Source organism: Streptomyces sp. NRRL WC-3605, from assembly GCF_001509795.1.
Taxonomy (GTDB): Bacteria; Actinomycetota; Actinomycetes; order Streptomycetales; family Streptomycetaceae; genus Streptomyces; species Streptomyces viridochromogenes.
Genome location: NZ_LLZN01000056.1, coordinates 111,515 through 224,573 on the forward strand (window position 1 = coordinate 111,515; position 113,059 = coordinate 224,573).

Below are 113,059 nucleotides of genomic sequence, written 5' to 3' on the forward strand. Positions count from 1 at the left end.
CCGGCCACGCTCCACGTGGTGTACCTGGGGGTCTTCTCGCTCGCGCTGGCCTTCACCACCTGGGCGTACGCCCTGGCCCGTACGACCGCCAGCCGGATGGGCGCGACGACCTACGCGGTGCCCGCGCTGGTGGTGCTGATGTCGTGGCTGGCGCTGGACGAGGTGCCGGGGTGGTTCACGCTGGCGGGCGGGGCGCTGTGCCTGGCGGGTGTCGCCGTGTCGCGGTCGGGCTCGCGGTCCGCCCGGGTGGTGGCGAAGTCGCCGCGCACCGGGCGGACCCACGAGTCGCTGTGACCGCGCGCTGAGCCCCGGGCCCGGTCAGAAGACGACCAGGGCCCGGCCTCCCTTGCCGGCGAGCATGTTCTCGAAGGCGGCCGGGATGCCGTCCAGGGCGATCCGCTCCGTGACCAGGGCGCCCAGGTCGAGGCGGCCCTCGCGGACGTGTGCGGCGAGGACGGGGACGTCCCGCGCCGGGTCGGAGTTGCCGTAGACGCAGCCGGCGAGGGTGCGGCCCCAGTGGAAGATCTCCAGGGCGTTGAAGGTGACCTGCTGGTCCTTCCCGCCGATCCCGACGACCGTGGTGCGGCCCCCGCGCCGGGTGGAGTCCCAGGCGGCGCGGATCGTGGCGGCGCGGCCCACGCACTCCACGGCGACGTCCACGCCCTGCTTTCCGGTCAGGCCCCGGATCTCCCGGGCGGTGTCCTCGGAGGCGACGACGTAGTCTGTGGCGCCCGCCGCGCGGGCCAGCTCCTCCTTCGCCGGGGAGACGTCGACGGCCACGATCCGGCCGGCGCCCGCGATGCGGGCCGACTGGAGCGCGGCCAGGCCCACGCCGCCGACGCCGAACACGGCGACGCTCTCGCCGGCCCGGACCCGCGCCGCGTGGTGGACGGCGCCGTACCCGGTGAGGACGGCGCAGCCCAGCAGGGCGGCGTCGGTCAGCGGAACCCCGTCCGGCAGCGGCAGGACACAGTTCGCCGGGACGACCGTCTCCTCGGCGAACGCGGCGACGTTCAGGCCGGGGTGCAGGTCGGTGCCGTCGGTCGTGCGGGCGTGGACGTTCGCGGCGCCGTTGAGGGCGTTGGCGCACAGCCACACCTCGCCGAGGCCGCAGGCGTGGCAGCTCCCGCAGGAGGGGGCCCAGTTCAGGACGACCCGGTCGCCGGGCGCGACACCCGTGACCCCCTCGCCGACGGCGGCGACGGTGCCCGCGCCCTCGTGGCCGAGCACGGCGGGGACGGGGAGGCGCATGGTCCCGTCGGACAGGGACAGGTCGGAGTGGCAGACGCCGGCGGCGGCGAGCCGGACGCGGACCTGGCCGGGTCCGGGGTCGGGCAGGACGATCTCGGTGACCTCGAGCGGGGCCCCGACGGCGGGCAGGACGGCGGCGCGGACGGCCATGGCGGACGACTCCTCGGTGCGCGAAGGGCTGGTGGCGGGCCTCGGAACAGCCGGGCTCAGAACTGCAGGGACTTGGTCTGGAGGTACTCGGCGAGCCCGTGTGCCCCCAGTTCCCGGCCGACACCCGACTGCTTGTAGCCGCCGAAGGGGGCCAGCGGGTTGAACCGGCCTCCGTTGATGTCGACCTGGCCGGTGTCCAAACGGCGTGCGAAGGCCACGGCCTGCTCCTCGTCGGCGGCCCAGACGGCGCCCGCGAGACCGTACACGGTGCCGTTGGCGATCCGCAGGGCGTCCTCCTCGTCCTCGTACCGCAGGATCGACAGGACCGGCCCGAAGATCTCCTCCTGGGCGATCGTCATGCCGGGATCGACGTCGGCGAAGACGGTCGGGCTGACGTAGTAGCCCTTCTCGCGCGGCGCCCGCGGACCGCCCGCCACCAGCCGGGCCCCTTCGGCGACGCCCTTCTCGATGTAGCCCAGCACCCGCTCCTGCTGCCGGGCGCTGACCACGGGGCCGATGCGCTCGCCGTACTTCGCGGCGGCCTGCGCGGCCAGCTCGACGGCCTCGCCGTACTGGTCGCGGTGGACCAGCATGCGGGTCCAGGCGCTGCACGTCTGGCCGGAGTTGGACATCACGTTGGCGACGCCGACGTTGACGGCCTTGGCCAGGTCGGCGCCCGGCAGGACGACGTTGGCGGACTTGCCGCCGAGCTCGAGGGCGACCTTCTTGACGGCGGCGCCGGCCACCGAGGCGATCCGCCGCCCGACGGCCGTGGAGCCGGTGAAGGAGACCAGGTCGACGCCCGGGTGCTCGGCGAGCGCCTGCCCGGCGACCGGGCCGAGTCCGGTGACCAGGTTGAAGACGCCCGCGGGGACCCCGGCCTCGTGCACCGCCTCGGCGAACAGCTGGGCGACCAGCGGAGTGTTCTCGGCGGGCTTCACGACGATCGCGCAGCCCGCGGCCAGCGCCGGGGCGGCCTTCGCGACGATCTGGTGGAGCGGGTAGTTCCAGGGCGTGATGGCGCCGACCACGCCGATCGGCTCGTGGTACACGGTCGAGTTGCCGACCTTCTCCTCGAACGCGTAGGTGCCCGCGAGCTGCGCGTACGAGCCGGCCACCGCGATCGGCACGGCCGCGTGGACGGCCTGGGAGAACTTCAGCGGCGCCCCCAGCTCGGCGGTGACCGTCGTGGCGATCTCGTCCCGCCGGGCGTCGAGGACGTCCCGCAGGGCGGTCAGGCGGGCGGCGCGCTCGGCGGGCGGGGTGGCGGCCCAGCCGGGCAGCGCGGCCCGGGCGGCCCGTACGGCGGCGTCGACGTCGGCGGCGGTGCCGGCCGGGACCGTGCCGAGGACCTGCTCGTCGGCCGGGTTCACCACCTCGATGACGTCCTGGCCGGCGGCGGGCCGCCAGGCTCCGTCGATGTACATGCCGTCGTGTGCCTTCATGGCGGTTCCTCCCGGGGCGGGCCGTCGACCGGCCGCCGCCGCGTTCGTCGTTCCGGCTGTGGTCGTCCGATTCATAAACTAGCGGCGATAGTTTTAGCGCGCCAGGGACCGCAGGGGATCGGCCTGATCCGGGAGCCACCCTCGCCCGGTCACTCCTCCAGGTCCGGCAGCCGCGCCGGGGCGGGGCAGATCCGGTCGCCGTGCTGGTCGAAGACGAACATGTGGGCGATGTCGACGAGCAGCGGCACCTGCATCCCGTGCCGCAGCGCGAGGTCGGGGGTGGTGCGCACGATGAGGTCGCCCGGGAGGCGCCCCTCGGGCGGCGCCGGTTCCCCGGCCGGGCCGTCGGGTTCCTCAGCCGTCACCACCGGGCCGGCCCGCAGGGCGCCCGCCCGGCCGCGCAGCCGCTCCAGCACGGTGCCTCCCTCGCGGCGGCGCCGGCGGCCCGGCGGGGCGGGTCGCGGCGCCTCCAGGTCGGGGACGACGGCGGGCCGGGAGCCGGTGTTGAAGTGGACGAGCATCTCGTGCCCCTGGAACTCCACATGCTCGACCAGACCCGTGATGTGCGTCTCGCCGGGCCGGGCGGTCGCCCGGTCGCCGATCCGCACGGCCTCCGAGCGCAGGCCCACGATGACCTCACGGCCCTGCTGGACCCGGAGCAACTGGTGGTCGAGGCTGAGGGGTTCGGGCAGCCGCAGGAACTGCTTGCCGAGGCTGATGGTCATGGCGCCGTCGAGCGGGGCGCGGACGACCCCACGCAGCAGGTTGATGCGCGGGGTGCCGATGAAGGCGGCGACGAAGACGTTGCGGGGCAGCGCGTACACCGTCCGCGGGGTGCCGACCTGCTGGAGGACGCCGCCGCGCAGCACGGCGACCCGGTCGCCGAGCGACATGGCCTCGGCCTGGTCGTGGGTGACGTAGACCGTGGTGACGCCGAGCGTGCGGGTCAGGCCCGATATCTCGGCGCGCAGATGGTTGCGGAGCTTGGCGTCCAGGTTGGACAGCGGCTCGTCCATCAGGAACGCGGTGGGGCGGCGGGCGATGGCCCGCCCCATGGCGACGCGCTGGCGCTCACCGCCGGAGAGCTGGCCCGGGAATCGGTCGAGCAGTTCCTCGATGCCGAGCATGCGGGCCGTCGCCTCGACCCGCGGCCGGGGGTCGGCGCCGGGCGCCTCGATGCGCAGCGGGAAGCCGATGTTGTCGCGGCTGGTCATGCTCGGGTAGAGGGCGAAGTTCTGGAAGACCATGGCCATGTGGCGGTCCGCGGGCAGCAGGTCGTTGGCGTGCTCGCCGTCCAGGAGCAGTTCGCCGTCGTCGATCTCCTCCAGACCGGCGATCATGCGGAGCACGGTGGACTTGCCGCAGCCGGAGGGCCCGAGGAGCACGAGGAACTCACCGGGCCGGATGTCCAGCGACAGCCGGTCGACGACGCGGACGCCCCGCGTGTACGACTTGCTCACGGCGTGCAGAGAGATGGCGCGTGTCATGGCGGCTGCCCCCGGGGGCTCACGGGATCGCCTCGTGCGGGTCGTACGGGGCGTGTGAGTCACGGAAGTTAACGGAATGTGTGCGGCCGGGGGAAGGGAACGGGCGGGATCGGGCGGCACGGTCCAGCACGTGAGATAGCGGACGCTCCCGTTCAGCCCTTGCGTGCGGCTCCGGCTCAGTCCTTGCGCGGCTCTTGTTCAGCCCTTGCGCGCGGGTTCGCGGGTGCCGGTGAGGTGCGCGAAGACGACCACGTTGCCCGAGTAGCCGGTCCTGCGGTCGTAGTTGCCGCCGCAGGTGATGAGCCGTAGCTCGGGGCGGTTGCGCGTGCCGTACACCAGCCGGTTGGGGAACTTGTCCTTCTCGTACGACTTGATCGCGTCGACCGTGTAGACGGCGGTACGCCCGTCGGCGCGCCGGACCTCGACCCGCTTGCCGCGCTTGAGCTCGCCGAGGCCGCCGAAGACGGCGGGACCGGTGTTCGTGTCCAGATGGCCGACGGCGATGGCGGTGCCGGGCTCCCCGGGGGACGGCCCGTCCGTGTACCAGCCGGCCAGTTCGGGCTTGTCCTCGGGCGGTGTGGTCAGCCGGCGCTCGCTGTCCAGGGCCAGGTCCATGAGGTCGGCGTCGACGCCGATGTAGGGGATGACGATGCGGGTCGCCGGGGAGCGGGGCAGCGTGCGGGGCGGGGCGGACGTGCCGGCCGGACGCGGGGCCGGTGGCACCGGGGCGCGCGTCACCGGCCGCGACGGTCCGGGGCTCCGGAGCCGGCGCGGCGGTGCCGGCTCCGTGGCCCTCCCGGTGGACGATCCGGTGGCCGGCCGTCACCAGGACGACGGTGAGGACCGCCGTCCTGGCCAGCCGGTAGGCGCGCCTGCGGTACCAGGGCCGGCGCCTTCTACGCGCCATGCGAACGGCGACGGAGCCGGAACCACATCACCCCGCCGACGGCGGTCAGGCCGACGGCGGCGGCGCCGGCGACCGTGGTGAAGGCCTGGTCACGGGCGATCCCGCCGCCTCCGGCGGCCGGTCCGCCCTGCGGGGCGGGCGAGGGGGTCGACATGGAGGCCCGGCAGTCGACGGTGAAGGTCTTCTCCCGGTTGGGGGCGGTGGCGCCCGTGAACTCCCAGGTCAGCCGGTACTGGCCGTCCGGGAGTGTCAGGTCCTCGCTGTGTCCGATGCCGCGGTTCAGGGTCACGGTGCCGTTGAGCGTGGCCCCGCTCGGGACCGTCGGCTGGGTCACGATGTTCCAGGTCACGGTCCCGACGGTCTCGAAGTTCGCCAGGTCGAGGTAGAAGCGGCAGACCCTGGGCTCGTCGATGGCGTCGCCGTAGTCCGTGCGCCGGACCCCGTCCCACGGCGCCGTGTGGATCTTGACGGTGCCGTTGTCCCCGGGGGCCATCGGAGCGACGGCTCCGGCGGACGGCAGCCCGGTGAGCGGGGTCAGCGCGGCGGTGAGCGCCGTGACGGCGGCGATGCGCGCGGCTCGGCGTCGAAGAGGCGTGGTGGGCATGCGAGTCCTCCGAGTCAGACGATTTTCGTACAAATCGCTCGTCTCTGACTCTCTTTCACATCTGCCGTCAAGATCGTGGAAGCAGGGCCTTACGGCCCATCAGATACCACTCTTTCGACGCAATACGGTCTCCGGTCCGCGTCGCGTGCCGCCGTCCCCCGCCTCCCCGGACGGCGGCGCGGGCGAGCGCAGCGCCGTCCCCGCCGAGACCAGCAGCAGCGCGCCGAGCATCACGAACGGGGCCGCCACCCCGGCCAGTCCCGCCACCAGGCCCGCCGACGCCGGGGCGGCGACCTGCCCGAGGCGGTTGCCGGTCAGCCGCAGCGCGAGGGCGGTGGAGCGGGAGCCCTCGGGGGCCGCCTGGACGACCGTCGTCATGGACAGCGGCTGGCCGACGCCGAGACAGAACCCGAGCACCGTCAGCATCGCCGCGAGCGCCCACACCGGCACCGGCAGCGCCACGCCCGCGCACAGCAGGCCGCCCAGCAGGCAGGTGACCGTCAGCAACGCCGTGCGGCCGAGCAGCCGCAGCAGGGGCGTCAGGACCAGGCGGCAGGCGATGGTCGCGGCGGCGCGCAGGCTGAGCAGGACCCCGATCACCGAGGGCGCGATGCCCCGGTGCTCGCCGACCACCGGGAGGTAGGCGGTGAGGATGTCGGTGGCGGAGAGCACGGAGAGGCTGACGAAGATGCCGGCGGGGACGCCCCGGGAGCGCAGGATGCGCCCGACGGGCACGCGGTCGCCCGGCGGCTTCCGGGACCCGGCGGCCGTACGGCTCTCTATGCGCCACAGCGAGGAGAACGCGACCGCGCATCCGGCGCCCGCCACCAGCAGGGCGAGCGCGCTGCCGTGCGCCCGGTCCGGGCCGCCGACCAGCGCACCCGCCGCGATCGGCCCGACGAGCTGGCCGAGGGAGGCGCCGATCGTGAAGTGCCCGAAGTTGCGGTCCTGTTCGTGCGGGGCGGACTGCCGGGCGACGAGGGACTGCGCGCCGATGACGAAGCAGAGGTGACCGAGGCCCATCACACCGCTCCAGACGGCCATCGCCCCCGGTGAGCCGGCCAGGCCGCTCAGCGCGCAGCCGCCGGATATCAGCACGACGCCGACGGGGAGCAGCGGCGCGCAGCGCCCGTGGTCGGTGCGGCGGCCCAGCGGGACCGCGGCGAACAGCGGGAGCAGGGCGTACACGCCCGCGATCACTCCGACCGCCCGCTCGTCGGCGCCGAGCGCGAGGGCCCGGTAGGAGACGGCGGGCCGGGCCATCGACACCGCCCCCTGCGCGAAGCTGAAGGCGATGACGAGGCGGAGCAGCCAGCCGCGGTTCCCACCGGGCGCCATGAGCGAATTCCTCCGTGGAGCGGGTCAGACGGTGCCGAACAGGACGCCCGCCGCGAGGACGACGAGGCAGGTGAGCGCGGCCCACTTGACCACGAACCGGGTGTGGTCGCCGAACTCGACCTTGGCCATGCCGACGAGGACGTAGACGGCCGGGACGAGCGGGCTCGACATGTGCAGCGGCTGGCCGACCAGGGAGGCGCGGGCCATCTCCAGCGGGGTGACGCCGTGGGCGGCCCCGGCCTCGGCGAGGACGGGCAGGACACCGAAGTAGAAGCCGTCGTTGGACATGAAGTAGGTCAGCGGGAGGCTCAGCACGCCGGTGACCAGGGCCATGTGCGGGCCCATGCCCTCCGGGATGACGTCCACCATCCACGTCGCCATGTGGTCGACCATGCCCGTGCCCTGGAGGACACCGGTGAAGACGGCCGCGGCGAAGACCATGCCGGAGACGTTGAGGACGTTGTCGGCGTGGGCGGCCAGGCGGGCCTTCTGGTCCGGGATGTGCGGGAAGTTCACGGAGAGCGCGAGCGCGGCGCCGAGGAGGAACAGCACCGGGATGGGCAGCAGTTCCATGATCATGGCGGTCAGCAGGGCGACCGTGAGCAGCGCGTTGAACCAGTAGAGGCGGGGGCGCAGGGTGGGCCGGTCCGGGTCGAGCGCGGCGAAGCGCTCGTCGTCGGCGTCGTGGGCGTCGTGGGCGTCGTGGGCGCCGTGGGCGCCGTGGGTGGAGGCGCCCTCGGCGTCCGAACTCCCGCCGGTCGCAGGAGAGTCGGCCGCCACGGAGCCGGTGCCGCCGGCGCCCACGAGGATCGCCTCGGTCTCGGTCTCCTTCTCCGTCACCAGGGCGTCGTCCAGCACGAGCACGCCGAGGCGCCTGCGCTCGCGCACCCCGAGGACGTACGACAGGACGAGGACGGCGAGCAGGCCCACGGCGAGGGCCGGGATCATCGGGACGAAGACGTCGCCGGCGTCGACCTTGAGCGCGGTGGCGGCGCGGGCGGTCGGGCCGCCCCAGGGCAGCGTGTTCATCACGCCGTTGGCCATCGCGGCGACGCCGGTCATCACCACCAGGCTCATCTTCAGGCGCTTGTACAGCGGGTACATCGCCGAGACCGTGATCATGAACGTGGTCGAGCCGTCGCCGTCCAGCGAGACGACCGCGGCGAGGACCGCCGTGCCGACGACGATCCGCATCGGGTCGGCCTTGCAGAACCGCAGGATGCCCCGCACGATCGGGTCGAACAGGCCGACGTCGATCATCACCCCGAAGTAGACGATCGCGAACATGAGCATCGCCGCGGTGGGCGCGAGGCCGGTGACGCCGTCGATGACGTAGTCGCCGAGCTTCGCGCCCTTTCCGACGAAGACGCAGAACGCGGCCGGGATCAGCACGAGTGCCGCGATCGGTGACATCTTCTTCATCATGATCAGGACCAGGAAGGTCGCGATCATGGCGAAGCCGAGAATGGTCAGCATGAGTGGATACCTAACGTTCGCCCTTGAACGACCCACCAGGGCCGGCGGTGCGTTGGACGTTAGGTCCCTCCGAACGGCGTTAACAAGACGTCGGCTCGCGAGCAATAAGCGCAGAACTCCAGGTCAGAGCTTTGCTCAGGTCAACGCGCTGATCGTTTCGGCCACCGGGGACACCTCGACGGGCACGCCGTTGAGCACCGCGTTGCCGGACAGCGGGTCGAGCGCGCGGCCGTCGAGGAGCTGGTTGACGTTCACGCCGGGGTCGCCTGAGGCGTGGCCGAGCCGGGTGCCGGGGCGGTCGTGGCCCCAGCCGTGCGGGAGGCTCACCACGCCGGGGCGCACGGCGTCGGTGACCTCGGCGGGCGCGGTCACCTCTCCCCCGGCGCCCTTCAGGCGTACGGGCGCCCCGTCGCGGACGCCGAGCCGTTCGGCGTCGTCGGGGTGGATGTGCAGGGTGCAGCGGTTGGAACCGCCGGTGAGGGCGGGCACGTTGTGCATCCAGCTGTTGTTGGAGCGCAGATGCCGGCGGCCGACCAGGACGAGCCCGTCGGGGCGCTCGCGCAGGGCCTCCCTGAGCCGGGGCAGGTCGCCCGCGATGGGCTCCGGCAGCAGCTCCACCTTGCCGCTGACGGTCTTCAGCGGCTGCGGCAGCCGGGAGGCGAGGGGCCCGAGGTCGATGCCGTGCGGGTGGGCGAGGAGCCGGTCGAGGGTGAGCCCGTCCGGGCGGGCGCCGAAGCCGTCGCCGTAGGGGCCGAGGCGCAGCATCATGTCGAGGCGGCGCTCGGGGCCGCTGACGCCGGTGAGCTGCGCGGCGAGTTCCCGCGGGTCCCGGCCGTGCACCGGGGAGTGCGCTTCGGTGACGGCCTTGCCGAGGGTCTGCCCGATCACCATGTCGTCCACGGCGGCGGGGTCGGTGCCGTGCAGGCCGGTCGCGGCCAGGACGAGCCGGGCCATGATCTCGGTCTCGGCCATGCGGCCCGGCTCGAGCGGGACCGCGGGCCGGGTGTAGCGGACCTGGTTGCGCACGGCGAGGGTGTTGAAGGCGAAGTCGTGGTGCGGGCTCTGCGACGGCGGGGGCGGCGGGAGGACCACGTGCGCGTGCCGGGAGGTCTCGTTGAGGTAGGGGTCGACGCTGACCATGAACTCCAGGGAGTCCAGGGCCTTGTCGAGGCGGTCGCCGTCGGGGGCGGAGAGCACGGGGTTGGCGGCGACGGCGATCAGGGCGCGGACGGGCGTGCCCTCGTCGGTGACGGTGTCGATCTCCTCGGCGAGGGCGGAGAGCGGCAGTTCGCCCTTGGCCTCGGGGTGGCCGCTCACCCGGGAGCGCCAGCGTCCGAGCGCGAAGCCGTGGCCGGGCCCGGCCGGGCGGGGCGTGCGGTCGGTGGCGGCCTGCGGGAAGAGGGCGCCGCCGGGGCGGTCGAGGTTGCCGGCGAGGAGGGTGCAGACGTCCACGAGCCAGCTGGCGAGGGTGCCGTGCGGGACGGTGCAGCTGCCGATGCGTCCGTAGACGGCGGCGGTGGGGGCGGCGGCGAGCTCCCGGGCGAGGGTCCGGATGGTGCCGGCGTCCACGTCGCACGCCCCCGCGACCGCCTCGGGCGTGAAGTCCCGCAGCGCGTCCCGGAGTTCGCCGAGGCCCTGGAGGTGGGCGGTCAGCTCCCCCGGATCGGCGAGGTCCTCCTCGAACAGGGTGTGCGCGATCGCCGCGAGGAGCAGCGCGTCCGTGCCGGGCCGGATGGCGATGTGCCGGTCGGCGAGCCGGGCGGTGCGGGTGCGGCGCGGGTCGACGACGGTGAGGGTGCCGCCGCGGGCCTTGAGGGCCTTCAGCCGGCCGGGGAAGTCGGGGGCGGTGCACAGACTGCCGTTGGACTCCAGCGGGTTGGCCCCGATCAGCAGCAGGTGCGCGGTGCGGTCGAGGTCCGGTACGGGGATCGCGTTGGCGTCGCCGTAGAGGAGTCCGCTGGAGACGTGCTTGGGCATCTGGTCGACCGTGGAGGCGGTGAACAGGCTGCGGGTGCGCAGGCCGGCGATGAGGACCGGCGGGTAGAGGGCGCCGGCCATCGTGTGCACGTTGGGGTTGCCGAGCACGATCCCTACGGAGTCCGGCCCGTCCCGCTCGACGACCGCGCGGAGGCCGGCGGCCACGGCGTCGAAGGCCTCCTCCCAGGTGGCCTCGCGCAGGACGCCGTCCCGGCGCACGAGCGGGGTGCGCAGCCGGTCGGGGTCCGCGTCGACGGCGCCGAAGGCGGCGCCCTTGGGGCAGATGAAGCCCTTGCTGAAGACGTCGTCGCGGTCGCCGCGGGCGCCGGTGACCTCGGTCCCCTCGATGGTGAGCGTCAGGCCGCAGGTGGCCTCGCACAGGGGGCAGATGCGCAGTGCGGTGCGGGACACGGGTCCTCCCGGGGTGGGTGACGGCGGCGGTGCGCGCCGCCGTGCGCCGAGCATACCGACCGGTACGCACGGTGGGGAGCCCTAGGGCCGGGCGGCAGCCGTCGGTCCAGCGGTGAGGAGCACTCGGACCGGGCGGCAGCCACGGGTCCAGCGATGGGGAGCCCTCGGGCCGGGCGGCGACCGTCCCACGGTGGCGAGCCGTCGGGCAGGGCGGCGGCCCTCAGTCCAGCACCCGGCCCAGATACGCCCCGAGCAGTTCCCGCGCCTCCTGGAGGATCCGCTCGTCGCCCTCCGGCGCCATGCGGAAGGCGAGGTGGACCAGGGTGTCGGCGGTCTCCACGGCGACGAGGAAGGTCCGGCGCAGGTCGTCGTCCGGTTCCTGGCCGAGATGGCCGGCGAGCAGGTCGGTGAGCCGGTCGGCGACGCGGCGGTTGGGCTCGCCCCGGGTGCCGACCGGGATCTGGTTGCCGAAGTCGACGAGGGAGAACCCGGGCGCGGTGCGCTTCATGGCCACGTACTCGTCCAGGAGGGCGTCCAGCGCGGCCTGCCAGCCACCGCCGCCGGCCTCCTTCAGGCGCTCGGTGACGCGGACGCTGTAGCGCTCCAGGTTGCGCTGGGCCAGGGCGTCGGCCATCTGGCGCTTGTTGCCGAAGAACCGGTAGACCGAGCCGATGGGGACGCCCGCGCGCTGCGCCACGGCCCGGGTGCTCAGGTCGTCGTAGCCGACCTCGTCGAGGAGGTCGGCGCAGGCGTCCAGGATCCTGGTGAGCCGTTCGGCGCTGCGCCGCTGCACGGGCGCCCGGCGGAGCGATGCGGGATGGGGCACGCTCTCATGATGCCCCTGGGCCGCGCCCCGGCGAACATCGGCCCCCGGGCACCCGGCGCACCCCGTCACGGGGCGGGGCTGCCCGTCGCCTCCGCCTCGGAGGCGGTGATGTCGGCCGTCCGCTCGACGGGCTCGTCGCCCACGGCCCACACCGTGCCGTCGTCGGCGTAGAGCCGGACGGTGACCTGGTGGGTGCCGCGCGGGACGAGGGAGGCGGGGATGCGGTACCGGTCGGTGCGCAGCTCGGTGACGAGGCGGCCGTCCACGAGGAGGTGGGCCGTGCCCCGCCCGGCGGCCGGCGCCGGGTGGGCGTCCGCGGACGAGAAGCGGAAGTTGCGCAGAGTCAGCCGGACGTCCCAGTCGCCCGCGCGGCCCGGGTCGGGCTGCACCTCGATGCCGACGCCGGGCGCGTCCTTCTCCTCGACCTCGCGGTAGTGCCGGCCCTCACCGTCCGTGTCGTCCAGGACCTTGCCGACGGGCGAGGAGTTGATGCCGTCCCGGCCTCCGGGCGTGCCGGAGCCGCAGGCGGCCGATCCGGCCAGCAGGAGGGCGGCCACGAGGGCCGCGGAAAGGGACCGTGTCCACGACATGTCTGGAGACTAGAACACGGGTCTGACAGCCCGGATCCCCCTTGAGTCGGGTCCGTGTCCACCTCGCGGCGTAGGCGGTCCGGGGCTCCGCGGATCTTCCCGGACGAGTCGGGCGGGTCTCTTGCGCGCGGGAAATCGCAATCCTACGGTGAAGCATAGGAATCTGATCGCAAGGGAGCGAGCATGAGCGGGGACGCACGGAAGACCGCCGAGGGCCTGTCCTATCTGTCCGGGTTCGGCAACGAGCACAGCTCGGAGGCGGTGCCGGGTGCCCTCCCCGAGGGCCGCAACTCCCCCCAGCGCGCCCCGCTGGGCCTGTACGCGGAGCAGCTCAGCGGTTCGGCGTTCACCGAGCCGAGGGCGCACAACCGCCGCTCGTGGCTCTACCGCATCCGCCCCTCGGCCCAGCACCCGGCGTTCACCCGCACCGGCAACGGCGCGCTCCGCACGGCCCCCTTCACCGAGACGGTGCCGGACCCGAACCGGCTGCGCTGGAACCCGCTGCCCGAGCCGGCCCCGGGCACCGACTTCCTGGCCGGACTGTGGACGCTCGGCGGCAACGGCGACGCCACCCAGCGCGCCGGGATGGCCGTGCACCTGTACCACGCCAGCGCCTCCATGGAGCGGGTCTTCAGCGACGCCGACGGCGAGCTGCTGATCGTCCCGGAGCGCGGCGGGCTGCTGCTGCGCACCGAGTTCGGTCTCCTCCATGTGGAGCCGGGACACATCGCGCTGATCCCCCGTGGGGTCCGCTTCCGTGTGGAGCTGCTGGACGACTCCGCCCGGGGTTATGTGTGCGAGAACTATGGCGCCCCGTTCCAGTTGCCCGACCTGGGCCCGATCGGCGCCAACGGCCTCGCGAACGCCCGGGACTTCAAGGCACCGGTGGCCGCGTACGAGGACACCCAGGGCCCGGTGGAGGTGGTGAACAAGTTCTGCGGGAACCTGTGGACCGCGACCTACGACCACTCCCCGCTCGACGTGGTCGCCTGGCACGGCAACCATGTGCCGTACGTCTACGATCTGCGCCGTTTCAATGTGATCGGCACCATCTCCTACGACCACCCCGACCCGTCGATCTTCACGGTGCTGACGTCCCCGTCGGACACCCCCGGCCTCGCGGGCGTCGACTTCGTGGTCTTCGCGCCGCGCTGGCTGGTCGGCGAGGACACCTTCCGGCCGCCGTACTTCCACCGGAACGTGATGAGCGAGTACATGGGCCTGGTCGAGGGCGCGTACGACGCTAAGGCGGAGGGCTTCGTGCCCGGCGGCGGTTCGCTGCACAACATGATGTCCGCGCACGGCCCGGACCGGGAGACGTTCGACCGCGCGAGCGCCGCCGAGCTGAAGCCGCAGAAGATCGACGACGGTCTGGCGTTCATGTTCGAGACCCGCTGGCCGGTGACGCTCACCCCCCAGGCGGCGGGCGCCGAGCACCTGCAGCGGCGGTACGACGACGTCTGGGACGGCCTGGAGCGTCACTTCCGTCCGTTGCGCTGACCGATCCGCGGAAGGTACGGATAGCCCGTGACCCCCTTCGCCCCGGACTCCATCGTCCTGAACCGCAAACTGCCGCTCTGGTACCAGGTGTCGCAGTCGCTGCGCGCCTCCATACTGGGCCGCCGGCCGCAGGACCCGTTGCGCCTGCCCACCGAGGAGCAGCTCGCGGAGCACTACGGCGTGAGCGTGCTGACGATGCGCCAGGCCCTGAAGGAGCTGGAGGACGAGGGGCTGATCACACGGCACCGGCGGCGCGGCACCTTCATCGAGCCGGACGCCCGCCGGGGCGCCCCCGTGCGGCTGCTCGGCTCGGTGGACGCGATCGTGGCCCAGCAGTCCGGCATGACGGCCGAACTGCTGGAACACGGCCCGGCCCCGGTACCCGCCGAGGTCGCCGAGCACTTCCCGGACCTCGACGAGGTGGCGGCGTACCACCGGCTGCGCAGCGACGGGACGACGGGCGAGCCGACCAACCACGCCCGCAACTACGTCCGTCCCGAACTGGCCGCGCGCATCGACCCGGACGACCTGCTGCGCTGGCCGATGACCAAGGTGCTGCGGGACGTCGTCGGGGCGGACATCAGCCGGATCACGGACACCGTGGAGGCGCGGCTCGCCGACCCGGAGACGGCGAGGCTGCTCCAGGTCCCGCTGCTGAGCCCGATCCTGCACTACACCGGCCTGACCTACGACGCGGGCGGCCGGGTGCTGGACGCGGCGGTCATCCACTACCGCGGCGACCGCTTCTCCTTCACGGTGACCCTGGAGGCCACCTGACCCCCGGGCGGCCCGCAGGCCGTACGATGCCGGGCGTGACGCACGACGACGCTCCGCCGCTGGCGGACCTCATGCCGTGGTCCGTCGCACCGCCGCGGCTCGGCCGGGGCTGGCCGGCGGGCCCCGACGCGGCGTCCCTGAAGGCCCGTTGGGACGCGTTCGTGAAGGCCGAGGGCCCCGACCGGGAGGCCCTGCTGCAGCCGACCCGCGCACGCACCCTGCACTCGGCGGCCGCGCAGTTGCCCGGCCAGGCGACCGGCACCGGGAAACTGCTGCGGGCCTCCGGCCCCTGCCCGGAGCCGGTGCGCGTCCTGGCCGGCCCGTTCGACGAGCGCTGGCTGATCCCCGACCACCGGCTGATCGACGCCGCCCGGCCGGAGCTGTGGCGGGTGGCGGACGACCGCCAGGTCTTCGTCGTGGAGACACCGGAGTCCGGGCTGCTGGCGACCTCGCTGCTCCCGCTGGTCCGGCCGGGCCGCGTCCGCCCGCTCTACCGGCGCCCACAGGGCACGGAGCCCAATCTGGCGCCGGGTCTGCTGCCGTACCTCGCCGGCCGCCTGGGCGTCCCGGTCGATCCGTTCGACGTGCTCGCCTGGACGTTCGCGGCGGTCCGCCCGGATCTGCGGGTGCCGCTCACCGACGACCCCGCGCTCTGGGCGCGCGGCGTGCGGGCGGGCGGGCGGCTCCTGTGGCTGATGCGCCGCGACGGCGACCGGCCCAAGCTGCCCGGCGGGCGCCGCCCCTACGTCCGCGCTCCCCTGCCGCCTCGGCCGCCGGCCCTGGAGTACGACCGCGACGAGGAGGTCCTCTCACTCGGCGAGGGCCGCGTCTCGCCGGTGCCGGCGGCGGCCTGGGACTTCACGGTGGGCGGGGAGCGGGTGCTGGAGCAGTGGTTCGCGGCGCGCACGGACGTCCCGGAACCGGGCACCCTGGCCGCGATCCGCCCGGCGGCCTGGCCGCGGGAGTGGACCTCGGAACTGCTGGAGCTCGTCACGGTCCTGGCCCTGCTGGCGGAGTCCGAGCCGCTGGGCGACGACGTGGAGTCCACGGTCACGGCGGCGGATCTGCGGGCGGCGGGCGTGCTGCCGGTCCCGCACGCGGCCCGCCGGCCGGCGTCGGTGCTGGAGGGGCAGGAGGAGGGCCCGGAGGGTCAGCTCGCGCTGATCTGAGGCGTCAGCACGCGGGGTCGAAGGCGTCCAGCACCCGTTCGAGGGCCCGCCGGAACACGCCCTCCAGGTCGATCGGGCCACTGCTCTCCATGAAGGCGGCGGCCAGGCGCGGATAGGCGCCGGTGGCGACCTGACCGCCCAGGTAGGCGATGCGGACCGCGTTCTCCTCCTCCTCGGACCACGGCATGGAGCGGGTGCGTTCGGACGTGGCGATCTCGTTCGCCGTGTAGGTCGTCACCACGCCGTTGAGGAGCGCGACCAGCTCCATCTTCTCGCTGTACGGGGCGTCCAGCGGCGCCAGGCAGTCCAGGCAGTGCTCCAGGTAGCGCAGGCTGTTGGGGCTGAAGCCGTAGACCCCGGACATCAGCCGGGGGGCCCAGGTGTGCCGGTGCATGATCGCGCGGGTCTCCAGCGCGTTGCGGATCATGTCGGCCCGCCAGTCGCCCGAGGGCGCGCGGATCTCGTGCTCGGCGCCGATGGCGTCGATCATCAGCTCGTACAGGTCCTCCTTGCGGGGGACGTAGTTGTAGAGCGACATCGTGCCGCAGCCGAGTTCCGCGGCCACATGGCGCATGGAGACGGCGTCCAGTCCGCCGTCGTCGGCGATGCGCACCGCCGCCGCCGCGATGTCCGCGCGGGTGAACGCGGGCCTGGGGCCGCGTCCCGTCCGCTCGGGTCGCGCCCAGATCACGCTCGGTACGGACGCCTTGCCGGCCATGGATCATCACCTCGGCCTCCATCCTAGTTACGTACACCGTACGTAGTGCGCTATGGTCGGGCCATGACTTCTACGTACGCTGTACTTAGTGAAGGCCTGCGCAAGCGGTTCGGAGAGGTCGAGGCCCTGCGCGGGCTGGACCTCGCCGTCGCCCGGGGCACGGTCTGTGGCCTCCTCGGCCCGAACGGCGCCGGCAAGACGACCGCCGTACGCCTGCTCGCGACGCTGCTGCGGCCGGACGCCGGTTCCGCCCGGGTCGCCGGGCACGACCTGCTCCGCGCGCCGGCGGCCGTGCGCCGCCACATCGGGGTCACCGGCCAGTACGCCAGCGTCGACGGCGATCTGACCGGCCGCCAGAACCTCCGGCTGTTCGCCCGGCTGCACCGGGTGCGCGGTCCGGCGGAGCGGGCCGGCGAGCTGCTGGACCGCTTCGGGCTGACCGAGGCCGCCGACCGGCCCGCGTCCACCTACTCCGGCGGGATGCGCCGCCGCCTCGACCTCGCGGCGAGCCTCGTCCGCCGTCCCGACGTCCTCTTCCTGGACGAGCCCACGACCGGGCTCGATCCGGCGAGCCGGGGCCGGATCCGGGAGGCGGTGCGCGAGCTGGCCGCGGACGGCACGGCCGTGCTGCTGACCACGCAGTATCTGGAGGAGGCCGATCAACTGGCCGACGACATCGCACTGATGGACCGGGGGCGGATCGCGCACACGGGATCGCCTGCGCAGTTCAAGTCGGTCCTGGGCACGCATGTCGAGGTGGTGGTCGGCGACGTGGACACGATGGTGGACGCGGCGGCCGTGCTGGACCGGCTGACCGGCGCCGAACCCTCGCTCGACCGCGAGCGGCGGGCCGTGGGCGCGCTGACCCGGGACGCCACGCTCACCCTCCCCCGCCTCGTCCGGGAGCTCGACGCGGCGGGCGTGGCCCTGGTGGACGCGAGCCTGCGGCCGCCGACCCTGGACGACGTCTTCCTTCGCCTGACCGAGGAGCGTGCGGCATGAGCGCACTGGTGTACGACGGCGGCGCGATGCTGGGCCGTCAGCTGCGGCGGGTGCGCAACAACCCGGGGCTGCTGATCCTCACCCAGACGATGCCGATCAGCATGCTGCTGTTCTTCGGCTACGTCTTCGGCAGCGCCCTCGCGATGCCTGGCGAGCGGTACCGGTCGTTCCTGCTGCCCGGTCTGCTGGTGGCGACGGCCGCGAACGGGATCATGACCGGCATGTTCCAGGCCGCGCAGGACGCGCACCGCGGCGTGACGGACCGGTTCCGGACGCTGCCGATGAGCCGGGCGGCGGCCCCGCTCGGGCAGGCGGTCGCGGATCTCGTGGTGACGGTGCTGGGGACGGTGCCGCTGCTGCTGACGGGGCTGGCGGTGGGCTGGCGGATCGAGGGGTCAGCGCTCGAAGCGGCGGGCGCCCTGGGGCTGTTGCTGCTGTTCCGGTTCGCGATGACGTGGATCGGGGTGTTCCTGGGGCTGCTCACGCGGAGCGAGGAGGCGGCGGGCCAGCTGGGCGGGGCGACGTTCCTGCTGCCGTTGCTGTCCAACGCCTACATCCCGGCCGACGGGCTGCCGGGGTGGCTGCGCACGGTCGCCGAGTGGAATCCGATCAGCGCGGTCACGACGGCGCTGCGGGACCTGTTCGGGAACGCGCCGGTGCCGGACGGGGCGGCCTGGCCGGTCGCGCACCCGGTCGCCGGTTCACTGGCCTGGTGCGCGGTGCTGCTCGCGGTGTTCGTACCGCTCGCGGTGCGCCGGTACGCGCGCGGCGAGGGCTGAGCGGCCCCTCGGAGAGCACGGCGACGGCCCCGTCCACATCCGTGGCGGGCCGGGCCGTGGCACGGGGAGGAACGGGGCCGGGGAGCGCGGGGTGGATTCCGGGAGAACTGCCCGCACCCGGGTGGCACTCCGGGACGCCACCGCGGTGCCGTGGGGATGACGGCGGCGACAGCGCGGCGGCACCGGGACGGAAGGGCCGGCCGGGTACGGGCCTGGAGACGTCGCTCGGCGGGTGACCCGTGCGGGTCAGTGTCCGCCGAACAGCGAGCGACGGAGCCTGCGCAGCGGGGCGAAGAGCGAGACGCGGCGTACGCGCGCGGTCCGGTCGCTGCGCTCGCGCACGGTGTCCCGCGTGGTCAGCTCACGCATCAGTGACGTCGCCTCGGCCGCCTCCCGCTGGGGCACGGCGGGACCCGCCAGCACCGAGAGATGGCGGTCGAGGCGCGAACTGGTCGCGCTGCTCCCGCAGGTGATCGCAGGGACCCTGGCCCTGCTGCGCACTGTTATCTGATCCATGTCACTCCCCACCCGTACGAGTCCACCCGGCCCGGGCAGGTTAACCCTATCGTCCCGGTGGAGCACGCGTGTATCGCGGTCACAGGATTCACCTTCCCCGTAAGGGTGTTGACGACCCGTAGGCGATTACTCTCCGAATCCGACCGATTTCAGGGCGAGTTGGACAATGGGCTGGCTGGTCGGTTGCGGAGACCCGCCGCCGGGCTCGACGGTCACGGCGAGTGACGTCGACGAGGTGTCCAGACCGGACGCGATCAGGGGCGTGTCGCCGTCGAAGAGCCCGAGGGAGCGCGGTTGCGCGCCGGGGCGCATGAGCCAGAGCTGACGCACGCGGCCACCGGGAGGTTCTCCGTATCCGCTCAGAGTGACGACCGCGCGCCCCTCCGATGCGGAGGCCACGACTCCGATCCGTCGGCCCTTCGCGTCCTCTCCCGTGCTCGCGCGGGCGTCGGGCGCGCCCAGAACGTTAGCGATCTCACTCGCCCGCGCCCGCTGCGCGGCCAGATCGTCCCGCGCCTCGTTCGCCTGGACGGCGAACAGTGAGGCGACGACGAGTGCCGCGGCGGCGGTGGCGGTGGCGAACGGCACGAACAGCGGACGCCGGACCGAACGGCCGCGCGGCGGCGCCTGGTTGCCCCACACGTGCGGCGGCAGCTGGGGGGCCCGCGCGCGGGCCGGCACCCCGGCGCTCTCCTGCGGCGTCGTCCGTACGGCGGACAGCACCCGCTCGCGCAGGGCGGCCGGCGGGGGCGCGGCCGTCGACCACGCGAGCCGGACGGCGTCCTCGGTCAGCGCGCGCACCTCGGCGGCGCAGACCTCACACGTGCTCAGATGCGTCTCGAAACGCCGCCGTTCGGCCCGTTCCAGGGCGTCCAGGGCGTAGGGGGCGGCGAGGGAGTGCAGGTCCTCGCGCCTCAGCAGGCGGGCGACGAAGCTCACGCGACTCCTCCCAGGCACTTGCGCAGCTGGGTGAGTCCGTCGCGCATCCGGGTCTTGACCGTGCCCAGCGGCAGGGACAGCCGCTCGGCGACCTCACGGTAGGTGTAGCCGTCGTAGTAGGCCAGGGTGACGGACTGACGCTGGAGGGCGGTGAGGCGTTCGAGGCAGCGGCGCACCCACTCGCGCTCCAGCCCGGCCTCGACCTCCTCGGCGACGTGGTCGAAGGCGGGCTGCCCGGAACGCAGGGCCTCGCGCTGCTCGCGTTCGCCGGCGGCGCGGGCGCTGCGCACCCGGTCGACCGCGCGGCGGTGGGCGAGGGTGAGGACCCAGGACAGGGCGCTGCCCCGCCGCGGGTCGAACCGCGCGGCCGACCGCCACAGTTCGAGCAGCACCTCCTGCGCCACCTCCTCCGACTGGGCGGGATCGCGCACGACCCGCCGTACGAGTCCGTAGACCGGTCCGGAGACGAGCCCGTACAGGTCTTCGAACGCCTTCTGGTCACCGCCCGCCACGAGCACCAGCAGCTCGTCCGCGTCCAACTCGTCTCCCCCTCCAGCCAGACCGCATCCCGGCCGTCCCGTCCTACGAGGTCTTCGCAACAGACACACCTCCGGATGGGGTTACGGATCGAGAAGCCGAAAAAGCGGGTCCGGCGGGCACGGAAATTCTTTTCGGGTTCGACCAATCCGGCCCCGCCCCCACTCCGAATCCCGTTGCGTCAGGCAAGTTGGCACTGAGGACGGACGGCATGACACCTACTTCCAGGAGCGGGGCGGGACGCAGGGGACTCGCGACCCTCGTATGCGGTGCGTTGGCCGCCGGCGGGCTCGCAGCCGCCGGTGTGACCGCGCTGGAACCGGGGGCGGCCTCCGCCTCCAGCCACCGCGAGGCCCCGCTGATCTCGGGGACACCGCAGTACGACAACACGGACGTGTACGCGTTCGTCAGCCCGGACAAGCCGGACACGACGACGATCGTGGCGAACTGGATCCCGTTCGAGGAGCCGGCGGGCGGACCGAACTTCTTCCCGTTCGCGGAGGACGCCCAGTACGACATCCACATCGACAACGACGGGGACGCGCAGGGCGAGCTGCTCTACCGCTTCACCTTCGACACACACACCAAGAACAAGAAGACGTTCCTCTACAACACGGGACCCGTCGAGAGCCTCGACGACCCCGACCTCAACATCACGCAGACGTACGACATCGAGCTGCTGAAGCTGAAGGACCAGCACCTGGTCTCGAAGACGAAGATCGCCAACGACGTCCCCGTGGCGCCGTCGAACGTCGGCAAGGCGTCGATGCCGGACTACGCGAAGCTGCGCGAGGAGGCCGTGCACGAGCTGCACGGCGGCACCTCGACGTTCGCGGGCCAGGCCGACGACCCCTTCTTCCTGGACCTGCGGGTCTTCGACCTGCTGTACGGCGGGAACCTGTCCGAGGTCGGCAACGACACCCTCAAGGGCTACAACGTCAACTCCATAGCCCTGCAGGTCCCGAACCACATGCTCGCCGAGTCGGCCGACCAGCCGATCGTCGGCATCTGGTCGACGACCCAGCGCAAGAACGCCAAGGGCTACTTCGAGCAGGTCTCGCGCCTGGGCAGCCCGCTGGTCAACGAGGTCGTCAACCCGCTCAAGGACAAGGACCGCTTCAACGCGTCCTCGCCCTGGGAGGACGCGAAGTTCCTGAAGAACGTCACCAACCCCGAACTGCCGAAGCTCATCGAGGCGATCTACAAGATCCCGGCGCCCGCCGAGCCGCGCAACGACCTGGTGGACGTCTTCCTCAAGGGTGTCGAGGGCCTCAACCAGCCGCCGCACGTCACGCCTTCGGAGATGCTGCGCCTGAACACGTCGATCAAGCCGACCGACAAGCCCAAGCGGCTCGGCGTGCTCGACGGCGACAACGCGGGCTTCCCGAACGGCCGCCGGCTCACCGACGACGTGATCGACGCCTCCCTCCAGGTCGTCGAGGGCGAACTGCTCGGCTCCAAGAACGACCTGGGCGACGCGGTCGACAAGAACGACAAGGACTTCGAGAAGTCCTTCCCCTACGTGGCCCTTCCGACGGAGGGCTCGCGCGGACCGCTCGCCAAGGGCACGGACGGCGGGACCGACGTCCGCAGCCAGCTCGGTGACGCGCTCCAGCCGGCCGGGGCCTCCGACGGCATGGGGAACACGGCGCTGATCGCCGGATCGGCGGGCGCCGGCGCGCTGGGCATCCTGCTGATCGGCGGCGCCCTGCTGTGGTGGCGCCGGATGCGGGACCGGGCCTACTAGCCGACCGCACGGCGGTCATCGACCGGCGCGGCCCGTGGACGTACCCATCCCCCACGGCGCGGGCCGCGCCCCACCACCCGAGCAGCACCGTTTCGAGCACCACCGTTTCGAGACCACCGAGGAGAGGGCATGGCCCCGCCCACGCACGACACCCCGCAGGACCCCGCGCCCGAGCGTGGCGCGGGTCCGGACACGGCGGCCCCGGCCGGGGGCGACGGGGCGGGGCCTCCGCAGGACGGGGCCGGGGCGAAGGACGCCGGCCGGGTCGCCGCGCTGCGCCGCTTCGCCGCGGCCCGCCGCCGCGCCCTGCACCTCACCGGCTGCGCGGCGCTGCTGGCCGTGGCGGTCACCGGGGGCTCGGTGGCGCTCGGCGCCGGGGGCGGCGGAACCTCCCCGCGCGTCGCCCCCGCCTCGGCGGCCGTCTCCCCCGGTCTGCTCGCCTCCGGCGACCTGGCCGCGGGCATCACCGCCCTCCAGTCCCATCTGCGCGCCCAGCCGCGGGACTTCGGCGGCTGGGCCACCCTGGGCCTCGCCTACGTCGAGCAGGCCCGGACCAACGGCGACCCCTCCCGCTACCCGCAGGCCGAGCGGGCGTTCAAGCGCTCCCTGGCGCTGGCGCCCGGCAACGACCAGGCCCTGGTCGGCCGCGCCGCCCTCGCGGCGGCCCGGCACGACTTCGCGGGCGCCCTGGCCCACGCCGACCGGGCCCTGAAGGAGAACCCGTACAGCGAACGCGCCCTGTGCGTACGGGTGGACGCCCTCGTCGAACTCGGCCGGTACCGCGACGCCGACGAGGCCGCGGACACCGCCGACGACCGCCGCCCGGGCATCCCGGTGTTCACGCGCTACGCGTACGTCCACGAGCTGCGCGGCGACGTCCGTACGGCCCGGCGCGTGCTGGAGCAGGCGCTGTCCTCGGCGTCCGCCCCCGGCGACATCGCCTACGTCGCCACCCAGCTCGGCCAGCTCGCCTGGAACCAGGGCGACTACGGCACGGCCCTCACCCACTACGCCCGCGCGCTCGCCGCCGACGAGGACTACGTCCCCGCGCTGGAGGGGCGGGCCCGCGCGCGGGCCGCGAGCGGGGACCGGGCCGGGGCGATCGCGGGTCTGAAGGACGTCGTCGCCCGCTACCCCCTGCCCGGGCCGCTCGTCGCGCTGGGCGAGCTGTACGAGGCGGCAGGCGACCGGGCCGCGGCCGCCGACCAGTACGCCCTGGTCGACGCCTGGACGTCCCTGGCCCGCGCCAACGGCGTGGACGCCGATCTCGACACCGCGCTCGCGGCAGCAGACCACGGCGACAAGGCGGCGGCGCTGCGGGCGGCCCGCGCCGAGTGGGACCGCCGCCGCACCGTGCACACCGCGGACGCCCTCGCCTGGGCCCTGCACGTCGACGGCAAGGACGACGAGGCCCTGCCGTACGCCCGCCGGGCCACCGCCACCGGCTACCGCAACGCCGTGTTCCTGTACCACCGCGGGATCATCGAGCGCGCCACCGGCCGCGCGGACGACGCCCGCACGCATCTGCGGGCCGCCCTGAAGCTGAACCCGGGCTTCGCACCGCTGGGCGCCCGCGACGCGCGGGCGGCGCTCCGAGACCTGGAGGCGGACCAGTGACCCTGCGCCGGCCCACGGCCTCGGGCGCCGCCGTCCTCACGGCGGCCTGCGCGCTCGCCCTGGTGCCCTCGTCGCCCGCGAGCGCGCACCCCCTCGGCAACTTCACGGTCAACCGGTACGACGGCCTGGTCGTCGCGCCCGGCGAGCTGCGCGTCGACCACGTGGAGGACCTGGCCGAGATACCGGCGACCCAGGCCGGGCCCGCGATCGAGAGGGCGGGCCTGACGTCCTGGGCCCGTGGGCGCTGCGCGAGCGCGGCACGGGACAGCGAGGTGTCCGTGGAGGGCCGCGGGGTCCCGCTGACGGTGGCGAGCACTCACGCGCGTGTGCGGCCCGGCCAGGCGGGGCTCGACACGCTCCGGGTGGAGTGCGAGCTGACGGCCCCGCTCCCCGAGGACGCCCCGCTCGCCCTGGAGTTCACGGGTGCGGGCGGCGGGTCCGGGCCGGGCTGGCGGGAGATCACGGCACGCGGCGACCGGACGACACTGACCGCCTCGGACGTGCCGGAGGAGTCGGCCTCGAAGGGACTGACCGCGTATCCGCGCGCGTTGCTGTCGTCCCCCGCCGACACGCGGAAGGCGTCCCTGCGGGTGCGGCCCGGCGGTCCGGCCCTCGCCGCGTCCGGTGAGGACGCCCCGGGCGCCTCCTCCGTCCTGCCGCGCGGCGCCGACCGCTGGACGCGGGCCCTGGACGACCTGGTCTCGCGGCGCGAGCTGACCGTGGGTTTCGCGGCGCTCGCGCTGCTGCTCGCGCTGTTCCTCGGCGCGCTGCACGCGCTCGCCCCGGGGCACGGCAAGACGATGATGGCGGCGGTGGCGACCGCGCGCGGGGGCCGGGCCCGGCTCCGGGACGTCCTGCCCCTGGCCGCCTCGGTGACGGTCACCCACACCCTGGGCGTGGTGGCGCTGGGCCTGCTGGTCACCGCCGGTTCGGCGGCGGCGCCCTCGGTGGTCACCTGGCTGGGGGTCGCGAGTGGCGCCCTGGTGACGGCGGCGGGCGTGACCCTGGCGCGCCGGGTCTGGCGGACGCGCGGTCCCGGCCACGCGCACCCGCACGACCAGGACAGCCACCCGCACCCGCATCCCCACCCCGGGGAGCCCGCGGCCGACCACGCCCCCGCGCGGCGGCCGGTGCTGGTCGGCGCTCCCGCCGGCACAGCCCCGGAACCGTCCGCCGCGCCGGTCGCCCCCCACCCCCACGACCACGCCCACCCGCACCCCCACGACCACGTGCACGAGCACGAGCACGAGCACGGCGAACACGTTTACAAGCACGGCGACCACGGTCACACCCACACCCACGGCGGTGTCCCCCACACGCACCCCACCGCCCCCACTCTCCGCGGCACGATCCTGCTCGGTTTCGCCGGCGGGCTCGTCCCCAGCCCGTCCGCCGTCGTCGTGCTGGTCGGCGCCGCCGCCCTCGGCAAGGCCTGGTTCGGGCTGCTGCTCGTCGTGGCCTACGGCGCCGGGCTGGCGCTCACGCTCACCGCGGCCGGGTTCGCCGTCGTGCGGCTGGGTACAGGGGCGATGCGGGTGCTGGACCGGCGTCCCCGCGCGCTGACCCATCCCGTGACGGTCCTCGTCCGCCGCACGGCGCCCCTGGCGTCCGCGGTGCTCGTCGTCCTGATCGGGGCGGGACTCGTGGTCCAGGGGGCGGCATCCGCACTCGGCTGAGCTACTTTTGTGGAGAATGCGCACGGATGCGAAGGGGGGACGCCCGTGTCCGAAGACCATGGCGCTGACCGGGTGATCGCTGGCCGCTACCGCCTGCTCTCCCCGCTCGGCGAGGGCGGCATGGGGACCGTGTGGCGGGCCCGCGACGAGCTGCTGCACCGCGAGGTGGCCGTCAAGGAGGTCCGCGCGCCCGCCGGGCTGGCCGCCTCGGACGTCGAGCGGATGTACGCCCGGCTGGAGCGCGAGGCGTGGGCGGCGGCGCGGGTCGCCGACCGCAACGTCGTCACGGTGTACGACGTGGCCACCCAGGACGGGCGGCCGTGGATCGTGATGGAGCTGGTCCGGGGCATCTCGCTGGCGGAACTGCTCGACGCCGACGGACCGTTGAGCCCACGGCGGGCCGCGCACATCGGTGCCGAGGTGCTGTCCGCGCTGCGGGCCGCGCACGGGGCGGGCGTGCTGCACCGGGACGTGAAACCGGCCAACGTGCTGCTGTCGAACGACGATCGCGTCGTGCTGACCGACTTCGGCATCGCCATGGTCGAGGGCAGCTCGGCGCTGACCATGACCGGCGAGGTCATCGGCTCCCCGGAGTTCCTCGCGCCGGAGCGGGCGCTGGGCCGCACGCCCGGCCCGGAGTCCGACCTGTGGTCGCTCGGCGTACTGCTGTACGCGGCCGTGGAGGGCAACTCGCCGTTCCGCCACGACACCCCGCTCAGCACCCTGCGCGCCATCGTGGACGAGGAGCTGCCGCCGCCGCGCCGCGCGGGACCGCTGGCACCCGTCATCGAGGGGCTGTTGCGCAAGGACCCGGCCGAGCGGCTGCCGGCGGCGCGGGCGCAGGAGGATCTGCGGGTCGTCGCGGCCGGGGGCACCCTCCCCGGCGGCGGTGCGGGCGCGGCGCCGTACGCCCCGACGATCGCCGCGTTCCCGGCCCCGTCCGGGACCGCCCCGACGGCCCCGGTGCCGCCGCCCGGCCAGACCCGGCCCACCGGTGCCCAGCCGGCCGACACGGCTCCCGTGCGCTCGGGGCGCGACCGCCGCGCCGCGCCGGTGCTGATCGCGGGTGTCGTCGTGCTCGCCCTCGCGGTGGGGGGACTGACGTACGCCCTGCTCAACAGGGGCGGCGACGGCGGGAAGGCCACCGGCGGGGAGACCGCCACGGCGACGGGCGAGCGGACGGCGGCGACCGGCACGAAGGAGGAGCCGTCCACCAAGGAGCCGACCGCCACGCCGAGTCCGAGCCGGAGCGCGTCGCCGTCGGCCGCGCCGCAGTCCGTGCGGGTGTCGCTGACCGGCTCCCACACGGACTACTCCGGCGCCTGTCCGCCGCCCCGCGACCAGGCACCCGTGTTCACGGCGACGTTCACCGTGGGCAGACTTCCCGCGCGGGTCACCTACCGCTGGGTGTCCGAGGACGGCGACGTCATGGACCAGGAGTGGAAGACCCTGTCCTTCCCGGCGGGCGGCGACCGGACCAAGCAGGACAGGGTGTTCCTGACGACGTACGACGAGAGCGGCACGTTCGCGAGCGAGATCGCCGTCGAGGTGCGCGACCCGGTGCGGACGCGGTCCGCCTCGGTGCCGTTCTCGGTGACCTGTGCGAGCGAGACCCCGTCGGGCGGGGCCTCGCCTTCGTCCGACGGCTCACCGGACGCGTAGTCGCTCCCGGTCGCTCAGCCGGCGGAGTTGAGCGCCGCCAGATATCCACCCGACTGGCCCGCGGCCGTCGGGTGGTACGACTCCGAGATGCTGAGCCAGTTCACGGAGTGCATCCACGGACTGCCCGAGCACAGTTCGTGTCCGGTGAACGTGGTCCGTACGTCGCCGAAGGCGAAGCCGTGGTCACGGGCCCGCTTCTCGATGGCGGCGTCGATGTGGTCCGCGGCGTCGTTGAGCGCCCGGCGCTTGGTCTCGGACAGGCCGACGCAGCCCGAGGCGCCCAGCTTGTAGAAGCGGGGGTAGCCGAGCACGACGACCCGGGCGGCGGGTGCCCGGGAGCGGATGGCGTTGTACACGGCGTCCAGCCGGCCCGGCAGGGTCGAGTCGACGAACGACTTGGCGGTGTTGATGCGTGAGACGCAGGCACTGTCGCCCTGGAGCACACAGGTCGTCATGATGTCGGCGAATCCGGCGTCGTTGCCGCCGATGGACACGGACACCAGTGCGGTGGAGGAGCTGAGCGGGCCGAGCTGACTGGCGGTGACGTCTGCCGTCTTGGCACCCGAGCAGGCCGTGAAGTCGAAGGACGAGGGTGAGTTGGCGGCGGCCCACAGGGCCGGGTACGCCTTCGAGCTGCGCTTGCAGTCGCCACTGTTGCTGATGTAGCTGCCGGCGCCGAGGCCCGAGGAGTAGGAGTCGCCGAGTGCCACGTAGCCGCCCGCGGCGGCGGTGTCGGCGGCCTGCGCCGTGGCAGCCCCGGTGAGGGCGGTACCGACGGCGAGGAGGAGCGAGGCGACGTGTACGGAAAGTCGGGAACGTCTCATGGAACCTCCCTATAGCAGGATCTCTGCCGTAACCGTCGTACCAACTACGCGTGTTGAGCGGAAGTGTTCATGTCAAAACTTTTTCGGCAGCCACCCGTTCGCGTGAACTGGACCGACGGCTCGCCAACCGGCCCGCCGGGCAGGGACGTCAGCACTCCCGCGCGGGCCGAGCGCGAGGACGAACCGTTGTCAAGGGCCCATCGGCATCTTGACGGCAGATATGCGCCTGAGCCACATTGAAGCCCGGCATCCGGCGCTTCGGGGGGCAAAGTCGCCAATGCAGACCATCCATGGCACAACAGCCGTGTCCGACGACGCCGAGCGTGCGCGACCGGGTCCGGGGAGGGACCTGACGCCACTGCTCGCGGGCGCCGCGACGGCTGTGGGGGGAATCGGCGCGGTGCTCGCGCTCGTCGGCTCCGACTCGCCGCTGCGCGGCCCGTTCACCCTGTTCTTCCTGCTCGCGGCACCGGCCGCGGCGATCGCCGCCGCGCTGCGCGGGCTCGACCCCTTCGGCCGCGTCGTGGCCTCGGCCGCGGGCGCGGTGGTGCTCGACATGCTGGTGGCCCAGGCCATGCTGGCCCTCCACCAGTGGTCGGTACGCGGCGGGATCGTGGCGGTGACCACGATCAGCGCGCTCATCCTCCTGCTGGCCACGGGACGGCGGCTGCGCGGTCGCACGACCCGAGAGCGGACGGTCTGACGTGGACATCAGCGTGTACCGCCCCGGCGAGCTGAGCGCCGCCGACCGGGCGGCCTGGACCTCCATCCAGTCCAAGGCCCATCTCCAGGGCGCGCCCGAGCTGGGCAACCCCTTCCTCGCACCGGAGTTCGCGCTCGCCGTGGGCCGCTGCCGGCGCGGGGTGCGGATCGCGGTCGTCCGGGAGGGCGGGGAACCGGCCGCGTTCCTCCCGTTCCAGCGGACGGCCACCGGCGTGGGCCGGGCCATCGGCCTCGGTGTCTCGGACGCCCAGGGCCTCGTGCACCGGCCGGGGTTCACCGTCGGCGCCCAGGAACTGCTGAAGGCGTGCGGGCTGGCCGTATGGGAGTTCGACCACCTGGTGGACGGCCAGACGGCGTTCGCGCCGGACGCCACCGGCAGCTATCCGTCACCGGTGATGGACGTCGACCAGGGGTACGACGCCTATCTGGCCCATCTGCGCGAGCACGCGCCGAAGTTCACCCGCACCACCCTGGCCAAGGAGCGCAAGCTGGCCCGCGACCACGAGGGCGTGCGGTACGTGCACGACGAGCGTGATCCGGCCGCGCTGCGCACCCTGATGTCCTGGAAGTCGGCCCAGTACCGCAGGACCGGCCGCAGCGACCGCTTCGCGCAGGAGTGGATCACCCGGCTCGTGGAGCACCTCTTCCACACCCGCTCGGACTCGTTCGCGGGCGTCCTGTCCGTGCTGTACGCGGACGGCAAGCCGGTCGCCGCACACTTCGGGCTGCGCGGCGAACGCATCCTGGCCTGCTGGTTCCCGGCCTACGACCCGGCGTTCTCGAAGTACTCGCCCGGTCTGGTGCTGCATCTGCGCATGGCCGAGGCGGCGGCCGCCGACGGCATCGCGCACCTGGATCTCGGCCGGGGCCAGAAGGAGTACAAGGACTCCCTGAAGACACGCGAGCTGACGGTGTCGGAGGGGTGGGTGACCCGGCGTCACCCGGTCGCGTTCGGACACCGGGCACGGCGTGCCCCGGTCCGGGCGCTGCGCAACACCGTCCAGTCACGGCCGGAGCTCTTCGGACCGGCGGACCGTCTCCTGAAACGCATGGGGAAGATCCGCTCGGGACGTACGTAACGGCCGAAACCTATAAAAATGTGAGAGCTGGTTCCAGCTCTTGCCATACAGGCGCAATCATCAATACCGTCGTACATCTCACTCGCATCGGACGGTCGGCCCGCGGCTCCAGGGGAGGGACCGAGGACCGCAGGACGGCACCGGAGCGGGACGCGGTAGGGGGGTGCTCGGTGAAGGTGTCCACATCTTCGGCCGAGTCGTGCCGCGCGACCGGTCGCCGCTCATCCGGGTGGCCGGCCAGACATGCCAGCTCACCGCACGCACGGGGAGAGCCAGTCGCCGTGCGTGGGTGACACAACCCCCCTTTCGAACCGGACACTTCACCGGGCCGCCCAGGGGCGGGCGGTCCACCGGACGAGAGGGACCGACTCATGAGTTCTGTGCTGCGCCCGGCGGTCCCGGGCCATGATCCGTCACCGGTCGGCTACCGGCCCGTCTCCTCGCACCTGGCCATCGCACCGCCCGTGAGCGTGGTGATCCCGGCCATGAACGAGGCGGAGAACCTTCCGTACGTCTTCAAGACCCTGCCGGACTGGATCCACGAAGTGGTCCTGGTCGACGGCAACTCCACCGACGGCACCGTCGAGGTGGCCCGTGAGCTGTGGCCCGAGGTGAAGGTCGTGCGCCAGCGCGGCAAGGGCAAGGGGGACGCCCTGATCACCGGGTTCGAGGCGGCCACCGGCGACATCATCGTCATGGTCGACGCGGACGGCTCCGCCGACGGCAACGAGATCCTGAGCTATGTCTCCGCCCTGGTCTCGGGCGCGGACTTCGCCAAGGGGTCCCGGTTCGCCAACGGCGGCGGCACCGACGACATGACGCTGATCCGCAAGCTGGGCAACTGGGCGCTGTGCACAGCCGTCAACCACAAGTTCGGCGCCCGCTACACCGATCTCTGCTACGGATACAACGCGTTCTGGCGGCACTGCCTGGACAAGATCGACCTCGACTGCACCGGCTTCGAGGTCGAGACCCTGATGAACATCCGGGTCGTCAAGGCCGGGCTGAAGGTGCAGGAGATACCGAGCCACGAGTACCTCCGCATCCACGGCACCAGCAATCTGCGGGCCGTACGCGACGGGCTGCGGGTGCTGCGGGTCATCGTCAAGGAGCGCTCCAACCGGCGCGCGCTGCGCCGCCGCAGCGCCGCCGCGCACTCCCCCGTGCTCACCTCGGTCGGCTCCCGCACCAAGGCCCGGGGAGAGACGTCTTGAGCGGTCCCGGCATCTCCGTCGTGATCTGCGTCTACACGGAGGACCGCTGGGAGGACATCCTCGCGGCGGTCGCCTCGGTGCGTGCGCAGGCGTATCCGGCCCTGGAGACCCTGCTGGTCGTCGACCACAACCAGGCGCTCCGGGACCGGCTGGCCAAGGAGTACAAGGAGACGCCCGACGTGCGGGTGCTGGCCAACGCGGGCCCGCGCGGCCTGTCGGCCGGCCGCAACACGGGCATCGCGGCCTCCCGGGGTGAGGTCGTCGCGTTCCTCGACGACGACGCCGTGGCCGAGCGGGACTGGCTGGGGCACTTCGCGGCCGGGTACGACGACCCCCGGGTCATGGCCGTCGGCGGGCGCACCGAGCCGATCTGGGCGTCCGGCCGCCGGCCGGGCTGGTTCCCGGAGGAGTTCGACTGGGTCGTGGGCTGCACCTACCGGGGCCTGCCCGGCGGCCGGACGAAGGTCCGCAACGTCCTCGGCGGCAACGCCTCGTTCCGCCGTACGGCGTTCGACGTCGCGGGCGGTTTCGCGACCGGCATCGGGCGCGACGGCGACCGGCTGCCGCTGGGCTGCGAGGAGACGGAGCTGTGCATCCGGCTCACCCGGGCCCGGCCCGACGCGGTGCTGCTGATCGACGACCGCGCGATCATCCACCACCGGGTGCCCGGGCCGCGGGAGCGCTTCCGGTACTTCCGCACCCGCACCTACGCGGAGGGCCTGTCGAAGGCCCTGGTGGCCCGCAGCGTCGGCGCGGACAAGGGACTGGAGTCCGAACGCCGGTACACCACGCGCGTCCTGCCGGCCGGGGTGGCGCGCGGCCTGCGGGACGCGCTGCTCGCCCGGCCCGGGGGCGCGGGCCGGGCGGGCGCGATCGTCGCGGGGGTGCTGACGGCGGCGGGTGGGTACGTCGTCGGGAGTGTCCGCGCGCGCCGGGGCGGCGCCACGTACGCGGTGGCCGGGATCGAGGGATCGCCGGACACCGGAGGGGGGACGGGATGAGCCATGCGCCGGTGCCGATCCTGATGTACCACGCGGTGTCCACCGCGCCGAACGACGCCACCCGCCGGCTGTCCGTGGCGCCGGAGGCGTTCGCCGAGCAGATGGCCCTGATCGGCGACCTGGGGCTCACGCCGGTGCGCACGGCGGAGCTCGCCGAGCACTGGCGTTCCGGGAAGCCGCTGCCCGAGCGGCCGGTGCTGATCACCTTCGACGACGGCTACGCGGGCGTGCACCGGCACGCCCTGCCCGTCCTGCGCGCCCACGGCTTCACGGCCACGGTGTTCGTCTCCACGGGCTGGCTGAAGGGCCCGCACGACATGGGCGGCGGCCTGGACACCATGCTGGACTGGGAGCAGGTGCGCGAACTGGCCTTCGCGGGCGTGGAGATCGGCGGCCACAGCCACACCCACCCGCAGCTGGACCAGCTCCCCGACGACCGGCTGCGCTCGGAGCTGATCCTCTGCAAGGAGATCGTCTCGGACCAGCTGGGCACCGCCCCGGTCTCGTTCGCCTATCCGTACGGCTACTCCAGCCGCCGGGTGCGCGAGGCCGTGCGGGAGACCGGGTACGCCCAGGCGCTCGCCGTCAACAACGGCCTCGCCCGGCGCCGGCAGGGGCCGTACGCGCTCACCCGGCTCACCGTGCGCCGCACCACCGGGATCGAGGAGTTCGGCCGGCTGGTGGAAGGCCGTGCCGTCGCCCGTACGTTCGCCAGGGACCGCGCCCTGACCCAGGGGTACGCCGTGGTCCGCAGAGCCCGTCAGGTCCGCCGGAAGGCCATCCGTACCCGTGTCTGACACGACGACCACGACCGAGCCCGCCTCGCCCGACGCGCCGGCGCCCGAGCGGCCGGGGCGGCGCCTCCGACTGCCCGGCCTGGGCAGATCCTCCGGCGGCGGCAGCCAGCTGTTCCGCAACGCCTACGCCCTGATGATCAACACCGGTGTCTCGGCGGTGCTGGGGCTGGGCTTCTGGCTGGCCGCCGCCCGCTACTACTCCGAGTCCGCCGTCGGCCAGGGGTCGGCCGCGATCGCCGCGATGAAGTTCCTCGCCGGGCTGACGGCGGTGACGCTGACCGGGGCGCTCGCCCGGTTCATCCCGGTGGCCGGGCGGACGACGGGCCGCCTGATCTTCCGTACGTACGCCGGAAGTTGTGTGGTGGTGGCGCTGGCCGCCGGGGTCTTCCTGCTGACGCTGGACCTGTGGGGGCCGTCGTACCGGTTCCTGCACGGGCCGCTGAACGGGCTGTTCTTCGTCCTCGCCGTCATCGCCTGGAACCTGCTCACCCTCCAGGACGGAGTGCTCACCGGGCTGCGCAGCGCGCTGTGGGTGCCCGTCGGCAACACCGTGTTCTCGGCGGTGAAGCTGGGGCTGCTGGTGGCGTTCGCGGTGGCGATCCCGACCGCCGGCGTCTTCGTGTCGTGGGTGGCGGCGATCGCGGTGTCGGTGCTGCCGCTGGGCTGGCTGGTGTTCCGCCGGCTGGTGCCCCGGCACATGGCGGCGACCGAGGAGCACGCGCGGCCGCCGTCGCTGCGGGAGGTCGGCCGGTTCCTGGCCGGGGACTACACCGGCTCCCTGTTCTCCCTCGCCGTCGTCTACCTCATCCCGGTGATCGTGGCGGCACGGGTCTCCGCCGAGGACAACGCGTACTTCTACATCACCGCCACCATCGGCGGCACGGTGAACCTGCTCGCCATCAACATGGGCGCCTCGCTGACCGTGGAGGGCTCGCACGCGCCGGGGCGGCTGGCCGCCGACACCCGGGCGGCGCTGACCCGCATGGCCCGCATCATGCTGCCGGTCTCGGCGGTCCTGTTCTTCGGGGCGCCCTGGATCCTGGGCGTGTTCGGCGCGGGCTACGCGGACGCGGCGACCCCGCTGCTGCGCTGGTTCGCCGTGGGCGGGCTGCTGCGGGTCGTCATGGAGACGTACTTCGCCGTCCTGCGGGCGCAGAGCCGCACCGCCGGACTGGCGTGGCTGCAGGGGCTGTTGTGCGCCCTGGTGCTCGGTCTGACGCTGCTCCTGCTGCCCCGGATGGGCCTGACGGGCGCCGGGGTCGCCGAGATCGCCGCGCTCTCGGTGATCGTGGCGATCGCCGCGCCCCGGCTGTACCGGACGGTGCGGGGCTCCGGGGCGGACGTGCCCGAGGACGCGGCCCCCGACGGGGACCTGGCCGACCTGGGGGCGCGCGAGGCGTCCACGGGGGCGCGCAAGCGCGGGCCCGGCTGGGCGCTGGACAGCGACACCCTCGCGCTCGGCATCCACGTCGACTTCGACCATCTGGAACGCCGTCCCGACGTCCGGCCCGGACCGGGCACCCCGCCCACGGGCACTCCACGCGTGCGCCCCGAGCACCGGCCGACCTGGGCCCGCGCGGCGGAGGCCGGGCTGCCGCCGGGGCGGGAGCCGGGCTCGGAGGCGTCGGCGGGTCCCGCCGAGGTGGACGCGCCGTTCGAGGACGCGTTCGACGCGGGCAAGGGCGAGGTGACCGCCGTCGTGGAGGAACCCGAGGAGGCCGCCGCCCCACCGGAACCCGGAGCGGTATCAGGGTCACCCGCGCCGGAGGAACCCCTACGGCCCGAGCCGCTCGCGGCAGGCCGGCGCGAGCGGCTGCTGCCGACCCGGGCCGGCGTCGTGCTGGGCTGTCTGCTGGTCGCGGCGCTGCTGCTGTACTGGGTGCCCGCGCTGCGGCTCGGCGAGAGCGACCTGGACCGCATGGGCGGGCTCGGGCTGATCTCGGTGCTGCCGCCGCCGACGCTGCTGGGGGCGGCCCTGCTGGCCGTCGTGTTCGCCTCGCTGCTGTGGCTGAACCGCGAGCACCGGGCGCTGCTGATGGTCACCCTCCTGGCGACGGTGGTGTCCCTGCACGCCCTGCCCGCGCTGATCGAGACCGAGCCGCGGTTCGCGACGGCCTGGCAGCACCTGGGCTTCCTCGACTACATCGACCGCACCGGTTCCGCCGTACCGGACCTGGACGCGCGCTGGAGCTGGCCGGGATTCTTCGCGGTGGCCGCGTTCACCGCGCGGGCCTGCGGGGTCGACGATCTGACCGAGGTCGTCCGCTGGTGGCCGACGGCCATGCAACTGCTGTACCTGGTCCCGATGTTCCTGCTGGTACGCCATATGCGGGCGAGCTGGCGGGCCAGGTGGACCGGCATCTGGGTGTTCGTGCTCGCCGGCTGGGTCGGCCAGGACTACTTCTCCCCGCAGGGCTTCACCTATCTGCTGTACCTCGTGTTCGCGGCGGTGCTGCTGGTCTGGTTCCGCGCACCGCGCGTGATCTGGTCGCGACGCCGGCCCGGCGAGCTGGAGGTGGAACCGGCGGACCGGCGTCAGCGGGCCGTGCTGCTGGCGGTCGTGACGGGGCTGTTCGCGGCGAGTGTCCCGGCCCACCAGCTGACGCCGTTCGTGATGCTGGGCGTGGTGACGGCGCTGGTGCTGGTCGGCCGGAGCGAACTGCGCGGCCTGCCCGTCCTGTTCGGCGTGATGGTGACCGCGTGGATCGGCTTCCTGGCGGAGCCGTACTGGTCGGGGCACTTCGACGAGCTGTTCGGCGGGGTCGGCGGGGTCGGCGGCAACGTCACCTCGTCCGTGTCCGGCCGGATCGAGGGCGGCAGTTCGACCCACCAGCTCGTGCTGTACGTGCGTGTCCTGCTGGCCGGCGGGGTGATGGCGTTCGCCTGCTGGGGCTGGTGGCGGAGGCGCTTCCACCACTACCAGGAGCGCTCGCTGCTCGTCCTGACCTTCGTGCCGTTCCTCGGCTTCGGCATGCAGTCGTACGGCGGCGAGATGGCGCTGCGGGTCTTCATGTTCGCCCTGCCCGGGGCGGCCCTGCTGACCGGTCTGGCCCTGTTCCCGCGGACCGGCGTCACCGCCGACGAGCGGGAACGGGACCGGGTGAGCCTCGCCCCGCTGGCCGCGCTCATGGCGGGGCTGGTGCTCATGGGCGGTTTCCTGGTGGCCCGATGGGGCAACGAGCCGTTCGAGCGGGTGCGGCCCGGCGAGGTCGCCGCCATGGAGTACGTGTACGCCCACGACGATCCGAGTCTGCGGCTGCTGTGGCTGAGCAGCGACCCGGTCGAGGACGTGACGCCCGCGATGCCGTGGGGCGCCCGGGACATGGAGAAGGTCTCCTATCTGCCGACGCAGGCGCCGGCCGACCCGGTCCTGGTGTCGGGCCTGGTGAAGGCGCTGAAGGACGCGGGCCCGAACTCGTATCTGATGGTCAACCGCGGTCAGGTCACCTTCCTGCGGCTGGACGTGGGCTACTCGCCGACCTGGGAGACCCGGCTGCTGAGCAACCTGGACCGCAGGCCGGAGCTGAAGCGGGTCTTCGCCAACACGGACGTGACGATGTACGCGCTGCGCGAGCAGCCGGCGGGCACGGTGCCGAAGGCCGATCCGGGTCCGATCGGGCCGCAGGTGACGTGGACGCCGTGGTCGGTGGTCGGCGGTGTCGCGGCCGTCGCGCTGATCCTGCTGCTGGCGGCGCGGGAGATCGTGCGGGTGGCGAGCGCGCCGAGCGTGCGGCAGCTGAGCCGGCTGCAGAGCAGTTTCTGGTTCTCGCTGCCGCTGCTCGCCGTGCTGCTGGCCTCGCTGGTGCAGCGGTTCCTGACCATCAAGTGACGGAGGCCGGGTGGCTCAGCGTTCGAGCCACCTGACCTGGTAGGCGTGCAGGGTGACCTTCCTGCCGTCGACCCGGACGCTGATCTGCCGGTCGCGGGTGTTGACGGCCAGGACGGTGTCGTCGGTGGCCAGCACCCGCACGCCCGCCCCGTCCACGGACACCCGCTCGAACCGGGTGCCCGGCCCGAACTCCTTCCCGAACCGGGAGAGCAGGCCGTACATGGGCAGTTCGGCGCCGCCGCGATCGGCGTCCGTCGGCGTCCACAGGCAGCCCGCGCAGGCGGTGCCCTTCTCGTTCTCCGGGTTCCAGTAGAACGCGGAGGTGGTGCCGCCCTCGGCCAGCGCGATCAGCCCGGTGGCGTGAACGGCGACCCGGCGGGCCTCGGACCAGCCCTCGCGTTCGTCGTCGCCGTCGGCCGGCTCGACGTAGTACTCGGCCCACCACAGCGGCAGGTCACCGGTCTGCTCGCGCACCCAGCGGCTCACGTCGGTGAACTTCCGCGTGGCCGTGAACTCGTCCGGCAGCAGCTCGTCGTCGCGGGTGTAGCTGGAGCCGTCCACGACGACGAAGTCGGCGCCGGCCTTGTGCTCGTTCCAGTACCGGAAGGCATCGACGGTCCGCCGGTCGAGGGCGCCCCACGGGCCCGTGAGCGCCTTGGAAGCCTCGTGCGCGCGGGGGTCGACGCTGTCCATCACCAGGTAGGGGCCGCCCACCATGATGTCCCGGTCGACCTTCTTCAGCGCCCGGTAGACCAGGTTGTAGAGCTTCGTGTAGCCCTCGTGGTCCCAGCGGGCCTCGGCGTCGTTCCAGAACCCCTTGAACTCGTTCCAGACGACGAAGTGCCGTACGTCCGGGTAGCGCCTCGCGACCGTCGCGGCGAGCGCCGCGTAGTCGTCGTAGTGCCCGGGGTCGGGCGCGGTCTCCAGGGCGGCCTGGCTCCAGTCGGTGGCGTCGACGCCGGGCTCGCCGCCCTTCATCCAGTCCGGCGCGCAGCACAGGGTCACGACCGGGGTGCCGCCGGACGCGCGTACGAAGTCGATGCGCCGGTCCATCGCCTCGAAGTCGTAACGCCCGCGCACGGGTTCGGGGTTGTCGGCGCCCCAGCCCATGACGTGCTGGATCTGCGGCAGGCCCCCGTCACCGGCGATCCGGCGCTCGACGCGTGCGACGGCGGCCGGGGCGCCCTCGTCGGCGCTGTGCTGGGTGTGGGTGAACCCCCAGCCGACCTCGGGGTCGCGCGCGTGCGGCGCGGCCGTCGGCGTGCCGTGCACCTTGTCGCCGTCGCGTGTGGTGCCGTCGGTGTCCACGCCGTTGCCGGGCAGTGTGCTGAGGAGGGTCACGATCAGGGCCAGAGCCGCCGCGCCCACCCCGAGCAGCGCGGTGAGCCGCCACCGCCGTGCCCCCGAATTCCACCCATGACGTCCCATCGAGGACAACGGTAACGGGGGTGCCCGCCGCCCGGGCAGGTTTCGTCGGCACACGGTGGCGCGGCGGCACGGGACGGACGCGACGGGGAAACCGGGTGCACGGCGACCCGCGGTGACGGATCATGGCCGCATGTCTGCGAACCCACACGACGCTCTGCCGATCCGGCTCAACGTCGACGACAGCGACTCGCCGTCCGATGTCGTCGACGCGCTGTTCCTCGGCCGCTTCGCGACGGGCGAGCAGCCGTACGCGCACGCGGCGAACATCGACCGCGTCCGGTCGGGGGCGACCCTGCTGCCGCCGGGCGCGCGGGTGCTGCGCGCGGCCCGTGACGACGACCGCAGCGCGATCCTGGCGGAGGGCGACGGCTGGACGCTGCTCGTCTCCCGCTGGAACCGCGGCGCCGACGTCACCGTGACCGCCACCACCGAGGAACTCGCGGCCCGGGTGCTGGGCGAGGCGACGGACGGCGCGGCCGACGAACCGGAACCGCAGCCGGAGAACGTGACCATGGGCTTCTGGTACGTCTCGCCGCGGCGCGGCCCGCACCGCACGACCCGGCAGATCTCCGCGGGCACCTGGGAGGAGGTGCGGCCCAACTACACGGCGCCGGTGGCGGACGCGATGGACCGGCTGATGAAGACGACGCCGGAGGACATCGCGGGCCGGCTCCTGCTGCTGCACGGCCCGCCCGGCACCGGCAAGACGTCGGCGCTGCGGACCCTGGCCCGCTCGTGGCGGGACTGGTGCCAGGTGGACTGCGTGCTGGATCCCGAGCGCCTGTTCGGCGACGTCGGCTACCTGATGGACATCGCGATCGGCGAGGACGACTCCACGGGCAAAGGCCGCTGGCGGCTGCTGCTCCTGGAGGACTGCGACGAACTGATCCGGGGCGAGGCGAAGCACACCGCGGGCCAGGCCCTGTCGCGGCTGCTGAACCTGACGGACGGCCTGCTGGGCCAGGGCCGCAATGTCCTGGTCGGCGTGACCACCAACGAGGACCTGGAGCGGCTGCACCCGGCCGTGGTCCGCCCGGGCCGCTGTCTGGCCCGGATCGAGGTGGGTCCGCTGACCCGCCCGGAGGCGATCGGCTGGCTCGGCACGGACGAGGGCGTGGGCCGCGAGGGCGCCACCCTGGCGGAGCTGTACGCGCTGAAGCGGGGCACCTCGCCGACGTCGCTCCCGGACCCGCGGGACGGCGCCGACGCCGGGCTGTACCTGTGACGCGGATCCTGGGTGCTTTGATGGATGTATGACCTTGTTCGTCGGCACCTCGGGGTGGCAGTACCGGGACTGGCGGGACGTCCTGTACCCGTCGGACGTGCCCATGCGGCGGTGGCTGGAGGAGTACACGGCCCGGTTCGCCACGGTCGAGCTCAACAACGCCTTCTACCGGCTGCCCTCGCGCGAGAACTTCGAGGCGTGGCGGGAGCGGGTGCCGGGCGACTTCGTGGTCGCGGTGAAGGCGAGCCGCTATCTGACCCACATCAAACGGCTGAAGGACCCCGAGGAGCCGGTGCACCGGCTGATGACCCACGCCGAGGGTCTCGGCGACCGGCTGGGCCCGGTCCTGCTCCAGCTGCCGCCGACGCTACGGGCGGACGCCGGGCTGCTGGACGCCTGCCTTGCCTGCTTCCCGGCCGGCGTCAGGGTGGCCGTCGAGCCCCGGCACGACAGCTGGTGGACGTCCGGTACGCGGGACGTCCTGGAGGCCCGGGGCGCCGCCCTGTGCTGGGCCGACGTGGAGTCGCGCCCGGTGACCCCGCTGTGGCGCACCGCGGACTGGGGGTACGTCCGCTTCCACGTGGGCCGCGCCCGGCGCTGGCCGCACTACGGCCGGCAGGCGCTGGAGACCTGGGTCCGGCGCATCACCGGCACCTGGTCCGCCGGCGAGGACGTGTACGCGTACTTCAACAACGACCCGACGGGCGCGGCGGTCGAGGACGCCATGACGTTCGCGCGGGCGGCGCGCAGGGCGGGCCGGGAGCCGACCCGTACGCCGGAGCGTCTGCTGAGCCCGGGCGAGGACGCGGCTCAGTCGTCGTAGGCGGCCCGCAGCGCGTCCCGTACGGCCGTGAGCGCCGCGTCCTCGTCGAGGCCGAGCCTGCGGACCCGCTCGGCGTACGCCTGGGCGGCCGACGCGGCCTCCCGTTCGGCGGCCGAGCCGGCGGCGGCCACGAACGTGCCGTTGCGGCCCCGCGTCTCGATCACCCCGTCGTTCTCCAGCGCCCGGTACGCCTTGGCGACGGTATTGGCGGCCAGCCCCAGGGACTGGGCGAGCCCGCGCACGGTGGGAAGCCGGTAGCCCACCGGCAGCACCCCCGACCGTGCCTGCTCGGAGATCTGCGCCCGCACCTGCTCGTACGGCGCGACGGCACTGTCGTCGATGTGGATCTTCAAGGTCACAGGCCGATTGTCCCGTACCCGCCGGAAAATGAGAGGCACCCCCGGCAGGTCCCCGTCTAGCGTGCGCCCCATGACCGTGATCGTGCGCGACCTCCGTATCGAAGACCCCGGTGACGTCGGGCGGTTCGTCCACTGCCGGCATCTCGCCCTTCCGCACATGCTGTGGAACGAGGACGCGGTCCGCCACCATCGGACGCACACGCACCCCGACGCCCACTACCGCTGCCTGGTGGCGGAGGAGGACGGCGAGACGATCGGTACGGTCCAGACCGGACTGGCGTACGACAGCCCGGAGCCGGGCCAGGGCCACCTCAACGTCTATGTGCGGCCGGACCGTACGCGGCGCGGCGCGGGCGGGCTGCTGGTGCGGGCCGCGGAGGAGCATCTGGCGGCGCGGGGCGCGACCAGGCTGTTCTCCTGGGTGCTGGACGAGCCGGGGCACCGCGCGTTCGCCGAGCGCCGCGGCTACCGGCCCAGCCGTTCCTCCCACTTCCTGCGCCTGGACCTGGCCGGCGGGGCCCCGCCACAGCTCCCGGACCCGCCGCCCGGCGTGGAGCTGCGCACGGCCGCCGACTTCGCGGACGACCCGCGCCCGCTGTTCCTGCTGGACGCCGAGGTGACGGCGGACGAACCGAGCGATGTACCCGCCGAGTTCACCGACTACGAGGTCTGGCTGCGGGAGACCTGGCGGCATCCCCTCCTCGACCTCGGCCTCACCTCGGTCGCGGTGGCCGGCGGCCGTCCCGTGGCCTTCAGCCTCGCCCACACGGACGGCACGACCCGCTACGCGACGGCCATGACCGGGACCGCGCGCGCCCTGCGCGGGCAGGGCCTGGCGGGGCTCGTCAAGAGCCACTCCCTGCACCGCGCCCGCGCGGCGGGGTACGAGGAGGCGCTGACCGGCAACGACAGCGACAATGCACCCATGCTGGCGATCAACCGCCGGCTCGGGTACGAGATCCGCGCGACGGAGGTGCGGCATGTCCGCGAACTCGGCTGACCGGCCCGTCCGGCTGGACGTGGTGCTCGTCAAGGGCGGGCGAACGAAGATCCGTTACGCGGCGGAGCTGCTGGACGATGACGGCGTCCGCGTCGCCGTCCGCGCCCCGTGGGCGGGCTCAGGGGTCCGCGACTTCGGCTTCGTGCGCTTCGAGCCGGGCGACGTGTTCACCGAGTACTACTGGCGGGACCGCTGGTACTCGGTGAAGGAGGTCCGCGCCGCGTCGGGCGCCCGCAAGGGCTGGTACTGCGACGTCACCCGCCCGGCCACGCGCTCGGGCGGCGAGCTGGTGGTGGAGGACCTCGACCTGGACCTGTGGTGCTCGGCCGACGGGGCGGAGGTGCGCCGGCTCGACGAGGACGAGTTCGCCGAGAGCGGTCTGACCGAGGCGGACCCGGAGGCCGCCGCCGCGGCGGTCGCCGCCCTGGACGAGCTGGAGGCGCGCGCGAGGGGCGAGGGCGGCCTGGAGTCGCTGCTGCGGTAGGCGGCTACGGGACGGCGACGACCGCGTACCGCTCGTCGGTCACGGCCCTCCCCCACAGCCGGGCGTCACCCGACAGACGCTCCACGCGGACGTCCCCGGCGAGGGGCGCGAGCAGGCCGGTGAGCCGGTCCGCCGGTATGCCGACCGGGCTGACCGCGCCCCACACGCCTTCCACCAGCACGAGGCGTCCCCCTGGCCGCAGCAGCCCCGCCCAGTGCCGCAGCACGCGCGCGGGGTCCGCCTGCGTCCACAGGACGTGCCGGACGAGCACGGCGTCGAAGCGGTCCTCGCCGACCGGCGGCGCCGCCGCGTCACCGACGAGGAACACGGCGTCACGTCCGGCGAGCTTGGCGCGGGCGCGCTCCACCATCGCCGGGGACAGGTCCACGCCCGTCACCCGGTGTCCCTGCTCGGCCGCGAGCAGCGACAGGCTGCCGGTGCCGCAGCCGACGTCGAGGAGGTCGCCGGGGCGGGCGGGCAGCCAGGAGCGCAGCCGGTCGGCCCACGCCTGCCGCACCTCGGGGTCGCGCAGGCCGTGGTCGGGCTCGTCGTCGAAGGCGGGCGCGGCGGCGTCCCAGTCCGTGTACGCACTGCCGAGAGGCTGTTCACCGTTCGTCATGGGCCCAGCGTGACACCCGCCACTGACAACGGGATTCGTGACGGCCGCCACTGACAGGACCTGCGGCGATGAGGAACTCTCCCCGCACGTGTCTACCTCCGTGCCAACGCGGAACACGGTAGGCCTGCACTGAAGGAGGCAGCCATGCGCCGGACAACCGTGCAGAAGCCCCTGAAGAAGTCGGATGCCCGCAAGGTCCGCGAGGAGGCGGATCTGTCCCCGTCGGGACGACCCGAGATCCGCAAGGACATCGCCCGCACCTGGTGGCCGGAAGGCTGAGACGCCGCGCCGTCCGCCGTACCGGACCGGATCAGCCGAGCCGCTTGCGGTAGTGCAGGCGGTCGTAGGGCCCGCTCACGCGCCTCTCGGCGACCTCGTAGCCGTACTTCGGATAGATCCTCTGGTTCTCCCACATCATCGCGTTCGTGTAGAGCCTGACCTCGGGCAGGCCGAGCGCACGCGCGTGTGCCTCGACGAACCTCAGCAGCCGTCCCCCGACGCCCTGCCCCTGGGCGTCGGGGTGCACGGCGAGGGTGTCGAGGTACAGGTGGTCGGTGTGCGCCTCCAACACGACCAGCCCCGTCACGGGCCGGCCCGTCACGTACACCTTCCCCGCGGCCACGTTCGCCGCGTGGTCGGCCTCCATGGGCACGGGCACCACCCCGATGCGCTCGATGTACGGCGTGAACGCCGCGTCGGTCACCGCCTTCACGGCCGGTACGTCGGCGGCGGTGGCCGGCCGGATCTGCTCGCTCGTCATGGGACGACGCTATCTACCTGATCCCAGGCTGAGCGGTTCCTTAAGGCGACCCTAAAGATCGCCATCACCTCTCTCCGGCAGGCGATTTCGGCCTTCGTCCGGGCTAACTTCTGATCGCCCCCACGGGATTCACCCCCTGCACCAGGCCCCTGAGGAGATCCGCCATGCCCGCACGCCGCAAGGCCGCCGTCGTCGCCGCGCTCGGTCTGACGCCGCTCGCCCTGACCGCACTCGCCGCCGCGCCCGCCTCGGCGCACGGCTCGATGGGCGACCCGGTCAGCCGGGTCTCGCAGTGCTACGCGGAGGGCCCGGAGAGCCCGGGGTCCGCCGCGTGCAAGGCGGCCGTCGCGGCCGGCGGCACCCAGGCCCTGTACGACTGGAACGGCATCCGCATCGGGGACGCGGGCGGCCGGCACCAGGAGCTGATCCCGGACGGGAAGCTGTGCAGCGCGAACAACGCCGAGTTCAAGGGGCTCGACCTGGCCCGCGCGGACTGGCCGGCGACGAGCGTGAAGAGCGGGTCGTACACCTTCAAGTACCGGGTCACGGCCCCGCACAAGGGCACCTTCAAGGTGTACGTCACCAAGCCGGGCTACGACCCGTCGAAGCCGCTGGCCTGGGGTGACCTGGATCTGGCGAACCCGGTGGCGAGCGCCGTGGACCCGGTGGCGGAGGGCGGCTTCTACACGTTCTCCGGCACGCTGCCCGAGCGGTCGGGCAAGCAGGTGCTGTACGCGGTCTGGCAGCGCTCGGACAGCCCTGAGGCGTTCTACTCCTGCTCGGACGTCACCTTCGGTGGCGGCAGTGGCAGCGGGAGCGGCGGCGGCACCGCGGGCGGCGGGTCCACGACGGCCCCCGGGTCGTCGGCGGCGCCGAGCGCGTCCGCGCCCTCCGAGAAGCAGATCGAGGCCGGTACCGAGAAGTCGACGGTCGAGCACGGCGGGCACGGGGACCAGGACGCCCGCACGTCGGCCGAGCCGGCAGCGGCCGGGGCGACGCCGTCCGTCGCGGCGAACCGGCCGAAGGCCGCGAGCGCCGGGGAGAACCTGGCGGAGACGGGAGGGGACGCCTCCACCGGGTATCTGGCGGTGGGCGGGGCGGCCACGCTGGCGCTGGGTTCGGCGGTCCTGTTCGCGTCGGTGCGCCGGCGGGCGGCGGGCGGCGCCCGGCGCTGACCCGGGGGCACCCCTGAGTTCCGGGGCCTGAACGGCGGCTCAGGCCGGTCAGGCCCCGGCGGTGTGCTCGCGGTCGGCCGCCAGCGCTGTGACCGGAAGGGTTCACCGGCTCGCGGCGCCCGGCACGGCACTAGCCGATCGCGGACGCGCAGGTGGTGGGGGTGGCGTGGGCCGGGTCGAGCGCGTTGGTCACCTCGTGGAAGGCGATGCGGTCGGTCAGGCCCACGAGGGCGTGTTCGGACAGGTCGAGCGCGCACTTGTCCTGGATGAGGACGTTCTTCACGGAGGAGCCGGTCAGGAACTGGGTCCGGTACGGGGTGACCACCTCGTCGTACCTGGTGGCGATGACGGTGTAGCGCACCCCGGGCACGGTGTCGCCGTCCGCGTTGAGCCGTTTCATGAAGTCGGACCCGGCGACCTGCTGGGCGAGGGCGGGGGTGGCGGCGTTCAGGAGGTCGCCGGCGCCGGGGAAGTACGGCAGCAGGTTGGCGAGGCCGGACAGGGTGGTGCCGTGGTTGTTGGGCGCGATGCCGACGAGGGCGTTCACCTTGGAGGCGCCGCCGAGGAACTTGAGGTAGTAGCGGGGCATCATGCCGCCCTGGGAGTGGCCGACGAGGTCGGCCTTCGCGGCGCCGGTGGCGGCGAGCACCTTGTCGACGAAGGCCGACAGCTGTTCGGCCGACTTGTCGATGGGGCCGAGGGCGTGGAAGAGCGGCACGCCCGGGAGTTCGCCGTAGTCGAGGGAGAAGACGCAGTAGCCCCGGTTGGTCAGATAGGGCGCGAGGAACAGCCAGTTGTCGACGGAGTTGGCGAAGGTGCCGTGCACCAGGACGACGGGGCGGGGGTGGGCGGCGGAGGGCTTGCAGGAGTAGTCGTTCCAGCCGCTGCTGGGGGCCTTCGGCGCCGGGGCGGCCTGGGCGGCGGTGGCGGGGACGACGGCGACCGCGGCGGTCAGCAGCAGTGCGGCCAGGGGTCTGAGCACTCGTTTCCAGGGCAGCATCGGGTGATCTCCTCGCGACTCAGGGGGGAGGTGCGACGGCCTTGCGCCCTGTGATCCGGATCACGAAGGATGCTGTTCACTCGTCAAGTTACGGGCGAGTAGCACCGGTGGGAAGTTACGCGTCGGTAAAAACTTCCAGTGGTAACCAGGGGATCTGATAGAGCCCCCCGACAGGACGTCACCAACCAGGACGGACCGGGCCGTTGGAGGCGATGCGCGTCAGCCCGTGCAGCAGGGACCGCAGTTCCCCCTCGCCCAGCTCAGCGGCCCAGGAGCCCACGACCTCCGCCGCCGCCTCCTCGGCGGCGCGGGTGCAGGCCCACCCCCGGCCGGTGAGCACGACCAGCCGGGCGCGCGCGTCGGCGGGATGCGGCCGCCGCTCGGCGTACCCCTTGCGCACGATCTCGTCGACGAGCTGGCTCGCGGCCTGCTTGGTGACCCCGAGGTGGGCGGCGAGCTCGGTGACCGTGGCGCCGTCCGGGGCGAGCCGGGCGAACGCGAACCCGTGCGCGGGCCGCAGCCCCTCGAAGCCCCGGGCGACCACGCCGTCGTGGATGCGCCGGGTGAGGTCGCCGGCGGCGGCGAGCAGGGCGGCGGACAGGGCCATGGCGTCGGAGTTCTGCACGCAGGCATTGAAACACCCTTGACCGACTGGTCAAGAAGCTTGACCATATAGTCAAGCAGCTTGACCATTGTGAAGGAGTTCGTCATGCCCGTCGTCCGTCCGTCCGACGCCGTGGTGCACGAGATGCACGGCGCCCGTTTCGTCTCGTACGCCACCCCGCTCACCGGCAGCCGGGAGCTGTGCGCCTGGCGCGGCGAGGTGCCGGCCGGCACCCGCGCGCCCGCGCACACCGTCACCAAGGAGGAGATCCTGCACGTCCTCGACGGCGAACTGCGCGTCACGCTCGACGGGGAGACGACCCACGTCACCGCGGGCGACACCCTCATCGTCAATGCCGGCGCCACCCTCACCGTCGAGAACCACGGCGCGCGTCCCGCGATCACCTGGGTGACCACGCTCGTCGGCCTTGAGGCCGAACTCGCGGACGGGACGCGCATCGCTCCCCCGTGGGCCCGCTGAGGCTCACGCGGCCAGCGCCCCCGGCACCACCGCGTGCGCCCCGAACTTCGCCCGCACCCGGTCCGCCACCTCCTCGACGCGGCGCGCCTTCTCGTCCACCGGGTCGAAGGTGAGCTGATACGGGGCCCGTTCGGCCGGGTCGAGGCCCTCGGCGCGCAGCGCGACCGCCCGGACGCGGGCGCGCTGGAGGCCCAGGGCCTCGTACAGGCCGTAGGCCGTCCTGGTCAGCGCCGCCGAGTGGGCCGTGGGTTCGCCCAGGGTGCGGCTGCGTGTCGTGGAGGAGCGGTCCGCGTAGCGCACGGTCAGGGTCAGGGTGCGGCAGACCTTGTCCAGGGCGCGCAGCCGGGCGCCCAGTTCCTCGGCGGCGGAGAGCAGGGCGCGGCGGTGGTGTCCGGGGTCCAGTTCGTCGCGGGCGAAGGGACGTTCGGTGGCCAGTGAGCGGGACACGGCGTCCGGGACGACCCGGCCGCGGTCGATGCCGCTCGCCTTCTCGCGCAGTTCCCGGCCGGCCCGGGCACCGATCAGCCGCTGAAGGGTGGACAGGGGTGCGGCGGCGACCCGGCCGAGGGTTTCGAGGCCGTACGCGCCCAGCGTGCGGGCGGCGGCCGGGCCCACGCCGGGCAGCGCCGCCACGGGCCGCTCGGCCAGGAACTCCGCGAGGGCGTCCGGGTCCCGGGGTGCCACGCCGGTCACGCCGGGCCGGGCGTCCCGCAGGGCCACGCGGGCCAGCACGGGGCCCGGGCCCGCGCCGATCGCGCAGTCGACCCCGTGGTGGGCGAGGGCCCGCACCCGGATCACCGACGCCAGTTCGACGGCGTCCCGGCCGAAGTACCGTTCGGCGCCGCGCAGATCGGCCAGCGCCAGGTCCGGGGGCAGCGCCTGGACGACGGGCGTGAAGTCCTCCAGCAGTCCGAGCAGCCCGGGCAGGGCCGTCTCGTCCCCGGTCGGCAGCTGGAAACGTACGCAGAGGATGGTCATCCCGCACTCCCCGGACTCTGGTGCCACAACTTCCGTCCACCCGCGGACCCTTCGCCCGCGGGACGCAGATCGGCCCAGGGGTGCATCTCGTACCCCGTGGACATGCGGATCGTCCGCTGCCGCTCCATGCGGTCCTGGGCCGCGGAGCCGGCCGGTGCGGGCTCCCCCTCCGACCCGGCGAGCCGGCGGCGCGCCGCCCCCTCGCCGTCGGCGCCGGGGCCGTCCCCGGGGCCGCCGTCACCGGCCAGCCGGGCGGCGACGCCCTCCAGTCCCTCGCGCCGGCGCACCTCCAGCAGGTCCGCGAGGTTCCAGGCGGCGGAGCCCACGACGCTGAGGCTGCGCGGCCCGCGCCGCTGCACGACGCCCCGCACCAGCAGCAGCCAGGAGTGGAAGACGGTATGGGCGCAGGCGTCGTGCGAGTCGTCGAAGAAGGCGAGGTCGACCAGGCCCGTCCCGTCGTCGAGCGTGCTGAAGATGACCCGCTTGCCGGACCGGATCGGCGGGGTCTGGGTGGCCGCCTTGGCGCCCGCGACCAGCACGGTCTCCCCGTGCCGCGCCTCGCGCAGCCGGCGCGCGCCGACCACGCCCAGCTCCTGGAGGAACTCCCGGTGGTCGTCCATGAGATTGCGCGAGGCGTCCATCGACAGCACTCCCAGTTCGGCGCTGAGGCGCTCCTCCGAGGTCAGGTCGGGCAGTCCGGCCGGGGCCGTCCGCCGGCCGCCGGCCAGCGGGAGCTGGTCCCCGCCGCCGCCCCGGGCGCCCCGGTGCAGTTCGGTCAGGTGCAGTTGCAGGTCCCGCCGGTTGGCGCCGAACGCGTCCAGCGCCCCGACCTGGGCGAGCCGCTGGGCGAGCGGACGACTGGGGCGGGCCCGCTCCCAGAAGTCGAGCAGGGAGGCGTACGGCTGCCCGGCGGCGATCCGGGCCGCCTCGGCCTCGCTGATGCCGTGCACGCCGGAGAGGGCGAGCCGCAGTCCCCAGGTGCCGCCGGACTCCCCTGAATCAGACACCAGTTCGATCCGATGGGTGACGCCGGAGACGTTCACGTCCAGCGGCAGGATCGGCACCCCGCGCCGCCGCGCGTCCGCCAGCAGCAGCCGCTTCGGGTACATCCCGGGATCGTGGGTGAGCAGCCCGGCGTAGAAGGCGGCCGGGTGGTGGGCCTTCAGCCAGGCCGACTGGTAGGTCGGCACGGCGAAGGCGACCGCGTGCGCCTTGCAGAAGCCGTACGAGCCGAACGCCTCGACGATCTCCCAGGTCCGCCCGATGGTCTCCGCGTCGTACCCCTTGGCGGCCGCGTGCTGGGCGAACCACACCCGGATGCGCGCCTGCGACTCCGGGTCGGAGAGCCCGCGCCGCACCCGGTCGGCCTCGTCCCGTCCGCAGCCGGTCATCAGGTGCACGATGTCGATGATCTGCTCGTGGAAGACGACGACCCCGTACGTGTCGCGCAGCGGTTCCGCCAGGTCGGGGTGCGGGTAGCGCACCGGTGCCCGCCCGTGCCGGGCCTCGATGAACGGCCGCACCATGTCGGCGGCGACCGGTCCGGGCCGGAAGAGCGAGATGTCCACGACCAGGTCGTGGAAGGTGGCCGGCTGGAGCCGTCCGACGAGGTCCCGCTGGCCCGGTGACTCGATCTGGAAGCAGCCGAGCGTCTCGGTGGACCGGATCAGCCCGTACGTCGCCGGGTCGCCGTCGGGCACCCCGTCCAGGTCGACCCGCTCGCCGGTGGCCCGCTCCACCTCGGCGACCGCGTGCGCCATCGCCGACTGCATCCGCACCCCGAGCACGTCGAGCTTGAGCAGCCCGAGGTCCTCCACGTCCTCCTTGTCGAACTGCGACATGGGCAGGCTCTCGCCGCTGGTCGGCACGACGGGCGTCCGGGAGTGCAGGGAGGCGTCGGACAGGAGCACCCCGCACGGGTGCATGGCGATGCCGCGCGGCAGGGCGTCCAGCGCCTCCACCAGCTCCCACAGCCTGCCGTACCGCTCCCGCTCCCCGGCCAGCCGGCGCAGCTCGGGCAGCTCGTCCAGGGCCGCTCGGGCGTCCCGGGCCCGGATGTGCGGGAAGGACTTGGCGATGCGGTCGATGTCGGCCGGGTCCATGGACAGGGCCGCGCCCACGTCCCGGATCGCGTGCCGCACCCGGTAGGTCTCCGGCATCGAGACGGTCGCCACCCGCTCGCTCCCGAACCGGTCGATGATCGCGCGGTAGACCTCCAGCCGCCGTGCGGACTCCACGTCGATGTCGATGTCCGGCAGCACCAGCCGCCGCTTGGACAGGAAGCGCTCCATCAGCAGCCCGTGCTCGACGGGGTCGGCGTGCGCGATGCCCAGCAGGTGGTTGACGAGCGAGCCCGCGCCGGACCCCCGGGCGGCGACCCGGATCCCCATGGCCCGTACGTCGTCGACGACCTGGGCCACCGTCAGGAAGTAGGAGGCGAACCCGTGGTGGGCGATGATGTCCAGCTCGTGGTGCATCCGCTCCCAGTACGCACGCCGCCCGTCGTAGCCGCGCCGCACCATCGCGGCCACCGCCCGGGAGGCGAGCGCCCGCTGGGCGGAGCGCCGGCCGGCGCCGACGAGATACGGCTCGGGGAAGTGGACGGTGCCGATGCCGAGGTCGTCCTCGGGGTCGACGCGGCACTCGTCGGCGGTCGCCGCGGTCTGCTCCAGCAGCCGGCGCGCGGCGCCGGGACGGAAGCCCGCCGCCTCCACGACCCGTTCGGCGACCCGCTCCATCTCCTCGGGGCCCTTGAGCCAGGCCTGACCGGAGTCCCGTTCCCCGAGGGCGTCGACGGGCATGAGCCGGCGCGCGGCGTCCAGCACGTCGGCGACCGGCCCGAGGCCGGGGTCCGCGTACCGCACGGCGTTGCTCAGCACGGGCCGGACCCGCTGCTCGGCGGCGAAGCCCACCGTCCGGGCGGCGAGCCGCAGCGACCCCGGCCCGGTGCCCTGGCGCCCGTGCCACACGGCCTCCAGCCGCAGGGCGTCGCCGTAGGCCTCCCGCCAGGGCTCGAGCAGCCGGGCCGCCCGGTCGGGGCGGCCGGCGGCGAGCGCGCGGGCCACGTCGGACGCGGGTCCGAGCAGGACGGTCAGCCCGTCGCCGTGGTTGTCCGCCCGGGACAGCAGGGGCGGGCCGTCGCCGCGGTGGGCGGCGGAGACCAGCCGGCACAGGTCGGCCCAGCCGCGTGCCCCGTCCCGGGCGAGGAAGGTGACCCGCTGCGCGGGCTCGTCGACGAACGCGCCGCCGCGCACCGGGGTCCGCCGGCGCCCCGGGGCCTCCCCGCGCGGCGCGGACTCCTCCACCGCCAGCTCCACGCCGTACAGCGGGCGCACCCCGGCCGCGGCGCAGGCCTTGGTGAAGCGGACGGCGCCGGAGAGCGAGTCCCGGTCGGTGAGGGCCAGGGCGTCCATGCCCCGCTCGGCGGCCCGCTCGGCCAGCCGCTCCGGATGGGAGGCGCCGTGCCGCAGGGAGAACCCCGAGACGGTGCGCAGATGCGTGAAGCCCGACACACGCACCTCCTTGGCGGGCCCGAGATCGACCCTCGAACATCAGTTCCCTACTCCCTCACCATAGACCATCTCCGCCCCCTTTATCGAACACTCGTACGACACTCATCCGGTCCTTCCCCACCTGCGCGGACGCCGCCCTCGACGGAGCGTGGAGGCATGACGCAGCCCACCCCCTTCCTCGCCGAGGTGAAGGAGGCCGTCACCCCCCGGGCCACCCTGCTCGTGGCCGGCGTGCTCGCCCTCAGCCTGCTCTTCATCACGTCCTACGTCGGCGCGCTCCACGACCCGAAGCCCAAGGACGTCCCCGTCGGTGTCGTGGCGCCCCCGGCGGTCGCCGCGCAGGCGGTGGACCGGCTGGCCGGGCTGCCCGACAGCCCCCTGGACCCCCGCGCGCTCCCCGACGCGAAGACCGCCCGCGCCCAGATCCTGAACCGCGACATCGACGGCGCCCTGGTGATCGACCCGGCCGGCACCCGGGACACCCTCCTGGTCGCCAGCGGCGGCGGGAAGGTCCTGGCCCTCACTCTGCAGACGCTCTTCGCCGGCCTGGAGCGGACACAGCACCGCACCCTGCGCACCGTCGACGTGATCCCGGCCGACCCGCAGGACGCCAACGGACTCACGTCCTTCTACCTGGTCGTGGGCTGGTGCGTGGGCGGCTATCTGTGCGCGTCGATCATGACGATCAGCTCCGGCGCCCGCCGCCCCACCCCGCGACGCACCCTGATCCGCCTCCTCGCGATGGCCGTCGCCGCCGCCGTCGCGGGACTCGGCGGCGCCCTGATCGTCGGGCCGATCCTGGGCGCGCTCCCGGGCAGCCTCCCCGCCCTGTGGGGCCTGGGCACCCTGACCGTCTTCGCGGTCGGCGCGGCCACCCTCGCCTTCCAGTCCCTCATCGGCCTGGCCGGCATCGGTCTGGCCATCCTGATCGTGGTGATCCTGGGCAACCCGAGCGCGGGCGGCGCCCTGCCGCCTCCGCTGCTCCCGCCGTTCTGGAAGGACATCGGCCCCGCCCTGCCCCCGGGCGCGGGCACCTGGGCGGCCCGTTCGATCGCCTACTTCCGGGGCAACGACTCCGCGGGCTCCCTGCTGGTCATGTCGGCGTGGGCGGTCGGCGGCGTGGCCGTCGCCCTGCTGGCGGCGACCCTGCGGGGCCGGGACCGGGACCGGCCGGAGTCCGCCGCCACCCCGTGAGGGGACGGCGAAGAGCCCCGCCCCCCGACAGCGGGGGCGGGGCTCTCGTGGAGAGGTGTCAGCCGATCTCGGTACCCGTGGCGGACAGTGCCTCGGTCACCGGCTGGAAGAAGGTCTCGCCGCCGGAGGTGCAGTCACCACTGCCACCGGAGGTGAGGCCGACCGCCTTGTCGCCGGAGAACAGCGAGCCGCCGCTGTCGCCGGGCTCGGCGCAGACGTCGGTCTGGATCAGCCCGTTGACGATGTCGCCGTTGCCGTAGTTCACGGTGGCGTCCAGGCCGGTCACCTTGCCCTCGTGCACCTGGGTGGTGGAACCGCTCCGGGTGACCGCCATGCCCACGGTGGCCTCGGCGGCACCGCTGATGGCCTGCGAGGAACCGTTGTACAGGTTCACCTCGCTCGGGTGGTCGACGTCGGCCGTGTACTTGACCAGGCCGTAGTCGTTGTCCGGGAAGCTCGAGTCCGCGTTGGTGCCGATCTCCTGGCCGCTGGAGTCGGACCAGGTCGAGATGGACTCGGTGCAGTGCCCGGCCGTCAGGAAGAACGGCTCGCCGCCCTTGACGACGTTGAAGCCGAGCGAGCACCGCCCGCCGCCGCCGGTGATCGCGTCACCGCCCGCGAGGAAGGGCTTGAACTCCCCCTTCGAGCGCTTCAGTTCGACCGTGGCGCCCAGCTTGTCCGCCACCTTGGTGAGCTGGGCCCACTCGGCCTTGGAGACCGTGCGGTCGGCGGTGACCACGACCTTGTTGGCGGTCGGGTCCGTCACCCAGGCGGTGCCCGGGATGGTGGCGTCCTTCTGCAGCGTGGTGCGGGCGCTTCTGAGCTCGGCGAGCGAGTTCTGGACGACCCGCGCCTCGGCGCCGGCCGCCTCGACGGTGCCGGCGACGGCCTCGTCGAGGACGTTCACCACGAGGCTCTTGGCCTGGGCGTCGTAGTAGGTGCCCGCGGCGTCGGCGCCGAGGTCCTTCACGAGGGTCGAGGCGAGCTTTCCGGCCGCGCCGGCCGACAGGGGCTTCGGCGCGGACGCCTCCGGCGTCTCACTCGCGTTCGCAGACTGCAAGGTCACTCCGGCGGCGACCAGTGCGGCGATGCCCGCACCTGCCACGGCGACACGGCGCCTGGGTATGCGTCGGTGCTTCAACTCACGTCCTCCTGTGGGGGGTCGGCCCGGGAGGTTGTGGGGACCTCGTCGGACCGGAAGGCGTACGGCCACGGGGGCGACTCACAACAAAAGCCACACCCGCGCCGGTTGAACACGCCTCACTATTCCTATGTTCGACAGGAGGACACAAGGTCGACTTCAGGACGGGCACAGAACACACGCACACACCCCCCAACTCTTGACCATGCACAGTCACGCCTGCCGCCTTCGCTCAGCAAACACCGCGAGCGAGCGGGGCATCAGCAGCGGGTGAGGTCTACTCCTGTCCTGAAATCGCCCCTCGGCCTCAGGGGCACAACGACGAGCCCCCCGCACGCGATCGCGTGCGGGGGGCTCGGCCCGATGCCGGGCGGACCTCACATGTGCCGTGCCGGCACGACGGTCAGTAGACGCTGACGCCGTAGGCGGACAGGGCCTCGGTGACCGGCTGGAAGAAGGTCGTGCCACCGGAGGAGCAGTTGCCGCTGCCGCCGGAGGTCAGACCGTACGCCGTGCCGTTGCTGCCGTAGAGCGAACCGCCGGAGTCGCCGGGCTCGGCGCAGACCGTGGTCTGGATCAGGCCGGAGACGATGTCGCCGCCGCCGTAGTTGACGGTCGCGTTGAGGGCGGTGACCCGGCCGCTGTGCGTACCGGTGGTCGAGCCGTCCCGGATGACGGTCGTGCCCACGCTCGGCGTGGCGGCGCGGGTGATGTCCACGCCGTTGGCGGTGCCGGGCCGGCTGACGGAGCCCGAGTAGCGCACGATGCCGTAGTCGTTGCCCGGGAAGCTGGAACCGGCGGTCGAGCCGATGACCGAGGTGCGCCCGGAGTTGGAGTACCAGGTTCCCGCGCCGTCGGTGCAGTGGCCGGCGGTCAGGAAGTACTGGTTGCCGCTGCTGTCCTGGACGTTGAAGCCGAGCGAACAGCGCCAGCTGCTCGCATAGATGGCGTCACCGCCCTGGATGAACTTCTGGAACTTGCCGGGGGTGCGCTTGATCATGAGCGCGTCGGCGTTCGACCCGGCCTGCTCCTTGATCTTCGCTATCTCCGCCTGGGAGACCGTGCTGTCGACGGTCACCGTGACGCGGTTGGTCTTGCTGTCGACGGCCCAGGCGGTGCCCGGGACGTCGGCCTTCAGCACGGAGCCGCTGACGCTCTTGAGCTGGGACGCGCTGAAGGTGGTGGGGGTTTCCGCGGCGGTCGCGTTGGGGATCGCGAACGCCGCCGCGGCGACGAGTCCGGAGGACACGGCGATCAGCCGGGTCCGTCTGGTGATGCCGCTGCGGGGAGTGGTGCGCTTGATCCTCACGTTTCGTTCCCTCCAAGGGAAGTCGGGGGCCCGCGTGGGGTCGGGGCCGGTGAGGCGCAGTCAGCGAGCCGGTCGTCCGGGTTCCGAACATGCCGTGCCCCTGACAAGCGCTGAGGGGAGTATTCGGCCGAACGACCGGTCGGCACAAGGGTGCCTTTCGGCCGTCAACATTTGAACGATGTGTGCGTGTTGGCCGAGGCTGTCCGCATCGGCGCCGGTCAGGGCAGGTTGCGCGCCTCGCGCCCCCGCCGGCCCGAAAGGGGGCGGAGAGGCGCCCGGCACCCGCACAAGAGGTGAGTGGGCCATGGTCGCGGCGGGACACCAGTCGGCACGCGGCACCCACTCTGACACCCGGCGTACACGCCCCCGGGACTCCACACGCCACGCGCCCCGACGCGCACCGACCCGCCGGGCCCCGCTCCCACGCACGCCTCCACCGTCCACCGAGTGGCCGGAATTTACCCCTCCGGATGCCGCCCCCGCCCTCCCCCGATCCGGGCGGGGCGAACGGCGCTGGGTGCCCCTGCGGGCTGTCCCGTAATCCGCAGTGGATCAGCGCGGATTACGGGGCAGCCCTCAGCAACCGTCGCACGGGCAGCAGCAGTCGCAGCCGTCGCAGTCGCAGTCGCGGCAGCAGCCCTCGCGCTTCTTCCGGGACCAGGGACCCTCGTACTCCTCCGCGCAGCACAGCTTGCAGGTGCAGCACAGCAGCCAGAACATGCCGCAGCCGGCCCAGAATCCGCGCCGCCCCTTCGGGGGCTGCGGTGCCGGACCGCCGCCGAAGCCGCCGAAGCCGCCCCCACCCCCACCCGGCGCTCCCCCGCCCCCGGCGTACGGGGTGCCCCCGGCGTACGGATTTCCGCCACCGGCGTACGGGTTCTGCTGCGCGCCGTGTGGTCCATGCTGCGGCGGCTGCCCGTAGGGGCCCGGCTGATGGGAGGCGCAGACCGGCGTCGTGCCGAACGCCCGGTCCACGGAACGCCTCAGTTCGTGCACGAGGAGCAGATGCGCGAGTCCGGGCTCGGTGAACTCCACCTCGCGCAGCGCCAGCCGTACGCCGTGCACGGCGTCGTCGGCGAGCCGCCGCGCCTCCGCGAGCGAGGTCCCGGTCGCGGTCAGCGGGTTCCACGCGCCGGCCTCGGCGTCGGCGGCCAGGTCCTCCACCGCGTCCAGGAGGTGCGCCAGCCGCCCGAAGAGCCGCCCCGCCTCGGCCAGCGGCCCGGCGTTGCCCGGCCGCCCGGCGAGGACGGCGGTGTGCGCGAAGGCGGCGGCGGTCGCGGTCTCCGTCGGCTCGGTGACGGTGAGGATCGGCGTGCCGGGTCCGGCGAGCGTCTCGATGCCGAGCTGCCGGTCGACGGCGTCGACGAGGACGGCCGTGTCGAAGCCGACGGCGGAGCCGGAGCGCAGACCTGCCGCACCCCAGCCCGCGGCCACCCGCCGCGCGGCGAGCGCCACCGGCCTGCGGGCCAGCAGCCCGTCCCCGTCGGCCACATGGTCGCGCACCTTGGCCGAGGCGAGCACCAGTGAGACGGCGGCGGCGAGCCGGGCACCCTCACCCTGAGCGACGGACGCCGTGCGCATGCCGCGCAGCGGACACGGCCCCGCCGTACGCCGCAGCGCGTCGGCCCGGTCCGACTGAGCCTCCGTCAGGACGGATATCAGCAGCCCGTCGTAGTTGGTGACCACCCGCGCCAGCTGCCCGTGGTCCCCGCGCAGCGCGAGGCACAGACCGCACAGATGCGCCATCCATTCACTGGTGAACCGCTCTCCGAGCCGATGACGGCAGGGCCTGACCATTCCGAACATGACGCTCCCCCCGAGGTTGTTCCGCTGTGCCGAGCTGCCGCATCGTACCGGCCGCCGTGCCTTTCCCCCCGGGCGCGTCGTTCACCCGGACGCACCCCTCGTCACCCGGACGCCGCGAAGAATCATATTTCACTCACAGTCAGCAGCCGTTTGTGGCACGCCCCTTGGGGGACACGGACTCTCGACGGATTCGCTGTGCACCAGTACCGTCACAAACCCCCCGCGCGGCGTCTATCCACTTGGCGCGACGTCCGCATCATGGATGACCATAGGGATGCGGAATGGAAAGAAAGACCGCTGTGAGAGGAGGCGTCCATGGGATCGGTGCGCAAGGCGAGTGCCTGGCTGGGCCTCGTTGACGACAACGATGACGAGCGTTACTACGACGACGACTACTCCGAAGGGACCGAAACCGGGGATGCCTGGGTCACCGACCCGCGGGTCAAGGTGGCCACGGACGTCGCCGAGGAGAAGGGCCGCCGTATCGGCACGGTCACCCCGGACAGCTTCCGGGACGCCCGCGCCATCGGCGAGCTGTTCCGGGAGGGCGTCCCGGTCATCATGAACCTCACGGCGATGGAGCCCGCCGACGCCAAGCGTGTCGTCGACTTCGCGGCGGGACTCATCTTCGGGCTGCGCGGTTCGATCGACCGCGTGTCCAACCGGGTGTTCCTGCTGTCCCCCGCCGACACCGAGATCGTCAGCGGCGAGCCGGCGGCGCACCGCGCGGACGGCTTCTACAACCAGAGCTGAGGCAGGGCCGCTCGCCGGCCCTGCCCCTCACGGGTTCACCGGAAGGCGTCCAGCCCGGTGAGCGCCTTGCCCAGCACGAGCTGGTGCATCTCGACGGTGCCCTCGTAGGTGAGCACCGACTCGAGGTTGGTCGCGTGCCGCATGATCGGGTACTCGAGCGAGATCCCGTTGGCACCGAGGATCGTCCGGGACGTACGGCAGATGTCGATGGCCTCGCGGACGTTGTTGAGCTTGCCGAAGCTGACCTGCTCGGGACGCAGGCGGCCGGCGTCCATCCGCCGCCCGAGATGGTGGGCGAGCAGAATCCCCTTGTGCAGTTCGAGCGCCATGTCGGCGAGCTTGGCCTGGGTGAGCTGGAAGCCCCCGATCGGCCGGCCGAACTGCTCCCGCGTCTTCGCGTAGTCGACCGCGGCCTCGAAGCAGGACCGCGCCGCCCCCATGGCCCCCCACACGATCCCGTACCGGGCGTGCGAGAGACAGCTGAGCGGGCCCTTCAGCCCGACGACCTCCGGCAGCACGGCGTCGGCCGGCAGCCGTACGTCGTCCAGCACCAGCTCGCTGGTGACGGAGGCCCGCAGCGACAGCTTGTGCTTGATCTCCGGCGCGGAGAACCCGGCGCTGTCGGCCGGCACGACGAAGCCGCGGATGCCGTCGTCGGTCTGCGCCCACACCACGGCGACCCCGGAGACGGAGCCGTTGGTGATCCACATCTTCCGGCCGCTGAGCACCCAGTCGGTGCCGTCCCTCTTGGCGTAGGTGCGCATGGACGCGGGGTCGGAGCCGTGGTCGGGCTCGGTCAGCCCGAAGCAGCCGATGACCTCGCCGGAGGCCATCCGGGGCAGCCAGGTCTGCTTCTGCTCCTCGCTGCCGAAGCGGTGGATGGCGTACATCGCGAGCGAGCCCTGCACGGAGACGAGGGACCGGATGCCGGAGTCGGCGGCCTCCAGCTCCAGGCAGGCCAGGCCGTACTGCACGGCGGAGGCGCCGGCGCAGCCGTAGCCGGTGAGAGACATCCCGAGGGCGCCGATCTCACCGAGCTCCCGGGCCAGCTCCCTGATCTGGGGCAGCTCGCCGTTCTCGTACCACTCGGCGACATGGGGCAGGACCCGGTCCGCCGCCCACTGCCGCACGGTGTCCCGGACCGCCAGGTCCTCGGGTTCGAGCAGGTCGTCGATGCCGAGGGGGTCGGCGGGGTCGAACGGGGGCAACTTCACGGACGCGGACATGGGACACCCTCCGGCAGCACGAAAACTAGCACCGCTCATCATCATCGACTGGCCCGACGCTACGACGCGCTCCCCCGCACGTCCAGTGCGCACCCGCACCACGCGGGCCCCTCGGGCGGGGCCCGGTCAGGCGGAGACGCGGGGCTCCACGGCCTCCCGCGGCTTGGGCAGCTCCACCGGCGGCGCCTCGCACTGCATGACGCGGGGCAGACGCAGCGCCATCGCGGCCCCGAGCAGCAGCAGACCGGCGCTGACGAGGAGCGTCACATGCAGCCCGTGCACGAAGGAGTCCCGGGCCGCGTGCCGCAGGGCCAGGCCCGCGTGTCCGCCGAGCTGCGCGGCGACCTCGTAGGCCTCGCCCAGGGAGTGCGAGGCGGACGAGGAGGCGGACGCGGGTACGCCGTCGACGCGGGTGAGGCCGGGAGCGTAGGCGGCGTTCATCACGCTGCCGAGCAGCGCGATCCCGATGCCGGCGCCGAGCTGGTAGGACGTCTCGCCGATGGCCGCCGCGCCGCCGGACTGCTCCTGCGGCGCCTCGGAGAGCATCGACTCGTACGCCCCGAAGAGCGTGGTCTCCAGCCCGAAGCCGAGCAGGAGGAAGCCGGCGACCATGAGCGCGGAGTTGTCGGTCCGTCCCATGAACGTCAGCAGCACCACGGCGGCGGCCGTCAGGCAGAAGCCGAAGCACACCATCGCGCGTGGCCCGAAGCGGCGCAGCATCCGCGCCCCCGCGAGCCCGGCCGCCATCGCGGCGAAGGTCAGCGGGAGCAGCCGCAGCCCGGTCTCCAGCGGGGACAGCCCGAGGACCAGCTGGAGGTACTGCGCGGCGATCAGTTCGAGGCCGACCAGGGCGAGCATGGCCAGCACGATGCACCCGACGGAGGTGCTGAACGCGGGCCGCGCGAACATCCGGAGGTCCACCAGTGGATACGTCCGCCGCCGCTGACGTCGCCCGAAGAGGACCAGCAGGACCGCGCCGGTCAGGAGCGGTGCCAGGGTGAGCGCGCTGACGACGGGCTCCCCGCCGCCGAGCCGTTTGACGCCCAGTACGACGCCGAACAGTCCGGCCGCCGCCATGAGGGCGCCGACGACGTCCCAGGGGCCCCGGCCGTCGCCCTTCGACTCGGGCAGAAGCAGGCGTCCCACCGGCAGGCTGACCAGCATCAGCGGGATGTTCACGAGGAAGACCGAGCCCCACCAGAAGTGCTCCAGCAGGAACCCGCCGAGCAGGGGCCCGACCGCCGCGCCCACGGCGGCGACGGCGCTCCAGATGCCGATGGCGAGGGCGCGTTCACGCCGGTCGGGGAAGACCTGGCGCAGGATGGACAGGGTGGCCGGCATGATCATGGCGCCACCGACGCCGAGCAGCGCGCGGGCGAGGATCAGCACCTGTGGATCGTGGGCGAGGGCGGCGAGCCCCGAGGCGAGGCCGAAGAGGCCGTACCCCAGCAGCAGCACGCGTCTGCGGCCCACCCGGTCGCCGAGCGTGCCGAAGAGGATCAGCAGCGAGGCGCAGACGAGCGGGTAGATGTCGACGATCCAGAGCAGTTCTATCGCGCCGGGCCGGAGGTCCTCGGTGACGGCGGGAACCGCCACGTGGAGGACGGTGGCGTCGACGGCGACCAGCAGCAGGCTGACGCAGAGGACGACGAGGACGACCCAGCGGTTGGCACCGGCCCCGGCCGCCCGACGGCGCAGCGCAGCGGCGGCCGTGGTCGTCCCGGACATGTACGTACCTCCCAGATGTTCCCTCGCCCCGGCGGGCTCACGGGGTGGGGACTCCCCGAGACTCGGCCGGAGTAAGCGGTGTCTCCGGCCCGCGCGACGAAGGGCGAGTGACTCGTCAGAGTACGCGAGTCCGCGCGGGGGCCGAGTGGCGGACCTCTCAGAGCTCCGCCCGACACCTGTGGCGTACGCCACACCACCGGCCGTATCCCACCCCCGTCCGGCCCACCCCGGAGGGTGATCGGCGGGCAAAGGTCACCCGAGGCTCCGATGAACGAATTCATAAGACGCGAATAACAAAGGGCCGCGGCGATCAATGGAATTGAAGGAAAGAGCGGCGGCTGATTGGCGATTCACAGGAATTGAAGGCCGCGCTGAGAGGAATGCCACATCACATCGTCATCACAAAGACGGGGAATCGCCGTTGTACCGCGCTCACTCGCTGTAACGTCGATTGGGTGTGTACCGAACCGAAGCTGACCCGTCTGGACCGGGTCTTCGCCAGGCTGGACCGGGAGCCCGAACGCCCGGCCCACATCGATGTGCCGCGGATGACCCCGCACCGGGTCGTGCTCTTCGCGGCGGCCCTCGCCTTCTACGGGGCCATCGTGTGGGCCGTCGTCGTCACCTCGTGGCTGGTCCGGCTGGACTGGCAGGTCATGTTCTTCCGTCCGTACCAGCAGTGGGCCGAGATCCACGCCTTCGTCGACTACTACGTGGTGCTGGGCCAGCGCGGCCCCACCGCCGTGATGGTCGCCGCGTGGCTGGGCTGGCGCTCCTGGCGGCAGCACACCCTGCGTCCGCTGCTCGCGCTCGGCGTCTCCCTGCTGTTGCTGAACGTGACCGTGGGCGCCGCCAAGCTGGGCATGGGGCGTCTGGGGCCGCACTACGCGACCGAGATCGGCTCGAACGAGATGTGGCTCGGCGGCGATATATTTCCGAGCGGTCACACCGCGAACGCCGTGGTCACGTGGGGCATCCTCGCCTATCTGGCCTCCACCCCCAGAGCCCGCCGCTGGCTGTCCGCCCTGTCGGCGGTGACCTCGCTGGGCGTCGGCATGTCCACCGTCTACCTCGGCACGCACTGGCTGAGCGACGTGGTGCTCGGCTGGACCGCCGGCCTGCTGATCCTGCTCGCCCTGCCCTGGTTCGAGCCGCTGATCGCCCGCGCCGAGACCTGGCTGCTCGACCTGCGCGACCGCTGGCGGGAGCGCCGGGCCGCCGGAGCGGCCGTGCCGGTCACACCGGTCGAGGCCCCGGTACGGCTCCCCGCGCGCCCCACCGCCGTGGAGGAGGAGGTCGCGGCCCGGGAAACCGGCCTTCCGTCCCGTTCCCCCCGGGCGCCGGTCTATCTGGCGCCCGGCCCGCACACCGCCCGCGCCGAGCGCGCTCCTGGGACGCCGACCGGCAGCCGCCGGCCGCCGCACACGGAGCGCACCACGCGCGGCGCCACCTCCACGGCCCGCCCGGTGACGGGCGGCTGACACCCCGGCTCACACCCCGGCGGCGTCCGGTACACACACATGACGCCCCGCGGCACGCAGAAGGCCCCGGCTCCCTCCTCGGGAGCCGGGGCCTTCTGCGTGCTCAGCCCTTCCAGGCCCGCACGACCTGGCCGTCCTTCACCTCGAAGTTCAGCCGTCCCGCGCGGTACTCCATCGTGATGATCGCCCCCGGCGGCAGCGCGCGCACCGTGGACCACCCTCGGGTCCGGGCGCGCCGCTCGGCTCCGTCGGCGTCGAGGCCGACGTAGGTGTCCGGGTCGTCCTGGGGTTCGGTGGGGGGATGCGGAATGGGTGCCATGCGGCCCACGCTAGGGCCTCGGCGCGGGATCGGGCCAGAGGGGCCGGCGGGGTGCGGTACCGCGCTCCCGGGCCGTCCGCGTCCTCTCGGAGTCACGCTTCTGTCACAGGCTCACGACACGCGTGCCACTCACCGGAACGGCCGTGGAGGACACGATGGGCCGTCACACGAACGAGGGATTTCCGGCGCCCGCCGCAGGCATTCGAACGTAATTTCCGCGTGTCTCCGAAGGCCCTTGGGAAGGGGGCGCGAGAGTTCCGGCACAAGCGCCTCGGCACTCCTTTTCCCGGGATTTCGCGCGGGCTCCGGCAACCGGTTCCGCACGGAAAGTACATGGTTCTACCACAGAACCTCCGTACGCCCTCTGTCGCCGTACCGCCGACGCGAGCATCATGGCGTGAGCTCGCGTCGGCGCGTGCCGCGCGGGTTCAGTGGGCCCGGGGCACGGCGAGCGAAGGGGCGAGCGAGCGATGGGGACGCAGACCGTACCGGCGACGGCACGACCCATGCCGAGTGGGAGGCCTGGGGGCCGGGTGGTCGTCGACTGGCTGACCACGACCGACCACAAGAAGATCGGTCATCTCTACCTGATCACGTCGTTCGTGTTCTTCCTGGCCGGCGGTCTGATGGCACTGCTGATGCGGGCGGAGCTGGCCCGGCCCGGGATGCAGATCGTGAGCAACGAGCAGTTCAACCAGCTCTTCACGATGCACGGCACGATCATGCTGCTGCTGTTCGCCACGCCGACCTTCGCCGGGTTCGCCAACGAGCTGATGCCGCTGCAGATCGGCGCCCCGGACGTGGCGTTCCCCCGGCTCAACATGTTCTCGTACTGGCTGTTCCTGTTCGGCGGGCTGATCGTGATGGGCTCGCTGATCGTGCCGGACGGGCCGGCGGCCTTCGGCTGGTTCGCCTACGCGCCGCTCAACAGCCTCGAACGCTCCCCCGGCATCGGCCCCGACCTGTGGATCATGGGTCTGGCCCTGGCCGGCTTCGGCACGATCCTGGGCGCCGTCAACTTCATCACCACGATCATCGGGATGCGCGCCCCCGGGATGACGATGTTCCGGATGCCGATCTTCACCTGGAACACGCTGTTCACGTCGATCCTCATCCTGATGGCGTTCCCGGTCCTGGCCGCAGCGCTGCTGGTGCTGGAGGCGGACCGCCGGTTCGGCTCGGTGGTGTTCGAGGCGGGCAACGGCGGGGCGCTGCTGTGGCAGCACCTGTTCTGGTTCTTCGGGCACCCCGAGGTGTACATCATCGCGCTGCCGTTCTTCGGCATCGTCACGGAGATCATCCCGGTCTTCAGCCGGAAGCCGATCTTCGGTTATCTGACGCTGGTCGGCGCGACGATGGCGATCACCGGGCTGTCGATCGTGGTGTGGGCGCACCACATGTTCGTCACGGGCGCGGTCCTGCTGCCGTTCTTCTCCTTCATGAGCTTCCTGATCGCGGTGCCCACCGGGGTGAAGTTCTTCAACTGGACCGGGACCATGATCAAGGGCTCGCTGTCCTTCGAGACACCGATGCTGTGGGCGACGGGCTTCCTGGTGACGTTCCTGTTCGGTGGTCTGACCGGGGTGATCCTCGCGTCGCCGCCGCTGGACTTCCACGTCTCCGACACCTACTTCGTGGTCGCCCACTTCCACTACGTCGTCTTCGGGACCGTGGTGTTCGCGATCTTCGCCGGGTTCCACTTCTGGTGGCCCAAGTTCACCGGGAAGATGCTCGACGAGCGGCTCGGCAAGATCCACTTCTGGACGCTGTTCGTCGGCTTCCACACGACGTTCCTGGTGCAGCACTGGCTGGGCGCGGAGGGCATGCCCCGCCGGTACGCCGACTACCTCGCCGCCGACGGCTTCACCGCCCTGAACACCGTCTCCACGATCGGCGCGTTCCTTCTCGGCCTGTCGACGCTGCCGTTCCTCTACAACGTCTGGAAGACGGCCCGGTACGGCGAGAAGGTCGAGGTCGACGATCCCTGGGGCTACGGCCGCTCGCTGGAGTGGGCGACCTCCTGCCCGCCGCCCCGGCACAACTTCACGGCGCTGCCGCGCATCCGCTCGGAGGCCCCGGCGTTCGACCTGCACCATCCGCAGCACGCGCTGGAGGCGCCGCAGCCCGAACCGCCGTCCCACCAGGCGTCGTCCTGACCGCTAACCGGCTCTCGACGCTCAGATTGCCCTGCCGGGTCACGTAGGGGACGCGGGACGCCGACGGGTGGACGTCCATGTCGCCCGACACGACCCGCGCGTCCGCGTCCTCCGCCGTCACACTGGCGTAGGCGTCCCAGTGGCCCTCCGGCAGGACCACACTGCTGGGCAGGGCCGCGCGCAGCCGGCCCCGGGTGGCCGGGGCGAGCGGGAGGATCACCTCCTCGGGTCCCTCGCGGTGGCGCAGCACCAGATGGGCCGTGGCGTTCGCGTCGGGGGCGGTGACGTCGAACGTCAGCCCACCGGCCGAGTCGGCGATGCAGTCGGCGCGCAGAGGCGCGGCCTGCGGCACGGTCGTCATGCGCTGCGGTTCCTCCTCGGCTCGGGGCTACGTCGGTTGGACCCGCGATGCCGCCGTTCGGTTGCCCCTCAGGGCCGGTACGGCAGCTGCGGCACCTCGAAGCACGTGCGGTTCATGTCTCCCTGGGAGACCCAGCCCCGGCCGTCCTCCCAGCGGGCCACCGACAGACAGGCGCGGCGGCTCTTCGGCGGCTCGGGCAGCCGCTCGAACACGACGGGGAGCAGCAGCCCGCCCGCGGTGAATCCCTGACTGCGGTTCATGTGGTCGTCCACGCATGCGCGGGTGACGCCCCGTGCCGCGCACGCCTTCGCCGCCTCGGTGAACCACCGGGCCGCCGCCCAGCCCTCCAGCTGCCACTGGGAGTGCGTGGGGAGCCCCTTCGTCGCGTCCCGGAACTCGCGTACGGCGGGGTGGCCGGTGTCCTCGAAGTTGCGGGAGGAGCCGGTCGCCCACAGGGCGTTGCGGCAGCGCGGGGCGTCCTTGTAGTCCTCGGCGACGGTGGACGTCCAGTTCTGCACATTGGTGACCTTGGCGGTGACGTCGGCGCCGACGTCGTCCATCGCCTCGCACAGCTGGGCGTTGCCGTGCCCGTCGACGGCGTCGAAGACCAGGTCGGCGCCCTGCTCCTTCAGATCGGCCGCGGCCGCGCGGAAGTTGGGCAGCGCGAAGTCGACCTGCTCGGTGACCACCTTGTAGCCCTCGGCCCGCAGACCGCGTTCCACGAGCCGGGCGTAGGCGGCGGACGCGGGCTGGTTGTACGACACGACGGCGGCCGTGCGGGCGCCGTGCTCGCGCTTGAAGTAGCGGTAGACCTCGGTGCCGCCGTACTGCGTGCCGTCCCAGCCGGTCGTGCCGTCGCGGGGCGCGAGGCCGCCGTAGATGCCGTACAGGTGCGGGTAGGTGTCGTAGGCGGCCCCGATGGGCTGGCCCCCGATGTCGGGCACGCCCGCGCGGGAGACGCGCGGGGCGCCCGCGTAGTCGAGTGCCGTGGTGGCGACCAGGGCGACCACCTCGTCCTCGTCGACGAGGCGGTGCACGCACTCGTTGTTGCCGACGCCGCTGCCGCCGTCGTCGCACAGCCGTGCCTCGACCCGGCGGCCGTCGACGCCGCCGCGTGCGTTGAGCCGGTCGAACCAGGCCCGGGCGCCGTCGCGCGGCCCGGTGAAGGCGCTGCCGCCGACGGGGCTGGTGGCGCTGGTGATGATGCCGACGCGGATCGGGGCGCGGTCGGCCGGGCGGGAGGACCCGTCCCGGTCGCGGTGGCCGAAGTCGCTCTCCGGCAGCCGGCTGCCGCAGGCGGTCCCGAGGGCCAGCACCATCACGGCGATCGCCGCCTCAGCACCCCGGGACCGGCGACCCATTGCCGCTCATCCGGACCAGCGCGCACAGCGTCTTCGTGGACACCTTCCAGGTGCCGTCCTGCTCCACGGCGGTCCCGGACGCGTCCGGCAGCGCGGTGGTCCCCTTCAGGGTCAGGTCGTACGTCACGTTCGCCTCGGTCGGCGAGGTGAACTCGACCTTCGAGACCTTCGCCTGGACCTGACCGCCGCGCTCGTCGCCGCCGAACGCCCGCAGGACCGGTGCCATCCGGTCGCCGTTCTCCAGGACGGCCTGCTTGTCCTCCAGGGACGTCTTCGGGTCGAAGAACTTCTGCCAGTTCTGTTTGATCTCCGTCGTCGCGGCCTGGACGTCGGCGGGGGCGGTGGCAGCCGGCGACCCTCCGGTCCGTTCGGCGGTGGGTGACGACGGGGTCGGGCTGCCGCCGCCTCCGTCGTCGTCGCCGCACGCCGCGAGGGCCGGACCCAGGACGAGGAGCAGGGCGGCGGCGACCGCCGTCCCCCGTCCCCTGCGGGTGCCGCTGTGCCTGAGGTCGCTCCCGAGAACCATCTGGCTCACCACCGGGGTGTCGATCCGGGCCGTGGACGCCCGGTGCTTTCAGGGTCGGCTTGCACGAGGCATAGTGCAAGCCATTGGCTGACATGGACAGGCACGTGCGTGGAAAGCCGGCGCATGCACACCGAGGCGACGTGTGGGAGCCAGCGATGCGGACGACGCGACTGCGGACCGTGCACCCCCTCCTGTGGGCCGGCTGGGCCGCGCTCGCCGCGGGCGCGGTGCTCTGTGTCATCGGCTGGTACGGCGTCTCCGGCGAGCGGTTCGCCGAGCGGCAGCTGCCGTATCTCGCCTCCTGCACGGTGCCCGGCGCGGCGCTGATCGTCGCCGGCGCGGTACTGCTCGCTCACGGACGGGGCGCGCTCGCGGCCGCGCGCGTGGAGGAGCTGTACGGCCTGCTGGTCGCCGCCGGGCCGGACGACACCGAGCGGGACACGCCGGCGGCGGCGCCGCTCGCGGTCAGCGGAAAGCTGCTGATGGTGCCCGGTGGCACCCTGTGGCACCGCGCGGACTGCCCGCTGGTCGCCGGGAAGGCGGAGGCCGTGCCGGTGGACGCCGGGCTGATGCGCGGCGGGGACCTGAGCCCCTGCCCGATCTGTGAGCCCGCCGAAGCGGACGACTGATGTCCGGCCTGACCTACGACCTCACGCTGGCCGGTCTGTCCGTCGGTGCCGCCGCCGCGCTCACCGGGATCGGGCTGGTCGTCACCTACCGGGCGACCGGCGTGCTGAACTTCGCGCACGGCGCGATCGCCATGGTGTGCGCGTACGGGCTGCGGCAGTGCGTGGTGGAGTGGGGCTGGCCGCTGTGGGCGGGCGCGGTCGTCACGCTCCTGGTCCTCGCGCCCGGCATCGGGATGATCCTGGAACGACTGGTCTTCCGGCCCATGGCGATGGCCGGCAACGACCCGGCGCGGACGCTGGTCGCCTCGATCGGCGTGTTCGTGCTGCTGGTCGGCGGGGCGGCGCTCTTGTGGGGCCAGGGCGCGCGGGACGACGCGCCGCGGCTCCTGCCGGCGGAGCCGTGGGGGCAGCTGGGGGCGGCCCTGGTGCTGGCGGCGGGCGTGGGCGCGGTCGTCCGCTGGACGCGTTTCGGCCGGGAGCTGCGGGCGGTCGTGGACGACCGGGAGCTGGCGGTCCTCGCGGGCGTCGACGCCGATCGGGTGGCGGCGGCCGGCTGGGCGTTCGGCGCGTTCACCGCAGGTCTGACCGGTGTGCTGCTCGCGCCGTCGGTGCGGCTGGACCCGTACGGGCTGCCCCTGCTGGTGATGGAGGTGGTGGCGGTCGCGGTGGCCGCGCGGATGCGGAGCCTGCCGGTGGCGGTCGCCGCGGCGCTGCTCATCGGCGTGGCCCAGAGCCAGCTGACGCGTCTGCACCCGTCGGGCCGGGCCGCTCCCCTGGTCCAGGCCGTCGGCACCAACCTGTTCGTGGTGGCGCTGCTGGTCGCGGCCCTGGCGCTGCCCCGGGTGGGCGGTCAGGACGCCGCACTCCCCCGTCGGGCGGCCGTGCGCCGGCCGGTCCCGGTGGGCGTTTGGATCGTGGCGGCCGTCCTCTTCCTGCTCCCGCTGGGTCTCGCGGGTACGGACCTGCATACGTCGGTGCAGGTGCCGGCCCTGGCGGTGGTGCTCCTCTCCCTCGTCGTCGTCACGGGCCGCGGCGGGCAGATCTCGCTCGGGCAGGCCGCCTACGCGGGCCTGGGCGCCCTCTTCACGGCCCTGCTGGCGGCAGGGCGCTTCCCGGGCCTGCCCCGGCTGCCGGAACTGGCGGCGTTGTTCGTGGCCGTGGTCCTGGTGGCCCCGCTGGGCCTCCTCACGGGCTGGCCGGCGATCAGCCGCCGGGGACTGGCGCTGGCGCTGGTCACGTTCGCGGTGGGCGTGGGCGTCAGCCGTTTCGTGTTCGCGCAGCCGTACGCGGTCTCCGGACTCTCCCTGGACCGCCCGGCCGGTTTCGACGACGACCGCGCCTACTACGTCCTCGAACTGGCGCTGCTGGCCGCCGCCCTGCTCGCGGTCCAACTGCTGCGCCGGGGCCGCGCCGGGCGGGCCCTGGCGGCGATGCGCGACCACGCGCCGGGGGCGTCGGCGGCGGGCGTACGGGTGCCGTCCCTGAAGCTGCTGGCGTTCGTCGCGGGCGCGGCCCTCGCGGCCCTGGGCGGCGGCATGCTCGGCATGGGGCTGCGCGCCTTCGACCCGGCCGCCTACGACCCCGTCCGCAGCCTGCTCTGGTTCGCCGCGGTGATGGTGCTGGGCGCCGACAGCACTCTCGGCGCGCTCGGTGCCGCCGCCCTTCTGGTGGGCCTCGACGCGGGCACCAGGGGCGGTCTCGCGGCGGCTCTGATCGGCATCCTGGCCGTCCTGGCGGGCCGTCTCCCGGGCGGCCTCCACGAGACACTGCGCACGGCGGCCCCAGGCCGGGTTCGGGCGCCCCGCCTGACACCCCTGGGCACCCGGACCCGGACCCGCCTGCGCCCGGCACCGGAGGGCCCCCCACCCCGGACTCCCCACCCGACGGGCCTCACGGCGTGGCGGGGTGCCGGGGGGCCGGTGGCGGGTCCGACGACGCGGGCGGCCCCCAAACCCGGCCCACGGATCCGGAGACGGCTGCGCCCCGCAAAGGCGGCCACGGCGTCGCACGCCAAGTCCGCAGGGGCGGTGCGGGCGTCCGAGGGGGCCGCCTCGTCTTCTCTCCGACCGGCAGGGCCCCGCGCGCCGGACGTGCTCGAAGCGCGGGGACTGCGGGCCCGTTACGGCGGGTTCACCGCGCTGGGCGGTGTCAGCCTCGTCGTGCCATATGGCGGGATCACCGCGGTCGTGGGGCCCAACGGGGCGGGCAAGAGCACCCTCTTCCACTGCCTGGCCGGCACCCACCGTCCCGCCCGCGGACAGGTCCTCCTGGGCGCACGGGACGTCACGCGGCTGCCCGCCCACACCCGGACCCGGCTCGGTGTCGCCCGCACCTTCCAGCAGCTGGCCGTCTTCCCCTCCCTGACCGTGGCGGAGAACGTCCGCGTGGGCGCCGAGCAGGGCCGCGTCCGGGACCCGGCCGCCGTCGAGCGGGCCCTGCGGCTGCTCGGGCTGGACGGCCCGGTCCGCGCGCTGCCCGCCGCCGGGCTCCCCACCGGCACGCTCCGCCGGGTCGAGCTGGCCCGAGCGCTCGCCGGCGACCCGCGTGTCCTGCTGCTCGACGAGCCCGCCGCCGGACTCGACACGGCGGAGGTCGCCGCGCTCGCCCGGATCCTGCGGGCCCTCGCCGCCGACGGGACGGCCCTGCTCGTCGTCGAGCACGACCTCGACCTGGTCGCGGACCTCGCCGACACGGTGCACGTCATGACGGCGGGCCGCATCGTCGCCTCCGGCCCGCCCGGCCGGGTGCTGGACGCGGCCGAGGCCCTGGAGGCGCCCGCATGACGACCGTCTCCCTGCGCGGAGCGCGCGTGCGTCACGGCCCCCTGGAGGCCCTGCACGGCGTCACCCTCGCCGCCGCCGGACCGGGCGTCACCGTGCTGCTGGGCCGCAACGGCAGCGGCCGTACGACCGCGCTGCGCGCCCTCGCCGGGGTCGTGCCGCTGGCGGCGGGCGCGGTGGTGTGGGACGGCGTCGACGTCACCCGGACGCCCGCGTACGAGCGGGCCCGCCGGGGGATGTGCCTGGTGCCCGAACGCCGGGCGGTGTTCGGCTCCCTCACCGTGCGCGAGAACCTCGAACTCGTGTCCCCCTCCCCCGACATGGCCCTGGAGGTCTACCCGGCGCTCGTCCCCCTGCTCGCGCGCCGCGCACGCACACTCTCCGGGGGCGAGCAGCGGATGCTGGCCCTGTCCCGCGCCCTGCTGGCCCGCGCGCGGGTCGTCCTGGTGGACGAGCCCGCGCAGGGCATGGCACCGGCCGTGGCGGCCCGGACGTACGACCTGCTGGCCGGGCTCGACGCGTGCGTGGTGGTCGCCGAGCAACGACTGCCGCCCGCCCTGCGGGAGCGGGCGGCAGTCGTCCACGTACTGCGGCGCGGGGCGGTCGTCTTCAGTGGTGAGACCGCTGAGTACCGGCGTCGGACCGCGGGACGGGCAGGAGGGTCGCCCCCCTCGGCATGAGCAGCAGCGCGCCGGGGATGAGCAGGTCCTCGAGCCGGTGGTCGGGGTAGGCGGGCTGGTCGGCGCCCGCGTCCCAGCCGGGGGCGGTGACCTTCCCGGGCCCGGCCACCGGCGCGGTCTTCGGGGACTTCCCGGTCCCGGTCGGCGCACCGGAGCCGGACCCTGATCCGGACGTGGCGGGCTTGTCCTGCTTCTTCGGCCTGCCCTGCGCCGGCTCGTCGCCCTTCGCGGGCTTCTCGCCCTTGGCCGGCTTCTCGCTCTTCGCGGGCTTCTCACCCTTGGCGGGCTTGGCGGGCTTGGCGGGCTTCGCCGGTTCGGCGGGCTTGGCCGGCTTCTTGGCCGCCGGCTTGCTGCTCTTGCCGGGCTTCTTGGCGGCGGGCGCCTCCAGCGTCATCCGGCCACTGAGCCCGTACCGCCGTGAGCACTGCGGCCACGCGCCCCAGCCCTGGACGGCTACCACCTTGATCGCGATGGTGATCTGCTCGTCGCGCGTGGCGAGGTCCGCGCGCGGGGCGAACTTCAACCCGCCGAAGCTTTCCCAGGTGGACTGCGAGAACTGCAGCCCGCCGTAGTGGCCGTTGCCGGTGTTGATGTCCCAGTCGCCGCCGCTCTCGCACTGGGCGACACAGCCCCAGGGCCAGTTGTCCTTGGCACAGGTCAGGGACGCGGGTTTGGGCGGAGGCCCGGACATATGTGGTGCGGAGGCCCCCCGGGGGGCGTACGTGGCCTGCGACGTCCCCGGGGTGACGGCGGTCAGCAGGACGGCGGCCAGGACGATGGTCAGCGGTGCGTTCTTCATATGAGCACGCTAGGCAGCTCCTTGCGGCCGTCCCGGCGCGGCGCGTCCGACAACGGCCGGGCCCCACCCGGTCGGCGGACCGGGCGGGGCGCTCATCGGGCGTGCGCGGGTCAGAGTTCGAGTCGCTGTCCCGGCACGATCAGGTCGGGGTCGTCGCCGATGACGGCCCGGTTGGCGGCGTGCAGCCGCTGCCAGGTGATGCCGTGCCGGGCGGCGATGCCGCTCAGCGTGTCGCCCGCGCGGACGGTGTAGTCACCCCGCGAGGATCCGCGTGCGGTGTGCCCGGGCTGACGGTCCGGTTTCCGCCCGGGAGTCGACGGGGCCGCCTTCTTCGCCGCGCCGGACGGGGCGGATGCCGTCGAGCCGCCCGTGGAGGCCGCCGGGGCACTGCCGTTGGCGCCGGCCCGCGCCGAACAGGTGGGCCAGGCGTTCCAACCCTGGGCGCGCTGCACCTTGGTGGCCACGGCGATCTGCTGTTCCCTGGACGCGCGGTCCGCCGTGGGCGCGTAGGCGGTGCCACCGTAGGCCCGCCAGGTCGAGGCGGCGAACTGGAGCCCGCCGTAGTAGCCGTTGCCGGTGTTGATGTGCCAGTTTCCGCCGCTCTCGCACTGGGCGATGCGGTCCCACACGCCGTTGTCCGCCGCCGTGGCGTCGCCGGTGGCCGCCAGCAGTCCGAGCGGAGCGAGCAGTGCCGCTCCGGCGAGGACGACTCCGGCCCTGGTCCGGCTTCCGCCGGGAGCCTTCGGCGTCCGGCGGACGTCGTGATGAGTGGTATCGGCACATTCGGACATAGGGTTCCCTCTCCGAGGACCCGGGCTCCTCGGGCGGTACGCCGCCGCACGCGCCGTGGGGCGCGTGGCCGGCGTCCGCCCCGTCCGCCAGGAGGCTGGTATGGCGTTCCGGCCGGTGCTGCTTGCCGGTTGGCGGACGTACCCGGGCGGTGCTCGTTGCACACGGCGGAGGAATCTAAGGAGCGGGGCCGCCCGGCTTCAACCAACTCCTCGTCGCTCCAGGCCAGTTCCCGGTTACCCCGGGTATCGGCGATTTCCGGCCACCCACTTCATTCCGTGATTTCGGGATTTGTCGACCATCGGCCACGCCGTTCTGTGACGCACCACACGCAACCAACTCCCGTACATTTCCCTCTACTTGACGGTGAGTAGGTGATTCCGGACCGATGGTGACCGAGCGCGTCGGATGGTTCGATTCCGTTCGCCCTGATGCGTGACTCCCGCCACAGATCGCCCGTTGTCTTCTTCATGAGCCCGGGACCAGCCCGGTTCACGGACCGGGAGCCACCCGGCCCCGCCACGCCACATCCCGAGGGAGCCATCCGTGCCGCGCATGCTCGACGTCAGCGACGAGGTACGTGCCGAGATCGGCGACGAGGAAGCCGACCGGCTGCTCGCCGGGGAGAACGCCCCGGGCAGCTACGACTGCACGTCCTGCCGTACCCCGGGCGACTCCGGACAGGAGCGCACCAGCACCGTCCTGTTCATCGGCGAGGAGACCGCCGTCCTCGCCTTCGCCCACGCCACCTGCCTGCCCTCACAGGTCGTCCAGGTGACCGAGGACCAGCTGCGGGGAGCGGTGAAGTCCATCACCGGCGACCGCGTCGACCCCGAGCCCGAGCGGGTCGTGCCGGAGCAGGCCGTGCTGGGCGTGACCAGCGGACTGGTGCTGATCGCCGGGGAGCTGCACCCCGCCCTGGTCGTCGAGCCGACCGGCCCGATCGTGCGGCCCGGCGCGACCGGCACCGGCGACGACTTCCTCCCGCTGCTGATCGAGCAGGGTTTCATGCCGGCGACGGAACTGGCGGAGGTGCCGCCCGTGCTGCACGGCTGGTCCGTGCTGCTGGCGATGGGCCAGCTGCACGCCGTTCTGCAGCCGGGTCCGAACGGCGGCCAGCCGGTGGCCTGGTGGCAGGCCCACCAGCCGCTCCAGGTGACCGACGGCTGGCGGGCGGCCGCCAACAAGCACCAGCAGGTGCTGATGTTCGCGGCCCCGGCGGGCTCCATCGGCCGCCAGCCCCGCGAGGACCTGCTGCGCGGCGCGCTGGACAAGGCGGCGGCCAACGGGCAGCTGGTGGGGGCCGCGCTGCCGCTCGCGGGGACCTGACCGCGCCCGTCCGCCGGGCCCGTCACCCTCGGGCGGACGGGCCGGGGCGGCCGTGCACCGGAGGCTCCGCACGCCCCTTTGGTGCGCTCACCGGCCGCATCCCTTCCGGTGCCGGGTCGTTTGGACATACGTGCATGCATACGACGTTCCCCGCTATCAGGGTGGCTCCTCGCCCACGCCGATCTACGACGCGCTCTACGCCGAGTACGTCAAGTCCTTCCGCTCCCTGCCGGGAGACCGCAGCGGCGAGGAGGATCTGGGGTTCGTCGCCTTCGGGAACATCCAGCGCGGTACCGGCACCTACGGCGGCTACCGCCCGGGGTCGTTCAGCAGTTCGTACAGCGCCTACAGCGCGGGGGCGCACAGCGCCCGGCACCACGGCGGGCCGCAGCCGCAGTGGCAGCGCGTCGGGCACATCGGGCCCCAGAGCGGCGGGATGCAGCACGTCCCGGCGGCGCTGCCGCCGGCGCGCAGGGGCTGACGGACATGACGAAGGGGCGGTCCCGATCGGGACCGCCCCTTCGTCATGGCGTCACTTCTTCTTGCCGCGCTTCTCGCGCACACGCACGGAGATGTGGATCGGCGTGCCCTCGAAGCCGAACTCCTCGCGCAGGCGGCGCTCGATGAACCGGCGGTAGCCCGCCTCGATGAAGCCGGAGGCGAACAGCACGAACCGCGGCGGCTTCGTGCCGGCCTGGGTGCCGAAGAGGATGCGGGGCTGCTTGCCGCCGCGGATCGGGTGCGGGTGGGCGGCGACCAGTTCACCCAGGAAGGCGTTCAGGCGGCCGGTGGGGACCCGGGTCTCCCAGCCCGCGAGGGCCGTCTCGATCGCCGGGACCAGCTTCTCCATGTGCCGCCCGGTGCGGGCCGACACGTTCACCCGGGGTGCCCAGGAGACCTGGCCGAACTCGGTCTCGATCTCCCGCTCCAGGTAGTAGCGGCGCTCCTCGTCGAGGTTGTCCCACTTGTTGTAGGCGATGACGATGGCGCGGCCCGCCTCGACGGCCATGGTGACGATCCGCTGGTCCTGGACCGAGATGGACTCCGAGGCGTCGATCAGGATGACCGCGACCTCGGCCTTCTCCACGGCGGCCGCGGTGCGCAGCGAGGCGTAGTAGTCGGCGCCCTGCTGCAGGTGGACCCGCTTGCGGATGCCCGCCGTGTCGACGAACTTCCAGGTGACGCCGCCCAGTTCGATCAGCTCGTCGACCGGGTCGCGAGTGGTTCCGGCGAGTTCGTTGACGACGACGCGCTCCTCGCCCGCCACCTTGTTCAGCAGGGAGGACTTGCCGACGTTGGGGCGCCCGATGAGGGCGATGCGGCGCGGGCCACCCACGGCCGTGCCGCCGAAGGTCTGCGCGGGCGCGGTGGGCAGGACCTCCAGGACGGCGTCCAGCATGTCGCCGGTGCCGCGGCCGTGCAGCGCGGAGACCGGGTGCGGCTCGCCGAGCCCGAGGGCCCACAGGTAGGCCGCGTCGGCCTCGCCGCTGGGGCCGTCCACCTTGTTGGCGGCCAGCACGACGGGCTTGCCGGCCTTGCGCAGCAGCCGGACGACGGCCTCGTCGGTGTCGGTGGCGCCGACCTTGGCGTCCACGACGAACACGACGGCGTCGGCGGCCTCGATCGCGTACTCGGCCTGGGCGGCCACGGAGGCGTCGATGCCGAGGACGTCCTGCTCCCAGCCGCCGGTGTCGACGACCTTGAAGCGGCGGCCCGCCCACTCGGCCTCGTAGGTGACGCGGTCGCGGGTGACGCCGGGCTTGTCCTCGACGACGGCCTCGCGGCGGCCGATGATCCGGTTGACGAGGGTCGACTTGCCGACATTGGGCCGGCCGACGACGGCGAGCACGGGCAGCGGGCCGTGCCCGGCCGCCTCGATCGCGCCCTCGACGTCCTCGAGGTCGAAGCCCTCTTCCGCGGCGAGCTCCATGAACTCCGCGTACTCGGCGTCGCCAAGCGCTCCGTGGTCGTGCTCCTCGCCCGAGCCCTCGGAGTGGATGTGGTCGTTCATGAAGTCCGTACCTTCGTTCATCGTGGTGATCGGTGGAGCGGCGGGTGGTCCACCCGCTGATCCACTACTCAGTGTCGCCTAGCGACCGGTCAGTCGCCTGGCGTTTTCCAGGTGCGCGGTGAGCTCCTTCTGGATGCGCTCCGTCGCCTCGTCCAGCGCGCGACGGGTGCGCCGCCCGCTTCCGTCGCCCGCGTCGAACGGGTCGCCGAAGACGACGTCCACGCGGTGCCGCAGCGGGGGCAGCCCCTTGATCAGCCGTCCGCGCTTCTCAGAACTTCCCAGCACCGCGACCGGGACGATCGGGGCGCCGCCGCGCACGGCGAAGTACGCGAGTCCGGCGCGCAGCGACGCGAAGTCGCCCTCGCCCCGGGTGCCCTCGGGGAATATGCCGAGGACGCCGCCCTGGCCCAGCACGTCGAGCGCGCGGGTGATGGCCGTGCGGTCGGCGGAGTGCCGGTCCACCTTCAGCTGCCCGATGCCGGTCAGGAAGGGGTCGAGCGGGCCGACGAAGGCTTCCTTCTTGATCAGGAAGTGCACGGGCCGGGGTGCGACGCCCATCACCATGGGCCCGTCGATGTTGTGGCTGTGGTTGACCGCGAGGATCAGCGGCCCGGTGGCGGGCACCTTCCAGGCGCCCAGGACGCGCGGCCGCCACAGCCCGTACATCAGGCCGACGCCGATCCGCCGCCCGATGTCGGCACCGCGCTCGGATGCTGCTGTCACTTGGCGGCCCGCTTCTCCTCGACGAGCGTGACGACGCACTCGATGACCTGCTGGAGGGTGAGCTCGGTGGTGTCCACCTCGACCGCGTCGTCCGCCTTGGCCAGCGGGGACGTCTTACGGGTGGAGTCGGCGGCGTCGCGCTTGAGCAGCGCCTCGCGGGTGGAGTGCACGTCGGCGCCCTTGAGCTCCCCGCTGCGGCGGGCGGCGCGCGCCTCGGCGGAGGCGGTGAGGAAGATCTTCAGGTCGGCGTCGGGGAGGACGGTGGTGCCGATGTCGCGTCCCTCGACGACGATGCCGCGCTCGGCGGAGGTGGCGATCGAGCGCTGCAGCTCGGTGATCCTGGCGCGCACCTCGGGCACCGCGCTGACCGCGCTGACCTGGGAGGTGACCTCCAGCGTGCGGATCGGGCCGGCGACGTCGACGCCGTCCACGGTGATCGTCGGGCCCGTCGGGTCGGTGCCGGAGACGATCTCGGGCTTGCCCGCCACGGCGGCGATCGCGGACGGGTCCTCTATGTCGATGCCGTTGGTCACCATCCACCAGGTGATCGCCCGGTACTGGGCGCCGGTGTCCAGGTAGCTCAGTCCGAGCTGCGCGGCGACGGCCTTCGAGGTGCTCGACTTGCCCGTGCCGGAGGGGCCGTCGATGGCGACAATCACGGGCTTGGCGGCACCGTTTTCCACGGGAGGACACCTTCCTGGTGCTGTGGGGCGGGAGTATGGGGACGCGAGGGCGCCCCGCACAAGGTTACTGGGTGCGCGTCACTCGTCCGGCCGCGCCCGGACCGGGGGCCGGCGCCGGCCGCGGGGCCGTCTACTGCCGGATCGCCCAGCCCCGCTCCCGCAGGGCCGCGGTGAGCACCGGGGCCGCCTTCGGTTCCACCATGAGCTGCACCAGACCGGCCTGCTGCCCGGTGGCGTGCTCGATGCGGACGTCCTCGATGTTGACGCCGGCCCGGTCGGCGTCGGCGAAGATCCGCGCCAGCTGTCCGGGCTGGTCGTCGATGAGCACGGACACGACGTCGTAGACCCGCGGAGCCGTGCCGTGCTTGCCGGGGACCCGCACCTGTCCGGCGTTCCCTCGGCGCAGGACGTCCTCGATGCCGGAGACGCCCTCCAGCCGCTTGTCCTCGTCGGAGGACTGCAGCGCCCGCAGCGCCCGGACGGTCTCCTCCAGGTCGGCGGCGACGTCCGTGAGCAGGTCGGCGACCGGTCCGGGGTTCGCGGAGAGGATGTCGATCCACATCCGGGGGTCGGAGGCGGCGATCCGGGTCACGTCCCGGACGCCCTGGCCGCACAGCCGTACGGCCGCCTCCTCGGCGCCCTCCAGGCGGGCGGCGACCATGCTGGACATCAGGTGGGGCATGTGGGACACCAGGGCGACCGCGCGGTCGTGGGCGTCGGCGTCCATGACGACCGGGACGGCGCGGCAGTGCGAGACCAGTTCCAGGGCGAGGTTCAGCACCTCGGTGTCGGTGTCCCGGGTGGGGGTGAGCACCCAGGGGCGGCCCTCGAAGAGGTCGCCGGTGGCGGCCAGCGGGCCGGACTTCTCGCGCCCCGACATGGGGTGGGTGCCGATGTACGCGGTCAGGTCGAGGCCCAGCGCCTCCAGGTCGCGGCGGGGTCCGCCCTTGACGCTGGCGACGTCGAGGTAGCCGCGGGCCACGCCCCGGCGCATCGCGTCGGCGAGGACGGCCGCCACGTGCGCGGGCGGCGCGGCGATGATCGCGAGGTCGACGGGGCCGTCGGGCGCCTCGTCGGTGCCGGCGCCGAGCGCGGCGGCCGTGCGGGCCTGCTCGGGGTCGTGGTCGGCGAGGTGGACGGTGACGCCCCGCTGGGACAGGGCGAGGGCGGCGGAGGTGCCGATGAGTCCGGTGCCGATGACGAGTGCGGTTCTCACTGGGCGATGTCCTTGCGCAGGGCGGCCGCGGCCCCCAGGTAGACGTGGGCGATCTCGGCGCGGGGCCGGTCGGACTCGATGTGCGCGAGGACCCGGACGACGCGGGGCATGGCGCCCTCGATGTCGAGTTCCTGGGCGCAGATCAGGGGGACGTCCACGATCCCGAGCTTGCGGGCGGCGGCCGCGGGGAAGTCGCTGTGCAGGTCGGGGGTGGCCGTGAACCAGATGCTGATCAGGTCGTCCGCGGTGAGGTCGTTGCGTTCGAGGACGGCGGTGAGCAGGGCCCCGACCCGCTCGTCCATGTGGCCGGCCTCGTCCCGATCCAGCTGGACGGCCCCCCGGACCGCTCGTACCGCCACGGCGCTGCTCCTTGCTGACGTACCGATCGCCTCTACGCGGGTCCAGCCTAGTCAGCCCGCACACCGCCCACGCACCGCGCCCGTACGCTGAGACGCCGCCCGGTACGGGACGAATGCTCGATTCAGGGTGCGGTTCCCGAATTACCACTTCTTGGGTGCTTCGGATGCGAAGATGCTGCTGCTCCTGCCCGGAGCGGGTCGCCCACGACCCCTTGGCCCCCCTCTCGCGCACACCTCCGGAGTGACGACATGACCAACCGTCCGACGCGACGACACCTCCTCATCGCGACGGGCACGGCGGGCGCCGCCGCGCTCACCGTCGGCTGCGGGGACTCCGGCGACGGCGACTCGTCGTCGAACGTCTCCCCCGGCCGGTCCGGCGGGACGCCCGGCCAGGAGCTGACCACGACCGACGCCGTCCCGGTGGGGGGCGGCAAGATCTTCGCCGACGAGAAGGTCGTGGTGACCCAGCCCGAGGAAGGGCGGTTCAAGGCGTTCTCCGCGATCTGCACGCATCAGCAGTGCCTGGTCGCCACCGTCGCCGACGGCACGATCGACTGCCCGTGCCACGGCAGCAAGTTCAAGATCACGGACGGTTCGGTGGCGAACCCGCCGGCCACCCGGCCGCTGCCGCCGGAGAACATCGTGGTGGAGGGAAATTCGATCCGCCTGGTGTGACCGGGGCCCGTACGCTGCCGGACATGCGCCCCGAGACCCTGGTCCGCGACCACACGATCTACTCCTGTGTCATGGGGTCGCGCGCCTTCGGTCTCGCGACGGACGGCAGCGACACCGACCGCCGGGGCGTCTTCCTCGCCCCCACCGCCCTGTTCTGGCGCTTCGACAAGCCGCCGACGCACGTCGAGGGACCGCTGCCCGAGCAGTTCGGCTGGGAGCTGGAACGCTTCTGCGAACTGGCCCTGCGCGCCAACCCGAACATCCTGGAGTGCCTGCACTCCCCGCTCGTCGAGTACGCCGACGCCACCGGGGACGAGCTCCTCGCCCTGCGCGAGGCGTTCCTGTCCCGGCAGGCGTACGAGACGTTCACGCGGTACGCGCTCGGCCAGCGCAGAAAGCTGGAGGCGGGCCTGCCCGCCCACGGCACCCCGCGCTGGAAGCACGCCATGCACCTGCTGCGCCTCCTGGCGAGCGCCCGCGACCTGCTGCGCACCGGCCGCATGACGCTCGACGTAGGGGACGCGCGGGCGTCCCTGCTGGAGGTCAAGCGCGGCGAGGTCCCCTGGCCGGAGGTGGAGGCCCGGATGACCCGCCTGGCCGCGGAAGCCGAGGAGGCCCTGCACCGAAGCCCGCTGCCGGCGGAGCCGGACCGGCGCCGGGTGGAGGACTTCCTGGTCCGGGTCCGGCGCGCCTCAGCCCTCCAGCCGTACGCGGACGACGAAGGCGTGCAGGGCGTCGTAGGCGCTGGGGGCGTCGGGCAGCGCTGAGGCGGCCTGCGCCTCGTCGAGCACGGCGTGCAGACGCTCCACGTCGGCCGCCACGCGCGCGTGGTCGACGCCGGCGTCCCCGTGCTCGCGTTCGGCCTTCGCGGCGATCAGCTCGGGCAGATAGCCGGGCCCGCCGACCGCTTCCAGCAGGGTGGGCAGGTGGGGTTCGACCTCGCCGCTGCGCATCAGGTGGATGCCGGTGAGCAGGACGCGGAAGGTGTAGAGCAGCGGCTTGAGCTCCCTGGTCCGCTCGAACAGCCGCCACTGCGTGGTGGCGAACCCCCGGTAGTGGTGGGCGTGGTGTGCGGTCAGGACCCCCGGCGCGAGCTCGGCCAGCTCGCGGTGGGCGTCGGTGGTGTGCACGACGAGCGGGGAGAGCAGCTGCTCCAGCACATAGCCGTTGCGGCGCAGCATGAGCCGTACGAACTTGCGCAGGTCGTGGGTGACCAGGTCCATCTCGACGCCGTCGCGCACCCACATCCGGGAGCGGGTCTCGTCCGGCTCCCGCAGCCCGACGAGGTCGGCGGCCGGCAGCAGGTGGACCCCGCGCAGGTCGACGTCCGAGTCACGCGACGGGAAGCCGTAGAGGTGGGCGCCGGAGACGGTCGCGAACAGCACGGGGTCCGGCTGCTCCGCGATGACGGGAGTGAGGTCGAGGTCGAGGGCGTCGAGCATCGGTCAAGCGTCCCAGAGCGCTCCGAGGGCCAGCAGGTCGCCCCGGTACTCGATCCGGTCGGCCCAGTCGGCGGGCCAGGCGTCCGCGCCGAGGTGGGCGCCGGCGAACGCCCCGGCCAGGCAGGCGATCGAGTCGGAGTCCCCGGCCGTGCAGGCGGCCCGGCGCAGGGCGGTCAGCGGCTCGTCGACGAACCACAGGAAGCACAGCAGCCCGGTGGCCAGCGCCTCCTCGGCGATCCAGCCCTCGCCGGTGGCCAGGCAGGGGTCGGTCTCCGGCGACACGGACCGGACGGCCTCCTGGAGCCGGTCCAGCACGGCCAGGCAGTCGTCCCAGCCGCGCGCGATGAAGTGCTCGGGGGTGGGGTCCTGGGAGCGGGTCCACAGGTCGCCGAGCCAGCGCTCGTGGTAGCGGGTGCGGTTGTCGTAGGCGTAGGACCGCAGCAGTCCGACCAGCCCGGCGGGGTCGGCGCCGCGCGCGAGGAGGTGCACGGCGTGCGCGGTCAGGTCGGACGCGGCGAGCGCCGTGGGGTGCCCGTGGGTGAGCCCGGACTGCAACTGGGCGGCGCCGGCGCGCTGTTCGTCGCCGAGCCCGGGGACGAGGCCGAGGGGGGCGACGCGCATGTTGGCGCCGCAGCCCTTGGAACCGATCTGCGAGGCGTCCTGCCAGGGCCTGCCGTCGTCCTTCAGCAGATTGCACGCGACCAGGCAGGTCCGGCCCGGCGCACGGTTGTTCTCAGGCGACTGGTACCAGTCCACGAACTCCTCGCGTACGGGCCGCTCCAGCCGCTCGGGCCCGAGCGGACCGCGGTCCATCGCCGTCCGCAGCCCCTTCCCCAGGGCCAGGGTCATCTGGGTGTCGTCGGTGACGATGGCCGGCTTCGGCAGGGGCATCTCGCGCCAGGGGCCGCACTTGGCGAGGATCGACGGCACGTCGTTGAACTCCGTCGGGAAGCCCAGCGCGTCGCCGAGGGCGAGCCCGAGCAGGGAGCCGGTGGCGGCGCGCTTGCGGACGGTGGTGGCGGTCATGCGGGGCGTCCTTCCGGGGTGGGCCTGAGCAGGGGTGGGTGAAGGGTGGTCGCGGCTCCCGCGCGGTACAGCGCGGCCGGTTTGCCGCGGCCGCCGGTGAGCCGGGCCGCGCCGGGGACGGGCTCGACGAAGCCCGGGGTGGCGAGCACCTTGCGCCGGAAGTTGGGCCGGTCCAGGGCGGTGCCCCACACCACCTCGTAGACCTTCTGGAGCTCGCCGAGCGTGAACTCGGGCGGGCAGAAGGCGGTGGCGAGACCGGAGTACTCCAGCTGGGCGCCGATCCGGTCGTGGGCGTCGGCGAGGATCCGGTCGTGGTCGAAGGCGAGCGGCCGCGCCCTGTCGTACGGGATCCAGCGGGCCTGTGCCGCGTCGCTGCCACTGCGGGGTTCGGGCGGGTCGGGCAGCAGGGCGGTGAACGCTACGGTCACGACCCGCATCCGGGGGTCGCGGTCCGGCTCGCTGTAGGTGCGCAGCTGTTCGAGGTGGAGGCCGGTGACGTCCGACAGGCCGGTCTCCTCGGCGAGTTCGCGGCGAGCGGCCGTCTCGGCGGACTCGTCGGGCTGCACGAAGCCGCCGGGCAGTGCCCAGTGGCCCCGGTACGGCTCCTGTCCGCGCTCGACGAGCAGGACGTGCAGGGCGCCGTCGCGGAGGGTGAGGACGGCGAGGTCGGCGGTGACGGCGAAGGGCTCGTGGGCGTGCTTGTCGTAGCCGTCCGGCACGACGGGTCCGGGCATGGCGGACCACCCCCTTAATGGTCAGTACGACTATTAGTCACCCTGACCATAAAGGGCCCGCACGCGTCTCCACAACCCCCGGACACCGCCCGGACGCCACCCGCCGGCCGCAAGGCCCCCGCACAGCCCCCTGGCGGCCTTCTGCGGCCTTCCGGAGCCGGGATGCACCCCTGAGGCCTCGCACCCCGTCCCGGCCCGCCACAGGTCCACCGGGGCGGGCAAACGCGACGGCCGGCCCGGGGCTCCCGGACCGGCCGTCGCGACGCACACGTACGCGTGTCTACAGATCGACTTCCTTCATCAGCATGCCGACCTCGGTGTTCGACAGCCGGCGCAGCCAGCCGGACTTCTGGTCGCCGAGGGTGATCGGGCCGAAGGAGACCCGCACCAGCTTGTCGACGGGGAACCCGGCCTCGGCCAGCATGCGGCGCACGATGTGCTTGCGGCCCTCGTGCAGGGTGACCTCGACCAGGTAGTTCTTGCCGGTCTGCTCGACGACCCGGAAGTGGTCGGCGCGCGCGTAGCCGTCCTCCAGCTGGATGCCGTCCTTGAGCTGCTTGCCCAGGTCGCGCGGGATCGGGCCGACGATGTGCGCGAGATAGGTCTTGCGCACGCCGTACTTGGGGTGGGTCAGGCGGTGGGCCAGCTCGCCGTGGTTGGTGAGCAGGATGACGCCCTCGGTCTCGGTGTCGAGCCGCCCGACGTGGAACAGGCGGGTCTCCCGGTTGGTGACGTAGTCGCCGAGGCACTGCCGGCCCTCGGGGTCCTCCATGGTGGAGACGACGCCGGCGGGCTTGTTGAGCGAGAAGAACTGGTACGACTGCGTGGCGACGGTCAGCCCGTCGACCTTGATCTCGTCCTTCTCGGGGTCCACGCGCAGGCCCTGCTCGAGGACGATCTCGCCGTTGACCTCGACGCGCGCCTCGTCGATCAGCTCCTCGCAGGCGCGCCGCGAGCCGTAGCCGGCCCGGGCGAGCACCTTCTGCAGCCGCTCGCCCTCCTGCTCGGCGCCCGGGAACGTCTTGGGCGGCTTGACGTCCTTCTTGCCCTCGTACCGCTCGCGGTTGCGCTCCTCGGCGCGCGCCTCGTACTCGCGGGACGTCGCCGGGACCGACCGGCCCCGCTGCAGGGGCTTCTTCGGCCCGCCCTTGGCGCCTCCACGGGCCGCGGGCCCGCGGCCCGACTTGGGGCCCTCCTGGGTGGCGCCCGGACCTACGTCGTAGCGTCGCTCCTCCGGGCGCGGCTTCTTCGGACGACCGCCCTGCCGGTCGTCGCGGTTGTTGCCGGCGCCGCGGTGATTACCGCGGCCACCGCCGCTCCCGCCGCGGCCGCCGCTGTTGCCACCACGGCTCCCGCCGTTGTTTCCGCTGCTGTTCCTGCCGCTGCTGCTTCGCATCAAAGTTCCGTCTTGTCGTCTGCGTCCTCGGAATCCGGGGCGTCCGGATCGAACGACGGGACCGCTTCCAGGGTCTCGGCCTCGATCGCCTCCGCCTCCGGGAGGAAGGGCGCGAGTTCCGGGAGCTCGTCCAGGCCGCGCAGGCCCATCCGCTCCAGGAAGTAGTTCGTCGTCCTGTACAGGATCGCACCTGTTTCAGGTTCCGCGCCCGCCTCCTCGACGAGACCGCGCTGCAGCAGGGTCCGCATCACGCCGTCGCAGTTCACCCCGCGCACGGCCGAGACGCGGCTGCGGCTGACCGGCTGACGGTAGGCGACGACCGCGAGGGTCTCCAGGGCGGCCTGCGTGAGGCGCGCCGTCTGCCCGTCCAGGACCAGCCGCTCGACGGCCGGCGCGTACTCGGGCCGGGTGTAGAAACGCCAGCCGCCCGCGACGAACCGCAGCTCGAAGCCCCGGCCCTGCACCGCGTACTCGTCGGCGAGCTCCCGCAGCGCGTCCGCGATCTGCCGCCGCGGCCGCTCCAGCAGCTTCGCGAGGTGCTCCTCGGCCGCGGGCTCGTCCACGACCATGAGCATCGCCTCCAGGGCGGGCTTGAGGTCGAGGTCCGCGACCGTACGCGATCCGGCGGGCAGCCCGGTGATCTCGCTCACGCCTTCTTCTCCTCCTGCTCGGGCGGCTCCGGCGGCCGGTCGAACTCGTCGGTCACCCTCGGCTGGTCCTCCCCGTCCCCGCCGGTCCAGCGCACCACGAGGTCGCCGAGCGCCGTCTCCTGGTCGAGGGCCACGGCCTTCTCGCGGTACAGCTCGAGCAGCGCGAGGAAGCGCGCCACGACCGTGAGGGTGTCGCCGGTGTCCGCCACGAGATCCCGGAAGCTCGCCTCGCCCAGCTCCTTGAGCCGCGCGACGACGATCCCGGCCTGCTCCTGCACGCTGACCAGCGGCGCGTGGATGTGCTCCACGTACACCTGGGGCTTCGGCCTGGGCTGCATCGCCTTGACCGCGAGCCGGGCGAATCCTTCCGCTCCGATGCTGATGACGACCTCGGGCAGCAGCTCGGCGTGGTGCGGTTCCAGGCCGACGGTACGGGGGTAGCGGCGCGCCTCGTCGTCGAGCCGCCCGCTGAAGATGTCGGCGATCTGCTTGTACGCCCGGTATTGGAGGAGCCGGGCGAACAGCAGGTCCCGCGCCTCCAGGAGCGCCAGGTCGGCCTCGTCCTCCACCTCGGCGGCCGGGAGCAGCCGGGCCGCCTTGAGGTCGAGGAGGGTGGCGGCGACCACCAGGAACTCGGTCGTCTCGTCCAGGTCCCAGTCGGGGCCCATGGCGCGGATGTGCGCCATGAACTCGTCGGTCACCTTGGACAGGGCGACCTCGGTGACGTCCAGCTTGTGCTTGGAGATCAGCTGGAGGAGCAGGTCGAAGGGGCCCTCGAAGTTGGCGAGCCGGACCTTGAAGACCCCGTCGGCCTCCGCGTCGGCGCCGTCCTGGGGGGCGGGCGCGGGGGCATCCGGGGCGGCAACGGTCTCCAGGGCCACGGTCGTCGGGGTGGGCGCCGGGGCCTCCACGGCCACGGCCGTCCGGGCGGGCGCCGGTTCCGGCTCCTCGATGGCCGTCCCTGCGGTGGGTCCGGCGGGCGCCGGCTCAGGCACGCCGCCGGCCGGCCGGCTCTGCGGCCCGGGTGCCGGGGCCTCGGGAGCGCCGAGGCCGGGCTCGGGATCCGCGGGCGACCGCTCCGGTGCCACATCCGGCGGGGCGGGTGGCGCCGCTCCCGGTCCCCGGCCCAGCGCGCGCCGGCGGCCGGCGGGGGCGCCGGCGCGCGGGGCGGGAACGTCGTTCGAGGTCATGGCCCCCGCAGGCTACCGCTACCGCCCGCGGAGCCGTCGTACGAGGATGCTGGCGTCGCCCCGGGACTCCAGGTCGGCGAGGACCACGGCCACCGCCTCGCGGACGATCCGCCCGCGGTCGACGGCGAGCCCGTGCTCACCGCGGAGCACCAGACGCGCGTGCTCCAGGTCCATGAGCTCCTCTGCGGAGACGTAGACGGTGATCTTCTCGTCGTGCCGTTCGCGTCCACTGGGCCGGCGGGCGGCGGCACGGCCCCGTTTGCGCGGCGCGGCGGCGGCATTGGCCGCGGCGGTCCCGGCAGAACCTTCCTGCGCGCCCTGACGCCGTGCGGAGCGCTCCCCGGAGGCGGACCGGCTGCGGGACTCCCCCGCCTCGGCCTGCTCGGTGTCGGCCGCCACGTGCTCGGCGCCCTCGCCGTCGCCGCCCTGCGCGGGCACCGACTGCGGCGCGTCCTCGGCGGCCGCGGGGTCGCTCTCCCCCGCGGGAGCCGGCACCCGGGCCTCGCCGTTGGCCGGGCGCCGGGGAGTGGACGGCTGGAGCGCCGTACCCCCTGTCGTGCGGAACAGTTCGTCGGCCCCCGGCAGACTCACTCGGCGTGACACCGGGCGAGCACCTCCCTGGCGAGCTGGCGGTAGGCGGCGGCACCGACGGAGTTGGAGGCGTACGTGGTGATCGGCTCACCGGCCACCGTGGTCTCCGGGAAGCGGACCGTGCGCCCGATGACCGTGTGGTAGACGTGGTCGTCGAACGCCTCGACCACGCGCGCCAGGACCTCACGGCTGTGGACCGTGCGCGAGTCGTACATCGTGGCGAGGATCCCGTCGAGCTCCAGCTCCGGGTTCAGCCGCTCCTGGACCTTCTCGATCGTCTCGGTCAGCAGCGCCACGCCGCGCAGGGCGAAGAACTCGCACTCGAGCGGCACGATCACCTTGTGCGCGGCCGTCAGGGCGTTGACCGTGAGCAGGCCGAGCGAGGGCTGGCAGTCGATGACGATGAAGTCGTAGTCGTCCATCAGCGGCTTCAGGGCGCGCTGGAGCGTGGACTCCCGGGCGACCTCGCTGACGAGCTGGACCTCGGCGGCGGACAGGTCGATGTTGCTGGGCAGCAGGTCCATGTTGGGGACCGCCGTCTTCAGCAGCACCTCGTCGGCCGACATGCCCCGCTCCATGAGCAGGTTGTAGACGGTGAGGTCGAGCTCCATCGGGTTCACACCGAGTCCGACCGACAGCGCGCCCTGCGGGTCGAAGTCCACGAGCAGCACGCGGCGACCGTATTCGGCGAGTGCGGCACCCAGGTTGATGGTCGACGTCGTCTTGCCGACGCCGCCCTTCTGGTTGCACATCGCGATGATCTTCGCGGGACCGTGGTCGGTCAGCGGACCCGGGATCGGGAAGTACGGCAGCGGACGTCCGGTCGGGCCGATGCGCTCGCGGCGCTGCCGGGCAGCGTCGGGCGCGAGGGTGGCCGCGTACTCGGGGTCGGGCTCGTACTCCGCGTCGGGGTCGTAGAAGTGCCCTTCGGGCAGTTCGTCGTAGTCGGCGAAGTGGTTGCGGGGCGCGCCACTTCCGTCGCCGGCCATGGCGTTCACGTGATGGCCATCCATGCTCTTGTTTGCTGTCAGAGCCGTGTGGGGGCTGGTCTGGCTCTGGTGGGCTGCGAAGGTTCGGACAGCGACGGAGCCGACAGCCTCGAATCCCGCGGGACCCTGGCCCCGTACAGGCATTCCTGGTTGACCACCCCCGGGAGAAAATGTCGACTCATTCACAAGTCGTCTTACCTCCTTGGTGACCAGGAAACTTCTAGACAGGTCAGCGTGGCACCATGCCGACGGTTGGCGACTCTATGGCGTGTCGGCGGTCCGCAGCAACACAATCCACCGGACCGGGCAGATGTGTCGACAATGAAACATCCCGCTGTCAAGGGCGTACGGCCGTCGCACAGCAGGTTTCACCGGTGTGCGAATCGGTCGAAGGGTTACGTTCGAGGCGAGTTGACCGAGCGTCGCAAAGTGACCATACACACATCCAGCCGGACCTTTTCGAGCAAGGTCCGGCTGGATGCGCAGGGTTGACGACCTGTGTTGACGTATCGCCTTTACCAGAAAGTGACTTGCCGATCCGGCTCAGCCGAGGAGCGACTCGAGCTCGACGTGCTCCAGGCCGTGCGCCTCGGCGACCTCGCGGTAAACGACCTTGCCGTCATGCGTGTTGAGGCCCTTGGCCAGCGCGGGGTCACGGCGCAGCGCCTCGACCCAGCCCTTGTTGGCCAGCTCGACGATGTACGGCAGCGTGGCGTTGGTCAGCGCGTAGGTGGAGGTGTTGGGCACCGCGCCGGGCATGTTGGCGACGCAGTAGAAGACCGAGTTGTGGACCGGGAAGGTCGGCTCGGCGTGCGTCGTCGGGCGGGAGTCCTCGAAGCAGCCGCCCTGGTCGATCGCGATGTCGACAAGGACACTTCCCGGCTTCATGCGGGAGACCAGCTCGTTGGTGACCAGCTTCGGGGCCTTGGCGCCCGGGATGAGGACCGCGCCGATGACGAGGTCGGCCTCGAGGCAGGCCTTCTCCAACTCGAAGGCGTTGGAGACGACGGTCTGGATCTTCGTGCCGAAGATCTTGTCCGCCTCGCGCAGCTTGTTGATGTCCTTGTCGAGCAGGGTCACGTGGAAGCCCATGCCGATGGCGATCTGCGCGGCGTTCCAGCCGGAGACGCCGCCGCCGATGACCACGGCGCGGCCGGCGAGCACGCCGGGGACGCCGCCGGGCAGCACACCGCGGCCGCCGTTGGCGCGCATCAGGTGGTAGGCGCCGACCTGCGGGGCGAGGCGGCCCGCGACCTCGGACATGGGGGCGAGCAGCGGCAGGGCGCGGGTGGGCAGCTCGACCGTCTCGTAGGCGATCGCGGTGGTGCCGGACTCGATGAGGGCGTCCGTGCACTCCTTGGACGCGGCCAGGTGCAGGTAGGTGAAGAGCGTCTGGTCCTTGCGGAGGCGGTGGTACTCCTCGGCGATGGGCTCCTTGACCTTCAGCAGCAGGTCGGCGGCGGCCCACACCTGGTCCGCGGTGGGCAGGATCTGGGCGCCCGCGGCGACGTACTCGCTGTCCGGGATCGACGAGCCGAGGCCGGCGCCCTGCTCGATGACGACCTGGTGGCCGTTGCGCACCAGCTCGAGCACGCCGGCGGGGGTGATGGCCACCCGGAACTCGTTGTTCTTGACCTCGCGGGGGATGCCGACCTTCACGTCGATCACGGTCCTTGGCTCAGGGGGTGTGGGGCATTGCTACACAATCCCAGGCATGCGATGGCATACCAGGAGACACCGCAGGAGAAGGTGCGGCAGAGCCAGTCTAATGAAGGTGTTCCCGCTGTCTAGCCTTTCATTGCATCAATCTTCGTTCGACACGCTACGGATTTCGCAGGCGTCAGCGCCGTGTTTCGGCTCGATGGCCTGGTCGTCGGGCCCGGGCCCGGCCGCGTCGGCCTCCTCGGCCGCATCGGTCTCCTCCACCAGGATCCGCCGCGCGGCGCCCCGGTGCAGCTCAGCGGCCGAGGGATCGCCGAGCCGGTCGAGGGTGTCGGCGAGCCGCAGGTAGAGCGCGCCCTGGAGCCGTACGTCCTCGGCGCGGCGTGCCAGCTCCACCGCCTCCTGGCAGGTGCGCAGCGAGTCGTCGAGCCGTCCGGCGTACTCCTGGACCCGGGCCAGCTCGCTCAGGGCGCGCGCGTGACCGGCGACGTCGCCGTTCTTGCGGTGCACGGCGACCGCGGCCCGCCAGTTGCGCTGGGCCTCTCCGTACCGGCCGGCGTAGGTGTGCGCCTCGGCGGTCCTGCCGTACAGCCGGGCGGTCTCGGCGCGCTCCCCGCGGGCCAGCCGCTCGGCGAGGGCCCGGCCGTACCAGTCGGCGGCCCGGTCGTAGTCCCCGAGCTCCAGATGCGCGCCGCCCACGGATTCCATCGCGCGGCCGGTCGCGTACGGGTCGTCCGCCTCGCGACCGGCGTCCAGCGCGGCCCGGAATCGCGCGAGCGCCTCACGGGTCCGCCCGGTGCGGGCGTCCAGGTCGCCGAGGTTCAGCAGGGCCGCCGCCTTCTCCCGGGGCAGGTTCCGGCGCTCGGCCACGTCGAGGACGAGCCCGTGGATCTCGTACAGGTCCCCGGCGGCGGCCTGGGTGCCGAAGTGCGCGGCCATCGCCCTGACCAGCTGCGACATCAGGCGTCTGGCGAGGGTGTCCAGCTCCCCGTCGGCGACCGCGGCCCGGGCCGACGCCAGCAGGGCGGGCCTGCGCAGGCGCAGCCAGTCGGCGGCCGCGCGGGGGTTCGGGAAGCGGAGGGCGCGGGGCACGCCGAGGAGCTTCTGACGGGTCTCGGGGCTGTCGGTCTCGGTGATCGCCCGGCAGGACTGGAGCAGCCGTACGGTCCGCTCAAGCATGCGGGCGCGGGCGAGCTGGACCTCGGCGGGCCTGTCCTGGGTCTCGCTGAGGGCCTGCAGCAGCGGGTGCAGACAGCCCGGGACCCGGTACTGCGGCAGCGGCGACTCGACGCGGTGCAGCAGGCCGAGGGCGGCCAGGTCCTCCAGGGTGGTGTGGGCGCCGTCCACCGAGCAGCCGGCGAGGGCGGAGGCACCGTGCGGGTCGACGAGACCGGCGGGGGCCAGCGTCAGCAGGCGCAGCATGCGGGCGGCGGGGGCGGGCAGCGAGGCGTGCACGAGCCGCAGCAGCCGGCCGAGCGGGGTGCCCTCCGCGCCCTCGGCGCGCAGCTGCTTGGCCAGGTCGGAGACGGCGGACTTGGGGCGGGCCGCGAGCCAGCCGCCGGCCAGCGTCAGCGCGGCGGGCTGCCCCTGGCAGACCTCCACGAGCCCTTCGGCGGCCCTCGGGTCGACGGTGATGCGGACGGAGCCGGAGAGCCGGGTGAGCATTTCCACGGCGGACTTGGTGTCGAGGCCGCCGAGCGTGCAGGGCCGGACGTCGGAGATGCCGGTGAGCGGACCGCCGGAGACGACGACCGCCAGGCACTCGGGGGTGTCCGGCAGCAGCGCGTCGACCTGCTCGGCGTCGGCCGCGTCGTCGAGCAGCAGCAGGGCCCGGCGGTCGGCCAGTGCCTCGCGCAGGGCGGCCGTCAGGTCGTCCTCGGCGGCGCCGGGCGGTGCGGGCACGTCGAGGTCGGTGAGCAGGTCGCGGGCGGTGCGCGCGACGGGTACGGGGGTGCCGTCGGGCTCGCTGAGCCGCGCGCGGAGCACTCCGTCGGGGTAGCGGCCGGCCACCTGGCGGGCCAGTTCCCCGGCGAGTGCCGTACGGCCGGAGCCGGGGCGGCCGGCGATGAGCAGCACGCGCGCGCGGGGTGCCTTGCGGCCGGAGAGGGTGTCCAGGCCCGCGCGCTCGATGTCGGCGCGCAGCTCCTTCAACTCGCGTGTGCGGCCCAGGAATTGACTGCCGTCGGGGGTCCGGGCCGACGTCCGGACGTCGCCTGTGTCCACCACCTGGTCCGTCACGGGCCACACTCCCGTCCCACGCACGCGCGAGCCCGCCGGGACTCCGGTTCGGGCGTGCTCAGAGCCTAGTTGACGCTCTGGTACGTTCCGGGCGGAGTGCGGCGGGCACGGCGGGGACATCGCCCGATCGGATCAGCCGATCTTCACACCGCTGGTGGTGTGCTCCGATCAGGAGGCGAAGGGCCGCGCGGGCCAGGGGGCCTCCGCCGGGCGCAGGGCGTCCAGCCCGTCGCCGCCGCGCGCGGCGGCCAGCGAGAGCACACCCACGACCAGGCAGTTGTTGTGCACGTCACCGGCGAGGACGTGCCGGACCAGGTCGTCGACCGGCACGCGCGCGTGCTCCATGTCGGCCTCCTCGTCCTCCACCACGAACCGCTCGCCCTCGGCCTCGGACAGCTGCCGGGCGAGGAAGATGCGCACGGCCTCGTCGCAGCCGCCGGGGGTGGTGTAGACGTCGGTCAGGACCCGCCAGTCCTCGGCCTTGACGTGGGCCTCCTCGTACAGCTCGCGCTGGGCGGCGTGCAGCGGGTTCTCGCCGGGGACGTCGAGCAGACCGGCCGGGATCTCCCACAGCTTGTGGCGGACCGGGTGGCGGTACTGCTTGATGAGCAGGACGCGGTCCTCGTCGTCCAGGGCGAGCACGGCGACCGAGCCGGGGTGGACCTGGTAGTCGCGTCGCACCACCGAGCCGTCCGGCATGACCACGTCGTCCGTGCGGACGGAGGTCTTGTTGCCCACGAAGGGGGTCCCGGTCGCCCGGACCTCCCACTCCTCGGGGGTGTCCTTGATCGTCATGCCCTGCCCTTCCACGTGCGCAAAGGAAAACCGGGGCGCCCACCGTTGAAGGTTTGCGCCCCGGCCACCGTACAACTCTCGTGTTACTTCGAAATCTTGCGCTCGACCGCGGCCTTCACGAGCCCGGCGAACAGCGGGTGCGGGCGCGTCGGGCGCGACCGCAGCTCCGGGTGGGCCTGCGTGGCCACCAGGTAGGGGTGGGTCTCGCGCGGGTACTCCACGTACTCGACGAGCTTGCCGTCGGGCGAGGTGCCGGAGAACAGGATGCCCGCCTTCTTCTCCAGCTCCGCGCGGTAGGCGTTGTTCACCTCGTAGCGGTGACGGTGCCGCTCCTCGACGTACTCCTTGCCGTCGTACACCTCGCGCACGATGGAGCCCTCGGCCAGCTTGGCCGGGTACATGCCGAGCCGCATCGTGCCGCCCATGTCGCCCTCACCGGCGACGATGTCCATCTGCTCGGCCATCGTGGAGATGACCGGGTGGGAGGTGGCCGGGTCGAACTCGGTGGAGTTGGCGTCGGAGATGTCGGCCAGGTTGCGGGCGGCCTCGACCACGATGCACTGCAGGCCCAGGCACAGGCCCAGCAGCGGGATCTTGTGCTCGCGGGCGTACTTGATCGCGCCGACCTTGCCGTTCACCCCGCGCTCGCCGAAGCCGCCGGGGATGCAGATGCCGTCCACGTCACCGAGCTGGGCGGCGGCGCCGGCGGGCGTCTTGCAGTCGTCCGAGGTGACCCACTTGATCTTCACGCGGGCCTTGTTGGCGAAGCCGCCCGCGCGCAGCGCCTCGGTGACCGAGAGGTAGGCGTCGGGCAGGTCGATGTACTTGCCGACCAGCGCGAGGGTGATCTCGTGGTCGGGGTTGTGGACGCGGTCGAGCAGATCGTCCCAGGTCGTCCAGTCCACGTCGCGGAACGGCAGGTCGAGCTTGCGGACGACATAGGCGTCCAGTCCCTCGCCGTGCACGGTCTTCGGGATGTCGTAGATGGACCGCGCGTCGGGGCAGGCCACCACGGCCGCCTCGTCGACGTCGCACATCAGGGAGATCTTCCGCTTGATCGCGGTGGGGACCTCACGGTCGCAGCGCAGCACGATCGCGTCTGGCTGGATACCGATGTTGCGCAGGGCCGCAACCGAGTGCTGCGTCGGCTTCGTCTTCAGCTCCCCGGAGGGGCCGATGTACGGCAGGAGCGAGATGTGGACGACGAAGACGTTGTCACGGCCGACCTCGTGGCGGACCTGGCGGACGGTCTCCAGGAACGGCAGCGACTCGATGTCGCCGACCGTGCCGCCGACCTCCGTGATGACGACGTCGACCTCGTCCGTCGCCATGCGGCGGATGCGGTGCTTGATCTCGTTGGTGATGTGCGGGATGACCTGCACGGTGTCGCCCAGGTACTCGCCGCGCCGCTCCTTGGCGATCACCGTGGAGTAGACCTGGCCGGTGGTGACGTTGGCCGATCCGTCCAGGTCACGGTCGAGGAAGCGCTCGTAGTGGCCGATGTCCAGGTCGGTCTCGGCGCCGTCGTTGGTGACGAACACCTCACCGTGCTGGAAGGGGTTCATCGTGCCAGGGTCGACATTGAGGTACGGGTCGAGCTTCTGCATGACGACGCGGAGACCACGCGCCTTCAGGAGCATGCCGAGGCTGGAGGCCGTCAGGCCCTTGCCGAGCGAGGAGGCGACACCCCCGGTGACGAAGATGTGCTTGGTCGTCGTGGCTGCGTTGGTTCGGAAAGCAGCGGGCGGCATGGCCAAGAGGGGGCTCCCGTGGTCGCGATCTTGAAGTGCGGTTCGGGGGTCTTCACGCCCACCGGTCCACGGGCTACCAGGGTATCAGCGACCGGGACCGATGGCTTCCGGCCACGCTCCGCGCACACCCAGGCACACATCCGCACACTTCACCGGGCCCTCACGGTCCGGTCACCCACTGCTCACCCGTTCGGCCGACCCGGGTTGCCCGGAGGGGCACGCAGATCATCTACGTGCGTCGTATCCTGCTCGGACATTCGCTGCCGAGCCCGGCCGGCAACACGGCACCACCCCTCGCCCGTACGCACCGGAACAACGCGAGCTCGTCAGTTCGTTGAGCAGAGATCGTCGAGCAGTGACCACCGTTTTGCCTCACGGCCGCGGCGACTGCTTTGCTTCACCGCTCAACGCCGATTTACAACCACCCCTTGACCGCACTAGCGAGAGCCCCCTTGTCGCACGAAAGAGGGGGTGACGTGGCCGTTCGACTGGAGTTGCACGTGGCCGGGCGCATCGAAGACTACGCACTCATCGGAGACATGCAGACCGCCGCGCTGGTCTGCCGGGACGGCACGGTCGACTGGCTGTGCCTGCCCCGCTTCGACTCGCACGCCATCTTCGCCGGCCTGCTGGGCACCGAGGAGCACGGCTTCTGGCGGCTCGGACCGGCGCACGCCTCCGACTCCGAGCCGCCGACGGCGACCAGGCGCGGCTACCGTGGCGACTCCCTGATCCTGGAGTCCGAGTGGGACACCCCGCGCGGCACGGTCCGGGTGATCGACTTCATGCCCCCGCGTGACGGGGCGCCCCAGCTCATCCGGATCGTGGAGGGCGTCTCCGGCCGGGTGCCGATGCGCTCGGTGCTGCGGATGCGCTTCTCGTACGGCCGGGTGGTGCCGTGGGTGCACAAGCACGAGGGGCGTACGGTCGCCGTCGCCGGGCCGGACTCCGTGTGGTTCGACACGGACGCCGACACCTACGGCGAGTCGCTGACGACCTACTCGGACTTCACGGTCTCGCCGGGCGAGCGGATCGCCTTCACGATCTCCTGGGAGCCCTCGCACAAGGAGCCGCCGGCCCTGCCCGAGCCGGAGCAGTCGCTGGAGGCCACGGAGGACTTCTGGCGCGAGTGGGTCGAGCACTGCACGTACCACGGGCCCTACCGCGAGGCGGTCATCCGCTCGCTGATCACCCTCAAGGCCCTCACGTACGCCCCGACGGGCGGCATCGTCGCCGCCCCGACGACCTCCCTGCCCGAGGACATCGGCGGCGTCCGCAACTGGGACTACCGCTACACGTGGCTGCGCGACGCGGCCATCACCCTGTCGTCGCTGCTGCGCACCGGCTACCGCGAGGAGGCCCGTGCCTGGCGCGAGTGGCTGCTGCGGGCGGTCGCCGGCGACCCCGAGAACCTGCAGATCATGTACGGCATCGCCGGTGAGCGCGAGCTCGGCGAGGCCGAGCTGGACTGGCTGCCGGGCTACGAGAACTCCGCCCCGGTACGAGTCGGAAACGGCGCCGCCCACCAGCTCCAGCTCGACGTGTACGGCGAGGTCACCGAGGCGCTGCACCTGGCCCACATGACGGGCCTCGCCCGCAACGACTACGCCTCCCTGCTCCAGCTGAAGCTGATCCGCTACCTGGAGGACCACTGGGACGAGCCGGACGAGGGCATCTGGGAGGTGCGCGGCCCGCGCCGCCACTTCGTGCACTCAAAGGTGATGGCCTGGGTCGCCGTGGACCGGACGATCAAGCTCATCGAGTCCGGCGACGCGGACGGCCCGCTGGAGCGCTGGAAGGAACTGCGCGACGAGATCCACCGGGACGTGTGCGAGAAGGGCTACGACAAGGAGCGCAACACGTTCACGCAGTCGTACGGCTCGCGGGAGCTGGACGCCGCCCTGCTGCTGATCCCGCAGGTGGGCTTCCTGCCGCCGGACGACAAGCGGGTCATCGGCACCGTCGAGGCCATCCAGCGCGAACTGTCCACGACGGACGGCTTCATCCTGCGCTACCCCACGGAGGGCGAGGACGAGGGCGTCGACGGCCTGCCGGGCGACGAGGGGGCCTTCCTCGCCTGCTCGTTCTGGATGGCGGACGACCTCGCGATGATCGGCCGCGTCGACGAGGCCCGCAAGCTGTTCGAGAAGCTGCTGTCGCTGCGCAACGACCTCGGTCTGCTGGCCGAGGAGTGGGACCCGGTCCGCCAGCGCCAGGTCGGCAACTTCCCGCAGGCCTTCAGCCACGTCCCGCTGATCGACACCGCGCTGCGCCTGACGGCGTCGGGGGCGTACGGCGGCTGAACAGGAAGGACGGCCGGAGCCTGCCTAAGCTGGGAGCCATCAGCCCCTGTAGGGAAGGGGGCGCCTCATGGCCTCCCCATCGAAGGCGGGCGCGGCGCTCGCCGCGCTGCGCGAGGAACTGGTCGGCGACGTGTTCGCCCCTTCGGACGCGGGCTACGACGAGGCCCGCACCGTCTTCAACGCCATGATCGACAAGCGGCCCGCCGTCATCGCGCAGTGCGTGAACGAGGACGACGTCGTGCGGGCCGTGCGGTTCGGCAGGGACCTCGACCTGAACATCGCGGTGCGCGGCGGCGGGCACAGCGTCGCCGGCTCGGCCGTCAACGACAACGGGCTCGTCATCGATCTGCGGCACATGCGCGCGGTCTCCGTCGACCCCGCGGCCGAGGCGGTGCGGATCGCGGGCGGCGCCACGATGACCGACCTGGACCGGGCGTGCCAGCCGCACGGCCTGGCCACCACCGGCGGCCGGGTCTCGACGACCGGCGTCGGCGGTTTCCTCCTCGGCGGCGGCACCGGCTGGCTGGACCGCTGCTTCGGACTGGCCGTCGACAATCTGCTCGGTGTGGAACTCGTCACCGCGGACGGCGAGCGGGTCCACGCGAGCGCCGACGAGAACCCGGAGCTGTTCTGGGGTCTGCACGGCGGGGGCGGCAACTTCGGCGTCGCGACCGCGTTCACCCTGAAGCTCCACGCCCTGCCCGAGTTCTCCATGGCCCTGCTGCTGTACCTGCCGGAGTTCGGCCGCGAGGTGACCCGCACCTACCGCGAGCTGATCGCCGCCGCCCCGGACGAGGCGAGCGGAGGGGTGATCTACCTCACCGGCCCGCCCGAGGACTTCGTACCTCCGCACCTGGTCGGCTCGCTGCTGTGCGCGGCGCTGCTCACGTACGCCGGGCCCGAGGAGGACATGCGCAAGCTGGCCGAGCCCCTGCTGGCGCTGCCGCACGAGCAGGAGATCGTCGGCGCCATGCCGTACGCCGACGTCCAGTGCATGCTCGACGACCCTCCGGGGATGCGGAACTACTGGTCCGCCGAGTATCTGACGGGCGCGCCCGACGAGTACCTGGACGTGTTCTGCGCGGGCGGCGAGGCGCTGCCGCCGAGCGCCACCATCCAGGTGCTGTTCCCGCAGGGCGGGGCGATCGCGGCCGGTCCGCACGAGTATCCGGTGCCCTACCGGGACGCGCCGTGGGCCGTCCACCCCTTCGCGATCTGGGAGGACCCGGCGGACGACGAGCGGTGCAGGCAGTGGGTGCGGGACGTGTGCGCCGGCGCGCGCCCGTACAGCACGGGCGACGTGTACCTCAATTTCATCGGGGACGAGGGCACGGACCGGGTGAAGGCCGGTCTGGGCGCCGAGAACTTCCAGCGGCTCGCCGGCCTCAAACGCCGCTACGACCCGGACAACGTGTTCCGCTTCAACCACAACATCGCCCCGGCCTGACGGTCGGAGGCGTCGCCGCAGGGTACGGATGTGCCGCCGGGGCGCGCCCGCGGGTAGCGTCCGGCTATGGACAGCCGTAGGGACAGCGCGTTCGACACCCACAGCGCCGGGATCACCGTGCGCCGGGCCCTGGAGCTGCCCGCACTGCGCGGCGGGCTGCCCGAGGTCCTCGCGGGCGGCGACCGGCTGGGGCGCACGGTGCGCTGGGTCCACGCGGGCGAGGTGCCCAACATCGCCTCGCTGCTCAAGGGCGGAGAACTGCTGCTGACCACGGGGTACGGCCTCGGGACCCGGCCCGCCGACCAGCGGGCGTTCGTGCGCACCCTGGCCGACCGGGGGATCGCGGCCCTGGTGGTGGAGTTGGGCGCCCGCTTCACCCGGCTGCCCGCCGCGCTGGTCGACACGGCGCGCGCGGCGGGGCTGCCGCTGGTCCAGCTCCATCGCGAGGTGCCGTTCGTCACGGTGACCGAGGAGATCCACACCGAGATCGTCAACGGGCACTACGCGCTGCTGCAGCGGGCGGAGGAGGTGCACCGCCGGTGCACGGAGGCGCTGCTCGGCGGGGGCGGGGTGCCGCAGGTGCTCGCCATCCTGGCGGACTTCGCCGGCAACCCGGTCTTCCTGGAGACGCCGGACGGCCGGCTGCTGTACGCGGCGGGGGCCGGGCCCGAGGGCACGGACCCGTTGCAGGTGTGGGAGGGCCTGCGCGGCCAGCACAAGGAGGTGCCGCCGCCGGCCGGGTCGGTACTGGTGGAGGTGCCCGGCGGCGGCGCGGGCACCGGGGCGGTGCGCGCCCGGCTGGTCCTGCTGCCGGTGCGCGGGCCGCTCGCGCCGGTGCACCGGATCGCGGCGGAGCGCGCGGCGGGCATCCTCGCCGTGGTGCTGATGCAGGCGCGGCAGGAGGAGGAGCTGGCCGCCCGGGGGCGCGGCGACTTCCTGACCGATCTCGCGGAGGGCCGGGTCACCCCGGAGGACGCCCCGGCGCAGGCCCGTGTCCTGGGCTTCAAGCCGGGTTCCGGTCCGCTGCTGCCGGTCGTGATGCGGCTCGGCGACGGGCTGGCGGCGCCCGGGGGTGCGTCCCGCGCCGGCGCGGAGAGCGGGGGCGGCTGGGCGGTGCTGGCCCGAGCGGTCGGCGAGGAGCTGGCCTCGGTGGGGGTGCCGGTGCTGCTGGGGGTGCGGCCGGTGGAGGGCCGGGTGCCGCTGCTGCTGGGGCTGCGCGCGGAGTCGGAGCGGCCTGCGGTGGCGGACCGGGTCGCGGCGGCGCTGCGGGCGGGCGCGGAGCGGGCCGGGATGCGGCGGCCGGGCGCGCCGGCGCCGGTGGTGGTCGTCGGGGAGGCGGGCGGCTGGGCGGCGGCCTCGGCGTCCCTGCGGCACGCGGCGGAGACGGCGACGGCCGCGCAGGGGCTGCCGGACGTGCCCTGGTACGACGCCCGGCGGCTGGACATCGACCTGCTGCTGTGGCGGCTGCGCGACCATCCCGGCCTGGCGGCGTTCGTGGACCGGGCGATCGGGCCGCTGCGCGCGCACGACGAACGGTCCCGGCCGCCCCTGCTGCCCACGCTGGAGACCTACTTGGCGCACGCGGGCCGCAAGGCGGAGACGGCCCGGGAACTGCATCTGAACCGGCAGACCCTCTACAACCGCCTCGCGCGCATCGGCGAGTTGCTCGGCACCGACCTCGACGACCCGCACACGGTCCTGGCGTTGAGCCTCGCGCTGCGCGCCCGGCGGTATGTGCCGTAGTGCCGGGCGGGTTCAGATCATGGGCCGGGGCTGCGTCAACTCGTCGTAGACGCTGAGCACCTGGGCCACGGTCTCGTCCTCGGTCGGCCAGGTCGCCGCCTGCCGCACCCCGCGCTCCCTGAGCAGCTCCCGGCGGCCGGGATCGCCGAGCAGCCGCACCACGGCGGCGGCGAGGGCGTGCGCGTCGCCGTACGGGACGAGTTCGGCGGCGTCGCCGACGAGTTCGGGCACACCGCCGGCCTCGGTGGCGACGAGCGGCACGCGCGCGTGCAGCGCCTCCTGGGCGAGGAGGGACCGCGCCTCCCAGCGGCTGGGCAGCAGGGCGATGTCGGCGGCGGCGAGCAGGTCGGTCACGTCGTCGCGGCGCCCGATGAGGCGTACGGGCAGGGCCTCCTCCTCGATCCGCTGCTGGAGCGCGGCCCGCAGCGGCCCCTCCCCCGCGATCACGACCAGCGGCGCGGGATCGAGGGCCCGCCAGGCGCGCGCGGCGTCCAGCAGCACGTCGTACCCGCGGTGCCGTTCGAGGGCGCCGACCGCGATCAGCAACGGGCGTCCGGTGGCGCCGAGTTCGGCTCGGGCCTTGGCGGTGAGCCGGTCGGGGTCGTCGCGTTCGGCGGCCCGGCGCGGCCGGGGCAGGGCGACCGCGGCGAGCCGGGCGTCCCGTGCGCCGGTGCGGCGGGCCCGCTCGACCAGGGCGGAGGTGGTGCCGAGCACCACGGAGGCGTTCCTGACGACCCGCCGCTCCAGCAGCCGGACGAGATGGGCGCGGGCGCCCTCTGCGTGGGCCCGGTCGTGCCAGGTGACGACGAGCGGTGTGCGCCGGCCACTCAGCGCGAGGACGCTGCGGAAGGAGGCGTGCAGTCCGTGCGCGTGCACCAGGTCGGCGTCGGCGCAGGCGGCCCGCAGGGCGGCCACCGCGGCGGGGTCGCTGCTGCGGGGCACCTGGACGTGTTCGGCGCCTGCGCCCTTGAAGTCGTAGAGGTGATCGGCCTCCACGGGGGCGCATACGGTGACCCGCACGCCCCGCGCGACCAGCCCCGAGGACAGCGATCGCACATGCGCGCTACTGCCGGCGTTGCCGCCGCCCAGTACCTGCACGGTGCGCAGCGACGACTGGCCGTGCGGTGAGTGGCTGCTCACGGGGGTCACGTGGCCAAGTCTCCTGCTTCGGGTCGGGCAGTCACGAAGAACGTACAGAAGGATCGGGCGGAGGGGGTGTACCGCCTGGATCCCTACGCGTACGACATGTTTACGCCAAGGATGCCAGGACGCGGGGGCGTTCCGGGACCGGCGGGAGGACGGCGGCCGGGCAACGCGGTGCGGTGAGTCACCTGCATGAGTGAGGCGCGTGGCGCACGGTCCACGAACACGCGCGCGTGGCGCACTTTTCGACACCCGGCGTGATCCCGTACGCCGGATCGAGCCTCGTCGGGGATCGCGCCCCCACACCCCGCCGCGCGCCGACCCGGTGCCGACGCCGCCTCAGACCGCGCGCCGACCCGATGCCGACGCCGCCTCAGACCACGCGCCTGCCCGATGCCGACGCCGCCTCGGACCGCCGGCTGCTCGTGCCGACGCCCTCTCAGACCGGGCCCGCGCCCCGCGCGATGGCACTCACCGTGTCGCCGTAGACGGCCGCCGCGACCACCGCGGCGGCGTGGACGGCCAGTCCGGCCCGGCTGTTGCCCGCGACGGCGGCGGCGCCGAGGGCCGCGCCCAGCGCGTGGGCACCGGTGTCGCCGATCATCGCCCGCTCCCCCAGGTCCTCGGGAAGCACGGCCGCGGCGGCCCCCATGGCAGCGGCGGCCATCCCGGCCCCCGGCCCGGCGCGCAGCAGCCCCGGCGCGCCGAGCGCCAGCACCCCCAGGGCGGCCCGACCCGGCCGTACGTCGACCAGGTTCACGGCGTGGGCGGCTCCGGCGATGACCACGCCCGCGAGCAGCCGGTCCAGGGGCCGCTCCTTCAGGAAGGCGCCCGCGACCAGCCCGGCCGCCGATATCCCGGCCAACTTGACCAGACCGCTCGTGACTTCGCCGTCCCGCAGGGCGGACAGATGCGCCCGGAAGCCCCGCCTGGGGTCACCGGCCCCCGCGACGTCGTCGTACGCGCCACAGGCCCCGGCGACGGCCACCGCGAACCCGGCGGCGGGCGACACGCGCGCGGTGCCGAGCGCGGCGGCGAACGCGCAGGCCGGCCCGGCGTGCAGCGTCACGGTCCGGCCCGCGTAGTTCTTCCGCTCCCACCGGTCCGGCCCGCCCGGGGACTTGGCGCGCAACGCGCTCCCGGCGGCCCGGGTGAGGGCCGCGGAGAGGGCGAAGGAGGTGACCCGGCGAGCGCGTTCGATCATGCGGCCAGCCTAGGCCGCACCACTGACAACGCCCCCGCCGGAATCCCTACGCGTCCGCGCGGGCCGTCTCCAGGAGTTCCTCGGCGTGTGCCCGGGCCGTCTCGGAGTCCTCCTGGCCGGCGAGCATCCGGGACAGCTCCTTGATGCGCTCCTCGCCCTCCAGGACCTTCACGCCTGACCGGGTGACGGACCCGTCGTTCGTCTTCTCGACGAGCAGCTGCCGGTCGGCGAACGCGGCGACCTGCGGCAGATGCGTCACGACGACCACCTGGGCGGACTTCGCCAGCCGGGCGAGCCTGCGCCCGATCTCCACGGCCGCCTTGCCGCCGACGCCCGCGTCGACTTCGTCGAACAGGTAGGTCGGCACCGGGTCGGTCCCGGCGAAGACCACCTCGACGGCGAGCATCACGCGCGAGAGCTCACCGCCGGAGGCACCCTTGGCGATCGGGCGGGCCGGCGCCCCGGGGTGCGGGGCGAGCAGCAGCTCGACCTCGTCCGCGCCGGACGGGCCGTAGGCGACGGTGCGTCCGCCGACCTCCACGCCCTCCGGGTCCTCGGTCTGCCGGATCGCGAACGACACGCGCGCGTGCGGCATCGCGAGCGAGGCCAGCTCTGCGGTCACGGCCGCCGCGAACCGCTCCGCGGCCTCGGTGCGCGCGTCCGTCAGGTCCTGGGCGAGCCCGCCCAGCTCGGTGCGGAGCGCGTCCCGCTCGGCGGTCAGCTCGTCGATGCGCTCGTCGTCGCCGTCCAGCTCGGTGAGCCGGCGGCCGCTCTCCTCGGCCCAGGCGAGCACGGCGGCGACGTCCTCGCCGTACTTGCGGGTCAGACCGGTCAGCGCGGCCCGCCGTTCCTCGACGGCCGCCAGCCGCAGCGGGTCGGCGTCCAGGTCGTCGGCGTATCCGGCCAGCTCCCCGGCGACGTCGCCGAGCAGGATGCCGATCTCCCCGATCCGGTCGGCCAGCGCGGACAGCGCCGGGTCGTGCGACCGGACGGCGTCCAGGGCCCGCTGGGCGCCCGCGACGAGCGTCGCCGCGTCGATGCCCTCGGGGTCCTCCGGATTGCCCGCGAGGGCGGCGTGCGCGGCCGTGGCGGCCGACGACAGCGCCTCGGCGTGCCCGAGCCGCTCGGCCTCCTCGGCGAGCTCGGCGTCCTCACCGGCCCGCGGCTCGACCGCGGCGATCTCGTCGAGCCCGAACCGCAGCAGGTCGGCCTCCTGGGCGCGCTCACGCGCGCGCGTGACGATCTCCTCCAGCTCCGTGGAGACCGCCCGCAGCCGCCGGTACGCCTCGCCGTACTTGGCGAGCGGCACGGCGACGGCGTCCCCCGCGTACCGGTCGAGCGCCTGCCGCTGCCGGGTCAGCTTCAGCAGACCCTGCTGGTCGGTCTGCCCGTGCACGGCCACCAGTTCGTCGGCGAGCTCGGCCAGCATCCCCACGGGGACGCTGCGCCCGCCGAGGTGCGCGCGGGAGCGCCCTTCCGCGGAAACGGTACGGCTGATGAGCAGCGCGCCGTCGTCGAGCTCGGCGCCCGCCTCCTCGGCCCGCACGGCGGCCGACGCGTCCGGGGGAACGGTGATCCGTCCCTCCACGACCGCCTTCTCGGCCCCGATCCGCACCAGCGCCGCGTCCGCGCGCCCGCCGAGCAGCAGCCCGAGGCTCGTGACGACCATGGTCTTGCCCGCGCCCGTCTCACCCGTGACGGCGGTGAATCCGGGCGAAAGCTCGACCACCGCGTCGTCGATGACTCCGAGCGACCGTATCCGCATCTCCTCCAACACGGACACGACCTTACGAGGTCCGGGGCCGGGGATGCGACGGGCCCCGGTCCCAGTCCTGTGAAGGTCCAGGTGACGAAAGGGTACGGACCCCACCTTGTCACCCGGGCGAGTGGCGTTTGCCCAGCTCTAGGAGGCAAGACACCCCCTAGTGCGGTGCCCCACGCCACCCGGAGACGGGCAGCGCGAACTTCGCCACCAGCCGGTCCGTGAAGGACGCGTGGTGCAGCCGGGCCAGCCGCACCGGCACCGCGCCGCGCCGCACCTCGACGCGCGCACCCGGCGGCAGCTCCACGGTCCGGCGCCCGTCGCACCACAGGACCCCCGGCGGGATGTGCGGCAGCACCTCCACGGCGAGCACCGAGTCCGGCGAGGTCACCAGCGGTTTCGCGAACAGGGCGTGCGCGCTGATCGGCACCATCAGCAGCGCCTCGACCTCCGGCCACACCACGGGCCCGCCGGCCGAGAAGGCGTACGCCGTCGACCCGGTCGGCGTCGACAGCACGATGCCGTCGCAGCCGAACCCGGTGACCGGCCGTCCGTCGATCTCCAGCACGACCTCGAGCAGCTTCTCGGCGGACACCTTCTGCACGGCCGCCTCGTTCAGGGCCCAGTCGGTGTGCACGATGTCGCCGTTCTGGTGCACGACGACGTCGACGGTCATCCGCTCCTCGACCTCGTACGCCTTGGTCACGACCCGGTCTACGACCTTGTCCAGGTCGTCGCGCTCGGCCTCCGCGAGGAAGCCGACCCGCCCCAGGTTGACGCCCAGCATCGGCACGCCGGACGCCCGCGCGAACTCGGCGCCGCGCAGCAGCGTCCCGTCACCGCCGAGGACGATGAGCAGTTCGCAGCCGTCGAGGCACTGCGGGGTCGCCTCCTTGACGAGTTGCACCTCGTCCGGCAGCGGCAGGTCCTCGGCCTCCGCCTCCAGCACCCGTACGCCGATCCCCGAGCGCAGCAGGCCGCCGACCACGAGTTCGGCGCTGCGGATGGCCGCGGGCCGCCCGGTGTGGGCGAGCAGGAAAACAGTACGAGCTCGGTTCGGTGTCAACGCGGCCCCTCCGCCACTGCACGGTCGATGTCGGCCTGGTCCGGAGCGGGCGCCCCGGCACGCAGCCACAGAAAGTACTCGACGTTCCCGGACGGCCCCGGCAACGGACTGGCGGTGACCCCGTTCACCCCGAGTCCGAGCTCCCACGCCTTGTCGGCCACCGTCCGCACGGCCTCCGCCCGCAGCTGCGGACTCCGTACGACTCCCCCACTGCCCAGCCGTTCCTTCCCCACCTCGAACTGCGGCTTGACCATCATCACCAGATCGGCGTCCGGCTTCACACACCGCACCAGGGCGGGCAGCACCAGGCCGAGCGGGATGAAGGACAGATCTCCGACGACAAGATCCACTGGCTCCCCATCGATCGCGTCGAGCGTCAACTCGCGTACGTTCGTACGGTCCTTGACGGTGACGCGTTCATCGCTCTGCAGAGTCCAGGCCAGTTGTCCGTATCCGACGTCCACGGCGACGACGTGCGCGGCGCCCGCCCGCAGCAGCACATCCGTGAAACCGCCGGTGGACGCGCCGGCGTCCAGGGCCCGCCGGCCCTCCACGACGAGCCCTCGCGGCGCGAACGCCGCCAGCGCGCCGGCCAGCTTGTGCCCGCCCCGGGAGACGTAGTCGGGGTCGCCGTCGTCGGCCAGCACCACGATGGCGGCCGCCGTCTCGACCTGGGTGGCGGGCTTCGTCGCCACGGTCTTGCCGACGGTGACCCGCCCGGCCGCGATCAGCTGGCTGGCGTGCTCGCGCGAGCGCGCCAGCTTGCGGCGGACCAGCTCCGCGTCCAGACGGCGGCGTGCGACTCCTGCCACGTTCGGTTCAGCTCCTGTTTCCATACGGCGGAGAGGGCGCCGGGGGTCCCGGGCGGGCGTCGAGCGCGGTGAGCGCGTCGCGCAGCCCTCGGTGTACATCCTCGTACACCTCGAGGTGCCCGTCGGTCGCGAGGTGGTCGGCGTCACCCAGCCGTTCCAGCCAGGCGTCCACGTCGGCGTTGCCGGTGGGGGTGCGCGGGACGGCCAGCGGGGCGGGAGCGGCCGGGTCGTGCTCGGGTCCGTCCGGGCCGCCCGGCTCCACGGCGTGCGCGGTGTCCGCGGATTCCACGACCGTCTCGTCGACCGGTGTCGGGGCCTCGGGCAGAGAGTCGCTCATGCCCAGACGCTACCGCGAACGGCTGGGGTACCGTCGATCCCGATGGCCACGATCGAGGAGTGCCGCGCAGCACTCGAGAAGCTCTCGGAGTCCATGCAGCGCACCGAGGGGGACGTCCGCGCCGCCGTCGCCCTGGACCGCTCGGTGAGCTGCCACATCACCGACCTGGACGTGACGTTCACCGGCCGGATGAGCGGCGGCCGGATCCACGTCGACCACACCCTTCAGGGCCCGCCCCGCGACAAGGCGCAGATCCGCCTGAGCATGACCGGCGACGACCTGGTCGCCCTGGTCGCCGGCGAGCTGCACTTCGCCAGGGCCTGGGGTACGGGCCGGGTCAAGCTGCACGCGGGCGTGCGCGATCTGCTGCTGCTCAGGAAGCTTCTGTGACGGTGCTTCTGTGACGCTGCTCAGGAAGCTTCCGTGACGGCACTCAGGATGCCTCTGTGACGGCCGCCTTCACACGGGCCTTGCGGGCCGCCGGGACCACCAGCGGCGTACCCGTCTCCGGGTCGTCGATGACCTGACAGCGCAGCCCGAAGACCTCCTCGACCAGAGCGGCCGTGACGACGTCCCCCGGAGCGCCCTCGGCGACGACCCGCCCGTCCCGCAGGGCGATGAGGTGGGTGGCGTACCGGGCAGCGTGGTTGAGGTCGTGGAGCACGGCGACGAGGGTGCGCCCCTGCTCCTCGTGCAGCTCCGCGCACAGGTCCAGCACGTCGATCTGGTGCTGGATGTCCAGATACGTCGTCGGCTCGTCGAGCAGCAGCAGCGGGGTCTGCTGGGCCAGCGCCATGGCGATCCACACGCGCTGGCGCTGACCGCCGGACAGCTCGTCGACGTACCGGTCCGCGAGCTCGGCCACCCCGGTCTGCTCCATGGACTCCCGTACGACCCGCTCGTCCTCCGCCGACCACTGGCGCAGGATGCCCTGGTGCGGGTACCGGCCGCGGCCCACGAGGTCGGCGACCGTGATGCCGTCGGGCGCGATCGACGACTGCGGGAGCAGGCCCAGAGTGCGCGCGACCTTCTTCGGCGGCATCGACTGGATCGCCTTGCCGTCCAGCAGCACCCGCCCCTCGGCCGGCTTGAGCATCCGCGACAGGGCGCGCAGCAGCGTGGACTTGCCGCACGCGTTGGGGCCGACGATCACGGTGAAGGAGTGGTCAGGTATCTCCACCGACAGCTGCTCGGCGATGACCCGCTGGTCGTAGGCGAGGGTGACGTTGTCGGCGGACAGGCGGTTCACTGTGCTCCTTCGGTTGATCGGCCCGTGGATCGCCTCGCTGGCGAGGCCGCTGCCGGCGCTCATATCCGGCCCGCCCTGCGCTCGGTGACCAGCAGCCACAGCAGATACACGCCGCCGAGCACGCCGGTGACCACGCCCACCGCCAGCTGGTCCGCGCCGAAGACCCGCTGGGACGTCCAGTCGGCGGTGACCAGGAGGGTGGCGCCCATGCACAGCGAGGGCAGCAGGTTCGGGCCGGGCGAGCGGGTCAGGCGCCGGGCCAGCTGCGGCGCGGTGAGCGCCACGAAGCTGACCGGTCCGGCGGCGGCGGTGGCGGCCGCGGTGAGCAGCACGGCGGCCAGCATCAGCAGCAGCCGTACCCGCTCCACCCGTACCCCGAGGGCGTACGAGACGTCGTCGCCCATCTCCATCATCCGCAGTGCGCGCCCGTTGCCCAGGACGAGCGGGACGAGCACCGCGCACAGCGCGAGCAGCGGCCAGACCTGCGCCCAGTCCCGGCCGCTGAGGGACCCGGTCATCCAGACCACGGCGCGGGCCGCGTCGACCATGTCCGCCTTGGTCAGCAGATAGCCGTTGACCGCCGTCATGATCGCCGACATGCCGATGCCGACCAGGACCAGCCGGTAGCCGTGCACGCCCCGCTTCCAGGCGAGCAGATAGATGGCCAGGCCGGTCGCGAGCCCGCCGGCGAGGGCTCCGAGGGTGACCTGGCGGGCGTCCCCGGAGACCAGCACGATCACCACGAGCGCCCCGGCCGTGGCGCCCTGGCTGAGCCCGAGGATGTCCGGGCTGCCCAGCGGATTGCGGGACAGCGCCTGGAACAGCGCTCCGCCCAGCCCCAGCGAGGCGCCGACCAGCAGGGCGACCAGGACCCGCGGCAGCCGCATGTCGGTGACGACGAGTTCCTGCCCGGGATTGCCGTCCCCGAGCAGCGTCTTGACCACGTCCCCCGTGCTGATCGGGAACTCTCCGGTGCCGATCAGCAGGACTCCGGCGCCCAGCGCGGCGGCCAGCAGGACGACGACCACGGTCAGCGCCCGCACGTCCAGCCGGACGGAGAGCCCGCCGGGGGTCCGCAGGGCGCGCGAGGCGCGCCGTGGCCGCGCCGGGGCGTCCGCCTCGGCGCGCGGTGCCTGCTTCGATGCGGTGCTCACAGCTGGGCCGTCCTCCGCCGTCGTACGAGAAAGATGAAGACCGGTCCGCCGAGGATCGCGGTGACGATGCCGACCTGGAGCTCCGACGGGCGCGCGACGACCCGGCCGATCACGTCGGCGCCGAGCAGCAGCACGGGCGACAGGACGGCCGCGTACGGCAGGATCCAGCGCAGGTCCGGGCCGGTGAAGGACCGCACCACGTGCGGCACCATCAGCCCGACGAACACGATCGGCCCGCAGGCGGCGGTGGCCGCACCGCACAGCACGGTGGCGGCGAGCATGGACAGCACCCGCGTCCGGTTCAGCCGGGCGCCGAGGGCCCGGGCGGTGTCGTCGCCCATCTCCATCGCGTTGAGCGGCCGGGCCAGGCACAGCGCGAGGACCATGCCGGCGACGAGGAACGGCAGGACCTGCCGGATCGTGGAGTCGGTCGCCGAGGTCAGCGAACCGACCGTCCAGAAGCGCATCTTGTTCAGCGCCGCGTTGTCCAGGATCATCACGGCCTGCAGATAGCCGTACAGGGCGGCGCTGATCGCCGTCCCCGCGAGCGCGAGCCGCACAGGGGTGGCCCCCCGGCTGCCGCCGAGGAACCAGACCAGCGCCCCGACCCCCGCCGCGCCGGCGAACGCGAACCACACATACCCGCTCAGGCTGGTGACGCCGAGAAAGGTGATGGCGGTGACGACCGCGGCGGACGCGCCCGCGTTGATGCCGAGCAGTCCCGGATCGGCCAGCGGGTTGCGCGTGAGGGCCTGCAGGACGGCCCCCGCCAGTCCGAGCGCGGCGCCCGCGAGCAGCCCGAGGAGCGTGCGGGAGATCCGGTCGTCGACGACGACGTCGGCATAGGTGCCCGTGCTCGCGAACAGGCCGTGCCAGACCTCGCCCAGCGACAGCTGTTTCGCGCCGACGGCGATGCTCGTCAGCGCGACGCCCACCAGGATCAGGGCGGAGACCAGCAACCCGACGGCACGCGCGGCCCGTCGGCTCGGTGTCACGGGCACCGACCGGGTGCGCTCTTGAGGAGGACTGTCGACCAACACCCGGTTAGGTTAGCCTACCCTGCCACCGTCGCCCCCGGTCGGCGTCACAGCCCCAGCCGCGCCAGCGCCTTCTCCGCGTCCAGCGTGCACGCGCCGTCCCCGGCCGACGTCCAGGCCGCGGCGCACAGGGCGCGCAGCCCGTCCAAGGCCGCGCCGTCACCGTCGAGTTCCAGCCGCTCGCCGCGCGCCGAGGCCGTCCAGCCGCCGCACCGGAAACCGTCGCCCTCCCCGGTCACCTCCGGCTGCCCGGTGAGCAGCCCCCGCAGATCCGCGTCCACATACGTCGGCCGGTGCTGCGGCGGCGCGGCGAGCAGCTGGGCGCCGTCCGTGACACCGGTCAGCACCAGCAGCGAGTCCACCTCCCCGTTGAACGCGCCCTCGATGTCCGTGTCCAGCCGGTCCCCGACCACCAGCGGGCGCTCGGCACCGGTCCGCAGCACCGTCTCCCGGTGCATCGGGGGCAGTGGCTTGCCCGCCACCTGCGGCTCCGCACCGGTGGCGATCCGCACGACCTCCACCGCCGCGCCGTTGCCCGGAGCGATGCCGCGCGCGCTCGGAATCGTCAGATCCGTGTTCGACGCGAACCACGGCACACCCCGCGCGATCGCGTAGCACGCCTCCGCGAACCGCCCCCAGGGCAGCTCGGGCCCGCCGTACCCCTGCGCCACGGCCGCCGGGTCGTCGTCGGCCGAGTCGACCGGCACGAGACCGCGCTCGCGCAGCGCCACCCGCAGCCCCTCCCCTCCGATCACCAGCACCCGGGCGCCCTCCGGCACCTGCTCACTGATCAGCCGGGCGACCGCCTGCGCGGAGTTGATCACGTCGTCCGCGCCGGTCGGTATGCCCAGCTCCGTCAGATGCGCGGCCACGGTGTCCGGGGTGCGCAGCGCGTTGTTCGTGACGTACGCCAGGTGCATCCCGCCGGTCCTGGCCGCCGCGAGCGAGTCCACGGCGTGCGCGATCGCGTCACCCCCGGCGTACACCACGCCGTCGAGGTCGAGCAGCGCCGTGTCGTACGCCTCGCTCAGCACCCGGCCACTGCTCTCGGGCCTCGTCCTGACGCTCTGGCTCATCCCGCATCGCTCCTCGTTCGACGGCTTTCCCCCGATCATCCCCCATGCCACGGACACCCGTACGATGCCGGGATGAACACAGCAGGTCACCCGGAACCACCGGCGGACCCCGGCCTGGAACTCACCCCGTTCCGCGGCCTCCGCTACGACCCCGACCGGGTCGGCGGTCTGGCGGCCGTGACATCACCGCCGTACGACGTCGTCGTACGGCCCGACGGCCTGCACCACCTCCAGGACGCGGACCCGTTCAACATCGTCCGCCTCATCCTGCCGCAGGCCGACAGCCCCGCCGCCCGCAACGAGCAGGCCGCGAAGACGCTGCGTCACTGGCTGTCCGAAGGCATCCTCAGGGCCGACCCCGAACCCGCCCTCTACGTGTACGAACAGCGCTCCGACGACGGCATGCTCCAACGCGGCGTCATCGGCACCCTGCGCCTGTCGGAGCCCTCCGAGGGGCTCGTCCTGCCGCACGAGGACGTCATGCCGCACGTGGTCGCCGACCGCGCCGCCCTGATGCGCGCCACCTCGGCGAACCTCGAACCCCTGCTCCTCACCTACCGCGGCGACGGCACGGAGACCGACACCACCGCGGTCGTCGAGCGCACGGCCGCCCGGGCGCCCCTGTTCACCACCACCACCGAGGACGGCTACCGCCACCGCCTGTGGGCCCTCACCGACCCCGCCGACCTGGCCCACGTCCGCTCCGACCTGGCCCGCCGGCAGGCCCTGATCGCCGACGGCCACCACCGCTGGGCCACCTATCTGCGGCTGCGGGACGAGCACCCCTCGCCCAGCCCCTGGGACCACGGCCTCGTCCTCCTGGTCGACACGGCCCGCTACCCCCTGCGCGTGCGGGCCATCCACCGGCTCCTGCACGACCTCGCGCCGGCCGACGCCCTGGCCGCCCTCGACGGCCACTTCCGCGTACGCCGCCTCGACGCGCCCCTCGCCGGGGCCCTGGAGCACCTGGCCGACGCGGCCCAGGAGGGCAACGCCTTCCTGCTCGCCGGGGACGGCGCGTTCCACCTCGTCGACCGGCCGGACACCGCCCTGCTGGACCGCACGGTCCCCGGCGACCGCCCGGCGGCCTGGCGCACCCTGGACGCCACCGTCCTGCACGCCACGCTCCTCGCCCACATCTGGCGCATCCCCGAGGACGACCCGGCCCGTATCGCCTACATCCACGACACCGCCGCAACCGTGCGCAAGGCGGAACGCGACGGCGGCACGGCGGTGCTCATGCACCCGGTCCGCGAGGACGTCGTCCGCGACCTCGCCCGCCAGGGCGTGACGATGCCCCGCAAGTCGACGTCGTTCGGCCCGAAACCGGCCTCGGGCCTGGTGCTGCGCGTTCTGGACGTCTGAGAACGCCGAAGGGGCGGGACCCCGGTCGGGATCCCGCCCCTTCTCACACGTCACTCACTCACTCGTCGTCCGTCGGCGCCGCCGCGTCCCCGGCCTCACCCTCGTCCTCGGAGTCGGCCTCACCCTCGTCCTCGGAGTCGGCCTCACCCTCGTCCTCGGACTCGGACTCGTCGAAGGCGTCGACGAACTCGACACCGTCCAGCTCCGCGAGCCGGTCCGACGCGTCCGTGCTGCCGTCCTTGTCGGCCTCCACGGCCTTCGCGAACCACTCACGCGCCTCGCCCTGCCGCCCGGCGGCGAGCAGCGCGTCCGCGTACGCGTACCGCAGTCGCGCCGTCCACGGCTGCACGGAGTTGGACGCGAGCTCCGGGCTCTGCAGCGTCACGATCGCCGCGTCCAGCTGCCCCATGTCACGCCGGGCGCCGGCCGCGACCAGCCGCATCTCCACCTGGCCGGCCTTGTCGAGCTTGTGCACCTCGGGCGCACCGGCCATGTCCAGCGCCTTCTCCGGACGGCCCAGCCCGCGCTCACAGTCGGCCATGAGCGGCCACAGCTCCACGGTGCCGGTCATCCGCCGCGCGGCACGGAACTCCGCCAGCGCCTCCGAGTACTTCTGGTTGGCGTACGCCGCGAAGCCCGCCGCCTCCCGTACGGCCGCGACGCGCGACGCCAGCCGCAGCGCGACCCGCGAGTAGCCGTACGCGCCCTCGGGGTCCTCGTCGATGAGCCGCGCGACCATCACCAGGTTGCGGGCCACGTCCTCGGCGAGCGTCTTCGGCAGGCTCTGGAGCTCCTGCCGCACGTCCTTGTCGATCTCGTCGCCCGTGACGTCCTCGGGGATCGGCAGCCGCTTGATCGGCTCGCGGTCACGGTCCCGCTCGTCACGGAAGCGCCCACCGCCCCGTCGGTCGTCCCTGCGGTCGTCGCGCCGGTCGTCCCTGCGGTCGTCCCGCCCACGGAACCCTCCGGGGCGGCCGCCGCGATCGTCCCGGCGAGGCCCACGGCCACCCCGGTCGTCCCGCCCGCGGAACCCACCACGGTCATCATGCCGGTCGTCGCGGCGGTCGTCCCTGCGGTCGTCGCGGCGGAAGCCACCGCGGTCACCGCCACGGTCACCACGGTCGTCACGACGGTCGTCCCTGCGGAAGCCGCGATCGCGGTCGCCGCCACGGTCACCACGGTCGTCACGGCGGAACCCACGGTCCCGGTCGTCACGGCGGAACCCGCCACGGTCGCCGTCACGGCGGTCATCGCGTCGGTCGTCCCTGCGGTCGTCGCGACGGAAGCCACCGCGGTCACCGCCACGGTCACCACGGTCGTCACGCCGGAACCCACGGTCCCGGTCGTCGTCCCGGCGGAAACCACGGTCCCGGTCCCGGTCGTCCCGGCGGAAACCACGGTCCCGGTCGTCGCCACGGCGGTCGTCCCTGCGGTCGTCACGGCGATCGTCGCGACGGAACCCTCCACGGCTGTCATCCCGCCGGTCGTCCCGTCGGTCGTCACGCCGGTAGGACGGGCGGTCCCCGTCACGACGGAAACCACGGTCCCGGTCGTCGCGGCGCGGTGCGCCCGGCCGGTCGTCACGGCGCGGTGCTCCCGGCCGGTCGTCGCGGCGGAACCCGGGACGCTGCCCACGGTCGCCGTCCCGGCGGTCGTCACGGCGATCGTCGCGACGGTCATCGCGCCGGCCGTAACCGCCGCTGCTCCCACCACGGTTGTCATCACGGCGGAAGCCGCGGTCCCGGTCCCGGTCGTCACGGCGCGGTGCTCCCGGCCGGTCGTCGCGGCGGAACCCGGGACGCTGCCCACGGTCGCCGTCCCGGCGGTCATCCCTGCGGTCGTCAC

101 protein-coding genes (2 of these 101 cut by a window edge) are annotated in these 113,059 nt (G+C 73.2%); 40 read left to right on the forward strand and 61 right to left on the reverse strand.

The window, feature by feature from the left end:
* Positions 1-294: the final stretch of a DMT family transporter gene (locus ADL34_RS17455; RefSeq protein ID WP_062670792.1), read on the forward strand. 657 nt of this gene lie to the left of the window's left edge; 294 of the gene's 951 nt are visible here — the last part of the coding sequence; the start codon falls outside the window, past its left edge; it ends in the stop codon at positions 292-294.
* Positions 295-318: 24 nt separating this feature from the next.
* Here ADL34_RS17455 and ADL34_RS17460 read toward each other — a convergent pair whose 3' ends face one another.
* The 10 genes from ADL34_RS17460 to ADL34_RS17505 form a co-directional block, all read right to left on the reverse strand.
* Positions 319-1,401 (reverse strand): Zn-dependent alcohol dehydrogenase, encoded by a 1,083-nt coding sequence (locus ADL34_RS17460; RefSeq protein ID WP_062670790.1) that lies wholly within the window; start codon positions 1,399-1,401, stop codon positions 319-321.
* A gap of 56 nt (positions 1,402-1,457) precedes the next feature.
* Positions 1,458-2,846: an aldehyde dehydrogenase family protein gene (locus ADL34_RS17465; protein WP_062670788.1), complete on the reverse strand. Its 1,389-nt coding sequence runs from the start codon at positions 2,844-2,846 to the stop codon at positions 1,458-1,460.
* A 149-nt stretch (positions 2,847-2,995) separates the two neighbouring features.
* On the reverse strand, positions 2,996-4,333 hold the full coding sequence (locus ADL34_RS17470; protein WP_062670786.1) for an ABC transporter ATP-binding protein: 1,338 nt from the start codon (positions 4,331-4,333) through the stop codon (positions 2,996-2,998).
* A 198-nt stretch (positions 4,334-4,531) separates the two neighbouring features.
* Positions 4,532-5,071 carry a class F sortase gene (locus tag ADL34_RS17475; RefSeq protein WP_079042919.1) on the reverse strand — a complete coding sequence of 180 codons (540 nt, stop codon included), beginning with the start codon at positions 5,069-5,071 and terminating at the stop codon, positions 4,532-4,534.
* A gap of 158 nt (positions 5,072-5,229) precedes the next feature.
* A complete protein-coding gene (locus tag ADL34_RS17480) occupies positions 5,230-5,844 on the reverse strand; it encodes a hypothetical protein (RefSeq protein WP_062670783.1) in 615 nt (204 codons plus the stop codon).
* A 99-nt stretch (positions 5,845-5,943) separates the two neighbouring features.
* Complete coding sequence (locus ADL34_RS17485; RefSeq protein WP_062670781.1) at positions 5,944-7,182, reverse strand: MFS transporter; 1,239 nt, start codon at positions 7,180-7,182, stop codon at positions 5,944-5,946.
* Between the two features lie 24 nt (positions 7,183-7,206).
* The gene (locus tag ADL34_RS17490) at positions 7,207-8,658 is read right to left on the reverse strand and encodes a CitMHS family transporter (protein WP_062670773.1); all 1,452 of its coding nucleotides are present in this window, start codon (positions 8,656-8,658) and stop codon (positions 7,207-7,209) included.
* 135 nt (positions 8,659-8,793) lie between these two features.
* Complete coding sequence (locus tag ADL34_RS17495) at positions 8,794-11,046, reverse strand: molybdopterin oxidoreductase family protein (protein WP_062670771.1); 2,253 nt, start codon at positions 11,044-11,046, stop codon at positions 8,794-8,796.
* 220 nt (positions 11,047-11,266) lie between these two features.
* Positions 11,267-11,872, reverse strand: coding sequence for a TetR/AcrR family transcriptional regulator (locus tag ADL34_RS17500; RefSeq protein WP_062670770.1), 606 nt, complete (start codon positions 11,870-11,872; stop codon positions 11,267-11,269).
* Between the two features lie 65 nt (positions 11,873-11,937).
* Entirely contained in the window at positions 11,938-12,462 is a 525-nt protein-coding gene (locus tag ADL34_RS17505) for a hypothetical protein (RefSeq protein ID WP_062670768.1), read from the reverse strand.
* Between the two features lie 183 nt (positions 12,463-12,645).
* Here ADL34_RS17505 and hmgA point away from each other — a divergent pair, with 183 nt between their 5' ends.
* Genes hmgA through ADL34_RS17520 form a run of 3 tightly spaced genes read left to right on the forward strand, consistent with a single transcriptional unit; the run spans position 12,646 to position 15,908 of the window.
* Positions 12,646-13,962, forward strand: coding sequence for a homogentisate 1,2-dioxygenase (gene hmgA / locus ADL34_RS17510; protein WP_062670767.1), 1,317 nt, complete (start codon positions 12,646-12,648; stop codon positions 13,960-13,962).
* 27 nt (positions 13,963-13,989) lie between these two features.
* Complete coding sequence (locus ADL34_RS17515; RefSeq protein ID WP_062670766.1) at positions 13,990-14,739, forward strand: GntR family transcriptional regulator; 750 nt, start codon at positions 13,990-13,992, stop codon at positions 14,737-14,739.
* A 26-nt stretch (positions 14,740-14,765) separates the two neighbouring features.
* Positions 14,766-15,908, forward strand: a complete 1,143-nt coding sequence (locus ADL34_RS17520) for a type ISP restriction/modification enzyme (RefSeq protein ID WP_062670765.1) — start codon at positions 14,766-14,768, stop codon at positions 15,906-15,908.
* A 4-nt stretch (positions 15,909-15,912) separates the two neighbouring features.
* Here ADL34_RS17520 and ADL34_RS17525 read toward each other — a convergent pair whose 3' ends face one another.
* Complete coding sequence (locus tag ADL34_RS17525) at positions 15,913-16,626, reverse strand: TetR/AcrR family transcriptional regulator (protein ID WP_062670764.1); 714 nt, start codon at positions 16,624-16,626, stop codon at positions 15,913-15,915.
* 63 nt (positions 16,627-16,689) lie between these two features.
* Between ADL34_RS17525 and ADL34_RS17530 the strand changes: the two genes are divergently transcribed.
* A complete protein-coding gene (locus ADL34_RS17530) occupies positions 16,690-17,628 on the forward strand; it encodes an ATP-binding cassette domain-containing protein (RefSeq protein WP_062670763.1) in 939 nt (312 codons plus the stop codon).
* Positions 17,625-18,407 (forward strand): ABC transporter permease, encoded by a 783-nt coding sequence (locus ADL34_RS17535; protein WP_062670762.1) that lies wholly within the window; start codon positions 17,625-17,627, stop codon positions 18,405-18,407. The genes ADL34_RS17530 and ADL34_RS17535 overlap by 4 nt, the downstream gene beginning before the upstream one ends.
* A gap of 246 nt (positions 18,408-18,653) precedes the next feature.
* On the opposite strand, the gene ADL34_RS17540 is transcribed toward ADL34_RS17535, so the two are convergent.
* The 3 genes from ADL34_RS17540 to ADL34_RS17550 all read right to left on the reverse strand — a co-directional run bounded on the left by ADL34_RS17540 (position 18,654) and on the right by ADL34_RS17550 (position 20,401).
* Positions 18,654-18,923: a hypothetical protein gene (locus tag ADL34_RS17540; protein WP_062670925.1), complete on the reverse strand. Its 270-nt coding sequence runs from the start codon at positions 18,921-18,923 to the stop codon at positions 18,654-18,656.
* A 126-nt stretch (positions 18,924-19,049) separates the two neighbouring features.
* Positions 19,050-19,862: an anti-sigma factor gene (locus ADL34_RS17545; protein WP_062670761.1), complete on the reverse strand. Its 813-nt coding sequence runs from the start codon at positions 19,860-19,862 to the stop codon at positions 19,050-19,052.
* On the reverse strand, positions 19,859-20,401 hold the full coding sequence (locus ADL34_RS17550) for a sigma-70 family RNA polymerase sigma factor (protein ID WP_062670759.1): 543 nt from the start codon (positions 20,399-20,401) through the stop codon (positions 19,859-19,861). The genes ADL34_RS17545 and ADL34_RS17550 overlap by 4 nt, the downstream gene beginning before the upstream one ends.
* Positions 20,402-20,610: 209 nt before the next feature.
* Here ADL34_RS17550 and ADL34_RS17555 point away from each other — a divergent pair, with 209 nt between their 5' ends.
* The 4 genes from ADL34_RS17555 to ADL34_RS17570 all read left to right on the forward strand — a co-directional run bounded on the left by ADL34_RS17555 (position 20,611) and on the right by ADL34_RS17570 (position 27,101).
* Positions 20,611-22,146, forward strand: coding sequence for a DUF4331 domain-containing protein (locus ADL34_RS17555; protein WP_062670758.1), 1,536 nt, complete (start codon positions 20,611-20,613; stop codon positions 22,144-22,146).
* Positions 22,147-22,275: 129 nt separating this feature from the next.
* Positions 22,276-23,763, forward strand: a complete 1,488-nt coding sequence (locus ADL34_RS17560) for a tetratricopeptide repeat protein (protein ID WP_079034324.1) — start codon at positions 22,276-22,278, stop codon at positions 23,761-23,763.
* Entirely contained in the window at positions 23,760-25,439 is a 1,680-nt protein-coding gene (locus ADL34_RS17565) for a nickel transporter (RefSeq protein ID WP_062670755.1), read from the forward strand. Before ADL34_RS17560 ends, ADL34_RS17565 begins: the two co-directional genes overlap by 4 nt.
* Before the next feature lie 45 nt (positions 25,440-25,484).
* The gene (locus ADL34_RS17570) at positions 25,485-27,101 is read left to right on the forward strand and encodes a serine/threonine-protein kinase (RefSeq protein WP_062670752.1); all 1,617 of its coding nucleotides are present in this window, start codon (positions 25,485-25,487) and stop codon (positions 27,099-27,101) included.
* Between the two features lie 14 nt (positions 27,102-27,115).
* On the opposite strand, the gene ADL34_RS17575 is transcribed toward ADL34_RS17570, so the two are convergent.
* The gene (locus ADL34_RS17575; RefSeq protein ID WP_062670750.1) at positions 27,116-27,925 is read right to left on the reverse strand and encodes an SGNH/GDSL hydrolase family protein; all 810 of its coding nucleotides are present in this window, start codon (positions 27,923-27,925) and stop codon (positions 27,116-27,118) included.
* Positions 27,926-28,202: 277 nt separating this feature from the next.
* Here ADL34_RS17575 and ADL34_RS17580 point away from each other — a divergent pair, with 277 nt between their 5' ends.
* The 6 genes from ADL34_RS17580 (at position 28,203) to ADL34_RS17605 (ending at position 36,568) form a co-directional block, all read left to right on the forward strand.
* Positions 28,203-28,628: a hypothetical protein gene (locus ADL34_RS17580; RefSeq protein ID WP_234375043.1), complete on the forward strand. Its 426-nt coding sequence runs from the start codon at positions 28,203-28,205 to the stop codon at positions 28,626-28,628.
* A 1-nt stretch (position 28,629) separates the two neighbouring features.
* On the forward strand, positions 28,630-29,727 hold the full coding sequence (locus ADL34_RS17585; protein WP_062670746.1) for a GNAT family N-acetyltransferase: 1,098 nt from the start codon (positions 28,630-28,632) through the stop codon (positions 29,725-29,727).
* A 371-nt stretch (positions 29,728-30,098) separates the two neighbouring features.
* Positions 30,099-30,941 carry a glycosyltransferase family 2 protein gene (locus ADL34_RS17590; RefSeq protein WP_062670744.1) on the forward strand — a complete coding sequence of 281 codons (843 nt, stop codon included), beginning with the start codon at positions 30,099-30,101 and terminating at the stop codon, positions 30,939-30,941.
* Positions 30,938-31,942 carry a glycosyltransferase family 2 protein gene (locus ADL34_RS17595; RefSeq protein ID WP_062670741.1) on the forward strand — a complete coding sequence of 335 codons (1,005 nt, stop codon included), beginning with the start codon at positions 30,938-30,940 and terminating at the stop codon, positions 31,940-31,942. Before ADL34_RS17590 ends, ADL34_RS17595 begins: the two co-directional genes overlap by 4 nt.
* The gene (locus ADL34_RS17600) at positions 31,939-32,739 is read left to right on the forward strand and encodes a polysaccharide deacetylase family protein (protein ID WP_062670739.1); all 801 of its coding nucleotides are present in this window, start codon (positions 31,939-31,941) and stop codon (positions 32,737-32,739) included. The genes ADL34_RS17595 and ADL34_RS17600 overlap by 4 nt, the downstream gene beginning before the upstream one ends.
* Entirely contained in the window at positions 32,732-36,568 is a 3,837-nt protein-coding gene (locus ADL34_RS17605; RefSeq protein ID WP_062670737.1) for a lipopolysaccharide biosynthesis protein, read from the forward strand. The genes ADL34_RS17600 and ADL34_RS17605 overlap by 8 nt, the downstream gene beginning before the upstream one ends.
* Before the next feature lie 15 nt (positions 36,569-36,583).
* Here the strand turns inward: ADL34_RS17605 and ADL34_RS17610 are convergent, their stop codons facing one another.
* The gene (locus ADL34_RS17610; protein WP_062670922.1) at positions 36,584-37,996 is read right to left on the reverse strand and encodes a GH39 family glycosyl hydrolase; all 1,413 of its coding nucleotides are present in this window, start codon (positions 37,994-37,996) and stop codon (positions 36,584-36,586) included.
* Positions 37,997-38,126: 130 nt separating this feature from the next.
* Between ADL34_RS17610 and ADL34_RS17615 the strand changes: the two genes are divergently transcribed.
* Positions 38,127-39,221: a DUF5925 domain-containing protein gene (locus ADL34_RS17615; protein ID WP_062670735.1), complete on the forward strand. Its 1,095-nt coding sequence runs from the start codon at positions 38,127-38,129 to the stop codon at positions 39,219-39,221.
* A gap of 28 nt (positions 39,222-39,249) precedes the next feature.
* Positions 39,250-40,044, forward strand: a complete 795-nt coding sequence (locus tag ADL34_RS17620; protein WP_062670733.1) for a DUF72 domain-containing protein — start codon at positions 39,250-39,252, stop codon at positions 40,042-40,044.
* On the opposite strand, the gene ADL34_RS17625 is transcribed toward ADL34_RS17620, so the two are convergent.
* On the reverse strand, positions 40,032-40,403 hold the full coding sequence (locus ADL34_RS17625) for a GntR family transcriptional regulator (RefSeq protein ID WP_062670731.1): 372 nt from the start codon (positions 40,401-40,403) through the stop codon (positions 40,032-40,034). The two genes, ADL34_RS17620 and ADL34_RS17625, sit on opposite strands and share 13 nt — an antisense overlap.
* Before the next feature lie 70 nt (positions 40,404-40,473).
* On the opposite strand from ADL34_RS17625, the gene ADL34_RS17630 reads away from it, so the two are divergent.
* Both ADL34_RS17630 and ADL34_RS17635 read left to right on the forward strand, forming a co-directional pair.
* Positions 40,474-41,403 carry a GNAT family N-acetyltransferase gene (locus ADL34_RS17630; RefSeq protein ID WP_062670920.1) on the forward strand — a complete coding sequence of 310 codons (930 nt, stop codon included), beginning with the start codon at positions 40,474-40,476 and terminating at the stop codon, positions 41,401-41,403.
* Positions 41,384-41,887 (forward strand): DUF402 domain-containing protein, encoded by a 504-nt coding sequence (locus tag ADL34_RS17635; protein ID WP_062670729.1) that lies wholly within the window; start codon positions 41,384-41,386, stop codon positions 41,885-41,887. Before ADL34_RS17630 ends, ADL34_RS17635 begins: the two co-directional genes overlap by 20 nt.
* A gap of 4 nt (positions 41,888-41,891) precedes the next feature.
* Here the strand turns inward: ADL34_RS17635 and ADL34_RS17640 are convergent, their stop codons facing one another.
* Positions 41,892-42,506, reverse strand: coding sequence for a class I SAM-dependent methyltransferase (locus ADL34_RS17640; protein ID WP_062670727.1), 615 nt, complete (start codon positions 42,504-42,506; stop codon positions 41,892-41,894).
* 144 nt (positions 42,507-42,650) lie between these two features.
* On the opposite strand from ADL34_RS17640, the gene ADL34_RS37040 reads away from it, so the two are divergent.
* The gene (locus tag ADL34_RS37040; protein WP_107115694.1) at positions 42,651-42,785 is read left to right on the forward strand and encodes a hypothetical protein; all 135 of its coding nucleotides are present in this window, start codon (positions 42,651-42,653) and stop codon (positions 42,783-42,785) included.
* 31 nt (positions 42,786-42,816) lie between these two features.
* On the opposite strand, the gene ADL34_RS17645 is transcribed toward ADL34_RS37040, so the two are convergent.
* Positions 42,817-43,266 (reverse strand): GNAT family N-acetyltransferase, encoded by a 450-nt coding sequence (locus ADL34_RS17645; RefSeq protein WP_062670725.1) that lies wholly within the window; start codon positions 43,264-43,266, stop codon positions 42,817-42,819.
* 164 nt (positions 43,267-43,430) lie between these two features.
* On the opposite strand from ADL34_RS17645, the gene ADL34_RS17650 reads away from it, so the two are divergent.
* Positions 43,431-44,441 (forward strand): lytic polysaccharide monooxygenase auxiliary activity family 9 protein, encoded by a 1,011-nt coding sequence (locus ADL34_RS17650; protein WP_062670723.1) that lies wholly within the window; start codon positions 43,431-43,433, stop codon positions 44,439-44,441.
* Between the two features lie 130 nt (positions 44,442-44,571).
* On the opposite strand, the gene ADL34_RS17655 is transcribed toward ADL34_RS17650, so the two are convergent.
* On the reverse strand, positions 44,572-45,441 hold the full coding sequence (locus ADL34_RS17655; protein ID WP_062670721.1) for an esterase/lipase family protein: 870 nt from the start codon (positions 45,439-45,441) through the stop codon (positions 44,572-44,574).
* 178 nt (positions 45,442-45,619) lie between these two features.
* Positions 45,620-46,066: a MarR family winged helix-turn-helix transcriptional regulator gene (locus tag ADL34_RS17660; RefSeq protein ID WP_062670719.1), complete on the reverse strand. Its 447-nt coding sequence runs from the start codon at positions 46,064-46,066 to the stop codon at positions 45,620-45,622.
* Between the two features lie 84 nt (positions 46,067-46,150).
* On the opposite strand from ADL34_RS17660, the gene ADL34_RS17665 reads away from it, so the two are divergent.
* On the forward strand, positions 46,151-46,525 hold the full coding sequence (locus ADL34_RS17665; protein WP_062670918.1) for a cupin domain-containing protein: 375 nt from the start codon (positions 46,151-46,153) through the stop codon (positions 46,523-46,525).
* A gap of 3 nt (positions 46,526-46,528) precedes the next feature.
* On the opposite strand, the gene ADL34_RS17670 is transcribed toward ADL34_RS17665, so the two are convergent.
* A complete protein-coding gene (locus ADL34_RS17670) occupies positions 46,529-47,503 on the reverse strand; it encodes a DNA polymerase Y family protein (RefSeq protein ID WP_062670717.1) in 975 nt (324 codons plus the stop codon).
* Positions 47,500-51,015 carry a DNA polymerase III subunit alpha gene (locus ADL34_RS17675; protein ID WP_062670715.1) on the reverse strand — a complete coding sequence of 1,172 codons (3,516 nt, stop codon included), beginning with the start codon at positions 51,013-51,015 and terminating at the stop codon, positions 47,500-47,502. The genes ADL34_RS17670 and ADL34_RS17675 overlap by 4 nt, the downstream gene beginning before the upstream one ends.
* A 156-nt stretch (positions 51,016-51,171) precedes the next feature.
* Here ADL34_RS17675 and ADL34_RS17680 point away from each other — a divergent pair, with 156 nt between their 5' ends.
* On the forward strand, positions 51,172-52,209 hold the full coding sequence (locus ADL34_RS17680; RefSeq protein WP_062670713.1) for a hypothetical protein: 1,038 nt from the start codon (positions 51,172-51,174) through the stop codon (positions 52,207-52,209).
* Between the two features lie 58 nt (positions 52,210-52,267).
* On the opposite strand, the gene ADL34_RS17685 is transcribed toward ADL34_RS17680, so the two are convergent.
* The 3 genes from ADL34_RS17685 to ADL34_RS17695 form a co-directional block, all read right to left on the reverse strand.
* A complete protein-coding gene (locus ADL34_RS17685; RefSeq protein ID WP_062670712.1) occupies positions 52,268-53,350 on the reverse strand; it encodes a S1 family peptidase in 1,083 nt (360 codons plus the stop codon).
* Positions 53,351-53,753: 403 nt separating this feature from the next.
* Positions 53,754-54,659, reverse strand: a complete 906-nt coding sequence (locus ADL34_RS17690) for a S1 family peptidase (protein ID WP_062670710.1) — start codon at positions 54,657-54,659, stop codon at positions 53,754-53,756.
* A 576-nt stretch (positions 54,660-55,235) separates the two neighbouring features.
* Positions 55,236-56,465, reverse strand: coding sequence for a DUF5685 family protein (locus ADL34_RS17695; RefSeq protein WP_199835586.1), 1,230 nt, complete (start codon positions 56,463-56,465; stop codon positions 55,236-55,238).
* A 315-nt stretch (positions 56,466-56,780) separates the two neighbouring features.
* On the opposite strand from ADL34_RS17695, the gene ADL34_RS17700 reads away from it, so the two are divergent.
* A complete protein-coding gene (locus ADL34_RS17700; RefSeq protein WP_062670708.1) occupies positions 56,781-57,218 on the forward strand; it encodes a cell division protein SepF in 438 nt (145 codons plus the stop codon).
* Between the two features lie 35 nt (positions 57,219-57,253).
* Here ADL34_RS17700 and ADL34_RS17705 read toward each other — a convergent pair whose 3' ends face one another.
* Together ADL34_RS17705 and ADL34_RS17710 are read right to left on the reverse strand one after the other, a co-directional pair.
* Positions 57,254-58,444, reverse strand: a complete 1,191-nt coding sequence (locus ADL34_RS17705) for an acyl-CoA dehydrogenase family protein (protein WP_062670706.1) — start codon at positions 58,442-58,444, stop codon at positions 57,254-57,256.
* 126 nt (positions 58,445-58,570) lie between these two features.
* Entirely contained in the window at positions 58,571-60,172 is a 1,602-nt protein-coding gene (locus ADL34_RS17710) for an MFS transporter (protein WP_062670704.1), read from the reverse strand.
* 455 nt (positions 60,173-60,627) lie between these two features.
* Between ADL34_RS17710 and ADL34_RS17715 the strand changes: the two genes are divergently transcribed.
* The gene (locus tag ADL34_RS17715; RefSeq protein WP_062670702.1) at positions 60,628-61,653 is read left to right on the forward strand and encodes a phosphatase PAP2 family protein; all 1,026 of its coding nucleotides are present in this window, start codon (positions 60,628-60,630) and stop codon (positions 61,651-61,653) included.
* 103 nt (positions 61,654-61,756) lie between these two features.
* On the opposite strand, the gene ADL34_RS17720 is transcribed toward ADL34_RS17715, so the two are convergent.
* On the reverse strand, positions 61,757-61,972 hold the full coding sequence (locus ADL34_RS17720) for an I78 family peptidase inhibitor (protein WP_062670700.1): 216 nt from the start codon (positions 61,970-61,972) through the stop codon (positions 61,757-61,759).
* A gap of 470 nt (positions 61,973-62,442) precedes the next feature.
* On the opposite strand from ADL34_RS17720, the gene ctaD reads away from it, so the two are divergent.
* Positions 62,443-64,128 carry a cytochrome c oxidase subunit I gene (ctaD, locus tag ADL34_RS17725; protein ID WP_062670698.1) on the forward strand — a complete coding sequence of 562 codons (1,686 nt, stop codon included), beginning with the start codon at positions 62,443-62,445 and terminating at the stop codon, positions 64,126-64,128.
* A 429-nt stretch (positions 64,129-64,557) separates the two neighbouring features.
* Here the strand turns inward: ctaD and ADL34_RS17730 are convergent, their stop codons facing one another.
* Both ADL34_RS17730 and ADL34_RS17735 read right to left on the reverse strand, forming a co-directional pair.
* Positions 64,558-65,850 (reverse strand): ABC transporter substrate-binding protein, encoded by a 1,293-nt coding sequence (locus tag ADL34_RS17730; protein WP_062670694.1) that lies wholly within the window; start codon positions 65,848-65,850, stop codon positions 64,558-64,560.
* The gene (locus ADL34_RS17735) at positions 65,825-66,376 is read right to left on the reverse strand and encodes a hypothetical protein (protein ID WP_062670692.1); all 552 of its coding nucleotides are present in this window, start codon (positions 66,374-66,376) and stop codon (positions 65,825-65,827) included. Before ADL34_RS17735 ends, ADL34_RS17730 begins: the two co-directional genes overlap by 26 nt.
* 155 nt (positions 66,377-66,531) lie before the next feature.
* Between ADL34_RS17735 and ADL34_RS17740 the strand changes: the two genes are divergently transcribed.
* Genes ADL34_RS17740 through ADL34_RS17750 form a run of 3 tightly spaced genes read left to right on the forward strand, consistent with a single transcriptional unit; the run spans position 66,532 to position 70,465 of the window.
* Positions 66,532-67,005, forward strand: a complete 474-nt coding sequence (locus tag ADL34_RS17740) for a hypothetical protein (RefSeq protein ID WP_062670691.1) — start codon at positions 66,532-66,534, stop codon at positions 67,003-67,005.
* Positions 67,005-69,788 (forward strand): ABC transporter permease subunit, encoded by a 2,784-nt coding sequence (locus tag ADL34_RS17745; RefSeq protein WP_062670689.1) that lies wholly within the window; start codon positions 67,005-67,007, stop codon positions 69,786-69,788. The genes ADL34_RS17740 and ADL34_RS17745 overlap by 1 nt, the downstream gene beginning before the upstream one ends.
* Positions 69,785-70,465 carry an ABC transporter ATP-binding protein gene (locus ADL34_RS17750; protein ID WP_062670687.1) on the forward strand — a complete coding sequence of 227 codons (681 nt, stop codon included), beginning with the start codon at positions 69,785-69,787 and terminating at the stop codon, positions 70,463-70,465. The genes ADL34_RS17745 and ADL34_RS17750 overlap by 4 nt, the downstream gene beginning before the upstream one ends.
* Here ADL34_RS17750 and ADL34_RS37240 read toward each other — a convergent pair.
* Together ADL34_RS37240 and ADL34_RS17760 are read right to left on the reverse strand one after the other, a co-directional pair.
* Positions 70,395-71,264, reverse strand: coding sequence for a transglycosylase family protein (locus ADL34_RS37240; protein ID WP_079034323.1), 870 nt, complete (start codon positions 71,262-71,264; stop codon positions 70,395-70,397). The two genes, ADL34_RS17750 and ADL34_RS37240, sit on opposite strands and share 71 nt — an antisense overlap.
* 110 nt (positions 71,265-71,374) lie before the next feature.
* Positions 71,375-72,055, reverse strand: a complete 681-nt coding sequence (locus ADL34_RS17760; RefSeq protein WP_062670685.1) for a transglycosylase family protein — start codon at positions 72,053-72,055, stop codon at positions 71,375-71,377.
* 544 nt (positions 72,056-72,599) lie between these two features.
* Between ADL34_RS17760 and ADL34_RS17765 the strand changes: the two genes are divergently transcribed.
* Both ADL34_RS17765 and ADL34_RS17770 read left to right on the forward strand, forming a co-directional pair.
* Positions 72,600-73,382, forward strand: a complete 783-nt coding sequence (locus tag ADL34_RS17765) for a hypothetical protein (protein WP_062670683.1) — start codon at positions 72,600-72,602, stop codon at positions 73,380-73,382.
* Positions 73,383-73,512: 130 nt separating this feature from the next.
* Positions 73,513-73,863, forward strand: coding sequence for a hypothetical protein (locus tag ADL34_RS17770; RefSeq protein ID WP_062670682.1), 351 nt, complete (start codon positions 73,513-73,515; stop codon positions 73,861-73,863).
* A 51-nt stretch (positions 73,864-73,914) separates the two neighbouring features.
* Here ADL34_RS17770 and der read toward each other — a convergent pair whose 3' ends face one another.
* The 5 genes from der to aroH form a co-directional block, all read right to left on the reverse strand.
* Complete coding sequence (gene der / locus ADL34_RS17775; RefSeq protein WP_062670915.1) at positions 73,915-75,393, reverse strand: ribosome biogenesis GTPase Der; 1,479 nt, start codon at positions 75,391-75,393, stop codon at positions 73,915-73,917.
* Between the two features lie 78 nt (positions 75,394-75,471).
* On the reverse strand, positions 75,472-76,059 hold the full coding sequence (locus ADL34_RS17780) for a lysophospholipid acyltransferase family protein (protein WP_062670913.1): 588 nt from the start codon (positions 76,057-76,059) through the stop codon (positions 75,472-75,474).
* A 53-nt stretch (positions 76,060-76,112) separates the two neighbouring features.
* Positions 76,113-76,799: a (d)CMP kinase gene (gene cmk, locus ADL34_RS17785; protein WP_062670680.1), complete on the reverse strand. Its 687-nt coding sequence runs from the start codon at positions 76,797-76,799 to the stop codon at positions 76,113-76,115.
* A 130-nt stretch (positions 76,800-76,929) separates the two neighbouring features.
* Positions 76,930-78,015, reverse strand: coding sequence for a prephenate dehydrogenase (locus tag ADL34_RS17790; RefSeq protein WP_062670678.1), 1,086 nt, complete (start codon positions 78,013-78,015; stop codon positions 76,930-76,932).
* On the reverse strand, positions 78,012-78,374 hold the full coding sequence (gene aroH / locus ADL34_RS17795) for a chorismate mutase (RefSeq protein ID WP_062670676.1): 363 nt from the start codon (positions 78,372-78,374) through the stop codon (positions 78,012-78,014). Before aroH ends, ADL34_RS17790 begins: the two co-directional genes overlap by 4 nt.
* Positions 78,375-78,623: 249 nt before the next feature.
* Here aroH and ADL34_RS17800 point away from each other — a divergent pair, with 249 nt between their 5' ends.
* Positions 78,624-79,052: a Rieske (2Fe-2S) protein gene (locus ADL34_RS17800; protein ID WP_062670674.1), complete on the forward strand. Its 429-nt coding sequence runs from the start codon at positions 78,624-78,626 to the stop codon at positions 79,050-79,052.
* A gap of 23 nt (positions 79,053-79,075) precedes the next feature.
* Positions 79,076-79,819 carry a DNA polymerase beta superfamily protein gene (locus ADL34_RS17805; RefSeq protein WP_062670911.1) on the forward strand — a complete coding sequence of 248 codons (744 nt, stop codon included), beginning with the start codon at positions 79,076-79,078 and terminating at the stop codon, positions 79,817-79,819.
* Here ADL34_RS17805 and ADL34_RS17810 read toward each other — a convergent pair.
* The 12 genes from ADL34_RS17810 to ADL34_RS17865 form a co-directional block, all read right to left on the reverse strand.
* On the reverse strand, positions 79,745-80,494 hold the full coding sequence (locus tag ADL34_RS17810; protein WP_062670672.1) for a DNA polymerase beta superfamily protein: 750 nt from the start codon (positions 80,492-80,494) through the stop codon (positions 79,745-79,747). The genes ADL34_RS17805 and ADL34_RS17810 overlap by 75 nt on opposite strands.
* A gap of 3 nt (positions 80,495-80,497) precedes the next feature.
* Positions 80,498-81,520, reverse strand: a complete 1,023-nt coding sequence (locus tag ADL34_RS17815) for an ADP-ribosylglycohydrolase family protein (RefSeq protein ID WP_062670670.1) — start codon at positions 81,518-81,520, stop codon at positions 80,498-80,500.
* Positions 81,517-82,254, reverse strand: a complete 738-nt coding sequence (locus ADL34_RS17820) for an NUDIX hydrolase (protein ID WP_062670668.1) — start codon at positions 82,252-82,254, stop codon at positions 81,517-81,519. Before ADL34_RS17820 ends, ADL34_RS17815 begins: the two co-directional genes overlap by 4 nt.
* A 280-nt stretch (positions 82,255-82,534) precedes the next feature.
* Positions 82,535-83,650: a pseudouridine synthase gene (locus ADL34_RS17825; RefSeq protein ID WP_062670666.1), complete on the reverse strand. Its 1,116-nt coding sequence runs from the start codon at positions 83,648-83,650 to the stop codon at positions 82,535-82,537.
* Positions 83,650-84,300, reverse strand: a complete 651-nt coding sequence (scpB, locus tag ADL34_RS17830; protein WP_062670663.1) for an SMC-Scp complex subunit ScpB — start codon at positions 84,298-84,300, stop codon at positions 83,650-83,652. Before scpB ends, ADL34_RS17825 begins: the two co-directional genes overlap by 1 nt.
* A complete protein-coding gene (locus ADL34_RS17835) occupies positions 84,297-85,490 on the reverse strand; it encodes a segregation and condensation protein A (protein WP_079034321.1) in 1,194 nt (397 codons plus the stop codon). Before ADL34_RS17835 ends, scpB begins: the two co-directional genes overlap by 4 nt.
* Before the next feature lie 18 nt (positions 85,491-85,508).
* Complete coding sequence (locus ADL34_RS17840; protein WP_079034320.1) at positions 85,509-86,093, reverse strand: hypothetical protein; 585 nt, start codon at positions 86,091-86,093, stop codon at positions 85,509-85,511.
* Positions 86,078-87,214 (reverse strand): ParA family protein, encoded by a 1,137-nt coding sequence (locus ADL34_RS17845; protein WP_079033693.1) that lies wholly within the window; start codon positions 87,212-87,214, stop codon positions 86,078-86,080. Before ADL34_RS17845 ends, ADL34_RS17840 begins: the two co-directional genes overlap by 16 nt.
* 399 nt (positions 87,215-87,613) lie before the next feature.
* The gene (gene ald / locus ADL34_RS17850) at positions 87,614-88,738 is read right to left on the reverse strand and encodes an alanine dehydrogenase (RefSeq protein ID WP_199835587.1); all 1,125 of its coding nucleotides are present in this window, start codon (positions 88,736-88,738) and stop codon (positions 87,614-87,616) included.
* A gap of 135 nt (positions 88,739-88,873) precedes the next feature.
* A complete protein-coding gene (locus ADL34_RS17855) occupies positions 88,874-90,970 on the reverse strand; it encodes a tetratricopeptide repeat protein (protein WP_062670660.1) in 2,097 nt (698 codons plus the stop codon).
* Positions 90,971-91,138: 168 nt separating this feature from the next.
* On the reverse strand, positions 91,139-91,765 hold the full coding sequence (locus tag ADL34_RS17860; RefSeq protein ID WP_062670658.1) for an NUDIX domain-containing protein: 627 nt from the start codon (positions 91,763-91,765) through the stop codon (positions 91,139-91,141).
* An 83-nt stretch (positions 91,766-91,848) separates the two neighbouring features.
* Positions 91,849-93,516: a CTP synthase gene (locus ADL34_RS17865; protein WP_062670656.1), complete on the reverse strand. Its 1,668-nt coding sequence runs from the start codon at positions 93,514-93,516 to the stop codon at positions 91,849-91,851.
* A 500-nt stretch (positions 93,517-94,016) separates the two neighbouring features.
* Between ADL34_RS17865 and ADL34_RS17870 the strand changes: the two genes are divergently transcribed.
* From ADL34_RS17870 to ADL34_RS17880, 3 genes are all read left to right on the forward strand, one after another.
* A complete protein-coding gene (locus ADL34_RS17870) occupies positions 94,017-95,819 on the forward strand; it encodes a glycoside hydrolase family 15 protein (RefSeq protein ID WP_062670654.1) in 1,803 nt (600 codons plus the stop codon).
* Positions 95,820-95,886: 67 nt separating this feature from the next.
* On the forward strand, positions 95,887-97,266 hold the full coding sequence (locus ADL34_RS17875; RefSeq protein WP_062670652.1) for an FAD-binding oxidoreductase: 1,380 nt from the start codon (positions 95,887-95,889) through the stop codon (positions 97,264-97,266).
* A gap of 66 nt (positions 97,267-97,332) precedes the next feature.
* Positions 97,333-99,009 carry a PucR family transcriptional regulator gene (locus ADL34_RS17880; protein ID WP_062670651.1) on the forward strand — a complete coding sequence of 559 codons (1,677 nt, stop codon included), beginning with the start codon at positions 97,333-97,335 and terminating at the stop codon, positions 99,007-99,009.
* A gap of 12 nt (positions 99,010-99,021) precedes the next feature.
* On the opposite strand, the gene ADL34_RS17885 is transcribed toward ADL34_RS17880, so the two are convergent.
* The 6 genes from ADL34_RS17885 to ADL34_RS17910 all read right to left on the reverse strand — a co-directional run bounded on the left by ADL34_RS17885 (position 99,022) and on the right by ADL34_RS17910 (position 105,333).
* Positions 99,022-100,158 (reverse strand): glycosyltransferase family 4 protein, encoded by a 1,137-nt coding sequence (locus tag ADL34_RS17885; protein WP_062670649.1) that lies wholly within the window; start codon positions 100,156-100,158, stop codon positions 99,022-99,024.
* Positions 100,159-100,591: 433 nt separating this feature from the next.
* Entirely contained in the window at positions 100,592-101,356 is a 765-nt protein-coding gene (locus tag ADL34_RS17890) for a hypothetical protein (RefSeq protein WP_062670646.1), read from the reverse strand.
* Positions 101,357-101,402: 46 nt separating this feature from the next.
* Entirely contained in the window at positions 101,403-103,121 is a 1,719-nt protein-coding gene (gene recN, locus ADL34_RS17895) for a DNA repair protein RecN (protein WP_062670644.1), read from the reverse strand.
* A gap of 157 nt (positions 103,122-103,278) precedes the next feature.
* Positions 103,279-104,184, reverse strand: coding sequence for an NAD kinase (locus tag ADL34_RS17900; RefSeq protein ID WP_055622736.1), 906 nt, complete (start codon positions 104,182-104,184; stop codon positions 103,279-103,281).
* Complete coding sequence (locus ADL34_RS17905; RefSeq protein WP_062670642.1) at positions 104,181-104,996, reverse strand: TlyA family RNA methyltransferase; 816 nt, start codon at positions 104,994-104,996, stop codon at positions 104,181-104,183. Before ADL34_RS17905 ends, ADL34_RS17900 begins: the two co-directional genes overlap by 4 nt.
* A 7-nt stretch (positions 104,997-105,003) precedes the next feature.
* Entirely contained in the window at positions 105,004-105,333 is a 330-nt protein-coding gene (locus tag ADL34_RS17910; RefSeq protein WP_062670640.1) for a hypothetical protein, read from the reverse strand.
* 42 nt (positions 105,334-105,375) lie between these two features.
* On the opposite strand from ADL34_RS17910, the gene ADL34_RS17915 reads away from it, so the two are divergent.
* A complete protein-coding gene (locus ADL34_RS17915) occupies positions 105,376-105,723 on the forward strand; it encodes a sterol-binding protein (RefSeq protein WP_062670638.1) in 348 nt (115 codons plus the stop codon).
* A 43-nt stretch (positions 105,724-105,766) separates the two neighbouring features.
* On the opposite strand, the gene ADL34_RS17920 is transcribed toward ADL34_RS17915, so the two are convergent.
* The 4 genes from ADL34_RS17920 to ADL34_RS17935 all read right to left on the reverse strand — a co-directional run bounded on the left by ADL34_RS17920 (position 105,767) and on the right by ADL34_RS17935 (position 109,849).
* A complete protein-coding gene (locus tag ADL34_RS17920) occupies positions 105,767-106,645 on the reverse strand; it encodes an ABC transporter ATP-binding protein (protein WP_079034319.1) in 879 nt (292 codons plus the stop codon).
* The gene (locus ADL34_RS17925; protein WP_062670904.1) at positions 106,642-107,661 is read right to left on the reverse strand and encodes a FecCD family ABC transporter permease; all 1,020 of its coding nucleotides are present in this window, start codon (positions 107,659-107,661) and stop codon (positions 106,642-106,644) included. The genes ADL34_RS17920 and ADL34_RS17925 overlap by 4 nt, the downstream gene beginning before the upstream one ends.
* Before the next feature lie 71 nt (positions 107,662-107,732).
* On the reverse strand, positions 107,733-108,776 hold the full coding sequence (locus ADL34_RS17930) for a FecCD family ABC transporter permease (RefSeq protein WP_062670635.1): 1,044 nt from the start codon (positions 108,774-108,776) through the stop codon (positions 107,733-107,735).
* A 44-nt stretch (positions 108,777-108,820) separates the two neighbouring features.
* Positions 108,821-109,849: an HAD hydrolase-like protein gene (locus tag ADL34_RS17935; protein WP_062670633.1), complete on the reverse strand. Its 1,029-nt coding sequence runs from the start codon at positions 109,847-109,849 to the stop codon at positions 108,821-108,823.
* Positions 109,850-109,921: 72 nt separating this feature from the next.
* Between ADL34_RS17935 and ADL34_RS17940 the strand changes: the two genes are divergently transcribed.
* On the forward strand, positions 109,922-111,214 hold the full coding sequence (locus ADL34_RS17940; protein ID WP_062670631.1) for a DUF1015 family protein: 1,293 nt from the start codon (positions 109,922-109,924) through the stop codon (positions 111,212-111,214).
* A 58-nt stretch (positions 111,215-111,272) separates the two neighbouring features.
* Here ADL34_RS17940 and ADL34_RS36395 read toward each other — a convergent pair whose 3' ends face one another.
* The gene (locus tag ADL34_RS36395; protein ID WP_062670903.1) at positions 111,273-112,061 is read right to left on the reverse strand and encodes a tetratricopeptide repeat protein; all 789 of its coding nucleotides are present in this window, start codon (positions 112,059-112,061) and stop codon (positions 111,273-111,275) included.
* Positions 112,062-112,259: 198 nt separating this feature from the next.
* Here ADL34_RS36395 and ADL34_RS36400 point away from each other — a divergent pair, with 198 nt between their 5' ends.
* Positions 112,260-113,059, forward strand: the 5' portion of a protein-coding gene (locus tag ADL34_RS36400; RefSeq protein ID WP_199835589.1) for a hypothetical protein. Its footprint extends 139 nt past the window's final position; 800 of the gene's 939 nt are visible here — the first part of the coding sequence; it begins with the start codon at positions 112,260-112,262; its stop codon lies off the right edge, out of view.

Bases quoted from the DNA above. Each gene is read 5' to 3' on its own strand.
- ADL34_RS17460 (WP_062670790.1), bottom strand. From the start codon at position 1,401: ATGGCCGTCCGCGCCGCCGTCCTGCCCGCCGTCGGGGCCCCGCTCGAG.
- ADL34_RS17465 (WP_062670788.1), bottom strand. From the start codon at position 2,846: ATGAAGGCACACGACGGCATGTACATCGACGGAGCCTGGCGGCCCGCC.
- ADL34_RS17470 (WP_062670786.1), bottom strand. From the start codon at position 4,333: ATGACACGCGCCATCTCTCTGCACGCCGTGAGCAAGTCGTACACGCGG.
- ADL34_RS17480 (WP_062670783.1), bottom strand. From the start codon at position 5,844: ATGCCCACCACGCCTCTTCGACGCCGAGCCGCGCGCATCGCCGCCGTC.
- ADL34_RS17485 (WP_062670781.1), bottom strand. From the start codon at position 7,182: ATGGCGCCCGGTGGGAACCGCGGCTGGCTGCTCCGCCTCGTCATCGCC.
- ADL34_RS17490 (WP_062670773.1), bottom strand. From the start codon at position 8,658: ATGCTGACCATTCTCGGCTTCGCCATGATCGCGACCTTCCTGGTCCTG.
- ADL34_RS17505 (WP_062670768.1), bottom strand. From the start codon at position 12,462: ATGTCGTGGACACGGTCCCTTTCCGCGGCCCTCGTGGCCGCCCTCCTG.
- hmgA (WP_062670767.1), top strand. From the start codon at position 12,646: ATGAGCGGGGACGCACGGAAGACCGCCGAGGGCCTGTCCTATCTGTCC.
- ADL34_RS17520 (WP_062670765.1), top strand. From the start codon at position 14,766: ATGCCGGGCGTGACGCACGACGACGCTCCGCCGCTGGCGGACCTCATG.
- ADL34_RS17525 (WP_062670764.1), bottom strand. From the start codon at position 16,626: ATGGCCGGCAAGGCGTCCGTACCGAGCGTGATCTGGGCGCGACCCGAG.
- ADL34_RS17530 (WP_062670763.1), top strand. From the start codon at position 16,690: ATGACTTCTACGTACGCTGTACTTAGTGAAGGCCTGCGCAAGCGGTTC.
- ADL34_RS17535 (WP_062670762.1), top strand. From the start codon at position 17,625: ATGAGCGCACTGGTGTACGACGGCGGCGCGATGCTGGGCCGTCAGCTG.
- ADL34_RS17540 (WP_062670925.1), bottom strand. From the start codon at position 18,923: ATGGATCAGATAACAGTGCGCAGCAGGGCCAGGGTCCCTGCGATCACC.
- ADL34_RS17555 (WP_062670758.1), top strand. From the start codon at position 20,611: ATGACACCTACTTCCAGGAGCGGGGCGGGACGCAGGGGACTCGCGACC.
- ADL34_RS17560 (WP_079034324.1), top strand. From the start codon at position 22,276: ATGGCCCCGCCCACGCACGACACCCCGCAGGACCCCGCGCCCGAGCGT.
- ADL34_RS17575 (WP_062670750.1), bottom strand. From the start codon at position 27,925: ATGAGACGTTCCCGACTTTCCGTACACGTCGCCTCGCTCCTCCTCGCC.
- ADL34_RS17580 (WP_234375043.1), top strand. From the start codon at position 28,203: ATGCAGACCATCCATGGCACAACAGCCGTGTCCGACGACGCCGAGCGT.
- ADL34_RS17590 (WP_062670744.1), top strand. From the start codon at position 30,099: ATGAGTTCTGTGCTGCGCCCGGCGGTCCCGGGCCATGATCCGTCACCG.
- ADL34_RS17600 (WP_062670739.1), top strand. From the start codon at position 31,939: ATGAGCCATGCGCCGGTGCCGATCCTGATGTACCACGCGGTGTCCACC.
- ADL34_RS17610 (WP_062670922.1), bottom strand. From the start codon at position 37,996: ATGGGACGTCATGGGTGGAATTCGGGGGCACGGCGGTGGCGGCTCACC.
- ADL34_RS17615 (WP_062670735.1), top strand. From the start codon at position 38,127: ATGTCTGCGAACCCACACGACGCTCTGCCGATCCGGCTCAACGTCGAC.
- ADL34_RS17620 (WP_062670733.1), top strand. From the start codon at position 39,250: ATGACCTTGTTCGTCGGCACCTCGGGGTGGCAGTACCGGGACTGGCGG.
- ADL34_RS17630 (WP_062670920.1), top strand. From the start codon at position 40,474: ATGACCGTGATCGTGCGCGACCTCCGTATCGAAGACCCCGGTGACGTC.
- ADL34_RS17635 (WP_062670729.1), top strand. From the start codon at position 41,384: ATGTCCGCGAACTCGGCTGACCGGCCCGTCCGGCTGGACGTGGTGCTC.
- ADL34_RS17640 (WP_062670727.1), bottom strand. From the start codon at position 42,506: ATGACGAACGGTGAACAGCCTCTCGGCAGTGCGTACACGGACTGGGAC.
- ADL34_RS37040 (WP_107115694.1), top strand. From the start codon at position 42,651: ATGCGCCGGACAACCGTGCAGAAGCCCCTGAAGAAGTCGGATGCCCGC.
- ADL34_RS17645 (WP_062670725.1), bottom strand. From the start codon at position 43,266: ATGACGAGCGAGCAGATCCGGCCGGCCACCGCCGCCGACGTACCGGCC.
- ADL34_RS17650 (WP_062670723.1), top strand. From the start codon at position 43,431: ATGCCCGCACGCCGCAAGGCCGCCGTCGTCGCCGCGCTCGGTCTGACG.
- ADL34_RS17655 (WP_062670721.1), bottom strand. From the start codon at position 45,441: ATGCTGCCCTGGAAACGAGTGCTCAGACCCCTGGCCGCACTGCTGCTG.
- ADL34_RS17665 (WP_062670918.1), top strand. From the start codon at position 46,151: ATGCCCGTCGTCCGTCCGTCCGACGCCGTGGTGCACGAGATGCACGGC.
- ADL34_RS17670 (WP_062670717.1), bottom strand. From the start codon at position 47,503: ATGACCATCCTCTGCGTACGTTTCCAGCTGCCGACCGGGGACGAGACG.
- ADL34_RS17680 (WP_062670713.1), top strand. From the start codon at position 51,172: ATGACGCAGCCCACCCCCTTCCTCGCCGAGGTGAAGGAGGCCGTCACC.
- ADL34_RS17695 (WP_199835586.1), bottom strand. From the start codon at position 56,465: ATGTTCGGAATGGTCAGGCCCTGCCGTCATCGGCTCGGAGAGCGGTTC.
- ADL34_RS17700 (WP_062670708.1), top strand. From the start codon at position 56,781: ATGGGATCGGTGCGCAAGGCGAGTGCCTGGCTGGGCCTCGTTGACGAC.
- ADL34_RS17705 (WP_062670706.1), bottom strand. From the start codon at position 58,444: ATGTCCGCGTCCGTGAAGTTGCCCCCGTTCGACCCCGCCGACCCCCTC.
- ADL34_RS17710 (WP_062670704.1), bottom strand. From the start codon at position 60,172: ATGTCCGGGACGACCACGGCCGCCGCTGCGCTGCGCCGTCGGGCGGCC.
- ADL34_RS17720 (WP_062670700.1), bottom strand. From the start codon at position 61,972: ATGGCACCCATTCCGCATCCCCCCACCGAACCCCAGGACGACCCGGAC.
- ctaD (WP_062670698.1), top strand. From the start codon at position 62,443: ATGGGGACGCAGACCGTACCGGCGACGGCACGACCCATGCCGAGTGGG.
- ADL34_RS17730 (WP_062670694.1), bottom strand. From the start codon at position 65,850: ATGGGTCGCCGGTCCCGGGGTGCTGAGGCGGCGATCGCCGTGATGGTG.
- ADL34_RS17735 (WP_062670692.1), bottom strand. From the start codon at position 66,376: ATGGTTCTCGGGAGCGACCTCAGGCACAGCGGCACCCGCAGGGGACGG.
- ADL34_RS17740 (WP_062670691.1), top strand. From the start codon at position 66,532: ATGCGGACGACGCGACTGCGGACCGTGCACCCCCTCCTGTGGGCCGGC.
- ADL34_RS17745 (WP_062670689.1), top strand. From the start codon at position 67,005: ATGTCCGGCCTGACCTACGACCTCACGCTGGCCGGTCTGTCCGTCGGT.
- ADL34_RS17750 (WP_062670687.1), top strand. From the start codon at position 69,785: ATGACGACCGTCTCCCTGCGCGGAGCGCGCGTGCGTCACGGCCCCCTG.
- ADL34_RS37240 (WP_079034323.1), bottom strand. From the start codon at position 71,264: ATGAAGAACGCACCGCTGACCATCGTCCTGGCCGCCGTCCTGCTGACC.
- ADL34_RS17760 (WP_062670685.1), bottom strand. From the start codon at position 72,055: ATGTCCGAATGTGCCGATACCACTCATCACGACGTCCGCCGGACGCCG.
- der (WP_062670915.1), bottom strand. From the start codon at position 75,393: ATGAACGACCACATCCACTCCGAGGGCTCGGGCGAGGAGCACGACCAC.
- ADL34_RS17780 (WP_062670913.1), bottom strand. From the start codon at position 76,059: ATGTACGGGCTGTGGCGGCCGCGCGTCCTGGGCGCCTGGAAGGTGCCC.
- ADL34_RS17800 (WP_062670674.1), top strand. From the start codon at position 78,624: ATGACCAACCGTCCGACGCGACGACACCTCCTCATCGCGACGGGCACG.
- ADL34_RS17805 (WP_062670911.1), top strand. From the start codon at position 79,076: ATGCGCCCCGAGACCCTGGTCCGCGACCACACGATCTACTCCTGTGTC.
- ADL34_RS17810 (WP_062670672.1), bottom strand. From the start codon at position 80,494: ATGCTCGACGCCCTCGACCTCGACCTCACTCCCGTCATCGCGGAGCAG.
- ADL34_RS17815 (WP_062670670.1), bottom strand. From the start codon at position 81,520: ATGACCGCCACCACCGTCCGCAAGCGCGCCGCCACCGGCTCCCTGCTC.
- ADL34_RS17820 (WP_062670668.1), bottom strand. From the start codon at position 82,254: ATGCCCGGACCCGTCGTGCCGGACGGCTACGACAAGCACGCCCACGAG.
- ADL34_RS17825 (WP_062670666.1), bottom strand. From the start codon at position 83,650: ATGCGAAGCAGCAGCGGCAGGAACAGCAGCGGAAACAACGGCGGGAGC.
- ADL34_RS17835 (WP_079034321.1), bottom strand. From the start codon at position 85,490: ATGACCTCGAACGACGTTCCCGCCCCGCGCGCCGGCGCCCCCGCCGGC.
- ADL34_RS17845 (WP_079033693.1), bottom strand. From the start codon at position 87,214: ATGCCTGTACGGGGCCAGGGTCCCGCGGGATTCGAGGCTGTCGGCTCC.
- ADL34_RS17860 (WP_062670658.1), bottom strand. From the start codon at position 91,765: ATGACGATCAAGGACACCCCCGAGGAGTGGGAGGTCCGGGCGACCGGG.
- ADL34_RS17865 (WP_062670656.1), bottom strand. From the start codon at position 93,516: ATGCCGCCCGCTGCTTTCCGAACCAACGCAGCCACGACGACCAAGCAC.
- ADL34_RS17875 (WP_062670652.1), top strand. From the start codon at position 95,887: ATGGCCTCCCCATCGAAGGCGGGCGCGGCGCTCGCCGCGCTGCGCGAG.
- ADL34_RS17880 (WP_062670651.1), top strand. From the start codon at position 97,333: ATGGACAGCCGTAGGGACAGCGCGTTCGACACCCACAGCGCCGGGATC.
- ADL34_RS17890 (WP_062670646.1), bottom strand. From the start codon at position 101,356: ATGATCGAACGCGCTCGCCGGGTCACCTCCTTCGCCCTCTCCGCGGCC.
- recN (WP_062670644.1), bottom strand. From the start codon at position 103,121: ATGCGGATACGGTCGCTCGGAGTCATCGACGACGCGGTGGTCGAGCTT.
- ADL34_RS17910 (WP_062670640.1), bottom strand. From the start codon at position 105,333: ATGAGCGACTCTCTGCCCGAGGCCCCGACACCGGTCGACGAGACGGTC.
- ADL34_RS17915 (WP_062670638.1), top strand. From the start codon at position 105,376: ATGGCCACGATCGAGGAGTGCCGCGCAGCACTCGAGAAGCTCTCGGAG.
- ADL34_RS17920 (WP_079034319.1), bottom strand. From the start codon at position 106,645: ATGAGCGCCGGCAGCGGCCTCGCCAGCGAGGCGATCCACGGGCCGATC.
- ADL34_RS17935 (WP_062670633.1), bottom strand. From the start codon at position 109,849: ATGAGCCAGAGCGTCAGGACGAGGCCCGAGAGCAGTGGCCGGGTGCTG.
- ADL34_RS17940 (WP_062670631.1), top strand. From the start codon at position 109,922: ATGAACACAGCAGGTCACCCGGAACCACCGGCGGACCCCGGCCTGGAA.